We start from the raw sequence: 114,351 nt of genomic DNA on the forward strand, positions 1-114,351 counted from the left end.
CCGGACGGTGTGCGATGAGCTTCCACCTGCACGTCAACGAGCAGCCCTGCGACGCCGAGCCCCGGGCCGGCCAGTGCCTGCGCACCTATCTGCGCGAACGCGGCTGGTTCGGGGTGAAGAAGGGCTGCGACGCCGGGGACTGCGGCGCCTGCACCGTCCACGTGGACGGCGAGCCGGTGCACAGCTGCCTCTATCCGGCCGTACGCGCCGAAGGGCGGTCGGTCACCACCGTGGAGGGCCTGGCCGCACCGGACGGCGAACTCCACCCCGTACAGCGGAAGTTCCTCGACGCGCAGGGCTTCCAGTGCGGGTTCTGCACCGCCGGGTTCCTCATGACCACCGCCGCCCTCGAACAGGAGAGGGGCCGCGCCCACGACGACGGCAAGCTCGACGACCTGCCCCGCGCCTTCAAGGGCAACCTCTGCCGCTGCACCGGATACCGCGCCATCGAGGACGCGGTGCGCGGCGTCAGGCACACCGAACGGCCCGACGCCGGGAAGGCCGTCGGCAGGAGCCTGGGCGCACCGGCCGGCCCGCAGGTGGTGACCGGTACGGCCCGCTACACCTTCGACGTGGAGATCCCCGGCCTGCTCCACATGAAGCTCGTGCGCTCCCCGCACCCGCACGCCCGCATCCGGGCCGTCGACACCTCCGCCGCGCTGCGCGTGCCAGGGGTGCGGGCGGTCCTCACGCACGAGGACGCGCCCGCCACGCTCTACTCCAGCGCACGCCACGAGCACCCGACGGAGGATCCCGACGACACCCGCGTCCTGGACGACACCGTCCGCCACGTCGGGCAGCGGGTCGCCGCCGTCGTCGCCGACAGCGAGCAGGCGGCCGAGGAGGGCTGCCGGCGCGTCGAGGTGACGTACGAGCAACTCCCCTACGTCATCGACCCCGAGGAGGCCATGCGGCCCGGTGCGCCGGCCATCCACGCGGGCAAGGGCGCCGAGGCGCGCATCGCCCGCGTCGAGCGGAACATCGCCGGGGAGGTGCACGGCGAGATCGGCTGCGTCGAGGACGGATTCGCCGACGCCGCTGTCGTCCACGAGGAGACCTTCCGCACCCAGCGGGTGCAGCACGCCAGTCTCGAAACCCACGGCTGTGTCGCGTACTTCGAACCGAAGGAGGACGGCGGCGGGGAGCGGCTCACCGTCCGCTCCTCCACCCAGACGCCCTTTCTGACCCGGCGCGCCCTGTGCGCGCTGCACGGTCTCCCCGAGGACGAGGTACGGGTCGTCGCGGGCCGGGTGGGCGGCGGCTTCGGCGGCAAGCAGGAGATGCTGACCGAGGACATCGTCACCCTCGCCGCGCTCAAGCTGCGCCGCCCGGTCAAGCTCGAATTCACCCGCGCCGAGCAGTTCTTCGGCGCGACGACCCGCCACCCGTTCACGGTCCGCGTCAAGCTGGGCGCACGCGCCGACGGGACACTGACCGCGATCCGGATGCGGGTGGTCGCCAACACCGGCGCCTACGGGAACCACGGCCCGGCCGTCATGTTCCACAGTGTCGGCGAGTCCTTCGCCGTCTACCGCGCCCCGCACAAGAAGGTCGACGCGTACTCCGTCTACACCAACGCCGTCCCCGCGGGCGCCTTCCGCGGCTACGGCCTGGGGCAGGTCACCTTCGCCGTCGAGTCCGCCATGGACGAACTGGCCCGCCGCCTGGACCTGGACCCGCTCGCCTTCCGCGAGAAGAACATCATCGGCCCCGGCGACCCCATGCTCAGCCCCATCGGCGAGGAGGAGGACCTGCACATCGCCTCCTACGGCCTGGCCCAGTGCCTGGGCATCGTCCGCGAAGCCATCGCCGGGGACCGGAGCGCCGACGACGTGCCCGAGGGCTGGCTCACCGGGCAGGGCGCCGCCATGGCGATGATCGCCACCGGCCCGCCGGGCGGCCACTACGCCGACGCCACCGTGGGCCTGCTCGCCGACGGGACCTACGACATCGCGGTCGGCACCGCGGAGTTCGGCAACGGCACCACCACCGTCCACAAGCAGATCACCGCCGGGGCCCTGGGCACCACCGTCGACCGGATCACCGTCCGGCAGTCCGACACCGACGTCGTCCGCCACGACACCGGCGCATTCGGCTCCGCCGGGACCGTCGTGGCCGGAAAGGCGGTGCTGCTCGCCGCGGAGTCCCTGGCCGGCCGTCTGAAGACGTTCGCGGCCCGGCACACGGGAGTGGCCCGCCACCTGTGCACGCTGGGGCCGGAGTCGGTCGACTGCGCGGGCCGGGTCGTCACGCTGAAGGAACTGCACGAGGCGGCCCACGCCGCGGGCGCGCAGGGCGAGTTGACGGCCGAAGGACACTGGGGCGGCTCTCCGCGCTCGGTCGCCTTCAACGCCCAGTGGTTCCGTATCGCGGTCGACCCGGACACCGGCGAGATGAAGATCCTGCGCAGTGTCCACGCCGCCGACGCGGGCAAGGTCATGAACCCCTTGCAGTGCCGCGGCCAGGTCGAGGGCGGCGTCGCGCAGGCGCTGGGCGCCACCCTCTTCGAAACCGTACGGCTCGACGAGCGCGGCGAGGTGACCACGGCCGCTTTCCGCCGCTACCGCCTCCCGCAGTACGCGGACGTGCCGCGCACGGAGGTCCACTTCATGGAGACCACCGACGCGATCGGCCCGCTCGGGGCCAAGTCGATGAGCGAGAGCCCCTTCAACCCGGTGGCACCGGCCTTCGCCAACGCGCTGCGCGACGCCACCGGCATCCGCTTCACCGAAACGCCGTTCACCCGCGACCGGGTCTGGCAGGCCGTGGACCGGGAAGCCCGGACCACGGACCGGGAAACCCGGGCCACGGGCGGGTAGCCGACGCCGCTATTTCCACACGACGGCCACGACCACCGCGGCTGCCGTGACCGTGGCCACCGCGTAGAAGGCCCAGGCCGCTCTGGTGCGCATTCCTATCAGCGCGATGACGGCCACCAGGACGTCGAGGCCCAGTTTCACGCCCATCTTCGCGTGCGGCACCGACAGGTCGAGGGCGAGCCGGGTCCAGATGAGACCGGCCCCGGTGACCAGCTGCACGACCGCGCTGGACACCATGTAGCCGCCGGTCACGGGGTCCTTGCCGCGCAGCTGGTAGAAGATGCCGCCGAGGATCGCGGCGAACCCGAAGAAGTGGAAGACGAGGAACACATACCGGAGGGTCTCCATGACGGTGGTCTTTCTGTGCGTGGGTGAGTGGAGGGGAGGGGGAAGGGGGCGTCGGGTCAGCCGGTGACCGTGGCGCGCTCGCCCCGGCGCAGGCGTAACCCGGCGGCACCGGCGTACGGCACTCCGGCGGTGGTCCACGGCGCGACGTTCATCAGCAGCTCCCTGATCGAGTTCCTCTGCACCCGGGACGAGGCAGTGGAACGTCCTGTGACATCGCGGCGCCAAGATCCAGGGAGACGTGGATCACACTCCGCCGGGGTGTGATCACGCACCCGCTTTCCGTCGAACCTCCCTGGCCGGGGCGGGAAGTGCCATGATCCATCCGGAGTGTTCGTACAGGGGGGAGCAAGGCATGGGCAGGACAGAGGAGTTCGAGGAACTGAGACCGCTGCTGTTCTCGATCGCGTACCGGATGCTGGGCAGTGTCGGTGAGGCGGAGGACGCGGTGCAGGAGACCTGGCTGCGCTACGACGCCTCGTCCGTGCAGCCGGTGTCGGTCAAGGCGTTCCTGTCGACCACGGTGACCCGGATCTCGATCGACGTGCTGCGTTCCGCGCGGGTGCGGCGTGAGGCGTACGTCGGGCCGTGGCTGCCCGAGCCGCTGCTCGACGACCCGTACGAGGAGCCGGCTCGCGCGGCGGAGCTGGCCGACTCGGTGTCGATGGCGGCGCTGCTGCTTCTGGAACGGCTCAGTCCGCTGGAGCGTTCGGTGTTCGTACTGCGGGAGGTCTTCGCCTTCACGTACGAGGACGTCGCCGCGGCGGTCGGCCGTTCGCAGGCGGCGTGCCGCCAACTCCTCGTACGGTCACGGCGTCACATGCAGGAGGGCCGGCCCCGGTTCGAGGCGGATCGCGAGGAGCGCGACGAGCTGGCCCGGCGGTTCTTCGACGCGATGGCGCAGGGCGACATGGACGGGCTGCGGAGCCTGCTGTCCGCCGACGTCGAGCTCGTCGGCGACGGGGGCGGCAAGGCGCCGCAGCTGGCCAGGGCCGTCGCGGGCGCCCGGAACGTCGCGCGGCTGCTGGCCACCGTGCAGCCCCTGATGGCGCGTACCGGCATCACCTGCACGCCGCGCCCGGTCAACGGCCAGCCGGGCGCGCTCTTTCGGGATCGCGACGGGAACGTGCTGCGCGTCTTCGTCCTGGATGTGCTGGACGGGGAGGTCCGCACCGTCCGCTCCGTCTTCAATCCCGACAAGCTCGCCCACCTCGGCCCGGTGGCCGACGCCTGGGCCGTCCACCGCGAGGTGCAGGAGGCTCGCCGGAGGCCCGGGTGAGCAGGGGGCAAGGCCCGGACCCGGCTCCGTTGATCCGTCCTGACTGTCTGGCAGGGGGTCAGGCGGAGGGTGCGGGCGGGGGCCGCAGGCCGAGCCACTGTTCGGCGTCCCAGGCGTGGAACCGCTCCACCTCGGTGAAGCCCAGCTTCGCCGCGAGCCGCATCGAGGCGATGTTGGCGGTCTGGGTGTGGAGCACCACCGGTTCGCCGGGCAGGACGCCGTCGAACCAGCCGAGTGCCGCCGCGCACGCCTCGGCGGCGTACCCGGATCCCCACGCCCGGGGCAGGAAGAGGTATCCGAGATCGACCTTCCCCTCTGCTGCCGGGCGGCCGTGCTCCGGTGCTCTCCTGAGCAGGACCTGGCCGATCATCGCCCCGTCGAGCTCGACGACGAAACCGCCGGGCCACCGCTCGGGCACCTCGGGCATCCTGCGCTCCAGCTCGTCACGCGGCCGGGGCGCGCCGAGATAGGTGTGCACCTCCGGCGACGCCAGCAGCTCGATGAACGCCGGACGGTCCCGGGCCTCGGGCGCGCGGAGAACGAGCCGCGCGGTCGTGAGGGGTGCGGGTGGCCATGTGACGGAGCCCAGTTCGGTCATGGCGGGCAACCTATCGCGCGCCCGAACAGATCGAACAGGGGTGGCCTCCTGTCCCTGGGCGGCGGCTCAGCAGGGCGCGGCATCGCCCGGCATCACCTGCGCCAGGGCCTCCCGCAGATCCCCGGCCGTGCGGTACAGCACCGTGGCCATCCCGAGCGCGCCGGCCGCGTCGGTGTTCTCCTGCCGGTCGTCCACGAACAGGCACCGGTCGGCGCGTACTCCGGCCTCTTCCGCCGCCATCTCGTAGATGCGCGGGTCCGGTTTCGCGACGCCGACGCGTGAGCTGTTCACGACGCTGTCCGCGAGATCGGCCAGCCCCAGCAGCTCAAGGTCCTCGTCGAGCCAGGGTGTCGCGTTCGTGACGAGGACGACGGGGCGGTGCTCCCGGACCTGGCGCAGGAGGCCCACGACGGCTTCGTCCGCCCAGAAGCTGGATTCGGTGAACGCCTTCGCCAGCGCCTGGGCCTGGGTCGACGGCACCCGGGTGCCGAGGTCACGAGCGATCGACCGCGCCCACTGCTCTCGGGTGATCTGCCCGAGCAGAAGCGGCAGGTCGTTCTCCGGAGCGAATCCGACAGCGGCCGTGGTGCCCGCCGGGAGGCCCGCCGCTTCCTCCAGGCGTGTCACCTCTGCGGTGTCATAGAAGCGGATCACTCCGTCGATGTCGCACAGAACGGCATCAATGGGCTGGTCACGGGTGCTTGTCGTCGAGGTGGTCACGCCGCATGCGTATCACTGCCGTGCTGCGGCGCTCCACTGCGGTCCCGGTTCGTCGGCGTGCACCGACTTGGGGCATCCCGGTCGTGTTCGGGTCCGGCAAGCGCTACTTCGGATCGGATCGGCGAAGCGCCGACGCCGCCGCCGTCGAAGCCCGGCTGCTGCCGTCGCGGCGCTCCCGTGCGTCCGCCTCGCGGTGATGGCGGTGACGGCGGTGATGGCCACGGCGGGCGTGAGCGGGAACGGGAGGGGGCCGGGGCTGTCGTCGCTGGTCAGCGGGGGTGGTCGGGGTGGTGGGCGGCGAGGAGTGGAGGGCGGGCGGCAGTACGATTCAGGCCTTGCCTCGGGGGCCGGGTGTGGCAAGGCGCGGGTGCCGCAGAAGGGCACCTCCTGGGTAGCCTCTGGGGGCTTTGTGCTGTTGCTCGACCTCGACACCGTGTCACCGCGCGAGCGGGTGGAGGCCTTTCGGTACGCGCTGACGGACTCGATGGTGCCCAACGACGTCTTCCACGAGGAGCCCGCCGACGGCATCCGCGCGCGCATGCAGGCGTGGCGGGTGGGGGACCTGGACCTCTTCGCCACGCGCAACACCGGCTTCGGTGTGCGGCGCACCGACCAGCATGTGCGCCATCACCGCAGCAGCCCCGTGGTGTCGGTGTCGCTCCAGACGCTGGGAGTCCACCGGGCCGAGGTCGCGGGTACGCGCAGGCTGCTGGGGCCCGACGACATCTGCGTCTTCCACGAGCTGTCGCCCCGCGAGTACGGCTGGTCGGGCGACGGTGCCTCGCAGGCGATGATGTTCGACATGGACCGCCTCGACGTGCCGACGGAGACCGTCGTGCAGGCGTCCCTGCGGTTGCGGGCCAGTCCCATGTACGGCCTGGTGCTCGACCACCTGCGGTCCGTCTGGCGCGATCCGAGCCGTTTCGACGGCGATCCCGGGGCGGCGGCCCTCGCGACCGCGACCACCGGGCTCGTGCGCGCGCTGCTGCTCTCCGCTGCTCACGCCGAACCCACCGAAGCGGTCCGGTCCGCTCTGGACGAGACGCTGGTCACCCGGGTCAAGGCCTACGTCCGTCGGCACCTCGCCGACAGCGGGCTGACGCCCGAGCAGATCGCCGCGGCGCACGCCATTTCCGTACGCCGCCTCTACCAGGTGCTCGGCGCGGAGGGCATCAGTCTGGAGCAGTGGCTGATCGGCGAGCGGCTCGCCAAGGCGCAGCGGATGCTGGTCCAGGCGCGCTACGACCGGCTCACCGTCGCGGCGGTCGGCGCGCGGTGCGGGTTTCGCAGCCCGAGCCACTTCAGCCGCCGTTTCCAGGCCGCGTTCGGGGCGGCGCCCAGCGAATGGCGCCGGCGGCGCGGCCCCGGGGACGCGCCGGTGGCGGGGGGCTGATCTCCGTGCTGGTGGCCGGGGGGGGGCGGTCTCGGCCCGCCGGGGGGGGGTGGGCCGGTCGCGGCGCCCGGCGCGATTGCGGGCGGGCCGTCAGACCGCGTGCAGGGAGGCGTGCAACGTGTCGGTGACCTGGATGCGGGCCGCCCGGGAGGCGTCCGTGCCGCGCAGTACGTCGAAGAGTACGAAGCCGTGGATGGTGCCCTGGTAGCGGACCGACACCACGGGCACGTCCGCCTCGCGCAACAGCGCCGCGTACGCCTCGCCCTCGTCGCGGAGCACGTCCGCCTCGGCGGTGAGGACCAGGGCGGGCGGCAGCAGGCGCAGCCGGTGGGCCTCGGCGCGCAGCGGTGAGACGGTGCGGTCCAGGCGGGTCGCGGGGTCCGGCGCGTACTGCTGCCAGTAGCGGTGCATGGCGGCCCGGCTCAGGAAGTAGCCGTCGGCGAACTGGCGGTAGGACGGCGTGTCCATCGCGCCGTCGGTCACCGGGCAGACCAGCACCTGGTGGCGGAAGCGGGGCCCGCCGCGCTCCTTGGCCACGAGGGTGAGGGCCGCCGCGAGCTGGGCGCCCGCGCTGGCGCCGACGACCGCCATGCGCGCGCCGTCCAGCCGGGACTGGGCACCGTGCCGGGCGATCCACCGGGCGACCGTGAAGGCCCGTTCCACGGCAGCGGGGTACCGGGCGTCCTGCGGCCCGTCGTGCTCGGGGACGACGACGGCGGCGTCCGCCCCGAGCGCCAGGTCCGCCACCAACTGCCGGTGCGCGGTAGCGTCGGTCAGCATCCAGCCCAGTCCGTGCAGGTAGAGCACCACGGGGAGGGGCTCGTCGCTGCCCGCGGGGCGCAGGATGCGCACCCGGATGCGCCTGCCGTCCTCGTCGGGCAGGGCCAGCCACTCCTCTTCGACGTCGGGGTCGTCCTCGCCGCTGCTGTCCCAGAGGGCCGCCATGCGGGCACGGGAGGCGGTGTCGGTTTCATCGCGGATGTCCGGGGAGGACGGCCAGGCGTGCGCCCTGAGGAAGTCGCGGGCCCCTCGTTCGAGGGCAGGCGCCGCCATGGCGGCGGGCACGTCCACGGGTTCCACGGGGCCTCCTGCGCGGGTACGTCACGGGCCGTCCACCGAACGCCCCGGCCCACCATAGGTGCTGGTCGGGGCGTTCGGGCCGGGCAGCCGTACCTGTCCCTGTCCCTGCGTGCACACTTCGGGGGCGTCGGCCGCCGGGAGGTCCGCGGCCGCACCGGGCGGCCCCGGGGCCCCACCGGGCGGCCGGACGCACGCCGGTGCCGCCGCCCCGCGGGCCCGTCCCGTGACGCATCGGGAACGGCACAGTCATTTGACCTAACGCCCCGCCGGGCGGCCGTCGCAGAGTGCGGTGGAGGGGGCGTCACCGTGGCGACCCGCTCAGGACGGAAGGATCCCTGTGAGTGCGAGGTCTGGGCCCGTGGCCGCTTCGGTCACCGCCGCCGCCACGATGGTGGCTCCGGCGCTCTCGCGGTGGCTGGCGCCGGTGACGACGGCGGACCCCGGCCACCGGGCGGTCGGGACCGTGACGGCGCACCACTTCGGCTACGTACGGATGCTGAGGTGTACCACCGGGCCGCTGCGTCTCGTACGGGACGCACCTACGGTGTCGGACGGGTCCGGGGACGCGGTCGCCCTGCTGGTCCAGCGGGGCGGGGTCCTGGAGCTGTCCCAGGACGGCCGTACGGCCCGCGTCAGCGACGGGCAGTTGGCGCTCGTCGATCTGCGCGGGGACTTCTCGCTGACGTCCGGCGCGGACGCCTCCTACGTCCTGTTCCGGCTGCCGGTGCACGCCCTGTACGTCTCGGCCGGCGCCCTGCGCTCGGTCACCGCGCGCGTCTTCACCGCCCCCGGCGGGCTCGCCGTGCCGTTGCCGGCACTGCTGTCCCACCTGGAGCGGACCGCTCTGCGCGATTCGCCCGACCACACGCCCGCGGCGGTGCGCGAACGGCTCGGCGGGCTCGTCACCGACCTGGTGGCCGCCCTGGTCGACGAGGCGGGTGAGGCCGGTGACGTCCCCTCGGCGAACGGGCCGGGCCACCTGGTGGCGGCGGTACGGGCCTACATCGACCGGCAGTTGGGCGACCCGGACCTGTCGGCCGAGCAGATCGCGGCGGCACACCGGATCTCGGTGCGCTATCTGCACCGCCTCTTCGAGGGCGAGGGCGTCACCGTGGGCAGGCTGATCCAGTCGCGCAGGGTCGAACGGTGCGCGGAGGAACTGGCGCGGCGCGGCCGGGTCGGTCCGTCCCTCGCGGTGGTCGCCGCCCGTTGGGGCTTTCGCAGCGCGGCGCACTTCAGCCGCGCGTTCAAGGCGGTCCACGGGTACCCGCCCGAGCAGTGGCGCCGCCGGGTGTCGGCCGGGGAGCTGCCGGCCGGAGTGCTTCCGGTCGGAGTGCTGCCGGCCGAAGTGCTGCCGGCGCAGGGCGGGGCCACGGGGCACGGGGAGCCGGCGACGGGAGGCACGGCGGGGTCCGCGGAGGTGCGCTGAGGGAGCGGGGCCCGGGGGGAGCGAGCGCGGTCGACTGTGGCGGGGAGCGCGCGCGGTCGGCTACGGGGCGGGGTTACGGGCGCGGTCGGCCCTGAGGCGGACGTACGAGCGCGGTCAACTGCCGGGCGGCTGGCTGCTGGCTGCTGGCTGCTGGCTGCTGGCTGCTGGCTGCTGGCTGCTGGCTGTACGGTCTGCCGGGCGCCCCTTCGTGCCAGCCCGCCCGGCATCCCTCCGTATCCAGGCCCGCCGCACGCCCCTCCGTACCGCACCGTCCGACGTACGACGCCCCCAAATCCGCGCCCCGCTGCGTCCTTCAGGCCGCGTCGGCCCTCGCCGCGTCCGCCGGGGCGACCCGGCAGTCGCGCCAGTCGCTCGGGGACATGCCGTACACCGCGCGGAAACTGCGGCTGAAGTGGGTGGGGCTGGCGAAGCCCCAGCGGCGTGCGACCGCCGACACCGTGATGTCGGCGCGGCCCGGACGGGCCAGTTCCCGCCGGGCCTCCTCCAGGCGGCGGTGCTGAATCCAGCGGCCGATCGTCCTGCCGTGGCCCTCGAAGAGCTTGTGCAGATAGCGGATCGAGATGTGCTGGGCGGCGGCGACCGACGCGGGTGTCAGGTTCCGGTCCCACAGATGCGCGTCGATGTGCGCGCACAGCCGGCGTACGAGGTCCTCGCGGTCCTGCGCGGGAGAGCCGCCCGCGCGGGCCGCCGCGCCGGACGGTGTGCCCTGGCTGTCGTCGACGGCCAGCAGGGGTACCAGTTCGGCGATGCTGGTCGCCAGCCCGAGGGATTCCGCCGAAGGGCGCTCGGGGGATGTCCTGGCGAGTTGCGCCACCAGGGGGCCGAGCAGCGGCGCCACCGGGCCGCCCCGGAACGGTGACCGGTCGCCCAGCGCGCCTGCCTGGGCGTCGGTGAGGCCGAGCGCGCGGCGCTCGATCCGCACCAGGTGCAGCTCGTACGTGGCATGGCCGTGCGGCGCGCCCTGGGTGTGCAGCGCGAAGGGGGCCGTCCCGTCGCGGACGAACAGGTCCCCCGGCAGGCAGGGCACAGCGGTGCCGGGGCCGACGAGTTCGGCCCGCCCCAGGGAGAGCAGGCCGAGCGTCAGGTGCGGGCCCGGGACGTCGTTGCCCGGGGCTCGGACCACGGAGGGGGCGCGGCCCCGGAAGGTACGGACGGAGAGAAAGCCGGAGGTGTCCCCGGCGGCGGGCTTCGGGTTCATACGGCCCCCTGGGAGAAGCTGTCGTGCTGTGTTTGTGCAGGTGGAAGCGTTGTGTTCGGTGGGTGTACGCAAGGGTCAGCCTGGCCCCCGCCCGCACCGTGCGCGAGGCCGTCGGGCATGCTCTTCGCTGTGGGGCACGGACCGTGCGCGCAGGGGCATCGCGGGGGCTGCGCCGCGACGCGGGAATCAGGGGCGGCCTGCCGCCGGGAGGAAAGTCGGCATCATGGGTGAGGGTTCGGGCGGCGCGCTGTTCGTCGGCCGGCAGCGCGAGCGTCGGCTGCTGGAGCGTGCCCTGGACAGCGCCCGGTCCGCGGCGACCGGTTCGGCGCTCGCGTTGCGCGGCGAGGCCGGGATCGGCAAGACCGCACTGTTGGACTGGGCCGCCGCCCGCGCGGAGGAGCGCGGCTTCACGGTGCTGCGTGCCGCCGGTCACGAGTCGGAGACGGGTGTCGCCTTCGGGGCGCTGACCCAGGTGCTCGGGCCGCTGTGGCCGGACGCGGGCGACGGTACCGCGGGCGGGCTCGCGGACGTGCTGCACGGAGGGCAGCGGGAAGCCCTCGAAAAGGTGCTCGGGCTGAGCGCCGGCCTGCCGCCGGACGGTTTCATGGTCGGCGCCTCCGCGCTCGCGCTGCTCGCCGCTCTGGCGCGCGGACGTCCGGTGCTGGTGCTGGTGGACGACCTGCACTGGGTCGACTCCTCCAGTGCGGCGGTGCTCGCCTTCGTGGGGCAGCGGATCTGCGGTCTGCGGGCGGTTCTCGTGTGCACGGGCCGGCCCGGGGCTTCGGCGTGGGAGGGCTGGTCCGGGCATCCGGTGGACATCGGCGCCCTGTCCGGCGAGGACTCGCGCGCGCTGCTGCGGCACTGGCATCCGGGCCTGGCGGGTTCCACCGTGGACCGGGTGACGGCCGAGGCCGCGGGCAACCCGCTGGCGCTGGCCGAGCTGCCCGGTCAGCTGGCGCACGAGCAGCGCTCCGGTGTCGTACCGCTGCCGGACCAACTGCCGCTGGGGCAGCGGCTGGAGGCGCTCTTCGTGCGGCGGCTGGAGGCGTTGGGGCCCCACGCGCGGGAACTGCTGCTGCGGGCCGCGCTCGACAGTGCGGGGGCCGCCGGGGCGGCGGGCGGTTTCGTCCGCGGGCCGCACGGAGCCGGTTCCGGCGCGGAGCGGCTGCTCGCCCGGGTCGAGGCGAGCGGACTGGCCCGGCTGGACGACACCGGTCGGCTCGTCTTCCGGCACCCGCTGGTGCGCAGCGCGGTGATCGCTTCCGCCTCCGAGAACGAAAAGCGCCTCGCCCACAGCGAGTTGGCGGCCCGGATGCGCGGGAACGACCCCCGTCGGCTGCTGCACGAGGCGTCCGCGGCCGAGGGCCCTGACGAACCGCTCGCCGTACGGCTCCAGGAGGCCGGCACCCATATGTCGCTGTGCGGCGGTGACGCGGAGGCCGCGCTGCTCCTGGACCGGGCGGCGGCCCTCTCGGCCCGCCCCGACGACCGGGTGCGCCGGCTGACGTGGGCGGCCGTGATGTCGGCCAGGGGCGGCCGGCTGGCGTACGCGGCGCGGCTGGTGGACGCGTTGCGCGAGGAGCGGGTGCCGCCGGACATCGCGCCGCTGTTCGCGTACGCGGTGGTCTACGTCGACCAGAGTCATCACATCGACTTCGCGTCGACGTTCGAGCTGCTGCCCGGGGCGCTGGCCGCGCTGCGGGACGCGGGCCCGCGGCCGGCCGGTACGGGGGCAGCGCCGCGGGACGGGGCCGTGGCCGGTGGGGTCCGGGCCCCGCACGACCTCGTCGAGCAGATGGTCTTCAAGCTGCTGCTGGCCTCCGTGTACACCGGTGACCCTCGGGGGTGGGAGGCCCTGGAGCTGCACCGCGACCATCTGTCCCCCGCCGCACGGCTGTGTCTGCGGGCCTGGGCGGATCCGCCGCGCACCGCGCACGGTGCCCAGGGGGAACTGCGCGGCCTGGTGGCACGCGCGTCGGCCTGCGGCGAGACCGGCAACGCGTGGCTGCTGCTGTGGGCGGCGACCGCCGTGGACGGGGGCGACGCGGACCTGTGGCGGCTGTTCAGCGGCGAGCACGCGTACGCCACGCAGGGGTCCGTCGCCAAGGCCCGGTGCCACCAGGCGTTCCTGGAGGGCCGCTGGGAGACGGCCGGGGACGCCCTCGCGGCGGCGGAGACCGCGGCGGAACTCGGCTACCACTGCAACGCCCTGCTCTTCCGCCACTACCACGCCCACTTCCTGGCGGGCCGTGGTGACGAGCGGGGGCTGCGCGCGGTACGGGCCGGCATCGACCGGACGGCGGAGCAGTCGCGGATGCGGTACGTGACCGAGCACCTGGACCGGCTCGAAGCGCTGGTGGCGCTGGCGCACGGGCGCCACGAGGAGGCGTACGCCCGGCTGCGCCGGACGATGCCGCCGGGCGGTCCGGCCGAACTGCCGCACGGGCCCTCCTGGTTCCACGTGACGCTCTTCGACTTCGTGGTGGCGAGTGTGCGAACGGGGCGCAGGGCGGCGGCGCTCGCCCAGGTCGCGGCCGGGCGGGCGGCCCGGATGGACGAGATCTCGGCGCACCACGCCTTCCTCCTGGCGGCGGCGACGGCCCTGACCGCGTCGGGGGTGTCCGACACGGACGACGCCGCGGCGGACGCCGCGTACGCGGCGGCGTGTGCCGTGCCGGACGCCGGGCGCTGGGTCTTCGACCTGGCGCGGCTGCGGCTGGAGCACGGTTCGCGGCTGCGCCGCCGGGGCCGGGCGGCCGAGGCGGGCGAACCGCTGCGGGCCGCGTTGCGGGCGTTCGAGGAACTGGACGCGGCCCCGTGGGCGGACCGGTGCCAGGCGGAACTGCGTACGGCCGCGGGCGCACCGGCCAAGGCGTCTCCGGCCGCCACCGGCTCACCGCGCTCGGCGCCCCCGGCCGCCTCTGACAGGTCTGCCACCACGACGGCCGCTCCCGCCGGGCTCACGGACCGGGAACTGCGCATCGCCCGGCTGGTCGCCACCGGGCTGACCAACAAGGAGGTCGGCGCGGAGCTGGGACTGTCTCCCAGGACGGTCGCGGCGCACCTCTACCGGATCTTCCCGAAGCTGGGCATCACCTCACGGGCGGCTCTCGCCCGCGCGCTGCGGGAGCACTGAGCCGAGGGCCCCGTCCGCCCGCTCCGGCACGGGCTGCGCGGCCCGTCCGCGAGTCCCGGGCGCGCTCCTCTCGTCGAGGGCGCGGGCAAGGGCGGCGCGGGTGGTGACGCCCAGCTTCGGGAACACCTTGTAGAGGTGGGCGCCGATCGTGCGGGGCGAAAGACCGAGCAGCTCGCCGATCCGGCGGTTCGTCAGCCCCTGGGCGGCCAGCTCGGCGATCCTCAACTCCTGCGCGGACAGGGCGGCACCGGCCGGGGCAAGGCGGTCCGGGGCGGGGTGGTCCGGCCGGGCCCGCCGCGCCGCCTCGGCCGCCTCGGCCGCCTCCAGTTCCCGGGCCGCCCGCGCTGCCCAGGGCTCGGCTCCCAGGCGGGTGAAGGCGGTGAGCGCGGCCCGGCAGTGGTCCGCCGCCGGGCCGTACGCACCCTGCTGCCGGAGCCGGCCGGCGTGTGCCAGGTGGGCGCGGGCGAGCGGGAAGGGCCACTGCTCCGCGCCGGGCCGCGCGTACACGGCCTCGAACCGCTGCCGCGTCTCGTGGTCATCGGACACGAGGGCCTCGGCGAGGGCCAGCAGGAAGGCGTGGTGCGCCGGGCCACGGGAGTTGCCGGCGGTGCGGGCCGCCCGCAGGTACCGTCGTGCCTCGGCCCGGTGGCCGCTGTCGACGGCGGCCTGGACGCGGTCCACCAGGGACAGGTGGGACCAGAGGGTGCGTCGCGAGGCCGCACCGGGCCGGGCGAGGAGCCGTGCCTGGTGCCAGGCCTCGTCGGCTCTCCCGTGCGCGAGCGCGCACAGCACCCTGAGTCCGCGCAGTCGCTCGTCGACGGCCCCCGTGCCCAGTGCCCCTGCCGAGTTCCCGAGGCCGACCTCCAGTGCGGCCAGGCCGGTGGCGTCGCCCCGGGCCGCGAGGATCTGCGCCTCGTTCAGCCGGAACTGCAGGGTGTGGAAGGCGTAGCCGTACTCGGCGGCGGCCTCGGCGCCCTGCCGGGAGGCCTCGAGGGAGGCTTCCCAGCGGCCGTGCAGGAAGTCCTCGTGTGACCGCAGCCCGTCGATGAACGCGTGGGTGGAGAACGCGTAGTGCCGTACGAACGGCTTCGCCACCGCCTCGTACGCGCCGACCGCATCGACGGCGGCGGCCGTCCAGAGCAAGGTCCAGGCGGCTGCGGTCTCCCGGTCGCCGGGCAGGTCCGCCACCGCCTCCCGCAGTGCTGGCGGCAGCAGGTCCGGGGCCGGTAGCGGTGCGCCGTGCGGGACGGGCTCCGGTGGGCCGGCCGTTTCCGCCAGGCCGTCCGTCCAGGCCCGCAGGCACAGGGCCGCGGACGGTGACACCGCCGGTGCGTGCCGTGCCAGGGCGGCCCAGGCCCGCTCGTCGCCGGTGTGCACGGTGACGACCGTCAGCAGCAGGAAGGCCGGTTCGAGCAGCCTGTCGCGCTGGTCCTGCCCGGCCGGTGAGACCAGCAGTTCCATGGCCGCGGGCAGCAGTGCGAGCGCGGGCGCGGGGTCGGCGTGCAGGAGGAACCGGGTGCAGGCGACGGTGAAGGCGTACGGGGCGGCCGGGCCCGGCGTCCCGGGGCGGGTCTCCGACTCGGCCCGGCCGAGGAGTTCGACGGCCAGCCGCAGGCGTCCGGCACGGGTGGCCATGAGCGCGGCGTCGACCAGGCGGGCGGCCCGGTCCGCGGGGTCGGGGCTGAGGGCCGCCGCGCGTGCCATCGTCCCGGCGGCTTCGGCGTCACCGCCCTGGGCGGACAGGCGGTCCGCCTCGGTGCACAGCAGTGCGGCGAGCCGGGGGTCGGTGCCGATCGCGGCTGCCGCCAGGTGCAGGATCTGCCGTGTGCTACCGGCGGGCAGGAGGTCGGCGAGCAGCCGGTGGGCGGCGCGGCGTCGGGCGGGCGCGACGAGGTGCACCAGTCCGGCACGTACCAGCGGATGGTGGAAGACCACGAGGTCGCGGTCCGCGTCGAGGTGTGCGAGGCCGGAGTCCTCCACCCGGGTGCGCACGTCCGCCCAGGAACCGCCGAAGAGGCCGCACGCGGTCAGGTCCCGGAGCGTGGCGACGGAGGGGACGGCCGGTCCGCCCAGTGCGGCCACGAGGAGCAGGTTGCGGGCGGTGTCGGGCAGTTCGCGCAGTCTGTCCTCGTAGAGACCGCCGATCCGGGGGCCCAGCGGCAGTTCCTCGAAGGGCTCGGGGAGCACGGCGGCCCGGGGGTCGACGAGGAGGGCGGGGTGGTCGGGTGCGGCGGCCCTGATCTGTGCGGGGAGTTCGCGCAGGGCGAGCGGGTTGCCTCCCGCCACCCGCAGCACCCGCTCGCGCGTCCGGTCGGGCAGCCAGGGGTGGCGGGCGCGCAGCAGCGCTTCGGCGTGCTCCTCGCGCAGGGGGGCCAGGGGGACCGTGCGGTCCCAGGGGGCCTCGCCGCCATCGGGGCACCGGGGCGGGGTGCGCCCGTCCTCCGCGGTCCCGGCCGCTTCCCGTCGGGTCGCCCCGATGAGGACGAGGGGCAGCCGGGCCAGGTGCCGCCGCAGGTGGCAGAAGACCGCGGCGCTGGAGGGGTCGGTCCAGTGGATGTCGTCCAGGAGCAGGACGAGGGGGGTGCGGGCGGCGGCACGGCCGAGGAGGACGAGGACGGCGTCGGCCACCAGGAAGCCCTCCGGCGGCGCGCCGTCGCGTACCCCCAGTGCTCGTTCCAGGGCGTTGCGCTGCTCCTCCCCGAGCGTGGCGAGGGTTTCGCGCACCTCGTCGAGCAGCGGCCAGAGCACTTGGTGCAGGGCGGCGAACGGCAGTCCCGTCTCCGCCTCGGCGCCCGTCATGCGCAGCACCCGAAGTCCGTCGCGGCGGGCTGCCGCGTCGGCGACGGCCAGCAGCGCGGTCTTGCCCATGCCGGGGTCGCCCCGCAGGAGCAGGGAGGTACCGACGGGCGTGGTTCCGGCGCCCTGCGCCGCTGCGCCACCGCCCGGGGCCCTCGCGGAGCCCGCGGCCCTCGCCAGGGCCGCCTCGATGACCGCGGTCTCCGCGCCGCGCCCGGTGACCCCGATCTCCTCGCCCGGTCCGGCCGGCTCCGGACCGTCCGCGGTCCCTGCCCCGCGCACCCCGCTGTTCAACGCTGTTTACCGCCCCTGTTCCCACCGCGCCCCCGCCCGACCAGTAGACCAGACCGGGCGGGCGGCGACGGGGCGGCGGACGGCGGTCGGTGCGCACCCGGCGGGTCCACACCCGGCCGGTCCACACCCGTCGGTCCGCACCCGGCCGGTCCGCGGACGATGCGCTGCGGGAACAGGGGCGGTGCACTGACCGTCAATCGCCCCGTGCCGACCGCTTCTAGCGTGAGGTGACGGCCGGTCCCCCGGAGTTCCGGGCGGGACCGGCGCCGTACCGCCGGCCAGGCCGGCATGTCCGCACACAGCTTTCAGGAGACGCCCATGTCCCACCCCGCCGAGCCCCTCCCGCCGGTCAGCCCGGTCCTGGAGCCCGCCGCCGCCGCTTTCGCGGAGGCGACCGCCAACCCGCCCTACCTCTTCGAACTGCCCCCCGCCGAGGGCCGCAAGGCGGTCGACGAGGTGCAGTCCGGCGAGATCGCGAAGCCCGCGGTCGACGAGGAGTGGATCACCGTCGACGGCGGCCCCACGGGCTCCGTCCGCACCCGGATCGTGCGTCCCGCCGGTGCGAGCGGGCCGCTGCCGGTGATCCTCTACATCCACGGCGCGGGCTGGGTGTTCGGCAACGCCCACACCCACGACCGCCTGGTGCGGGAACTCTCCGTCGGCGCGCACGCCGCGGTGGTGTTCCCCGAGTACGACCTCTCCCCCGAGGCCCGCTACCCCGTCGCCATCGAGCAGAACTACACGGTGGCCCGGTGGATCGTCCGGGAGGGCGCGGCCAAGGACCTGGACGGCACGCGCCTCGCCGTGGCCGGCGACTCGGTCGGCGGCAACATGGCCGCCGCGCTGACCCTGATGGCCAAGCAGCGCGGTGACGTGCCGCTGGCGGCGCAGGTCCTCTTCTACCCGGTGACCGACGCCGCCTTCGACAACGGCTCGTACCGGCAGTTCGCGACCGGGTACTTCCTGCGGCGCGACGGCATGCAGTGGTTCTGGGACCAGTACACGAGGGACGAGGCGGAGCGCGCCCAGATCACCGCCTCCCCGCTGCGGGCGACCACCGAGCAGCTCTCCGGTCTGCCGCAGGCCCTGGTCATCACCGGCGAGGCCGATGTGCTGCGCGACGAGGGTGAGGCGTACGCGAACAAGCTGCGCGAGGCGGGTGTCCCCGTGACGGCCGTGCGCTTCCAGGGCGTCATCCACGACTTCGTGATGCTCAACGCGCTGCGCGGTACGCACGCCGCCGAGGCCGCCATCACGCTGGCCGTCGGCACGCTGCGCGGCGCCCTGCACACTTCCTGACCCTTCATCGACCCATCTGGAGAAGAACCCGCATGAGCACCACTCCCACCGTCGTCCTCGTCCACGGCGCGTTCGCTGACGCCGCCAGCTGGAGCGGCGTGGTCGCCGAGCTGCAGACCGACGGCATCCCCGTCGTCGCCCCGCCGAACCCGCTGCGCGGCCTGGTGTCGGACGCCGCGTACATCGCCTCCGTCGCCGCGCAGATCGAAGGGCCGGTCGTCCTGGTCGGCCACTCCTACGGCGGTGCGCTGATCACCGTGGCGGGCGCGGCGGAGAACGTCGTCGGCCTGGTCTACGTCGCCGCCTACGCCCCCGAGGAGGGCGAGAGCCTGGGCGAGCTGCAGGGCCGCTTCCCGCTGTCGGAGCTGGTCGGCAGCCTGGTCGAGCGGAAGTACCCGGTGCAGGGCGGTGCGGACGCCGTCGAGGTGACCATCGGGGCCGACGCGTTCGCCGGGATCTTCGCCGCCGATCTGCCGGCGGACGTGACGCGGGTGCTGGCCGTGTCGCAGCGTCCGCTCGCCACCGCGGCGTTCACCGAGACCGCTTCGGCCGCCGCGTGGCGCACCAAGCCGTCCTGGGCGCTGATCGCCGCTGCCGACCGGGCGATCAACCCGGACGTGGAGCGGTTCGGTGCCGAGCGTGCCGGGGCCACGGTCGTCGAGCTGCCGGGCGCCTCGCACGCGGTCGCGGTGTCGCAGCCCAAGGCGGTCGCCGACCTCATCCGTGAGGCGGTGCGCGCGACCGGCTGACCCGCGCCCCCGGGGCCGGACGCGAAGGCGCTCCCGTACGCGTGGTCCTGCGTACGGGAGCGCCTTTCGCTTCGCGCCGGTCCGTTCGGTCGTACGGGGGCGGGCACGCCGGGCCGCTTCCCGGACGTACGGGGCGGCCACGCCCGGCCACTTCCCGGCCGCCCCGCCCCTAACCGGGCTGCCCGGGTCCGTCGCCCCCGCGTGCGGCCGGTTCGCGGGTGACGGCCACGAGTGCCAGCAGTGCTCCGGCGACGAGGACCGGCGCGGGGGACCAGGTGGCCGCCACGACGCCGGCCGCGGCGAGCGGGTAGAGGATCCGTTCGGTGGCCGCGCCGCGGTGGGGCCGCAGGTGGATCGCCCACACGGTGAGCAGGAAGACGGCGGTGGGCACGGTGACCGCCGCTGCGGCGGCGGTCGGCGAGGCGTGGCCGCCGCCCGTGATGTGGTCGGCGTACCCGGCCATGCCTGCTCCCGCCGCGGTCGCCGACGCGAACACCAGGTAGTGGCCGTACGCCCAGACGAAGCGTCGGCGGTGGGTCCGGTGCGAGGTGGCCAGCAGGGTGTGCGCGGGCCTGGCGAAGTACAGCCACCACATGCCGTAGACGAGCAGCAGTCCGCCGCCCGCCAGCGCGTAGAGCCCTCCGCCCGCGTGGGGCCGGTCGAAGGCGCCGCGCACCGCGAGGGTCACGGCGACGACGGACTCGCCGAGCACGATGAGGGTGAACAGTTCGTAGCGCTCGGCGATGTGGTGCGGGTGCCAGGGCGTCATCCCGGCGGACTGCGCCCACACCGGCACGGACACCTCGGCCGCGATCATCACGACGATGCCGGGCAGCCGGGCCGCGTCCGGAAGCGCCAGCAGGGCGACCCAGCCGACCTGGCAGGCCGTCACTCCGGCGGCGAAGCGCAGCGCGGTGGTTCTGCGGGCGGGGTCGGCGAGGGCCGCGCGCAGCCAGAGCGCGGCCAGAGCCGTGCGCAGCACGACGTACCCCACGGTGATGATCCGCAGATCGCCGTTCTCGAACGCCCGGGGGACGCCGGCGGCGAGCACGAGCGAGCCGGTGATCTGCACCAGCACGGTCAGCCGGTAGGGGATGTCGTCCGGGTCGTAGGCGGAGGCGAACCAGGTGAAGTTCATCCAGGCCCACCACACGGTGAAGAAGACCAGGGCGAAGCTCAGGACGCCGGTGGCCGCGTGTCCTTCGGCGAGAGCGTGGTGCAGGCTCGCGGCGGCCTGGGCGACCGCGATGACGAAGCAGAGGTCGAAGAGGAGCTCCAGCGAGGTGGCCGTCCGGTGCGCCTCACCGGGGTCGCGGCCGGACATGACCCGCCAACGCCCCTTCTGTACGGGGGCGTTGGGGGTGTTCGCGGGGGCTCCGGTGAGGCTCAGCGCAGTGCTCCGAGTGCGGCTTCCACCGTGCGGTGGAAGGTCGGGTAGGTGTAGATCATGTGCCGCAGCCGTGCGACGGGGACCTCGGCGTGGACGGCCAGGGCCAGTCCATAGAGCACCTCGCCGCCCGCCGGGCCGGCGGAGGTGGCCCCGACGAGGACTCCCCGGTCGGCGTCCTCGACGAGTTTGACGAACCCCTCGTTGCCCGGCCCGTGGACCCAGCCCCGGGTGGAGGAGGCGATGCTCTGCACCCCGATACGGACCCGCAGCCCGCGCTCCCGCGCCTGACGCTCCGTCAGTCCGACCGCGCCCAGCTCCGGATCGGTGAACGTGACGCGGGGCAGTGCCCGGTAGTCGGCGTCGGGCCCCGGCCGGCCGAGGATGTCCCGGACCGCGATCTGCGCCTGGTACATCGACACATGGGTGAAGGAGCCGCGCCCGGTGACGTCGCCGACCGCCCACAGCCCCTCCCCCGCCCGCAGCTGCCCGTCCACGGGTATCGACCGCGCCTCCGGGTCGAGGCCCAGCGTGTCGACGCCGAGCGGGGCGAGATCGGCCTGCCGGCCGGTGGCCACCAGCAGCCGTTCGGCACGCAACGGCCGTTGTCCGTCGTCGAGGCGGACGACGAATCCGCTGCCGTCGTGCTCGACGTGCCTCGCCCGCGCGCCGGTGAGCACGGTGACGCCGTCCGCCCGCAGGGCCTCCGCCGCCAGTTCGCCCGCCTCGGGCTCCTCCTGGGCGAGCAGCCGCTGCTGCCCCTCGACGACGGTGACCGCGCACCGGAACCGGCCGAAGACCTGGGCGAGTTCGACGCCGATGGCGCCGCCGCCGAGCACGATCATCGACGCGGGCAGTTCCCTGGCGGCGACGGCGTCGCGGTTGGTCCAGTACGGGGTGGCGGCGAGCCCGGGTACCGCGGGGATCCGGGGCCGGGTGCCGGTGGCGAGGACGACACCGCGCCGCGCCCGGTACGTGACGTCGCCGACCGTCACTCGGTGGGGTCCCGCCAGCCGGCCGCGGCCCCGGACGAGTCTGCCGCCCTTGGCGGTGAGGCGGTCGGCCGCGACGCGGTCGTTCCAGTCGTCGACCGCCTCCTCGCGGATGCGCCGGGCGACCCGCCCCCAGTCCGGGGACGCGCTCGCCGGGCCCGCGAGTGCGGGCGCCCGGCCCGCCTCGGCGAGCAGGTTCCCGGCCCGGATCATCATCTTGCTCGGTACGCAGCCCCAGTACGGGCACTCCCCGCCGACGAGTTCCGCCTCGACGCCCACCACGTCGAGCCCGGCCTCGGCCAGGGTGCCCGCGGCGTACTCACCGCCGGGCCCGAGGCCGACGACCACCACGTCCACCTGTTCGTTCCTGCCCACCACTGCTGCTCCTCGCTGCGCGGGCCCCGCCGGGAGCGGGACCGTCCGGGCGAGGCTAGGTACGGCCGGGCGCGGACCGGTGTCCGCGAGCGCACGAGGTCTGGCCCGAGAGTGAACGGCTGCCCGCAGCCCCCTCCAGCCTCGGCTCCCGGCCAATACGGCACCACGGCATCGCGGCACGCAGTGCGCTCACGGGCAGCCCCGCGTGCACTGCGCGTCATCCCCGGCCGCGCCCACGCACCTAACGTCACCTGGGCACGAACCACCGCAGCACGCCCTGGAGGCGCACCATGACCACCAACTCCCCCTACCCGCACAGCAGTCAGCCCCGGCTGCACCAGAAGGGCGAGGTGATCCAGGAGTTCGGCACCGTCAAGCAGTTCCCGCTCGGACTGTCCTACGAGGCCCGCATGTACTCCTGCCAGCGGCTGAACCGGGTCCTGGCGGACACGCAGATCCTCTACGGCCTCTACAAGAAGCACCACTGGCTGATGCGCGGGGCGACCTTCTACCAGCTCCACCTGGTGCTGGACAAGCACGCGGGCGAGCAGCTCGCGCTGGTCGACGCGCTCGCGGAGCGGGTCCAGACCCTGGGCGGCGTCGCGGTGGGCGACCCGAGGCACGTCGCCGAGATCACTTCGATCCCGCGCCCGCCGGACGGGGTCGAGGAGGTTCCCGGCATGCTCTCCCGGCTGCTGGAGGGCCACGAGACCATCCTGGTCGAGGCGCACGACGCGGCGGCCAGAACCGGTGAGCTCGGCGACGACGGCACCAACGACCTGCTGGTCTCCCAGGTGATCAGGACCGGTGAGCTCCAGGCGTGGTTCCTCGCCGAACACCTGGTGGACACCCCGCTGGTGCGCGCCTGACGGACGGCCCGGCCCGGGGGTGCGGACCCCCGGGCCGGGCCGTCCCGCTACGCCGACTCCGCGCGGACCAGGTCCGCCAGGAGGGCCGCGAAGAGCTCCGGGCGGCTGAAGTACCCGACGTGGGAGGCGGCCAGGGTGCGGACGTCGAACGGGTTGTCCGGGGTCCGTTCGTCCGCCTTGCGGATCATGTGGTCCTGCACGGCCGGGGGGATGCTCCGGTCCTCGGAGAGGCGTACGAAGGTGTGGGGCACCCTCCCCCACCGTTCGGGCCGGACCACCGCGCCCTCCTCCAGGACCGCGTAGTTCTCGTCCGAGTCCAGGGAGTCGAGCAGCAGCCGGAACTGGTGGTCGGTGGAGTCCGCCATGACGGCGGCCTTGAGCTGGGAGAACAGCCCGGGGTCGGTGTGCGCCGCGCGCCAGTTCAGCCGTACCACCCCCGGGCCCGCGGCGGCCGGCACGGTGATCCGTGCCGCCGCCGCGTCCAGCAGGTTGTCGTCGAGGACGTCCCACTCCTCGGTGACCATCGACGGGTCGCCGAGGCAGACCGCGGAGAGGTAGACGACGCGGTCGAGGAGTTCGGGCACGGCGTTCGCGACGGCGGTGACGGTCAGGCCGCCGAAGCTGTTGCCCACCAGGACCAGTGGCCCCGCCGGAGCGAGCCGGTGCAGGACGTCCACCACATGGCGCACGTTGTCCCGCAACGTGATGCCGCGCAGCGGAGAGGGGGCGGTGGCCAGCGCGTCGAGGTCCTGCGGCTGCCGGTAGTAGGCGGCCGGGCGGCCCGCGGGGTCACCGTGACCGGGCAGGTCGACGGCGTACGAGCGGTGCCCGTGCAGGGCGAGTTCGTTCTGCAACGGCCCCCAGGCCCGGGAGTTGCTGGACCCGCCGGGAACGAACACGAACGTGGGGTGTGCGGTGGTGCGCATGAAGGAGTCCTCGTCATCCTGAGGCGAACGGTGAACGTGCGCGGATGACCGGGTGCCGACGGAACGCTCGGGTCAGCACCGGGTCCGGGACGCCGAACGGATGCGCAGGGAGAGCCAGTTGCCGATACCTGGGGACATGATCAGGACCTTAGACGGCACCCGGCGCACCCCGCCACCGAAATGTGCCGCCCGAGCAGGGCCCGGGGGCCGGCCCCCGGTCAGGTGCCCAGTGCGTGTCCCGTCGTCGCGTCGACATGCGCGGGGATCTCGTCGTGCCGGTCGCCCACGGTCGGTGTGCCGGTGGGCTCGAACATGAGGATCTCGGCGCCGGACGGAGCGTACGGCCGGTGCTCCGTGCCGCGGGGGACGGTGAAGACCGCCCCGCGCGGGAGCAGGACCGTGCGTTCCCCTCCGGGCTCGCGCAGGGAGATGTGCAGCTCTCCTTCGAGGACCAGGAAGAACTCGTCGGTGTCGTCGTGGACGTGCCAGATGTGTTCGCCCTGGACCTTGGCGATACGGACGTCGTAGTCGTTGACGCGCGTGACGATGCGGGGGCTCCACAGGGCGTCGAAGGAGGCCAGGGCCTTGCCGAGGAGGACGGGTTCGCTGTTCATGGGCCCATCCTGGGCGGTTCCGTCGCGCCGCCGTGAGTGCTAGGAATCGCACATGGCGAAAGAATCCTCGCACGCGACTCGCGCAGACGTGGCTCGCGCAGACGCAGCTCGCGCAGACGTGGCTCCCGCGGACGCAGTCCCCGCCGTGGCGGTCCCCGCGGACGCGGCTCCCGTGCCGGACGTGCACCGGGTCGTCGTGATCGTGGACGAGAACTCCAACCCCTTCGAGCTCGGCTGCGCGACGGAGGTCTTCGGTCTGCGCAGACCGGAGATCGGCCGGGTGCTCTACGACTTCGCGCTCTGCTCCCCCGAGCCGCGCACCCCGATGCGGGACGGGTTCTTCACGCTCACGGGGGTCGCCGATCTGTCGGCGGCCGACACGGCGGACACCTTGATCGTCCCCAACCGCCCGGACACCGAGGTGCCGCGCCGCCCTGCCGTACTCGAAGCCGTCCGCCGGGCTCACGCCCGCGGTGCGCGCCTGGTCGGCTTCTGCAGCGGCGCCTTCACCCTGGCCGAGGCCGGGGTCCTCGACGGGCGCCGGGCCACCGCGCACTGGCAGTGGGCGGATTCCTTCCGGGCCCGCTTCCCCTCCGTCCGGCTCGAAACGGACGTGCTGTTCGTGGACGACGGCGACATCCTCACCGCGGCGGGAAGCGCGGCCGCGCTCGATCTCGGGCTGCATCTGGTCCGCCGCGACCACGGCGCGGAGGTCGCCAACGCGGTGAGCCGGCGCCTGGTCTTCGCTGCCCACCGGGACGGCGGGCAGCGGCAGTTCGTGGAGCGCCCCATGCCGGACCTGCCGGACGAGTCACTGGCACCTGTCCTGGCCTGGGCCCAGGAACGGCTGGACGCACCGCTCACCGTGTCCCATCTCGCGGCACGTGCGGCGGTGAGTCCGGCGACCCTGCACCGCCGCTTCCGGGCGCAGCTGGGCACGACGCCGCTGGCGTGGCTGACGGGGGAACGGCTCGCCCTGGCCTGCCGGTTGATCGAGCGGGGCGAGTCCCGGTTCGAGGTGGTCGCACGGCGCAGCGGGCTCGGTACCGCCGCGAATCTGCGCACGCTGATGCGCCGCGCGACCGGCATCACCCCGTCGGCGTACCAGCGCCGCTTCGGGCCGGACGCCTGACCGCGGCCGTCCCCCTCTGTCCCCTCGGGGATGCACGACTCGGAGATGCGCGACTCAGGGATGCACGACGAAGGTCCTCCCCGCGTTCACCGTCGGTGCGGCGGCTGGGGCATGATGCCGGTCATGGTGACAGCACGGCGCATCGAGGGCTTTACCGCGACCGGTCGGCCGGTTTCCACGCCGACCACCAAGTTCGGCGGCCGGCCCGGGTGGCTGACCGGACCGCAGTGGCCGATCAGTGCGGCATGGGACCGGCCGATGCGGTTCGTCGGCCAGATCGAGCTGGGCCCCGTCCTCGGAGCGGCCGGCCACGGGAAGGTGGCCTACCTCTTCGTGACCCACGCCGACCACGGCGAGGACTCCTTCTTCGATCCGGACGTCATCGAGCCCGACGGCGGCGAGAACGCGGTGATCGTGCAGCCGGGCGGCGACTACGACGGCCCGGTGCTCCCGCTGACGACCGGACCGGGACTGTACGACGGCGACGGGTCGGCGGTGGAGTTCACCGTCGGCCTCCGACCCGTCGACGAGCCCGGTTTCCTGCCGGACGAGCAACTCCGCGCACTGCCGGCCGCAGACCGGGACCGCTACGTCGAGCGGACCGACCACGACAAGATCGGCGGCACTCCGCTGTTCTTCCAGGGCGACCAGTGGCCGGACGGCGGCCCCTGGCGGCTCCTGCTGCAACTGGACGCGAACTGGGTACCGTTCCGGCTCCACCTCGGCGCGGCACCGCGGCTGTTCGCCTTCGTGTCCGAGGACGGTGTCCGGGGGCGGCTGCTCGTCCAGGACTCCTGAACCGGCGGCGCTGTCGCAGAAGTGACATGTCGCGATCACGACAGCCGCTGAGGGGCGGTGTTCGCGCCGGTTCACCGGCGGGGTGAGGCGGCGGGCGCGCAGGTGATCGGCACCGGGGACCCCACCGGTACGCGTGGTGGAACGCCGCGTGTCGTAGAAGCGACATGTCGTAAGCGCGGCAGCGGACAAGGCTGGTGCGGCGATCACCGGGGCCCGAGTCTGGAGCCGCACCGCGTGTCCGTTTCCTTGCCCCCTGGAAAGGTTCCGATGCACAGACGGCTTCGCCCTGCCGCCGTTCTGGCGGCAGGCGTCCTCATCGCCACCCTGGCCCCCACTTCCTCCGGCGCTATCGCCGCCCCCGTTCCCGCGTCCCCCGGCGGGAACGCAGCCGACCGCCCCCAGGTCGCCTCCGTCACGCTCGTGACCGGTGACCGCGTCCGGCTGGAGACCTTCCGCGACGGCCGCAGGGCCGTCTCCGTCGAGCCGGCCCCGGGCGTTCCGGAGGCCGACTTCGCCCAGCTGGAGATCGACAAGCAGTTGTACGTGCTGCCGCGCGCCGCACTCCCGTACATCTCCTCCGGCAAGCTGGACCGGCAGCTGTTCAACATCACCTCCCTGATCAAGCAGGGGTACGACGACGCCCACAGCTCCGCCATCCCGCTGATCGCCCGCTACACCGGCGGCACCGACCCCACGGCCAAGGGGGCGCCCACCGGTGCCCGCAAGGGCCTGGTCATCAAGAGCCTGCGCGGCTCGGCACTGAAGGCGGACAAGAAGCAGGCCGGGCGCTTCTGGAAGGCCATCGACGACGACGCGCTCGCCGGGAGCGGCGCGAAGAAGGCCGCCGGGAACTTCAGGAACGCGGCCTTCGAGGGCGGCGTCGAGAAGCTGTGGCTGGACGGCAAGGTCCAGGCCTCCCTCGAACACAGCACCGCGCAGATCGGTGCGCCCGAGGCGTGGCAGGCCGGTTACGACGGGAAGGGCGCGACCGTCGCCGTCCTGGACACCGGTGTCGACGCCACCCACCCCGACCTGGCCGGGAAGCTCGGCGAGGTGCGCAACTTCACCACCGACCCCACCGCGAACGACGGCCACGGCCACGGCACCCATGTCGCCTCCACCGTCGCCGGCAGCGGCGCCGCCTCGGACGGGAAGCGCAAGGGCGTGGCGCCGGGCGCGCGGCTGCTGGTCGGCAAGGTGCTCGACGACAAGGGCTCAGGCCCGTACTCCGCCATCATGGGCGGCATGGACTGGGCCGCCCGCTCGGGCGCCGACGTCGTCAGCATGAGCCTGGGCGGTACCCCCACCGACGGCACGGACGTTCTCAGCCTGTTCCTCAACGACCTCAGCGAGGAGACCGGCGCCCTCTTCGTCGTCGCGGCGGGCAACTCGGGCGCCGACTACACCGTGGGCTCCCCGGGCGCCGCGGACAAGGCACTGACGGTGGGCGCCGTCGACCGCGACGACAAGCTGGCCGTCTTCTCCAGCCGCGGCCCGCGCGCCGGGGACAACGGCGCCAAGCCCGACCTGACCGCGCCCGGCGTCGGCATCACCGCCGCCCGCGCCGCCGGCACGTCCATGGGCACCCCCGTGGACGCGGCCTACACCGCCGCGTCGGGCACCTCCATGGCGACCCCGCACGTGGCGGGCGCGGCGGCGATCCTGGCCGGGCAGCACCCCGGCTGGAGCGGCCGGCAGCTCAAGGACGCGCTGATGAGCACGACGCGCACCGCCCCCGGCCAGACGGCCTACGAGCAGGGCACGGGCCGGGTCGACGTGGCCCGTTCGGTGCGCCAGCAGGTGCGCGCCACCGGCACCACCACCTTCGGCACCCTGGCACCGGACGCGGGCAAGCGGCAGGTGGGCGTCACCTACACCAATGACGGCGACGCGCCCGTCCAGCTCACTCTGAGCACCACCTTCGACAAGCTCTACGGCACCCCGGCCCCGGCGGGCGCCCTGAGCGCACCCCAGCAGGTCACCGTCCCCGCGCACGGCACCGCCGACGTGACCGTCACCCTCGACGCGTCCGCGCTGCCGGAGGGCGTCTACGGCGGCCGTCTCACCGCGACCTCGGCCGACGGGCAGGCCGTCGCGCACACCGTGCTGTCCGGGACGAAGGACCCGGTCACGCACAAGGTCACCGTGCGCGGCGTCGACCGGGCCGGGCAGCCGGCGGGCATCTGGCCGCTGATCATGCTGGGCCCCACGGGCCGCTTCGACGTCATCCAGGATGTGCCTGCCGGGCAGAGCCTGACGTTGGACCTGCCCGAGGGCGACTACTACCTGCACGGCGTCGTCTCGCAGGGCACGGAGGACAACATCACCCACAGCCTGGTGGTCAACCCCCGTCTGCGGGTGAGCGGCGCCACCGACCTGGTGCTCGACGCGCGCAAGGCGGTCCCGGTGGAGATCCGGACCCCCAAGCGGGCCGAGCAGCGGGGTTCGCTGGTCTTCTCGACCCGCTGGAAGAAGGGCGACCGGGAGTTCGTCAGCTTCTTCACCAGCGGTCACAGCGGCGGGCAGGCCCTCAATGTCACGCCCACCGAGGAGTTCACCGAGGGGACCTTCGAGTTCTCGTCCCGCTGGCAGCTGGCCGCGCCGATGCTCGACGCGCGTGCGTTCTCCGCCACGGCCGTGACCGGCGTTCCGGTCCGTCTGCTGCACAACTCCCCCGCCGTGGAGGGTGTGCGGCGCCTGCGGGTGGTGGACGCCGGGCACGGACGCCCGGAGGACTACGCGGCGCTGCGCGCCCGGGGCACGGACGTCCGCGGAGCCGCGGTGCTGGTGGAACTGGAAGGGGTGGAGTACGACGAGGCGGTGAAGGCCGCCGCCGAGGCCGGAGCCGCCGCCGCCGTCACCACCGCGGGTGGCAACCGGACCGCGGTCACGCCCTGGCAGCCGGTGAGCCAGCGGCTGCCGGCGATCGGGCTGTACGCCTCCCCCGCCACCGCGCAGCGGCTGCGCGCGCCGCGCACCGTGCTGGAGCTGAAGGGCACTCCGGAAAGCCCCTACCTGTACGACGTCGTGCAGCTGTCCGCCCAGCGTGTCCCCGCGCGAGTGGTGCACCAGGTCGGGCCGAAGAACACCGCCACCGTCGTCTCCCGCTACCCGGACACGGGCGGGACGCGCTACGTCGCGGAGAACCGGGAGTCCTACCGCCCCTGGGAGGGCGAGCAGCTGTACCTCAACATGCGGTCCCGGTACGTCCGCACCGGGCAGGAGCGGACGGAGTACGTGAGCGGTCCCGCGGACGCCCGGTGGCTGCACTGGGTCAACCCCCGCAACGCCTGGGCGGTCCACGCGGTGGGGACCGGCATGTTCGGCCCCCTGCGCACCTACCGGCCCGGTGAGCACGCCACGGAGAGCTGGTACGCACCGGTGGTGCGCCCGGCGATCCCCCGAGGCATCCAGGGGCTCGCCCAGCGCGAGGGCGACAAGCTGACCATCGGGATCCCCGAGTTCACCGACACCGCCGCCGGCCACTACGGCTACGCCCTGCCCCGCAAGGACGCCACCACCCCGTACCCCGACGAGACCCGTGCCGTACTGCGCCACGAGGGCAAGGTCGTCGCCGAGGGCCCGCGGGCGTGGGGCACCTTCCCGGCGGCCGGGAACGACGGCCGCTACCAGCTGGACCTGGACGTGAGGCGCACCGGTCCCGAGGGCACCCTCTCGCGGGCCACCAGCAGCAGCTGGTCGTTCACGGCCCCCCGTCCGGACGAGGGCGGGAAGTCCCTGCTGCCGCTCCTCCAGCTCGACTACGACGTGGCCACCGACCTCCGGGGCTCCGCCCCCGGCTCCAGGTCCTTCGCCTTCCAGGTGAGCGCCCGCCACCAGGACGGTCTGACGGGCCGCTCGGTGAAGGGCATGCAGGTGTCCGTCTCGTACGACGACGGCAAGCAGTGGCGGGCGGCGACGGTGTCCGGCCGGGGCGACGGCGCCTACCGTGTCCAGGTCGCCCACCCCGCGGCCGACCGCAGCAGCGGGTACGTCACGCTGCGGGTCCGCGCCTGGGACGACGCGGGCAATGAGGTGACGCAGCAGGTCGAACGGGCCTACGCGCTCAGGTAGTTCGCAGGATCAGGAAGCCGCGGCCGGCCCCCGGTCGCGGCTTCCGCACGTCCTACGACAGCCAGTCCCGCCGTGCCGCCTGCCACACCAGCTGCGTACGCGTGGTCGCGCCGGCCCGCTGCATCAGGGCGTTGATCCGGCGCTGCACGGTGCGGTGGCTGACCCGCAACTGGGTGGCGATCGCCTTGTCCGCCACGCCCGCGACGACCAGGGAGAGCAGGTAGCGCTCGTCGTCGGCGAGGCTGCCGCCCGGCCCCATCCCGCCCGCGAAGTCGGCCAGTTCGCCCTCCTCGGTGACGTGCAGCGGGGTGCCCGCCGCCCACTGCATGTCGAACAGGGCGACCAGGGCGTCCAGGAGACTGCTGCTGCGGATGAGGGCGGCGGTCGGCTCGCCCCGGGGCGCGGTCTCGCCGCCCGGCATCAGCGGGCAGACGGCGACGGAGCTGTCCACGATGACCATGCGCACGGGCAGTGTGCTGGTGGCGCGGGCCACTTCACCGGCGCGGATGCCCTGGGCAACGTTGTCCACCATGCCGGGCTGCTCCAGACAGGCCCGTTCGTAGATCGCCTCGTAGCGGATGCCCTGGGCGAGGAGTTCGAACTCCTCGTCGTTGTCCTGGGCGCGGAGTGCGACGGGGTCGGCCTTGCAGAACCACCGCAGGTCGCTGCGGGCCCCGTAGGCGAGTTGGCGCAGCTGCTGGCGGATGGCGCCGCTGCCGGTGATCACCTCGACGAGTTGCCCGGCGTCGTGCCGACGGCCGCCCGCCCGGTACTCCTCGGCCAGCTGCTCCATCGCGCGCCGCGCCCACTGGAGGGCTTCCTGGCCGCGCGCCAGCAGGGGCTGGAGCGCCACGTCCGGCGGGACGGGTACGTACCGTGTGCCGCCGTCGCCCGGCAGCCGTCCGACCAGACCCTTGTCGTGCAGGGAGGACAGCAGCAGCGCCGCCTCGCGGTCCCGGATGTGGAGCCGTTGGACGATCTCGTCCACGCCCGCGTCCCGTACCTCCACCAGGAGTCGGTAGACCCGCTCCTCGGCTGCCCCGACCCCCGCTATCTCCAGCACGCGACCTCTCCCTCGCCACAGCCCACCCAGGGCGGACGCCCACTGCGCCATCCATGATCGAACAGGATGCCCACCAAACGATCGGAAGACCACCACAGGACGGACGGAAGTTCTCCGGATCCGCCGCACAGATGGCACCGGGGCGGGCGGCGCTCACGGGGTGCGGCGGCCGAACGGCCTTGTCCGGACGGCCCGGAGCCCTTCGCCGGGCCCTTCGCCGAGCCCTTCGCCGAACCTGTCGCGGCGCACTCTGCCGAGCCCTTCGCGGAGCCCTTCGCGGCGCACCCTGCCGAGCCCTTCGCGCCCGAGCCCGAGCATCAGCAGCGGCATGAGGACCACGAGCCCGAACCCGGCCACGGTCAGCAGGCCGTAGGCGATCCGGTCGCCGGCCATCGAGTGGGTGGTGGCCGTTTCCGGGTGCCCCGGTTCGTAGCGGACGCGGAGCGTGTCACCGACGTCCGCACCGCCGGCCTCCCAGAACCGGTAGGACGCCCCCGTGTCCGTGGTGAAACCGATCTCGATCCTGGTGCTGCGGCTTCCCTGGGGCTCGCTCACCTCCTGTCGCGCCAGGACGGTTCCCTCAGCCGAGCGTTCGGTCGCCGGGCCGTCGTCGTTCAGCCCGGCGAGCCCCGTACGGACGAACCCGTACCCGAGGACGGCGAGCACCACTGCCAGAGCGGCCACGGCCACCGCCACCAGCGCCTTCGCGACGACGCCCGCCCACCCGCCGGGCCCCTCCGGCCACCGCCGCCCGTCCTTCGTCCCTGTCACCCCGGCCCCTCCACCCCGACCTCGCACCGGGCGGCCCGCGCCGCACGTTCCGCTGGTGTCCTCCCCGCTGTGCGGGGAGCTACCCGGAAAACCGGGTCCGGGCCGGGGCGGCGGCGGTGCTGGTCATCCCAGCACCCGCCCGAGGAAGCCGCGCAGATGGCCGGCGACGACGTCGAGGTGGCTCTCCAGGAGGAAGTGGCCGCCGTCGATCAGGTGCACCTCCGCGTCCTTGGCGTCGCGGGCGAAGGCCAGGGCGCCGGCCGGGCCGAAGATCTCGTCGTTGCGCCCCCACACGGCGAGCACCGGGACCTCGCTGGTGCGCAGGAACTCGTGCAGCAGCGGGTAGAGGGGGCGGTTGTTCCGGTAGTCGCGGAACAGCGCCAGCTGGATCTCGTCGTTGCCCTCGCGGGAGACGAGGGCGAAGTCGTGCTCCCAGGTGTCCGGGCTGACCACGCTCGGGTCGCCCACGCCGTGCAGGTACTGCCAGCGGATGGCGTCCAGGGCGAGCGCGGCGCGGGCGGCGGGTTCGGTGTCGGGTCCGGGGTTCGCCCCGTACGCCCAGACGTCGGCCCAGAACGACTCGACGAAGCCGTCCTCGTAGCCGTTGCCGTTCTGGGTGACGAGGGCGGAGATCCGTTCGGGGTGCTGGAGGGCGAGGCGCCAGCCGATGGGGGCGCCGTAGTCCTGGACGTAGAGGGCGTAGCGGTCCAGGCCCAGCTGTTCGAGCAGTCGGGAGGTGAGCGCGGCGAGGGCGTCGAAGGTGTAGGTGAACTCCCCCGCGGGAGGGGCGTCCGAGTGGCCGAAGCCGAGGTGGTCGGGTGCGATGACGTGGTAGGCGTCGGCCAGCCGCGGTATGAGTTCGCGGAACATGAACGAGCTGGTCGGATAGCCGTGCAGCAGCACGATCACGGGGGCGTCCGCGGGGCCTGCCTCCCGGTAGAAGATCTCGTGTCCGTCGACGGTGGCGGTCCGGTGGTGCACCGAGTACATACCTAACCCCTTTACGGGCTCGATCCGGTTAGACATTCGCCAGACAAGCACGGGGTGTTCTAACCTGTCAACCGGTTCGATCCAGTTAGAAGAGGAGCGGTGTCCGATGGACGTGCTACTGGACCTGCTCAACAGCAGGCCGCTGGTCGACGGCGAGGAGCAGGACGCCCTCGGCGACCCCGCCGAGGGCAGGCGCTGGGCGCGGGAGCACGGCGGCCAAGGCAGCCCCGCGGAACTCGCCCTGCTGCGCGAGACGCGGGACGCCCTGCGGAGCGTCGTACGCGGGGAGAGCACGCCGACCGCGCTGCAACCGCTGCTCGAAGGGGTCCACCAGACCCCGGAGATCACTTCGGACGGCCTCCGCTGGACGGTCAGGACTTCCCCGCACGCCCGGCTGGCCGTGGACGCGGTGCTCGCCTGGGCCGCCACCGAGCAGCAGCTGCCCGGCCGGCTGCGCCCCTGCGCGAACAGCGAATGCCGGCTGTTCCTGCTGGACCGCAGCCGCGCCAACCGCGCCCGCTGGTGCTCGATGGCCGTCTGCGGCAACCGCGAAAAAGCGCGCCGCCACTACGAACGCAACCGCTGACCGTCCCCTTCCTGCGGGATCGTGGGCCCCACCGGGCGGCACCGCGCCCTCCCGCCCCTCAGACCACCCCTGCCGTCGTCGCGATGACGGCGAACCGCGGGGCCTCGTCGGCGTACGGCGATCCGGTGAGGTCACCGAGGACTTCCACAGCGGTGAATCCGGCGTCGCGCAGCTCACCGGTCAGGTCCTCGGGGGTGAAGTAGCGGACCCAGTTGAAGAAGGTCCTCCTCCGCTCGGCGTCGAAGATCTCGTACTTGTCCAGCGACACGTGGTCCCGCGCGTACCGGTAGGTGTTGTGGAAGCCGAAGTAGGGCCGGTCGGACCAGAATCCGTCCATGAGCGAGGGCGCGTAGGCCGCCTGCTCCCGTACGCGGGCGAACGCGGACGCGGAGTCGACGTCGAAGACGAAGCAACCACCGGTGTCGAGGTGTTGACGAACCGTACGCAGCAGCGCCCGCCGGCCGTCCGGGGGCAGCGCGCTGTAGTCGCGCATGACCAGGATGACCAGGTCGTAGCGCACGGTGTCCTGGTGGGCGAGGTAGTCCTGCCGCAGATAGCGGACGGACAGCCCCTCGCGGCGCGCCAGGGACACGGCGTGGTCGAGGGAGCGGGAGGAGAGGTCCAGGCCGGTGACGGACGCACCGGTACGTGCGAGGGATGTGGTGTACAGGCCGGGGCCGCATCCGAAATCGGCGATGCGACGGCCCGGACGGACGTCGAACCGGTCGATGAGCCAGGCCACGATCCGCTCCCGGTACTCCGTCCGGTAGGAGGAGAGGTCGACGTGCGGGTCGAGGTGAGCGGCGAGCATCCGCTGTGAGATGTGCGGGTCGGTCCACAGGTCCTCGGTCGTGACCTGCCCGTAGACGGCGGGGCGGGCGTTGACGGCGGAGAGTTGGTCGAACATCGCGAGCATGGGGCACTTCCGTCGGTGTGGTGCTGCTGCGGGAGAACGGCATCCCGCGCCCACAACAGGACCCCTGCACCCCAACTGTCAGAGGAATCAAGGGTGTTCGCGGATGGACACCGCACCGAGAAGAGTGCGGTCGCGCCTGCTGGTCACGGCATGCCGAACGAAACAGACCGGGCCGGGGTGTACCTCGTCGGGCACACGGGGCCGGCGGTCTGCCGGGCACGGGAAGTTCAGGCTTACGGGCGCATGGCACCGACCACAGGCACTCCCTCCTGCCCCGCGCAAAGGCATTCCCAAGTCACTGTCACTCCGCTCGCGAGGCCGCAGAAGGCAGTCCGCGAGGGAGAGTGAGGACGCGGTCGACGGCGATCTCGATGACGACCAGGTCCGGCGGGGCGGGCGGGGCCGCCCTGTAACGGTCGGTGTAGCGGCGGACCGCCTTTGCCAGGCGTGCGGGATCGTCGGTGACGGTGGCCAGTCCTTCGAGGGTCACCCAGCGGAACCCGTCCGCCTGGCAGAGCGCGATCCGGGCCGCCGGACCGCCCGCCGCGACGTTCCGGGCCTTGCGGGCTCCGGCCCGGGTGGTCACCCGGGCCAGGCCCGCGGCGGTGTCGAAGGTGAAGCGGACCGGGGTGACGTGCGGGGTGCCGTCCGGGCGGAGGGTGGTGAAGGTGGCCGTGTGCGGGTCGGTGAGGAACTTCCGCGTGGCGGCGTCGGTGAGGAACGTCCGGCTGGCGGCGGGGAGTTCAGAGGTCACCCGGCTCACTTCTTCTTCACGCCCTCGTGCCAGATCAGTTTGGCGATGTTCGGCTTCACGGCCGTGGTGATGACGCCCATCGCGGTGCGGACGTACCGCCGTTCCTCCAGCTCGCGCAGCATGCTCGCGGCGAGGTCGGCGCGGGCGGTGAAGACGCCGTCGGCGCTGGTCTCGGCGGTGTGGAAGTCCGTGACGACGGGGTGCTCGAAGAGGCCCGACGGCCGTACGAGGGTCCAGTCGAGATCGGTCCGGCCGATGATCTCCTCCATGCGGCGCATGTCCTCGTGGAGGGTGCGGCCGAGGCGCCGGTTCACCAGCGGGTCCAGCACGTGGTTGAAGAAGTGCGCGCCGGTGGGGCGCCAGTCCGGGTCGGCGATGCTGGAGCTGACGGCGAGGATCCGCTTGATGCCGTGGCGGGCCATGGCCCCTGTGATCGCCGTGGCGCTCGCCGAGTACGTGGTGATGGTCTCCTTGCTGAAGCGCGCGCCCAGCGCGGACAGGACGGCGTCCGTCCCGGCGAGCGCGGCGTCGACGGCCGGCGGATCGGTGGCGTCGGCGACGGCCACGGTGAGGCCGGTCCGCCCGGAGGGCAGGGAGCCGGGGCGGCGGGTCACGGCGACGACCTCGTGGCCGTGAGCGAGAGCCTGGTCGGTGAGGTGGCGGCCGGTCGGTCCGTTGGCGCCGAAGACTGCGATACGCATGGTGTCGGGTCATCCCTTCGCGGGTTCTGGAACGCCCTTGACTGTGCCGATCACGCGACGGAGGCTCAACGCTGATGAATAACGCCGCCCCCTCCCCCGCCCGCACCCGGGGCCGCCCCCGGGGCAACCCGCCTACCCGCGCGTCGATCGTCTCGGCGGCCCGGACGCTGTTCCTGGAACGCGGATACCGGCGCACCACGGTGCGCGCGGTGGCCGCGGCGGCGGGCGTCGACCCGGCGCTGATCGCCTACCACTTCGGCTCGAAGAAGGGCCTGTTCGCGGACGTGATGCAGTTCCAGTGCGCCAACGCGCTGGCGGTGGACGAGGTCCTCGGCGGCGACCCGGCCACCCTCCCCGACCGCCTGATCGACGCGGTGACCGGCCTGTGGGAGGACGCCGGCTTCCAGCAGCTCACGACCCAGGGCGACGAGGCCGCCGAGGCGATCCGCGAATACCTGGAACACGAGCTGCTGGCGCGGCTTGTTGAATTTCTCGGCGGCAGGGACGCGACCGCCCGCGCCACGGCAGTGGTGACGATCCTCGGCGGCCTCATCTACACCCGCTACCTCAACCCCCTTCCCACCCCCGCCGCCCTCACCCCGTCCGAAACCCGCCGCACCCTCACCCCGGCACTGCGCGCGGCCCTGGCCCCTCGGTCACCTGCCACCACAACGACCGGAACGGCCCGCCCGCGCTCACCGGCCCCCCGCTGAGACACGCGCGGGACCGCGACCGCCCCAGCGCCTCGGGTGCGGAGGGACGCTCCGCACCGGATGGTGGACGTACTGTCGCTCTCACCGCTGGGCGTGGCCTCGCGAGACCGTTCGACGTCGACCGGTGCACCGTGGCCTGGCCGGAACGGCTGCATTGCCCCAAGGACGAGACCCGGCACGCGGCTTGGAGACCCTGCACGACGAGCAAATCGTGGGGAAGCCCTCAGCCGATCGTCAGTTCCGCGAACTGGATGGTCACCTGCTCGGGGCCGCCGCCGGCCGGCATGTCGACCTTGACCACCCTGGGGTTCTTCAGGTGGTACCGCTTCACAGGCGCGTTCTGGAAGTCGAGCATCGCGATCGTGATGCTCTCGGGCTGCAGGCTTCCGTTGATCATCCCGTCGAACTGCTCGGACCTGCTCGCACCACGGACGACGGTCACGGACCCCGCCTGCTGCTGGCCGGGGATCTTGCGAGAGAACTCCCTGCCGTCCGGCGTGACCGAGTGCGTCTCCTCCGTGTTCTGGTCGGTGGCCAGACCCGTGACCTCCTGGAGGTACTCGGCCGTCCCACCGCCGATCTCCAGCGCGAAGTTGTGGGCGGTGAGCTGATCGCCCGACTGCAGTCCGTCCTTTGACTCGACCTTGGCGTCGGGGTTCGTGCGCGCACCCTCCTGCGCCGGGTTCTTCGCCCCCTTGGCGGAGGCGTCGCCGCTCGGGGCGCTCGTCGGCGACGAATCGCTCTTCGCGGATCCGGAGTCCGACGAACCGCCACCGCATGCGGTCAGCAGAGCCAGGGACAGTAAAGCCGCCGTGGCCACACCGGCTGTGCGACGACGGGGGAAGCCGGTGGAACGCTGCATCGTGGGACTCCTGAGCCTGAAGGGATTCCGTGCCGGGACGGCTACCACCCTCACAGCCCTCCGTGAGGCACGTGTCTTCGTCATGTCACGCACCCGTCACAGCCGTCGGGAGGCGCGGAGCGGGCGGGACCTCCGCGCGGCTGCTGTCGGTCCCGCCTGGCAGGATCACCTGTATGACCAGCAGCATCGCAAGTCCCGTCCCGCTCCCGGCCAATCACCGCGTCTCCGAGACGTACGTCGACTGGGCGCGCGCCCAGGGGCCGGAGGCCGAGAGCGCCGCCCGTGACACGCTGGAACGGGCGGGCAGTGGCCGGCACCGGGCCTGGGAGAAGCCCGGCCGGTTCGTGGACGACGCCGAGCGCCTGGCCCGGGGCCTGCCGGCCGCCCACCTGCCCTGGTTCTGGGACACCATCGGTCACTGGATGCTGGAGACGCACCGCCGCTCCGCCGCCCGCGCCTACGGGCAGGCGCGCGCCGCCGAACAGACCCACGGGCTGCCGGTCTCCACCGACTGGCGGCGGGCCAATCAACTGCTGTTCGCCCGGTTCGGCGCCCTGCCCGCCACCGAACTCAGCGGCGCGGCGGCCTGGTTGGCCGGAGTCCTCGCACCGGGCGACGCGCACGACGAGTTCGTACGTCTGCTGACCGACTGGGCGGCCTCGCCCGGCGAGCTTCCCGCCGACCTGGCCCGCCGGGTCCGGGACTCGGTGCGTGCGGCCGGCCTCGGCACCGAGGAGGAGGCCCGGGTGCTGGGCGCGCTGCTCGCCGCCGCCCGGGGCAAGGCCGTACCCGACCGGCTGCTGGACGCGGCCGTCGGCCCGTTGACCGCCCACCCGCCCGCCGACGCGCAGGCCGCCGCCCTCCTCGACCTGTTTCCCGAGTCGAAGAACGACGCGGCGGCGTGGCTGCGGCTGCTCGTCGCGTGCGGTGCCGCCGACGCTGCCGCGGCCGGGCGGATCGTCCCGCAGGACGGCCTCGGCGACTGGCTGCGCCGGTACGCGGCCGGCTACTCCCACCGCAAGGTCGGCGGTGGCGGGGTGATGCGCCAGCCCATGCCCGCGGAACTCCTCGACCTGGTGGGCCGGTTCGCTCCGGCCCTGCGCGCGGACGGCACCCCGGTCCGGCTGCACGAGGACCGCTACCGCTGGCAGCATCTCGACGCCGACCTGCTCGATGTGTGCCTCGCCGAGGGCATCCCCGTCCACGACCCGGGCGCCGAGATCAGCCTGGAGTTCTGGGACGAGCGCTCCCGGCGCGACCTCAAGGCGCTCGCCGCCGACCCGGTGTTCGGCCCACGGCTGGAAGGCACCGTGCACGCCGGTCTCCGTACGCGTGGCGGTACGGCCATCAGCCGGCTCCCGCACAACCCGGGCATCACCGCCGAGGTGCACGCCCGGGTCGAGAAGCTGCTCGAAGCCCTGCGCGGCGGCGGTCTCGCCGCCGCGGACGAGGCCGTCGAAGAACTGCACGGGCTCCTCGACCGGCCCACGGCCGTCGCCCTGGACGGCATCGAGGAGGCGCTCGACGCACTCGACCTCACCGGCCCGCTGGCCCGCGCCCTGCGGGCCGGGCTCCCCGAGGAACTGGGCTGGCCCGCCCTGGACCAGGCACTCGCCGAGTTCCGTCCCGACGAAACCGTGCAGGTCACCTGCACCTGGCCGGTGCTCACCGTGTACGGACCAACCCGCGCCCTCGCCGTCGACCACGCCGGACGGCGCGGGGACCACACCCTGGAACTGCCCGACGCCGCGCGCGGCCACACCGTCCACTGGGTCGGCGGCCGGTTCCTCCTCGCCTGGAACGAGCAGCACGAGGAGAACTGCGGCAGCACCGCCTACTGGTCCGACCGCCCCGGCGAGAGGTTCGAGCCTGAGCAGACCTACGGGCTGCGCCCCTACGGCGGCAGCATCCAGGGCGGCCTCGGCTACCAGTTCGCGACCCCGGACGGCGGCGGCCGGTTCGACGGCGAACGCGTCCTGCGGGCCGGTGGCCGGGAGGGCATCGGCCACCGCGACTACCAGATGACCGACGGCCGCGCCTTCTGGAGCACCGAGGTGTTCAGCGAGGACCGCTCCGGCTGGAACCGCGTCGACCCGGCCACCGGTGTGCCCACCGCCGACCGCACCCTGCCCGCGTTCCACGACCCCGCCGGGTCCCCGCCCGGCACGAAGCCCTTCACCGACCACCGGATCCTCGCCGAGCTGCCGCCCGGTGCGCCGCCCTCCCCGCTCGGCCAGGACGGCACGCTCACCGGCTGCCGGGTCGACTACCGCGCACCGTACGCGGGCCCCTCGCCCCGCGAGTTCGTGCTGGAGTCCGTCGACGGCCGCACCGCGTCCTACCGCAGCCGGAACTGGGGCCGCCGCCCGTGGGGAATCCTCGCCCTGCCGCTCGACGGTGAGGACGCCGTACTGGCCGGCGGGACCACCGTCCGCTGCCACTCCGCCGAGGACAACTCACTGCTCTGGCAGGTCCAGGGCTTCCCCGGTGCCCGCAACAGGTCCAAGGGCCGGGCCACTCTGGGCGAGCTGGCCGGGCCGGTACCGCCGCCCGCCTTCTGGCACTTCCTCACCCCGCGCGACGAGGATTCGTCCCGTGCCCTGCGGACGGTCACGGACGCCGCCGTGCGCGAACTGCTGCACCAGGGCAACGGGAGCGCCCTGCCCGGAGTGCGGGAGCCACGGGTCCGGGAGGGCGTCGACCGCGCCGTGCGGCTGGCCGCCGACGTACTGCGCCGCCGCCGTGAGCTGTCGCACCGGGTCGCCGTCATGCGGGCCGGGCCGGTCGTCGACCTGCCCGACCCGGTGCCGGACAACCGGCTCGTGCCGGCCCTGCACGACCTGCTGCCCCAACTGCGCGGCTACGAGGAACGGAAGCCGCAGCCGCAGCCCGCCCTCCTCACCTCGGTCGCCGCCGACGGCCGCTACCTGCGCGGCGAGATCGACGACGAGGTACGGGTGCTGGCGCTGCCGTCGCCGCCCGCCGAGTGGGCGGTGCTGACCGGCCGGATCGATGCCGTGGCCTGGCGGACCGTCGTCGCGGCCACCCCCGACGAGCAGCGGCAGGCGCTCGCGGCGCTGCTCGGCGTGTGGAGCCGCCAGCCGTTCGCGGAGGCGGGCAGCTCCTGGCGCGTCGGCCGGGCCCCGCAGAAGCGGATCGCCGCACTGCGCGCGGACGGGGCCGTCGTGGCGTCCGGGCCGGGCCGCAGCGGGCTGGCGCCCTTCCTCCAGCGGGCGGCCGAGCAGGTGCCCGCCGATGCCGAGGAGTGCGCCACCTACACCGTCGCCACCGACGACACCACGCGGCTCCCCCGACTGCTGGCACTGCTCGCCGGGCAGGGCCCGCTGCCGGTGACCGAGGAGGCCGTCGACCTGTTCCGCTGGCGTACCGGGGTGCCGCGTCCGATCGCCGCACTCGTGCTCGACGGATTCGCGGGCAGCGGCGACTACCGTGCGCACCAGAAGCTGCTGCGCTCCAAGCCGTACAAGGCGGACCGGACCACGTCCTACGCGTACGACGAGTTCCGCCGGCGCCTCGGTCCGGCCGGCCGCCGGGCCGTGCTCGCGGCGGCACTTCCCGGCGACCCGGCGGAACTCTGGTCCCCCGGCGGTACGACCGCGGCGGCGGAACGCATGGCCGCGGCCTGGACCCGGTTGCTCGGCGAGGCCCCGTACGCCGACGACGGCAGCCATGCCGCTGCCCTGGCCGCGGACCACGGGCTCCCGGAGATCTGGGCCACGGCTGTGCTCACCGGGCGCCTCGAAGAGCCGCTGGAGGCCGCCGACATGCGGTCCGCAGCCACCGCGCTCGGCTGGGCTCTCGCCGAGCGCCCGGCCGCCGACCCCGTGGCGCAGGGTGCCCGCGCCCTGCTGGACCGGCTCACGGACCTGCCCGCCGATCAGCTCGCCGCTCTGCGCAGGCTGGCGGACCGGTCCGCCGCCACCCCCGTTCCGCCGGGCCAGTACGAGGCCAACCCGCTGTTCTCCGTCCCTGACCTGGTGGAGGAGGTGGCGTCGGCTCTGGGGGTCGGCCGTGACGCGGCAGCCCTCCATCTCCAGCTGCATGCCTTCGACCGCCCGGCGGACCGCACCGTACGCAGGTGGAACTCCTGGTCCCTCGACCGTCACCGCGCCGTCCGCAAGGAACTGACCACCGCGAAGGCCCCACGCCCCACAGCCGCGACGGAACCTCACGCCGCGGTCCCGGCCCCCGCGCACGAACGGTTCGCCCGCACCTGGGCGGAGGGCGCGGCCCGACCGGCGACGAGGGCGTGACACCCCTGCCGCACCACGTGCCCGTGGTACCGCTCGGGGGACGGGCGCGGTGGCCGTTCCCCGAGCGGGCTTCCGTGGAGTGGGCGGGCTACTCGTTGACGATGCGGTAGGCGCTGACCCAGGAGCCGATGCTGCTGTAGCCGGAGCCGTCGATCACGATGGAGCCGCCGGTGCAGTTGGCGTTGTCCCACAACTCGACCCTGCGGTGGTCCACTTCGGTCCTGGCGGAGCGGATGCTGTCGTTCCAGCTGTCGCCGACGTACTTGCAGTCGCCGACGTTCCCGTCGAACCACCGGTCCAGGCCCGAGAAGCCCGTGTCGGAGTAGGCGTGGAAGCTGGCGGCTGCCGCGCCGGGGACGGCGTGGGAGGTCTGGGTGGAGGAGGGGGCGACGGGCTGGGCGTACGAGGGCTGGGCGATGACGACCGTGGCGGCCAGCGCGGCAGCCGTGAGCAGCATTTTCCGTACGGCGGGCAAGGGGTCTCCTTCGCTGGGACTGTGAGGGCCTTGTGGGCCCGTTGTGAGCAGATCAAGACTCCCCGTGGTGCTGACGTGCTAGTCGTCGCCCCGGGAGGATGGCGCGAAGATGCGTCGCTTGTGTGTACGAGGACGTCGGAGGCCGGTGTTCCGCCGAGCCGGCGCCCCCGGCCCTGACCGGCGCCTCGGCCCACCGGGCACCTGGTGCGTGCCCGCCGTGCAGCACGGCCGTACGGGCCCCTTCCGCCGGTCCGAACTGACGGATACAGGACAGGGGTCGGCGCCCCGTACCCGTGTTCTCCCTGGCTGCGGGGAGGTGTTGGGAGGAGGGGCCCGGAGTCATTGTCAGTGGCGACGCCTAATGTCTTCCTCACTCGTCACGGTGCGTTGCCGCGGACGGGTTTCATCAGCGTGCCGCCGGTTCGGCGGCCGTCCGCGACGTCGGGGAGAACAGCGCATGGGGTGGGTTCCGGCGGGCGACTACGAAGTCGCCCTGGAGGCGGGCAAGGTGGTCTGCCGCAACGGGAAGGGCCGACGGCTGAAGTCCGTACCGGCCAAATTGAAGGAGGACCCGGCGGTCGTCGGGCTCCGGCAGCTGACCGAGTGGCTGGAGCGGCACGAACGCCGGTGCCTGACCGACGTCGAGCAGTGGATGGTGCGCTCCTTGCCCGTCCCCACGGCCGTGCTCGCACGGGTCTGGCCGGACCCGGCGTGGCAGGCGGCCCTGCGGGACGTGGTGGTGTCCGGTGCGGACGGCGGGGTCGCCGGGTTCCTGCGCGACGTCGACCCCGAGCGCGGGCTCGGCCTCGTCGACCTGGACGGCGACACGGTCCGCATCACCCCGGACGTCGTCAGCGTTCCCCACCCGGTGCTCCTCGACGACCTGGACGAACTGCGCGACTTCGCGGTCGAACTGGGGGTCGGGCAGAACGTGGAGCAGTTGTTCCGCGAGGTGTGGCGCCGCCCGCCGGGCCTCGCCCGGGACACCACGTCCATGGACACCTACGCCGGTGGCGTGTTCAAGCAACTGCGCTTCCTGCACGGCCGCGTCACCCAGCTCGGGTACCGGTCGCGCGGCGGATACGCGGTCTGCCCGGTCGTCGAGGACGGCGTGACCGTCGAGGCGCGCATCTGGATCGGCGAGAACGACGGATACGGCGAGTACGACACCGAGACGGGCCCGCTGGGCTGGACCGACCCGTCGGGACGCGCGCTGACGGCCGCCGAGGTCGGCCCCGTCGCGTGGTCCGAGGGCATGCGCATGGCGGCGGCGCTCTACGCGGGCCGCGACGTCGAGGACGAGGAGCGGGCGGCATGAGCACGACGACGAACACCCCCACAAACGCGGCGGCGACGGCCACGGGCCTCCCCGCCCAGGCGACCGGCGAGCACACCTGCGGCCCCGCTGCCAAGGTCCGCGCGGCGGCCCTGCTGGACGCGGGCGCGATCCTCCCGGCCGGCACCACCGACCGGGACGACGCCGACACGCTGACCGCCCGCACCTACTCGCACACCGCCCTCGGCGACCGCCCCGTGGTGCGGCTCGTGCCCGGCACCCTCGGCGAAGCGGAGGACCTGGCACTGGAGTTCCTCGGGCTGGCCCGGAGCGCCGAGTCCCCCGTCGTGGGCCAGGTGCGACGCGAGACGCTGGGCTTCCCGGCCTGGGCACTGGTCAACGACCCGGCCAACGGGCACCACGCCCTGGCCCTGGTCAAGGACATCGAACGGCTCGGCCGGCAGGCCACGACCCGCGCCGGAGCGGCCAAGGAGGGCTTCGACGAGCTGGGCACCCGGCTCGGCAGGGCCGTGCCCCACTTCCTGCCCACCTACTACGAGCAGGTGGCACGCCTCTTCCTCCAGGCCGAGAACACCACGTACGCCGCGTCCTTCTTCGGCAAGGCCCGCGAGGCCGAGCGGGTGCACGGGCTGGTCGTCGACGAGGACCGGCAGCGGGCGGTCTTCCTGGAGTTCGCCTTCGCCGGCGCGCTGACCGTCAAGGCGCTGCGCCAGTACGTCCGCGACCTGGCCGCCCGGCTCGAACCGGTGGACGCCTGGGCGCAGTTCCGCCGTCTGCTGGTCGAGCGGTGCGCGGCCGGTATGCCGCCGTACGCGGCGCTGCCGCAGGACGTACGCGCGCTGGTCAAGGCCGCCGGGCTGGACCGGGAGAGCGCCGAACGCGAGCTGGTGACCGACCTGATCGGCTCCCCGGGAGTGCTCCGCGCCCCCGCCTCGTTCTGGGCCGCCTACCGCTCCGCGCTCGTCGCGCTCGCCCGGCAGGACGCGGACGTACGGGTCAGGCTCCTCGGCTTCTTCCCGGAGAACTTCAGCGAGAACGGCCGGGACACGGACGGCGAGTCACAGTGGCTGGCGCTGCTGGCGGAGTGCGGAGCGGAGCACCTGCTGACCGCGCTCCCGGACTCCGCCGACGACGCCTCCGGCGCCCTGGTCTCGCCCGCGGACTGGCTGGCGCGCTGGGAGGCGCACCGCAGACGCAACCGGGCCACCCCGGGCCGCAGCCCGCAGACCCTCGAACTCGTCGCCAGGATGACGGACCGGCTGCGCGCCGACGGGCGGAGCGTCGAACTGTTCCACGGCCGCTGGCAGCGCAACGCCGACCTGGACCTCCTCGACCTCGCCCTGGCCTCGGACATCCCCGTCGCCGGGCCTGACGAGCACGACACGGGCAGCGGACAGCCGCCCGCCCTCCCGGTCGGTTCATGGCTCACCGACACCGCGCCCGGCGCGCGGGACCTCACCGCCGTCGCCGCACGGCCGGCGTTCCGCGCACTGTTGAGCAGGAACGTCGGCGGCCTCGGCGACCGGCACGGCCAGCGGCTGGGCGACGGCGCCCTGGCGAAGCTCGCGGCGCACCCGGTCCTCTCGGAGATCCTGCGGGAGTGGCTCACCGCGCGCGCCGAGGAGTACACGGCCGCGCGCGGACTCCCCGGGCTGCGCAGCGCCCTGAACCGGCTCTCGCCGTTCCGCTCCGTGGTCGCCGACGTCGCCCCCGCGGCCGTGCGGCTCCTCCAGGGCCACCGGGTCGTGCCGCTGCTCGCGTCCACCCTGCGTACCGGCGTCCTCGACGAACTGGGCTGGCCCGCACTCGACGAGACCTACGCCGAACTCGCCGCCGAGGCGGCCGAGGCCGCCGCCAGGACACGTCAGCGCTACCACCGCTCGGAGAACGTCGGCGTCACCGGCGCGTGGCCCGCGCTGATCCTGAACACCCTGGAGCGGGTCGTCGTCGTGGGCCCGCAGGGGGTGCTGCTGCGGCACACCCTGCGGCTGCCCGCCACCGTCGACCACTGGTCCACGTTCGGCTTCCGCTACGTCGACGGCGAGTTGCTGGTCGTCTGGTGGGAGGACGGCAAGCAGCGCGGCTACTGGTCGCACCGCCCCGCCGAGGTGTTCGGCGTCGGCGGGGAGCAGATCCCCCGCTGGGGCGGCTCCGGTGCCTCGGACGAGGTCTGCCTGCCGCTGCCCGGCGGCGGCCGGGCCACCGGAGGCAAGGCCCTGCACGCGGGCGACACCTCGCTGCCGCCCGAGAGGTCCGTCATCTCCGACGGCACCGGTCTCTGGCGCGAGGGCCACCAGGGCACCCAGCGGGTGTGGCTGGAGTACGACCCGGCCAGTGGCACGCACGGGCGGGCCTCCCTCCCCGCCTTCTTCCGCTCCGGGGTGCGCGAGGGCACCCGGCTGCTCGCCGAGCACTGCCAGGTGCTGCCCCTCCAGCCCGGTCTGGAGAGCACCCCGTTCGGCACGGACGGCGCGGTACTGGGCCGCTGGGTGCGCCGTACGGTCGCCGAACCCGGTACGGCCGCCCCCGCCGACGGTCACCGGATCGTCGCCGGCACGCCCGACGGCCGCACGGTGGCGCTGCCGTACCCGCTGCCCGACGGCGGCTCCCGGGTGCCGCTCGGCGCCCTCGCCCTGCCCGGCCGCTCGCGGCCGGTCGTGGCCGTGGAGCACCGGTCGGTCGAGGCGTACCCGGCGGACACCGACGGCACCGGCGGCGGCCTGTGGTCGGTCACCACCGACTCCGGCGGCGGGAACGAGGCGGCGGGCACCCCCTATGTGCCTCCGGTCGCCTACTGGCACGCCCTGCGTCCCCGGGACGAGCGCGGCTCCGCCGCGCTGCGGAACCTGACGGACTCCCGGGCGGAGGAGCTGTTCACGGAGGTCGCGGCCACGGTCGCCCGGCACCGTGAGGCGTTCCGGGCCGCCGAGGAGTACACCGGTCCCTCGGCGCAGGAGATGAGCGAGGAGGTCGTCGCCCGGGTGCTGCCCGAGGTGAGTGACGCCCGGCTCCGCGCGGGCGTCACCGCGCACCTCAGGAACGCGGTGGAGCGGGCCGCCTCGGCCGCCCGCTACCTGGAACCGCCGAAGCCCGCGGCGCCGCCCACCGCGCGCGACACCGCGCGCACCCGGGGCATGTTCTTCGACCGCGAGCCCGAGCACGCCGACGACACGACCCTGCGCGACGCCACCGCCTGGCACTCCGAGCGGATTCACGGCGGCTGGTGGGGAACGGCGAGCCGGTGGACCACGATCCGACAGATCCTCGCCGTGAACCACGTCCTCGGCGGCGCGAGCGCGTTCGGACCGGCCACGCCGGCCAAGGCCCCGTTCACCTCCGTGGACGGCTGGCAGCGGGACGAGTACACCGTGCCCGGCGACTCCCTGACCTGGACCTCCCTCCTCGACCAGCTGCCCCGACTGGCCTACCGGGCCGCCTCGCAAACGACCTCCCCCGAACACCGCGCCGGGCTCCTCGTCCTGCTGGAGACCCTCGCCGCGGGCCCGCTGGCCGACCCGGCGGGCACGGTCCGGCAGGTGGAACTCGTCGAACCCATCGGCACCGGAACAACGGGGTCGGGACACCACCAGGAGGTGCCCCGCCTCGGCCAGGTGCTGCGCAGGGGCACCCGTACCGTCGTGGTCGTCGCGGACCGCGGCCGCAACCACCGCGACGACGCGGCACGCTGGCTCGCCCTGGACCACGACCCGAGCGGCGCCTTCGGCCCCGTACCCGGCTTCACCCTGGACCGCGAGCACGTGTACGGGCCGGGCGTCGCCCGTGACCGGCTCACCCGGCTCGTCGCACAGGTGCGGGAGCACGGTCCGGCGCCCTGGCGGCCGGAAGCCGCCGAGGCGTTCCACACCGCCACCGGCATCGGCCCCCTCCAGTCCACCGCCCTGCTGTCGGCGGCCGTGCAGGAGCCCGGTGCCGAGGCGCTCGCCCTGCTGGGGGCCAAGACCCGCGCCTTCGAGGCGGCGCAGGCCAGGCTGGCCGCCCTGCCCCGCGAGGACCGGCACGCCCTGCTCGGGGCGCTGCTGCCCGCGGACCCGGCCGAGCTGTGGTCCACCGGGCCCGACGTCCGGGCCGCCGCCGAGGTCTGGCAGAAGCGTCTGGCCTCCCTCGTCCGCGTTCCCGAGGAACTCGACCTCGACCTGTCGGGCACCGGCCCGGAGGCCGTCGACCTGATCCTCAACGCGGCCTCCCGGGCCTGGCTCGCGCACGGCAGCGACGTCCCCGACGGCACCGGCCGTCCGGGGCTGCGCCGGGTGGGCGCACGCGGGGCTATCTCCACGGTCCTGTCCGCCCTGCGGACCCTCGCCTACACGCTGCCGTACGGACACCCCTTGCGCGCGCAGCTGCCCGTGGGGCTCGCGGTCCTGCGCGAGCGGCTCGCCGATCCGCGCCTGGTACTGGAACTCGGCCTGGACTGGACCGAGTCGGGGGACTCGATCGGCCCCGCGATCCGCGCCGCCCACGGGCTCCCCGAGTCCGGCGGCGCGGGCACGGACGGGCTGGTCAGGGCCGGCACGGCGCTGCTCCTGTCCCCCGGCCACGGGAGCCTGGAGCGGCTGCTGATTCGCCCGGCGGGGCTGACCGGCCCCGACGACCCGGCGTTCGGCCTGATCGAGGGCACCGTCGGCCCGCACAGCAGGGGTGATCTGCTCGCCCTGCGCGCCCTGCTGGGCGAGGAGACCACCGCGCTGGCCTCGGCGGGCGCCCCCGACGGCACCCCGCAGCACCCGGCGCAGGACCCCACGCGCACGGTGCCCGAGCTGGTCGCCGAGGCCGCCGACGTCCTCGGGCTCGGTTCGGACGCCGCCGCGCTGTATCTGATGCTGCTCGCCCTGCCCGACCCGACGGACCGCAACTGCGTCCGCTGGACCGCGTGGAAGCCCGCCCGCGTCAAGAAGGCCAGGACGGAACTCGCCGCCACCGGCCTGGTCGTGGAGGCCAAGCGCTCCCGCGCCGGCCGCACCCTGTTCCTGCCCTGCGGCTGGCTCGAACGCGGCGCCCCCGGGCTGCCGTTGGAGACCTGGAAGGAACGCCTGTACCCGGTGACGGGATCCAGCCGGACCCTGCCCCACCTGCCCGTGCCCGCGCTGTACGCAGCCGCCTGGGCACGGGTGCGCGGCGGCGACGCCCCCGCCTTCGAAGAACTGGTAACCCGCGCACCCCGGAAGGGCCGCCGCCGATGACGAACGACACCACGACCACCCCGGACGCCACCACCGGCGGCGTCCCCGACCGGGCGGCGGAGCCCGGCCGGAAGCACCGCCAGATCACCCTGCCCGAGGACCGGTACGCCACCGAGCTGGCCTTCCTCGCCGCCCACGACACCGGTCCCCGGCCGCCGGGCTGGCTGCTCACACCGCGCGCCGTCGTCACGTTCGTGACGGGCAGTGCGGGCGAGGCGCTGAGCCTGCCGAAGGGGGCCGTGCCCGGGGCCGGGGTACCGCGCCGGCTGGTGATCGAGCAGAAGTTCGTCGGTGAACGCGCCCTGGTCGAACGGTGTGTGGTCACCCTCGCCGGAGAGCGCGGTCTCCTCCTCGTCGGCGAACCCGGCACCGCCAAGTCCATGCTGTCCGAGCTGCTGTCGGCGGCGGTCTGCGGGACCAGCGCGCTCACCGTGCAGGGCACCGCGGGCACCACCGAGGACCAGCTCAAGTACGGCTGGAACTACGCGCTGCTGCTCGCCCAGGGCCCCTCCGAGCAGGCCCTGGTGCCCTCCCCGGTGCTCACCGCGATGACCCGGGGGGCGGTCGCCCGCGTGGAGGAGGTCACCCGCTGTCTCCCGGAGGTGCAGGACGCCCTGGTCTCGCTGCTCTCCGAGCGGCGGATCTCGGTCCCGGAACTCGCGGGCGGCGAGGGCGCCCAGGTGCACGCGGCCCCCGGGTTCACCCTGATCGCCACCGCCAACCTGCGGGACAAGGGCGTCTCGGAGATGTCCGCCGCGCTCAAGCGCCGCTTCAACTTCGAGACCGTCGGCCCCATCGGGGACGTGGACGCGGAGACGGCGCTGGTGCGGCGGCAGTCGCGGGCGGCCGTCGAACGCGTGGGTGCCGCCTACCAGGTGGACGACGCGATCCTCGAAGCCCTCGTCACCGCCTTCCGGGACCTGCGCGAGGGACGTTCCGTGGAGGGCTGGGAGGTCGAGCGGCCGTCCACCGTGATGAGCACGGCGGAGGCGGTCTCCGTCGCGGGCTCCCTGGGCCTGGCCGCCGCCTACTTCCCCGGCGACCGGGACGTGCTGTCCCTCCTGCCCGGCCATCTGCTGGGGGTCGTCCGCAAGGACGACCCCGCCGACGCGGCACGGCTGCTGGGGTACTGGGACGGGCCGGTGCGCAGGCGTGCGGAGCAGGGTTCGGCCACCTGGCGTGCCCTGTGGGACCTGCGCGCGGTGCTGGAGAACTGACCGATGAGCGAGCCGACCACCCCCGCCGCGCGTTCCGCCGCGGCGTCGTCCCCGGCCGAGGGGGCGGCCACCGCCCGTGCCGAGGCCGGTCCTCCGTCACGGGCCGAGGCCGGTCCTCCGTCATGGGCCGGGGCCTCGACGGCGGCCCCGGCTGCACCGGAGGCCGCCGTGGCCGCTCTCGCGGCGGCCGGAGCGGGGCTGCCGTTCCTGATCGGGGTGCGCCACCACGCGCCGTCGCTGGCGGCCGTCCTGCCGGCCCTGCTGGACGAGGCGGCCCCCGACGTGCTCCTCGTGGAGCTGCCCGCCGAGTTCCAGCCCTGGCTGGGCTGGCTCGCCCACGAGGAGACGCAGGCCCCGGTGGCGCTGGCCGCGGTGCCCGCCGACGGCTCCGGGCAGGGGCCGGCGGCCGAACGGGGGCCCGCGTTCTACCCGTTCGCGGACTTCTCGCCGGAGTTGGTCGCCCTGCGCTGGGCGGCGCGGAACGGGGTGCCGGCCGTGGCCTGCGACCTCCCGCTCGCCGACCGGGCGTGGGCCAGGGGCGGGTCGGAAGCCCCCGCCCCGGGCGCCGACTCCGCGCCCGTCCCCGGTGAAGGGTACGGGCTGTCCGCCGCGCTCCGGGCCCGGCTCACCGGCCGGGACGGCGACGCCCTGTGGGACCGGCTGGTGGAGACCCGGGCGCCCGGGTCGACACCCGAGGCGCTGCGCCGTGCCGCTCTGCTCACCGGCTGGGCACTGCGTCACGAGGCCGAGGCAGGGAACGGGGTGCAGGTCACGGACCTGGCCCGCGAGGCGTGCATGCGCGGGCATGTCGCCGAGGCGCTGGCCGCCGGGCGGCGGCCAGCCGTGGTGGTGGGCGCCTTCCACACCCCCGCGCTGCTGCCCTCCGCCGCCGGGGCCGGTCCGGGCTCCGTGGCGGACGCGGCCGACACCCCCGCGGCTCCGGACGGGTCCGCCGCGGGCGGCCACGGGCGGGATGCCGACGGCGCGGACGTGTGCACGGTGTCCCTGGTGCCGTACACGTACCCCCTGCTCGACTCCCGGTCCGGCTACCCCGCGGGCATCCGGGACCCGGAGTGGCAGCACACCGTCCTGGACGCCGCCGGGGACCCGGCCGCGCTGCACGAGGCGCTGGTCCGCACCGCGGTCCGCGTCTGCGCCACACTGCGCGAACAGGGGCACCCCTACGGCCCGGCGGACGGGCGGGAGGTCGTGCGAGTGGCCGGTGACCTGGCCCGCCTGCGCGACCTGCCGGCCCCCGGCCGCGGTGAACTCCTCGAAGCCGTACAGACGGTGCTCGGGCGCGGTGAGACCTACGGCACGGGCCGCGCCGTCGCCCGCGCCCTCGAACACGTCCTCGTCGGAGCCCGTACGGGGCGGCCCGCGCCCGCAGCGCCGCGCAGCGGACTGGGTCCCGCCGTCGAGGCCGAGACCGCGGCGCTCTCGCTCCCCGGGCCGGACGACGCGCACGCCAGGACGCCGCGCGACCTGCGGCTCGACCCGGCGCGCTCCGCCCTGGACCGGCGTCGCGAACTGCTGCTGCGCAGGCTGGCGGTGTGCGGCATCCCCTACGCGCAGGAGCAGGCGGTGACCGGGGCGGCGGGCTCCGAAGGGCTCACGACGCGCTGGCAGGTGCGCTGGACCCCGGCGACGGCCGCCATGCTCACCGCGGCCGGAGCCCGCGGCGTCACCCCGGCCCAGGCGGCCGAGGGCGTGCTGCGGCAGCGGCAAGCGGCCGAGCGCGCGGAGGACGGCCCGACGGCCGCCCAGGTGGTCCGCGGCCTCACCGAGGCCGCCGGGTGCGGGCTCCCCGCCCTGGCCGACGAGCGGCTGGCGGAACTCGCGGCCGTACTGCCCGCGAGCGGCACCCTGCCCGAACTGCTCGCCGGGCTGGACCTGTTGGACCGCATCTCCGCCGGCCATCTGCCGGGCCTGGCCACGCCCGGCGGCCCTTCGGCTCCCGACAGCCCTTCGGCCCCCGACACCGCCGACACCGCGTCTGCCGCACGTGGTGCCCGCACCGCGCACGCCACCGAACTCCTGACCTCGGCGGCGGTGAGGCAGGTCGACGGCCTGACCGGTTCCGAGGAGGCCGGGGACGCCCGCGCCCTGCTCGAACTGGCGCAGCGCGCCGACCGGTTGGGCGGCATCCGGCTCACCGACGCCCTCGCCCGGCTGGCCGCCGACGGCACCCCGCTGATCGCCGCCGCCGCCGGAGCGGTCCGGGTGCTCACCGGCCACGAGGACGCCGACGCCTTCGGAGCGCGTGTCGCGTCCTGGGTGGACGGCGCCGTGGACAGCTCCGCGCGGGCGGCGCTCACCGCCCGCCTCACCGGGCTGCTCACGGTGGCGGGCCCGCTCCTGACCGTCGGCACCGGCGCCCTGGACCCGTTGCTGCAACGGGTCGTCGAGCTGGACGACACCACGTTCCTGGCCCGGCTGCCCGCGCTGCGCGGTGGCTTCGACACTCTGAGCCCGGCCGCCCGGGACCGGCTGCTGGAGACCGTCGAGGACCGTCTCGGCGAACGCGTGGACACCCACGACGCGGACGACCCCGCCGAACTGGCCCGGCGAACGGCCGCCGACCTCGCGGCCCGCGCACTCCTGACCCGCCTCGGCCTGCCCGTCCCGCCCCCCGCGCACAACGACCACCTGCCACCGCCGTCCGGCCTCCCGGCCGCAGCCCACCCCGCCGACGCACCCGGCACCGGGACCCATCCCGCACCCCACCACGGGCCCGCCCCGGCGCGTACCCTCGCGCCCGCCGACAGGTGGCGGCTGGTGCTCGGCAGACGGCCCGGCCAACTGCCGTCCGGCGCCGCCCGCCTGGCGACCGCCCTGGACGAGCTCTACGGTGCGGGACACGGCGAGGGGTCCCGCGCGGGACTGCCCGGTCCGGGTTCCGGACGGGGCGGCGGCCGGGAACCCTCGTTCCCCGGCGTGCGCGAGTGGTCGGAGGAACTGGCCGCGCTGTTCGGCCCCGGAATCCGCGAGGAGGTGCTGGCCGCAGCGGCCGTGACCGGTCGCCAGGACGTACTCGCCGAACTCGACCCGGCGGCCGTCACGCCGTCCGTGGAACTCCTGCGGACGGTCCTGCGGTACGCCGGTGGGCTCCCCGAGGCCCGCCTCGCGGCGCTCCGGCCCCTGGTCCGCCATCTCGTCGACGAACTGACCCGTCAGCTCGCCACCCGGCTGCGCCCCGCGCTCACCGGCACGATGCTGGCCCGTCCCACCCGCCGCCCCGGCGGCCGGCTCGACCTGCCGCGCACGCTGCGCGCCAACCTCGCCACCGCCCGCAGGACGGCCGACGGGACGGTACAGGTGATCCCCGAGAAGCCGGTGTTCCGAAGTCGCGGCCGCAAGTCGGCGGACTGGCGGCTGATCCTGGTCACCGACGTCTCCGGGTCGATGGAGGCATCCACCATCTGGTCCGCGCTGACCGCCTCCGTGCTCGCCGGGGTGCCGACCCTGAGCACCCACTTCCTGGCCTTCTCCACGGAGGTCGTCGACCTGACCGGCCATGTGCACGACCCCCTCTCCCTCCTGCTGGAGGTGAGCGTGGGCGGGGGCACGCACATCGCCGCCGGGCTCCGGCACGCCCGCAGCCTGGTCGCGGTGCCCAGCCGCACCCTCGTCGTCGTCATCAGCGACTTCGAGGAGGGCGCGCCGCTCGGCGGGCTGCTGGCCGAGGTGCGCGCCCTGGTTGCCACCGGCTGCCACCTCCTCGGGTGCGCGAGCCTCGACGACGCCGGACGGCCCCGCTACTCGACGGGCGTCGCCGGGCAGCTCGTGGCCGCCGGAATGCCCGTGGCCGCCCTCAGCCCGCTCGAACTGGCCCGCTGGATCGGGGAGAAGACCGCATGATCACCGCACAGTTGCCGCCCGTCGCGCCGGAGGTCACGGCCACACTGGTGGAAAACCTCTCGCCCCGGCTGCGCAAGCGGCTGGACGGCGCGGTCGGCAAGCTCGGCGCCCGCCCGGTCCACCGCGACGGGGACACGGTGACGATCGAGGTCGACGACGAGACCGAGTTGCGCCTGTACGCCCCTGGCGGCGTGGTGGCCACGGTGGACGCCGTCACCTGCGGCTGTCTCCTCGCCCCGGCCTGTGTCCACCGCGCGGCAGCCGCCTGCGCCGCCCCGGTGGCGGAACCGGCGCAGGAGCCCGTACCGGAGCCGGCAGAGGAGTCTGCGGCGGAGGCGGTACAGGAGTCGGCTGCGGAGTCCGCTGCGGACCCGACGGCGAAGCCCACTTCGGACCCGACGGCGGAACCGGCGGCGGAGCCCGCGCCGGGCCAGGCGGCGGAACCGGCGGCGAAGCCCGCGCCGGGCCGGACGGCGAAGCCCGCCCCGGACCCGGCGCCGTCGCCCTCCGACGAGCCCACCGGCGCGGTCCGCGAACCCGCCTCCGGCACGGCCCCCGCTCCCGACGGCACCTCCCCGCCCGAGGTGGCCGGCCCGGCCGAACGTGCCGCCGCCGACGCCCTCTGGTCTGCGGGCGCCGCCGTACTGGAGTCCGGTATCGACGGGGCCGGCGCCGTCACCCAGTCGGCGCTCCTGCGCGCCGCGCACACCGCCCGGCTCCGCAACCTGCCGCGCGCCGCCGCTGCCGCGCTGTCCGTCGTCACGCTGCTGCGCGCGGCCCGCGCCGGGGACCCGTCCTACCGCGCCGCCGACCTCGTCACGGCGCTGGCCCAACTCCTGTCCACCGCGCACCGGGTGAGCACCACGTCCGGGGCGGAACTGGCCGCCGCCAGGGGCCACGCGCGCCGCCCCTACGTCCCGGAGGGCTCGCTGCGCCTGTACGGCCTGTTCACCGAACCCGTGGTCACCGCCTCCGGTCACGGTGGCGCCCGCACCTGGGTCACCGGGGCCGACGGCCGGCTCTGCACTGTCGGCGACGTGGCACCCGGCGGCGCCGGGCGCGCCCTGGGCGTGGCAGACCGGGCCGTGCGCCTCGGGGACACCGCGCTCACCCACCGGGAGCTGGGCCGGGCGGGGCTGGCGGTCTCGGGGGCGACGCTCTCGCCGGACGGCAGGCTGGGCGCCGGGAAGGGCGTCAAGGCCGTTGCCGCCCGCGGTGCGACGTGGGCGGAGCCGCCGCTCGCCGCCCTGTGGCGGACACCGCCGTACGAACAGGCCGCCCGCGCACTGCGGTTCTCCTCCCGCTACGCGCAACCGGGCGGGGGCGGCAGCGATCTGCTCTTCCTCGACGTCGAACTCCTGGGCGCGGTGCGGGAGTCGGGCGGCAGCTGCCTGCTCGCCCTGTGCGAGGGAAGCACGACGGTCCAACTCACCGTCGCCGACGACGATCCCGCGCTGGCCCACCGCGACAACCTGATGCTGCTGGCGACGGCGCCGGGGACGCGGCTGAGGATCATCGGCCGCCTGGTGCCCGCGCCCCGCCCCCGGCTCGCCCTGCTGGCCTGCTCGCACCCCACGGGCGAGGGAACAATCGACCTCGGCTTCGACCGGCTGCGCCGTGCCGACCTACCCGACCCGACCGCCCCCGTACGCCCTGCCCCGCCGCAGCCACCGGCGTCCGGTACGCCCTCGCCGCTGTCCCTGCTCGACCGCCGGGTCGAACATACGGTCCTGGCGGGCCGCGCCGCCCTCGGCATGGTCGGCGACGTCTCCGCCGAGGCACGCCGCGTCCGCCGTGCGGGCCTTCCCACGGCTGCCGGACTCCTCACCGCCCTGTGCACCTCGGCGGCCCGGCGCGACCGCGACCACTTCGGCCGCCTCCTGCCCACCGACCCCGCCGGCTTTGCCACCCACTGGCTTGCCGCCGCCCGTTACACGGCCGCGGTCGCGGAGTCACTGTGCGCGGCAGCCTGGGAACCGGAACAGCCGGTCGCGGCAACTCCGTAGCCGGGCGGGGCACTTCCGCGCGGCAAGTCCACAGCCGGGCAGAGGACTTCCTCCACCCGGCGGCGCGGCTGCTTTCGGTGTTGCCCTCCCCCGGGCGCGGCTGCGAGGTCCTCAGTCGGAGGTCCCCCAGCGGCGTTCCAGGAGGTCGTAGGAGTACCGGGGCAGGCCGTTGACGGCGCTGGTGCGGAACGGGCGGCCGTCGTCGTCGATCCGCACGGTGCCCTTGCGGCCCTGGGAGGACCAGTCCAGTTCCAGGTACCAGAGGCAGTCGCAGGTGGCGGTCGCGCCCGTGATCAGCAGCACCTCGGGGTCCTTCGCCGAGACGCGGTAGGGCATCCGCACGGGCGGGATGGGTGTGCCCGTGTCGTTCCCGGCGACCGCGCGGGCGATGGGGCGGTCCTTGTCCAGGTCGACGGCGAAGGACCGGGGAGTGACCGCGCCGCCGCAACCCAGGTTCATGCCGTACGAGTTGCCCTGGGCCGGTGCCGTACGGCCGACCACGCGCACCCGCAGCGCCTCCAGCACGACGGCCGTTTCGGTGCGCCCCTGCACCGACAGTTCCACGAGCGTCTCTCCGCCGTGCACCGCGCGCTGCGTCGCCGCCCAGGGCGCCGCGTCCTGCGGGGCGGGCGGCGGGGGGACCTGGCTCGGCGGCTTGGCGATGACGTACTGGTGACCACAGCCCAGCTTCCACGCCTGGGAGTTCACGGACCAGGCGAGCGGCAGCCCGGTGGGCTGTTCGCCGCGGGGCGGGGCGGCGGTCGTACCGGGCGGACGGATGGTGCTCGGCTGCTGCGCGGGGTTGGTGGCGGAGCCGGTGGGCCGCCGCTCGGGGGTGGGGGTGCCGGAAGGCCGTACGGAGGTGGGGGTGCCGCTCGGAACGGGTGGGGCGTCCCGTCGCTCCGGTGCCGCGGCCCCTTCCGTCACGGCGACCCGGTCGGGACCGCCGGCGGACGCACGCGGCCCGTCCGGCAGCGCGGAGAAGCCGCCGAACGTCGCGAGTACGGCACAGACGGAGGCCCCCGCGACCACAAGACGCCGACGCCGGTACCAGGGGCGCCCCGAGGGCGAAGGCGTGGGCGCACCTGGCGATTCGGGCACGCGGGGCGAAGGGTCCCGCTCGGAGGCCGGGGCGCCGGTGGCCCCGGGTGCGGTGCCGGACGCGGGGCCAGGTGAAGTGCCAGGTGCGGTGCCGGGCACGGGGCCAGGTGCAGTGTCGGACGCGGGGCCAGGTGCAGTGCGAGGTGCAGTGTCGGGCGCGGCGTCGGGCGCAGTGCCAGATGCGGTGCCAGGTGCGGTGCCAGGCGCGGCGTCGGACGCAGTGCCAGATGCGGTGCCAGGTACGGTGCCAGGCGCGGCGTCGGACGCGGTGATGTCGTGCGCGGCGGTACCGGGTGTGGCGAGCGGTCCGCCGTCCGCCTTCGGCGCCGCCTCCACCGCTGTGGCCGGTACGCCCACCGGGCCACCGTCCGCCCTCGGCACGGCCTCCGGCTCGGCAGCTCCCTCCACCGCTGCGCCCGAGCCGCTCGCCGTGTCGGGCGTGCTCTCCGCCCCCTTGGCGGGACGAGCCGGACGAGGCGGACGGCGGGCGTCCACCGCCCGGAGCCAGCGGCGGTGGAGTTCCAGGCGTTGCTCCGAGGTCGCCCCGCACAGGGCCGCGAAGCGTTCCACGGGGGCGAAGTCGAGCGGCACGGCGTCGCCCGCGCAGTAGCGATGCAGTGTCGAGGTGTTCATGCCCAGGCGGCGGGCCAGCGCGCCGTAACTCCGATCCGTGCCCTCCTTCAGCTCCCGCAGCAACGCCGCGAACTCCGCCACCTCGTCGATGCCGTCGCCGTCGTCCTGTGCCGACACGGGTCCCCCGTCCTCGTACGATCCCAACCGGCCCGGGACGGTATCCCAGGCACCCCATATCCCTGCACGTCAGAAGGGCTGGGATGGTTCCACCGTGCCCGATCGGCCGTTTCCCGTTGCGCCGGGCCGCCGTCATTGCCGATGCTCTTGGTGCCGCACCGGACAGGTCCGGACCGGCCTTCCCGCCTCGTCGCGGCATTCACGTCCACGCACTCATCCACGGGGGAACTTCCTTGTCCATGCGTATCCGAACGAGCGCCTGCACCGCACTCACCGTCGCCGCCCTCGCCGTGGGCACGGTCCTCACCGCACCGGTCGCCGGCGCCGCGTCGAAGACCACCGCCGCGCCCAAGTTCCTGTCGGCGTCGCAGCTGCCGCCGCACCCGTCGTCGTCCTGGACCGCCGGTCCGGTCACCGAGGGGTTCCCGGAGGCGCTCGGCCTCTGCGTGAGCACGGAGGGCGTGCTCGACTACGACTACCGGCACCGGGAGTTCCGGACCGACCTGGACACCAACGCCGTGCAGCTGACGGTCGTGACGGGTACGGCCGCCCAGGCCAAGGCGCTGGCGAAGCACTACGACGACCTGATCCGCACCTGCGCGGACCGCATCGAGAAGTCCTCGCCGGACGTCAGGGCCGAGGGCCGGGACTACGGCCGGCTGCCGGTCGAGGAGGGCGCCCGGGTCCGCGGTCTGCACACCGAGACGTCCGGGGGTGCCACCGACATCGCTCTGCTGTCGGTCGGACAGGACGACAGGACCGTCACCGTCGTGAAGTGGGGGCAGATGGGCAACTTCGCGAACGCGCCCGTGACCGCCTTCAAGAAGACCACCACCACGGCCGTCGCCAAGCTGTACTGACCGGACGGCCACCGGAAGGGCCGTACTGACCGGACGGCCGGCACATGGGCCGTACCGACCGGACGGCCACCGGAAAAGGACGGGGCCGTCCTCCCACCACGGGGGTATGGGAGGACGGCCCGTTTCATTGGTGAGCCGCCGCGCCCTGCCCGCCCGCGGGCCGCAACGCCGGCGCCGCGGCGAACAACGCGTGCACGGAGGCACGGACCTGCTCCGCGACCGCTTCCGGTGTCGTGGCGTCGAGCTTGCCGTCCAGGTGCAGGAACGCCAGACCGTGCACGAGGGCCCACACCGTGGTCGACAGGGCGTTCGCGTCCGAGCCGGGGAAGGCGCTGCGGACGATGCCCCGCACGTACTCCGCGATGACGGCCGTCGCGGCCACGCGCTCCTCGCCGGCCGGGTCGCAGGGCTCGGCGAACATCGCCCGGAACAGCGCCGGGTGGTCGAGGGCGAACCGGACGTAGACGACGGCTACCGCCGCGAGGTCGTCCGGTGTCGAAGGCGCGGGGTGTGCCGCGGCAAGCTGTTCGGCGAGTTCGCGGTACCCCTCGGCCGCCACCGCGGAGACGAGCGTGTCGCGGTCCGCGTAGTGGCGGTACGGGGCCGTCGGCGACACCCCCGCCCGTCGGGCGACCGCACGCAGCGACAGGCCGGCGCTGCCGTCCTCCTCCAGCAGTTCGCGGGCGGCCCGCAGGCAGGCGGCCCGCAGGTTCCCGTGGTGGTACGCGGCGCCTTGCGGCATGGGCGACACTCCTCGATGTTCACGACGCGCACATCACCCTCCCAGGTGAACGCTGCCTCCACCGTAAGCTCTCGCCGGGCCGCGGCCCGCTCCCCCGCGCCGACGGCGTTCGGCACCACTCGGCGGTTGCTGACCTGCGGTTTCGGTAGCGTGAGCAGCTACCGCATGGAGCGACCATGCGCCCGGCCGTTCCGCACGGGGGATTCCGTACGGGGAACTCCCTCCGAGGGGTTCCGTACGAGGGATTCCGGCGCTGAGCGACGGGGCTGCGACGACCGAGAGGCCGCGATGACCGAACCGACCAAGCCCGAGATCGTACGGGCGGAGGGCGACGCGCCCCAGGAGCTGACCGTCCGGGACCTCGTCGTCGGGGACGGGCCCGAGGCGAAGCCGGGACGGGTCGTGCGGATGCACTACGTCGGGGTCGCCTTCGCGTCCGGGAAGGAGTTCGACGCCTCCTGGGACAGGGACGAGCCGTTCAAGTTCGCGGTCGGCGGCGGCCGGGCCGTCAAGGGCCTGGACCGGGGGATCCGGGGCATGAGGGTCGGCGGGCGGCGCGAGATCGTCGTTCCGCCGCGCCTCGGCTACGGCAAGGAGTCCCCCACGCCGCTGATCCCTCCGCATTCCACGCTCGTCTTCGTGGTGGACCTGCTCTCCGTGGTCTGAGGGGCCGGGGCCGCCGCACCCCGAGTGGCGGCTTCCGTCCCCGGGGGAGGTACATTGCGTGTCGACCACCGCGGGAGCTCGGGAGCAGCCGGGCTGAGAGGGCGGACGGGAGTTGTTTTCTCCCCTTTTCGCCGACCGCATGAACCTGGACCGGGTAATGCCGGCGTAGGAAGGGTGTTGACGATGGGTACTGCCTCCGTACCTGCCCGGCACGGCGCTGCCGTGTCCCCCGATGCCGTGGCGGACGTGATCGCGTCGCTGCGGACCTCCGCACCCCTTGTGCACTGCCTGACCAATGTCGTGGTCTCGCAGTTCACCGCGAACGTGCTGCTCGCGGTGGGTGCCGCCCCCGCGATGGTGCACAGCGCGGAGGAGGCCGGGGCGCTGGCCCGGGTGGCCGGGGGCGTCCTGGTCAACCTCGGGACGGTCACCTCCGTGACGGCGGACGCCATGCGCGTCGCGGTCACGGAAGCGGCCGGGGCCGGGCGGCCGTGGGTGCTCGACCCGGTGGCCGTCGGTCCGCTTCCCTGGCGTACCGGACTCGCGCACGAACTGCTGGCGAGCGCGCCCCCGGCGGTCGTTCGCGGCAACGCCTCCGAGATCCTGGCGCTGGACGGCGGCCGGGGCGGGCGCGGCGTGGACAGCACGGACACCCCCGAGTCCGCGCTGGAAGCGGCCACCGGGCTGGCCCGGCGCTACGGGTGCGCGGTGGCGGTGAGCGGTCCGGTGGACGTCCTCACGGACGGTACGCGCGTGGTACGTCTGGCCAACGGGCACCCCCTGCTGTCCCTGGTGACGGGAACGGGCTGCGCGCTCGGCGCCCTGGTGGCCGCCTGCACCGCCGTCACCGGTGACGCGCTGCTCGCCGCCACGGCCGCGACCGCTCTGCTCACGGTGGCCGCCGAGGACGCGGCGACCCGCGCGGCGGGACCGGGCACGTTCGCGGTCGCGCTGATCGACGGGCTGTACGAACTCGGCCCGGACCGGCTCGCCGAGGCCGTCAACCTGCGCTGAGAGCCAGCGGACTGCGGGGTTCCGTACCGCGTGGTCGTCCCGGTCCCCGCTGGACAGGCCCGCTCCTGGACCCCGTTCGCGGCGATCCCGCACTCGGCTCCGGTACCCGCTCCCTCCCCCGTGGAGGTTCCCGGGCCTCTGCATGCCGGCGCCCTCCTCTGCCCTGCACCTCCCCCGTCCCGCCCGCCCGGCGCGGGAAGCCTTCAAGGACCCCTTTCCATGCGACCTGCTCTCGACCTGTCCCTGTATCTCGTCACCGACACCCGCCTCTGCGGCGACCGTGGTGTCGCCGCCACCGTGGCAGCCGCCGTCCGGGGCGGTGTCACGGCCGTCCAGTTGCGCGATCCGGACGGGGACGCCCGATCGCTCTTCTCGCTGGGCCGGGCGATCCAGGCGGAGCTGGCGGGCACCGGGGTCCCGCTGATCGTCAACGACCGGCTGGACGTGGCGGTCTGGCTGGGCGCGGACGGTGTCCACCTCGGGCAGCGGGACGTCTCGCCCGTGCTCGCCCGGCGCCTGCTCGGTCCCGATGCGTACGTCGGTCTGTCCGTCAGCCGCCCCGAGCACCTGGCGCACGTGCCGGACGCCGTCGACCACCTGGGGGTCGGCCCGGTGTTCGCGCAGTCCACCAAACCCGACGCGGACACCCCGCTCGGGCTGGACGGCCTGGCGAGGATCGTCCGGGAGAGCCCCCTGCCGTGCGTGGCCATCGGCGGGATCGGCGTGTCCGAGGCCGCCGCGGTCATGGCGTGCGGTGCGTCCGGGATCGCCGTCGTCAGCGCGGTCTGCGGGCGGCCCGACCCAACTGCCGCGTCCCGTTCCCTCGTTCACGCCCTGCGCCAGGAGGTCTCCTCGTGACCACTCCGCCCATCGCCCTCACCATCGCCGCCAGCGACCCCTCCGGCGGCGCCGGGATCCAGGCCGACCTGAAGGCGTTCTCCGCCAACGGTGCGTACGGGACGGCGGTCCTGACGGCCCTGACCGCACAGAACACCCGGGGCGTCACCGGCATCCACGCCGTCCCTCCGGCGTTCGTCACCGAGCAGCTCGACACCCTTCTCGCCGACGTCGACGTGGACGCGGTCAAGATCGGCATGCTGGCAAACGCCGCCATCGCCGCGGCAGTCGCGGACGCCCTGGAGCGGCACCGCCCCCGGAACGTCGTCCTCGACCCGGTCATGGTCTCGACCAGCGGCCACCGCCTTCTCGAACCCGATGCGGTGACGGTGCTGCGCGACCGCCTCCTGCCGCTGGCCGACCTCATCACCCCCAACCTGCCCGAGGCCGGTGACCTTCTCGGCGTCCCCGCCGCGCGGAACCGCGCCGAAGCCGTCGAGCAGGCCCGCGCGCTGCTCGGGACCGGGACCCACCGCGTCCTCCTCAAGGGCGGCCACCACACGCACGACGCCGAGTCCGTCGACATCCTCGTCGACAGCACTACGGGCGCGAGCGTCACCGAACTGTCCGCACCCCGCGTCACCACGCGCAACACCCATGGCACCGGCTGCACACTCTCCGCCGCGATCGCCGCCCTCCGCCCGCGGCACGACGACTGGCACACAGCCGTCCGCGCCGCCAAGGAGTACCTGACCGGGGCCCTGCGCGCGGCCGACACCCTGCGTGTCGGCCACGGTCACGGCCCCGTCCACCACTTCCACCAGTACTGGAGCTGATCCGCATGACCACGACCTTCTGCGACGAGCTGTGGAGCGCCACGGCCGACATACGTACGGCCATCGACAGGCTGCCGTTCGTCACCGGCCTCGGCGACGGCACCCTGGACCGGGACAAGTTCGTCTACTACCTGGCCCAGGACGCCCACTACCTGCGCGACTACGCCCGCGCGCTGGCCAGTGCCGCCGCGAAGGCGGACCGGCCCGAGGACATCGCGTTCTTCGCGAAGTCCGCCCACGACGCCGTCGTCGTCGAGAGCTCCCTGCACGAGACGAACGTCGTCGACGTCGACGCCTGGACGCCGTCGCCCACCTGCACCGGCTACACCTCCTACCTGCTCTCCGTGGCCCACACCCAGGGCTACGCCGAACTGGCCGCCGCGGTCCTGCCCTGCTTCTGGATCTACGCCGAGGTGGGCCGCACCCTGCTCGCCCAGGCCGGTGACCTCGCCGCCCACCCGTACGGCGACTGGATCGGCACGTACGCCGACGAGGAGTTCGAGGCCGCCACCGAGCACGCCCGGCAGATCGTCAACCGTCTCGCCGCCCAGGCCGACCCGGCCACCCGCGAGCGGATGCGTGCCGCCTACATCACCGCGTCCACCTACGAGTGGATGTTCTGGGACGCCGCCTGGCGCACGGAGTCCTGGCCCTTCGACGCCGCTCCCGCCCCGGTCTCGGAGCCCGCGAAGTGACGACCGGTACCGAACCCGCCACCTCGCGGCCTGCCCCGGCGAACGAGGCCCCGCTCACCCTCGACCAGCCCACGCCCAAGGTCCTGTCCGGCGTGGACCAGGGCGCGTTCTGGGCCAACCTGGGCGTCAGCCTGCTCGGCTTCAGCGGCATGCTGGTCGTCCTCGACCCGCTGGGCACGGGCAGCCCGACCCTGTCGTTCGCCGCCGCCGTCACCGCGTCCGTCGTCGGCACCCTTATCGGCACCGTGGCCCTGGGCCTCGCCGCCGTCACCGGGGCCCGCACCGGCGCGCCCTCGATGGTGCTGCTGCGCGGCCTGTTCGGCGCGAAGGCGTCGTACCTGCCGACCGTGCTCAACGTGCTGCAGATGGTCGGCTGGGCCGTCTTCGAACTGGTCGTCATCTCCACCGGGTTGAAGATCCTGGCCCGCCAGGTCTTCGGCGACCCGGGCCCCGGCTGGCTGTACGTGCTCGTCGCGGGCGCGGTGACCACGGCACTCACGCTCCGCCCGCTGGGGGCGCTGCGCATCATCCGCCGCTACGTCACCGTCGCCGTCGTCCTGGCCATCCTCTACCTGGGCTGGGACCTGGCCGGGCGCGGCATCCCGATGGAGGGCGGCTCCTGGAAGGACTTCTGGTTCGCCGCCGACAGCGTGATCGCCGTGTCGATCTCCTGGCTGCCGCTGGTCGCCGACTACTCGCGGCACTCCCGCAGCGAGAAGGAGGCGTTCGGCGGCCTGGTCGTCGGCCAGACCCTGGCGGGCGTCGCGGGCTCGGTCCTGGGTGTGGCCGCCCTCGCCGTGATCGCCTTCGACAGCACCGACCCGTACAAGGTCTTCGACCCCTTCACGGCCACCAGCGTCGGTGTGATCTGCTTCGGCGTCCTGGTGCTGCGCGAGGTCGACCAGTCCTTCGCCAACGTCTACTCCACCGCCGTCTCCGCCCAGAACCTCCTCCCCCGGGCGGACCGCCGCATCCTCTGCCTGATCAGCGGATCCCTGGCCACCGGCCTGGCACTCCTGGTGAACATGGACAGCTACGCCAGCTTCCTCTACCTGATCGGCGCGGTCTTCATCCCGATGTTCGCGGTGCTCGTCGTGGACTTCTTCGTGCTCGGCGGCCACCGCAGCTGGGACGTCTCCGAACAGGCCCCCACCCGGTGGGTCATGCTCCTGCCGTGGGCGCTCGGCTTCGCGACGTACCAGCTGATCGCACCGACGAAGATCGCCGGTTGGTCCGACTTCTGGGCCTGGGCGCAGGACGCGGTGGGCCTCACGGTCCAGCCGTGGATGAGCGCCTCGCTGCTCTCCTTCGCGGTGGCCGCTGTGACCACCCTCGCGGTGGGCCGCAGGCGTAGGCAGGCATCCGCCACACCCGAACCGCGGACCGGCCGGTGACAGAAACGCGGGCCTCCGCTTCCTGACCCCGGGTTTCTGGCCCCGGGTTCGTGGCCCGCCTGAGGACCCGCCCCGAGAGCCCGCCCGCCCCAACCACCGCACCTGCCCCGTCCGGCACGGTGCCCTGGTTCGGCGTGGTGCGCTCGTCCGGCACAGTGCACCGGTCGGCGCGGCCGGTCTCCGCAAGGCTCAGGCCGGCATACCTGGCTCGGCCGCCCCGCTCTCGTAGGCGATGATCACCAGTTGGGCGCGGTCGCGGGCGTTCAGCTTGGCCAGCAGGCTGCTCACATGGGTCTTCACGGTGGGCAGGCTGATGACCAGACTCCGGGCGATCTCGGCGTTCGAGAGACCGTTCGCGATCAGTACGAGGACCTCGTGCTCCCGCCTGGTGAGTCCGACGAGGCGGGAGACCGGCCGGGGTGTGTCCCGGTCCCGGGAGAGGTTCCCGATCAGGCGCCGTGTGACCGTCGGTGCCAGAACTCCCTCGCCGAGGGCGACGACGCGGATGCCCGCGACCAGTTCGGCGGGCGAGGCGTCCTTCAGGAGGAACCCGCCCGCGCCCGCCCGCAGGGCCGGGTACACGTACTCGTCCATGTCGAACATGGTCAGGGCCAGTATCCGTACGCCGGTGAGGGCGGGGTCGGAGCAGATCTCCCGGGTGGCCGCGATGCCGTCCATGACGGGCATGCGCAGGTCCATCAGGACGACGTCCGGCCGCAGTTCCCGGGCCAGTTCGACCGCGCGGACGCCGTCACCGGCCTCGCCGACCGTCCGCATGCCGGGGGTGGCGTCGACAAGGACGCGGAAGCTGCCGCGCAGCAGGGCCTGATCATCCGCGATCAGGACCCGGATCGCCGCCTCGGCCATCCCACAGTCCTCTGTCTCTCGACGCCGCACGCTGCGTCATGTTGATCGGCCCGCCGAAGCCGACAACCCTAGCAACCCCTGGCAACAGAGACGGTCAACTCCCCTCCCCGCACGCCCCTTTGCGCCTGCGGACCCGTATCCGCACCTCATGCGTCCCAGCGTCGGTGGCGCAGCCAGCCGAGCGTCAGGGCGGCGACGGTCCACAGCAGCAGCACGACGAAACCGGAAAGCGCGTCGGTGGAGCCGACCGTGAGCATCCGCATACCGGCCCGGTCGGGGAAGTACCGCACCATCTCCTTCGTGGCACCGATGACGGACAGGATCTGCGATCCGGCGAGCACCATCGGGAGCAGCACGGCCAGCGGGACGACGGCGCTGCGGGCCGTCGCGGCAAGTCCGGTCGCGAACAGGCTCATCAGGGTCAGGTGGACCACCGCACCGGCGAGCGCGCGGGGAACGCCGCTCGCGTCGACGGCGGCGCCGTGGGGCCCCAGGGCGAACTGGGTCAGCAGATAGCCGACGACGGTCACGGGGACCGCGAGGAGCGCGACGGCACCCGCGGTGACGGCCGCCTTCGCGGCGTAGAGACGGCCCCGCCGGGGCACGGCGAGCAGCGAGACGCGCATCATGCCCGAGGTGTACTCGCCGGAGACGAAGAGCACGGCGAACACGATCAGTGCGAGCTGGCCGTAGAGGATGCCGTCCAGCCCGGCCTGCGCGGGGCTGAAGTCGGCGCGCAGTCCGGAGCCGCCCGCGTCGATCGCGCCCTTCGCGGACCAGCCGCCGAGCGCGGCGATGAGAAGCGAGGTGGGAACGAACAGCAGGAGGGCGACGTACGTGCCGCGCACACCGCACAGTTTGGTGAGCTCGGCCCGGACGGCCGCGACGGTCTCAGCCATGGCTGGGGCCTCCGCCCCGTACAGGGCTACCGGAATCGGTCGGGTTTCCCGCACGGCCAGGGCTGCGGCCACGGCTGCCGTCTCCGCCGCCGGCGACGAGGCCGAGGAAGGCCTCCTCCAGCGAACCCGTGTGGGTGCTCAGCTCTTCGAGCGGAACCGTGTGGGCCGCGGCGAGAGCGCTGATCTCGGCCGGTGACATGCCGTCGATCTCCAGGGCGCCGTCCCGCGCACGTCGCGGGGTGACCCCTCGCCGCCGCAGTTCCTGCTGGAGGCGCAGTGGTTCCGGGGTCCGTACGCGGACGTGGGTGCGCCCGTGGCCGCGGACGAAGTCCGCCATCGCGGTGTCCACGCGGAGGCGGCCGCGGTCGATGACGACGAGGTGGTCCGCGACCAGCGACATCTCGGTCATCAGATGGCTGGACACGAGGACGGTCCGGCCCTCGGCGGCCATCGTGCGCAGCAGTCCGCGCAGCTGGCGGATGCCTTCCGTGTCGAGGCCGTTGAGCGGTTCGTCCAGCACCAGGACGGGTGGGTCGCCGAGCAACGCCGCTGCCAGGCCCAGCCGTTGCCCCATGCCGAGGGAGAACGTACCGATGCGCCTGCCGGCCACGTCCGTCAGACCGACCAGGTCCAGGACCTCCTCGACCCGCCGCAGGTCGATCCGGTTGCTCCGCGCGAGCCAGCGCAGATGGCGGGCGGCGCTCAGCGCCCGGTGCGGGGCAGCCGTCTCCAGCAGGGCGCCGACCTGCCGTAAGGGATGGGTGAGTTCGCGGTAGGCGACCCCGTTCACGCGGACGGAACCGGCGTCGGGGCGGGTCAGGGCGAGCATCATCCGCATCGTCGTGGACTTTCCGGCCCCGTTGGGCCCGAGGAAACCGGTGACGGCTCCCGGCCGCACCGTGAAGGTGAGGTCGTCTACGGCGGTGTCCCGCCCGTAGCGTTTGGTCAGGTTCTGGACGTCAATCACGGGGACGAGTCTCGCCGCGCGGGAACGCCGGTCACATCGGCCCGAGGGCCGGGGTTCCGGGCGCCTTCGCACCTGCCGAACCCATACTTGCGGATGAGTACCGGGGCGCGGGACCGGCTCCGAGGTACGGCACCAGCCCCCGGTTGCGGAACCGGCCCCCGGATGCGGATCAGTACGGAATCGTCGCGAGCACCCGGTAGCCGCCGCCCGGCAGCGGCCCGGCCTTGAAGGTGCCGCCGTGCGCGGCGGCCCGCTCCTCCATCCCGATCAGACCCAGGCCCCCACCGGGCAAGGTCGCGCGATGACCACCCCCTGCCCCCTCATCAACCACCTCAATAACCAACACACCCTCCTCTGAACCGAGTTGAACCACACAGCACGTAGGGGCGGCATGCTTGACGACGTTGGTCAGCGCCTCCTGGACGATCCGGAAGGCGGACAGGGCGACTCCGTCCGGGGGCTCCTGTGCGTACCGGGTGCGCAGTTCGACACGTACCCCGGCTGCCTCGGTCGTACGGACCAGGGCCGGCAGGTCCGACAGGCTCTGGAGCGGCCGTAATTCCCCTGCCGTGCCGTCCGGTTCGCGGCGCAGCACGTGGAGGGTGGCCCGCATGTCGCGCAGGGCCCTGCGGCTGACCTCCTCGATCACCGCGAGGGCCTCCCGTGCCTCTTCGGGGCGGACGGCGGCCACGTGGTTGGCGACGCCGGCCTTGACCGCGATGAGGCCCACGCTGTGCGTGACGACGTCGTGGATCTCCCGGGCGATACGCAGCCGTTCCTCGGCCCTGGCCTGCTCGGCCGCGTGCGCGACGGTGCGCCGCAGCCCCTCGCGCCGCTCCCTGACCGCGGTCCCCAGCGCCCATGTGGCACCGAGCACCAGCAGGCCGAACACGGTCTGCACGGCCCGGCTCCCACCGTCGTACCCCCGCCCGCCCGAAACGGTGAGCAGGGCCGCGCCCGCGGCGCACACCCCGGCGACGAACACCGCGGAGACCCGCGGTCGGCGCCGCCCGGTCGTGGCCACCGCGTACAGGGCGTACGCGGCGGCCAGGAACGGAGCCGGGCCGATCCCGGCCGCCAGCGCCGCACCGGCGGCGACGAGCACGAGGCCGAACACCGGTCCGGGCCACAACCTCCGTACGACCAGGGGCAGCGCGGCCCCCAACGACAGCAGCCACACGCCGCCCGCACTGACCTCGGCTCCGGTCTCCGGCCGCAGCGGGGATATCTGCGGGAGCAGTACGAAACCGAGCGCGGCCAGCGCATCGAGCGTGATCGGGAGCCGCCGGGAGGCATCAGACATGCCCCCGAACGTAGGGCGCCACACGACCACCCGTCCACGCGGGCCGTCAGCCCGTCACGCGGCGGCGTTTCGCGTACGCGACGGCGAGCACGCCCAGCAGCGGCCCCCACAGGAGCAGCGGTGTGTAGCAGAGGTAGAACCAGACCTCTTCCAGCCCACCGGCCGCACCCGGGAAGTCCGCGGGCTGGGCGTCGCCCCGGATCGTGACGCCCAGGAAGGTGGTGACGTACGCCGTGGTCCATATGACGGTCAGGAACACGGCCCCGACCACCGCCGGAACGACCGCCACCGCCGGTGGCACCCGGCGCCCGGCCAGCAGCGGGACCCAGCGCGGAAAGACCTCGCCCCAGCGGGCGATCAACCCGAACGCGGTGAACGCGACGGCCTCGGAAAGCACCGACAGCAGGACGGGATACACCCGCTCGAAAGGCCCCAGCCCACTGTCGAACACGATGGGCAGCCGCCAGACGCAGGACGGCAGCACGGCGAACTGCACGGCAAAGGCCACCCGCCGCACAGCCGGTGACACCCCGGCAACGGGCACATGAGCCGCCCGCCACGCCGCACGCACCCGCCCGGTCTCTCCCCGGGACGGGGTGTCAAGGTCCAGCATCTGCGTCATGGAATGCCCCCGATCTCACGGGCCAACGGCAGGCCCGGTTCACTACCCAAGATCGCAGCGCAAGGACTTGCACACCTCCCCCACCAGGGGGAACCGCCTCCCCCGCGCGGCGGAGGAACGGGACCGAGCACTGGGAGAGTTGCCCCGCCGATTCCCACCGGTGCCCGACAACGGCGAACAGCCGACCCGGTCTTGTCAGCCCCCGTCCCGGCGAGCCTCTCGGATGTCACGCATGTGTTGCGCGTCCCGCTCTTCGGCGTGGCGGCGGGCGTGGGCCGTCAGGGGGCCCATCAGGGTGTATCCGACCGAAATGATCAGGCCTCGGGCCGCGAAGTCCCAGCCCCATGAGCCGTGGAAGAGGGTCATCACGGCACTCGTCGCGAGCCCCGTCGGCACCCCGACCGCTGCCCACCTCCACCATCGGCCCATGGCCCACGGCTACCCCGTGCCCGCGGATGGCAAGCGACCGTCCGGCGTAGGCGTCGGCTCGCTTCAGCGCGGCCGGTCGTAGACCATGGCGCTCTCCCCCAGTTCGCCCTTCTCCCGGTGGGTGAGCTTCCACTTCGATGTCGGCGGGTCGCTCTCGAACAGCCGCTGCCCGGCGCCCACGACCTGGGGCAGGACCAGGAGGTGGAGCCGGTCGATCAGATCGGCTGCGAGGAGGGGTTGGACGAGGCTCAGGGAGCTGTTGACGACGATGTCTCCCTCGCCCGTGACCTTGAGTTCGGCGACGATGTCGGGGACGGGGGCGTTCACCACATGGGTGTGTGCCCACGGCATTTCCGTCAGGGTGGTCGAGAAGACCACCTTCTCCGTGTCCGCCAACCACTGCCCATAGGCACGTTCACGCGGATCGGCGTCGCCGTCCTCGGCGACCGACGGCCAGTACCCGAGGGACACCTCGGCGTTGACCCGGCCGAACAGTGCCGTCGTCGCCCCCTCCCAGGTGCGGGCGAGCTGACGCCGTGCGGTTTCCGAGGTCGTGTACGGGGCGAACATGCTGAAGTCGCCCGGCCCAGTGGGGCCTTGGTGGTACCCGTCGAGAGAGAGCGTCAGGTTCGCTGTCACTCTGCGGTCGGCCGAGTCGGTCATCGCGGGTTCCTCGCATCGGAGTCTTGGTGTCAGTTGCCCGGCGGGGCAGGCGTCGATGGGAGGTGGTTTGGGGCGAGGCCGGTGTTTTCTGGTGGCCAGGGGCGAGGGGGCCGCGACCGTGCCGTCCGTTGCCCGGTGGATGACAGCGGCGGATACTCACAAGGCCGCGGCCGTGCGGGGGTTCGTCGCAAGGACACGCAGCGGACAGCGCCGGTGCGAGGATCGCCCGAGCTGCCGCGCGGCCGTTCGGAGTTGGCCTCGGCCGATCGGTGAGGGACCGGCCGCGCGGCGGGCCTGCCGACATGGTCGCCGATCCGCTCCAGCCTGCGCACGATCGTCGCCCACCTACCACCGCCCCGCAGCCGTCGACCCCGGCGGGCACCGTACTCGTCACCTCCCCATGACAAGCGCGGTTCCCCGCCGTGGTCTTCGGCCGGCGGTGGGCCACGGCCTCCCCTGCTGACCATGGACCACCGGACGTCGCCGCGCCAGCGGTCCGCTCCCCCCTCGGGCAGAGGCCATGTGCCGGGGCAGCGCGGCCGTGCTCAGCCTGGTCGAAGTCCGGGTGGGCCATCAAGGATGTTTTTCCTATGGTTACGATCGGCGAGGGCGATCAATGGAGTGACCACCTCATGCAGCTGCGCGACATCGAGATCTTCCTGGCGCTGGCGGAAGAACTGCACTTCGGGCGCACCGCGGAGCGTCTGCGTATCGCGCAGGCGTCGGTCAGTCAGTCCATCGCCAAACAGGAGCGTGCGATCGGCGGAAAGCTCTTCGAACGCACCAGCCGCACCGTGCGGCTCACCTCTCTCGGCCGGCAGCTCCGCGAGGACCTCCTGCCGATCCCGGACGCCCTGCGGCGCAGCCTCGACCGCGCCGCGCTCACCGCGCTCGGCGGCACCGCCGTCCTCACCGTGGGGATGATCGGGGAGAACGCCCAGGACCTGGTGCCGTTCTGGCACGCCTTCCGGTCCCGTCACCCCGAGTGGCAGCTGAAGATCCGGCACAGCCCGTTCGTCCATCCCTTCGAGGCGCTGCGCCGTGGCGACGTCGATGTCCTCGTGGCCTGGCTGCCGGTCGAGGAGCCCGATCTGACGGTCGGGCCCGTCATCTGCACCGAACCCATGGTCGCGGTGACGGCCGCGAACCATCCGCTCGTCGACGACAAGTACGTGTCGATGGAGGTGTTCGGGGACCGGGGTCTGTTCGGTCCCAGTGATCCGCAGCCCGCGTACTGGGAGAACGCCTACAGCCCGTTCCGCACCCCCTCGGGACGCGCCATCGAGCGCGCCCACACCGTCGCCAGCTGCGGCGAGGTGGCCACGATCATCGGCACGTCCGACGCCATCGACCTCACCAGCGCGCACATGGTCCGCTACGGCGCCCGTCCGGACCTCGCACACCTGCCGATCAGCGACTCGCACCTGCTTCGCTGGGGTCTGGTCTGGCGCTCCGACGCGGAGACGGAACCCGTCCGCGGCCTCGCCAGAGTGGTGCGGGACCTGGGAGTTCTCGCCTACTGACGTCTTCTTCGTTCCGGTACGGGAAGTCCTCCGGGCCCCTTCCCTTACGGTGCTTCCCCGGCCCCGTCTACGCTCCTGGGATGCGGCGCAGCGACATCACGCGGGACGACGGCACATGGCTGGGCCTGTCCCTGGACGTTCGGGACCTCGGGCGGCCGGAGCTGTGCGTGTTCACTGCCGGGCCGCGGCTGCTGGTCTCCCAGCTGTCGCGGCCCGTGCTGCTCGCCGTCGTCGAAGAGCCCCTCCAGGGTGTGGACTTCTGGCGCACCGACGCCTACCGCTACTTCGTCCCGCCGCTGCGCGCGGACGCGGCGCGGGCCCTGGCGGGCAGCCCGGAGCGGTGGGCCCACCGCTTCGCGCGACACCTCGGCGACTCGCCGGGCAGCCCGTTGCACGAGGGGCGGTGGCTGCTCTCGTGCGAGAGCCCGTTCCGGCGCTGGCGCCACCCTGCCACGTCGCACGCCGAGTACTGGAACTCGATGCTCGTCGAGGGGCATCCCGAGGGATATCTCGACTGGTTCCTGCACTCCGGGTCGTGGGAGGTGCTGCCGCTGCGGCCGATGCCCGGTCCGGACGACGGCCGGGTCAAGGCGTACCGCAAGCAGGTCCGCGCGGGGACGCTCCCACCCGTACTGCTGTGGTGGGTCAGTGGGCTGGACTGTCATCTCGTCCTGGACGGCCACGCTCGGCTCGCCGCGGCCATCGCCGAGTCCGTCGAGCCTCCGCTGCTGCACCTGCACCGCACGGTGCCCGGCGACGACCTGGCCGCACGCATCGATGACGCGGTGGACTTCTACGCGTACGAAATGGCCCGCTTCGCCTCACTCCGGGCCGTTCACGGTCCCACCGTCCCGGACGGCGCGGCCACCGCCGGCCCGCAGCTCGCCCGCCTCCTCCACGACCTGAACACCGTGCAGCAGCCGACCTGGGCCTGGCCCCTGCCCGGCGGGGAGGACCAGTGGCGCCGCCTCGCACACGAGGAGACCGGGGGCCGGCTCCGCGACTGAGCCCTCGGGCCTCCTCGGCCGTGCGGCGGAGGGGCCTCGTACCGGTCGTGGACGTGCGGTGCCGGTGGGCCGGGAGATCTTCGGGATGTTCCGGAGCATTCCTGAGGCCCAACCGCCGCGCGCATCAGCTCACAGCTGCTCAACCAGACCAGCGGCCCACCGGCCGGGCCGGCCGGTCAGACGAGCGCCGGTGCGGGAGCGGGCAGGTAGGGGGCGATGTTGCGGCGGGCCCGCTCGACGTACTCCTCCTTCTCGCCCACCGGGGCGACATAGTGCAGCGCGTCCTCGGCTGCGTCGTTGCCTTCGAGGCGGGCGATGATCCAGGCGGCGAGGTAGTGCGAGGCCAGGCAGCCGCCGGCGGTGGCGATGTTGCCCTTGGCGTAGAAGGGCTGGTTGAGGACCTCGACACCGGCGGCGACGACCCACGGCTTGGTGGTGAGGTCGGTGCAGGCGGGGATGTCGTGGAGCAGGCCGAGCCGGGCCAGTACGAGCGCGCCGGAGCACTGTGCCGCGATGAGCTGGCGCGAGGGGTCCAGGCCGCGCAGCACGTTCATGATCGCCGGGTCTTCGGTGACCTCGCGGGTGGCGATGCCGCTGCCGACGATGACGGCGTCCGCGGCGCAGGCCTCCTCAAGGGTGGACATCTGCTCGATGACGACGCCGTTCATCGAGGTCACCTTGGGGCTGGGCGTCGCGATGGTGACGCGCCAACCCTCGGTCCTGATGCGGTTGAGCACCCCGAGCGCGATCAGTGAGTCGAGTTCGTTGTAGCCCTCGAAGGTGAGGATGGCGATGTGCACGACGGCTGTCCTTTCCGGGTGGGTGGGGCGTGGGCTCCGGACGGGTGGAGCAGGGGTTCCGGACGGATGGGGCAAGGGCTCCGGACGGATGGGGCGTGGGTGGGACTCGACCGTAGGGATCCGCGAGCAGGACAGTCAAAGAATTGTCATGGATACAATTCGGCGCATGGCAGCCTCGCGCTACAAGAAGCTGGTCGACGCGTTCGCGTCCCACATCCGGGCCGGGCGCCTCGCCCCGGGGGTGCGGCTGCCCACCCACCGCGCTCTCGCCGCCCGCGAGGGCATCGCCGTGGTGACCGCGACCCGGGTGTACGCCGAGTTGGAAGCGCGGGGCCTGGTGAGCCGGGAGCAGGGCCGCGGCACGTTCGTGCGTGACCTCGCGCTCCCCGCCGGTCACGGGATCGATCAGCAGGCCGTCGCCGCGGACGCGGTCGACCTCGCCTTCAACTACCCGTCGCTGCCCGGCCAGGCCGACCTCCTGCGGCGGGCCCTGCGCGAGGTGGCCACCTCGGGCGATCTCGAATCACTGCTGCGTTACCAGCCGCACCAAGGGCGCCCCCAGGACAGGGCCTCCCTCGCACGGCACCTCAAGCACCGGGGAATCACCGCCGACGCGGATCGGATCCTCATCGCCAACGGCGCCCAGCACGGTCTTGCCATCACCCTCATGGCCCTGTTGAACGCGGGCGACGTCGTCGCGGTCGACGCACTCACCTACCCGGGGTTCAAGGTGCTCGCGCACGCCTTCCACCTCGATCTGGAGCCCGTCCCCGGCACCGCCGACGGGCCGGATCTCGACGCCCTGGAGAGACTGTGCGCGTCCCGCCCGGTGCGTGCGATCTACACCATGCCCACCCTGCACAACCCTCTGGGCGGGGTCATGCCGGCGGCCGACCGCACGCGCCTGACCGGGATCGCCCGGCAGTACGGTCCGCTCCTGATCGAGGACGCCTCGTACGCCTATCTGGTCGAGGACCCGCCACCGCCGCTGGCCGCGACCGCGCCGGACGTCACCGTCTACGTCTCGGGGCTGTCCAAGAGCATCGCCACCGGTCTGCGGGTCGGTTTCGTCCTCGCCCCGCCGTCCGCGGTGCCGGCGCTCGAACGCGCCATTCGGGCGACCACCTGGAACACCCCCGCGCTCACGACCGCCATCGCCTGCCGGTGGCTCGACGACGGCACGGTGCACCGCCTGGAGGCGCGGAAACGGGACGACGCGAGGGCGCGCCAGGCAGTGGCCGCACAGGAGTTGGCGGGCCTGCCGGTCATCGGCCACCCGTCGTCCTACTTCACCTGGCTGCCGCTGCCGGACGACGCACGGGCCGACCGCCTGGCGGCCACTCTCGCCCGCCTGCGCATCTCGGTCAGCACGGCGGAGCCGTTCACGACCTCGGCGCACACTCCGCAGGCGATCCGCCTGGCGCTGGGGTCGACCGATCTGGACAGTCTCCGTACGACGCTGCGCACGGTACGCCGGGTCGCCATGGAGGACGCCTACTCCTGACCGGGACTCCGGCCGCCACCGGTCGACGGCCCCGCCCGCCCCGGACACCCTTCCGAGGACGCCACGAACCCGGCCGCCGTACGGGCGACCGTTGCTGACGACGGTGGGGGAAGCGGTGGTTCGGTTCACGGGGTCACCCCGGTACGTGCGCGGCGGCGACGCGCGCGATGCGCGTCAACTCCCTTGCGCAGCAGCCTTGTTAGGGCTGGTGGCGGCCGCCTCGGGTGCCGGGGCGCTTCCCGGGGCCGTGGCACCCTGTGCGGGCTTGGACCGTGCCAGCCACAGGCCGGTGAACACGGCGGTGATCAGCGTGACGACACCGGCCGCGGCGAAGGCGGTGTTGAGGCCGGTCCCGAAGGAGGCTCCGTCGGCCTGCTGGGCACGGACGACGGCGCCGAGCACCGCCACGCCGAGGACCGCGCCGATCTGCCGGGTGGTGCTGCTGATGCCTGACGCGAGGCCGCCCTCCTGCGGGTCGACCGCCTGGATGGCGGCTCCCGTCAGCGGGGACATGGTCAGGGCGAAGCCGATGCCGGCGAGTGCCAGCCGCCACCAGACGTTCCCGTAGCCGGTGTCGGCGTGGACCGTGCCCAGTGCCAGCAGTCCCAGGCCGGCCAGGGCAAGGCCGGTGGTGACGACGACGCGGAAGCCGTACCGGGCGGCGAGCCGGCCCGCGTACGGGCTGAAGAGCACCATGCCGAGGCTCATCGGCAGGGTCTGCAGACCGGCGCGCAGGAGCGAGCTGCCCTGGACGTACACGAAGAACTGGGAGAAGAAGAACGACGAGCCCATGAGCGCGAACCCGACCACGGTCATGGCGGTGTTGGACACGGTGAACAGGCGCTGCCGGAACAGCCTCAGCGGCAGCATCGGTGCGGAGCGGCGCGCCTCGACGGCGACGAACGCGGCGAGGAGGATCGCCCCGGCGGCGAAACTGCCCAGGATGACCGGTGAGGTCCAGCCGCGGGCGCCTCCCTCGATCAGGCCGTAGGTCAGTGCCCCCACCGCCAGTACGGACAGCACCGTGCCCGGGACGTCGATCGCGGGGGCGGCCGGGTTGCGGGACTCGCCCAGGTGGCGCACGCCGAGCAGCAGCAGGACCGCGCCGATGGGCAGGTTGACCAGGAAGATGGCGGGCCAGCCGAAGGCTTCCGTCAGCACGCCGCCCGCGACGGGGCCCGCGGCCAGACCGATGCCGCTGAGGCCTGCCCACAGCCCGATCGCCTTGACGCGTTCCTGCGGCACGGGGTGGGCGGCGGCGAGCAGGGCCAGTGAGGCCGGGCTCAGTGCCGCGGCCCCGATGCCCTGCAGTACGCGTCCGGCGACCAGCCAGCCGACCGAGGGCGCGAGGCTGCACAGCAGCGACGCGGCGGTAAACACGGCGACGCCGGTCAGGTACACCCGCTTGCGGCCGAACCGGTCGGAGAAGACACCGCCGGACAGCAGCAGCATGGCGACCAGGAGTACGTACGCGTCGACGATCCACTGCAGGCCGGTCAGCTGGGTGTGCAGCCGTTGCTGCATGTCGGGCAGTGCGGCTCCGACGACCGTGTTGTCGAGCAGGACCATGAACTGGCCCAGGCAGGTCACCGTGAGCAGCACCGCCCGGTTCGATCGACTGCCTGCGGTCGCAAGTGATGCGGCCATGGAATCCCCCTCCGTCGTTGGTTGCGCCCGGCCGCGGTCGAGGCGGGTGGCTGTGCACCACGAGCGCTCTAACGCAGTCGGCTACTGCGTTAGGCGACTATAGAGAGAGCCATCACGCAAACGCAAGCGAGAACTGCGTTAAGCTGAAGGACATGAACGAACAGGAGCGGACCCGGCGGCCCGGCGGGCGCAGTGCACGGGTCGGCGCGCAGGTGCACCAGGCGGTGACCGAACTGATCGGTGAGCGCGGCTACGGCAACTTCACCGTCGGCGAGGTCGCGGCCCGCGCGGGGGTGGCCGACAGCAGCATCTACCGCCGGTGGGGCAGTCTGGAGACCCTGCTCACCGACGTGGCACTCACCCGTCTCAACGCGCAGTCACCGATGCCCGACACCGGGAGCATCGCCGGCGACCTGCGCACCTACGCGGCCCAGGTGGCCCGCGAGATCACCGGTCCCGACGGCCCCGCGGTACTGCACCTGGCCGTCGCCCTGTCGAGCAGCGGCCAACAGGGCAAGCAGGCCGGCGCCGACCTCCGCGCGGAACGCACCCGGCAACTGCAGACCATGCTCGACCGTGCCCGCGACCGCGGCGAGCCGGCACCCGACGCGTTCGAGGTGCTGGACCACATCCTGGCCCCGATGTACATCCGCGTCCTGTTCGACATGGTCCCGCTCACCCCGGACTACATCGACGGCCTGGTCGACCGCCTCCTGTGACCCCGGCCCGCACCCCGCGCCCGGCCCGCTCCAGCGCGCGGACGCCCGCTTGTTCGACAAGGATTTCGGTGCGCCGATAACCTGCGTCACCATGACGCGCGCTTGGCTCCTGCCGATACTGCTCCTGCTCTGCGGCTCCGCCGTCGCCACCGGGCTGATCCTCCGGGGCAGCCCCGGCACGGCCGCAGCGACCCTGCTGGTGCTCCTGGCCCTCGCCGCCGTGAACTCGCCCCTGATCTTCCCGAGGTCGATCAGTGCGCGGGAAGCACAGGAGCGCAGCGCCGCCGACGGCCGGCCGGTCGTCCTCTGGCGGCCTGGCTGTACGTACTGCCTGCGCCTGCGCATCCGACTGGGCCGCGACGCCCGTCGGCTGCACTGGGTCAACATCTGGCGCGACCCGGAGGGAGCCGCGACGGTACGGGCGGCCAACGACGGCAACGAGACCGTCCCGACGGTCGTCGCCTCGGGCCGGGCCCACACCAACCCCGACCCCACCTGGGTGCGCGAACAGCTCACCTCCTCCCGCTGAACCGCTGAACCGCTGAACTGAGGCACACCCCTCACCGGAGAGCGATCCCGGGCCCCGGAACCGACCACCACTCCGCGCGCCGCCGCACAGCCGCCCACCCAGCGATCAGCGCGGCGGCACAGAGCACGGAATTCCGCCATGCCCCGACCACCGGGCCACCTCCAACATCCCCACGTCACCGAAGCATTGAGTGACCAGGAAAGAGACAGCCCGCCCCTCCACTCCCTCAGGTATGCCCACTCAACCGTCACTGGTCCATCACCGTCCGGGCACCGACTGCGCCGCCTTCGGGAATCCCCCTGCTCAATGCCCGCGCCACCGCGACCGGTCCGGGCGTAGCGGAGTGCCCCCTCTCATTCTGGTATTGGCCAGTACATGACTAACTGGCCCGACTGGTCGCAGTTAGCGTCATTCACGCTGGATGTCCCAGCAGATCGAGCCCAACAGGGGGTTCTTCCCATGCATCTGAGAGCCAAGGTCTTCACGACGGTCGCGGCGGCGCTGCTGGCCGCCTCAGGGATGGCGGCTTCCACTGCCTCGGCCGCAGTGCCCACGGACCGGGAGACACCGACAGCGGCGGCCGACCGGGCCATCGCCAACACCTGGGTCTACACCTGGACCGGCGCGAACATCCGCAGCTGTGCGTCCACCCAGTGCAGCATCAACTACTCGGTCCCCGCCAACTACCAGCTCAGCGCGATCTGCTGGGACTACGGCGAGTGGGTCAGCCAGAACGGCGTCTCCCACAACAAGTGGGTCCTGCTGGGCTCGGGCGCGAGCTGGATCTGGGGCGGCCTGCTGAAGGGCAACGAGACGGGCAACGTGCCCAACAAGTGCTGAACTCCGCTTGAGCGAAGACCTCTCGCCCTGCCCGGGAACCGAACCCGCAGGCGCTGAAGGGGCACCCACAGACCCGAAGTGAGCGACGCACCGCACCACGAAGGCCACCAGCCGCATCCGCACCCGACCAGGATGCCGCTGGTGGCCTGCCGTTTTCCCCCCGGCCCGTGCCGCAGGCGCACCGGGCGCCCCCGTTGACAGGACGCGCACGGACCGTCAGACGGCCTCCGCGCAGCCGCGCAGATAGTCACGTACGCAGGAGCGCAGCTCGACCAGGTAGGCGTCCACGTCGTCCTTGGCGTAGCCGTCGCTCGCGCTCAGCGTGGTGGTGAAGGCCGGTGGCAAGGGGCTGGTGGCCAGGTAGACGGCCAGCCGGGGCAGTCCTTCCGCCGTGGCGAGTTCCGCGACCTTGCCGAGCAGGACGGTCACCGCCTGGTCCCCGTACACGGGCTCCGGGTACGTCTTGTCGCGCGTGGGGGGTCCCAGGGGCGCACTCCCATCGCCGTTTGGCTGGAGCTGACGGAACTGAGCAGTCGGCATGTCGGCCAGAAAGGAGAAGTAGGCGTCCGCCATGCGCCGTTGACGCCTTCGGTCGCCCGTTTCGCCCTGCTCCACGTCCTGGCGAAGGGAGCGGACTTCGGCTGCCAGCGCGTCAACCTGCTCCTGCAGCTGCTTGTCGCCTCCGCGTTCGGTCCGGGGGCGTGCGTCGTTGAGCGCTCCCCACACCTCCACCCAGACCGTGGGGTCCTGACCGCAGGCCTCGACGAGCTGTTCGAGGGTCCGCTGTTGCGGCCAGTTCTTCCCCGACAGAACACCGCGCACCGTGTTCCCCGACAGCCGGGCCCGCTTGGCGATGTCCTCATGGCTCCTGCGGGTCTCCCGCACCATCAGTTGCAGCGCTTGAAGAAGCTCGTCCTGGGTGTCCGCCTTGCCCGGGTCGGCCATCAGTCCCCCTCGACGTTCCGCATCTTCCGCAGATCGTAGAAGTTGCGACGGCCTCTCATCAGGGCTTTCGCCATACGGGGCGCAACCTCTGGCCACGTCGCGCAGATCGGGCCACCTGCGTCCGCACGCGCCCTAGAAACGTGGCATCCCCACAAGAGAGGCGGAAGTCGCCATGTCCCTGGAGGAGTTCGCCGCGGAAGTCGGGCGAGGTCTGCTCACGCAGTTGCCGTCCGCGCTGCTCGTGGCACTGACCACGACCGGTCTCGCCGCGATCAAACGGAGACGACGCAGCGGCCGGGCCGCGGAAGGAGCGCAGGAAGTGGAGGGAGCGGACGTGGAGCGCGACGGCGGGTAGTCGGCGACGCGGTGCGGAGGCCCCGGGGGGAGGGGTCCATGGGAAGAGGGGCCCACGGGGGGGCCATATCGTCCGGGGCCACGGCGGTCGGGCTCCGAGGGGGGTCACTTCGTGGTGCTCTCCCCCGGGGTGACGGGCAGGGACTGCGCGATGAGGATGGCCACGTCGTCGTGGTCGTCCGGGTTGCGGAGGGTCTCCAGGAGCCAGGCGCAGATGTCCGGCAGTGGGCGCAGGGGTTCGTCGAGGCTCTTGAGCAGTGCGTCCAGGCGCTGGTCGATCGAGTGGTGACGGGTTTCGACGAGGCCGTCGGTGTAGAGGACGAGCCGGTCGCCGGGGTGCAGGTCGAAGGTGACGGTGCGGAACGGGACTCCGCCGACGCCCAGGGGCGCCCCGGTGGGCAGGTCGAGGAGTTCGGGCGTGCGCCCGCTGCGTACGAGGACAGGGGGCAGGTGCCCCGCGTTGGCGATGCGGCACTCGTGCCGGTGCGGGTCGTAGACGGCGTACAGGCTGGTGGCGATGTAGTGCTCCAGCCCGCTGGTGATCTTGTCGAGGTGGCGCAGGACCTCGTGGGGCGCGAGGTCGATGTCGGCGTAGGCGCAGGTGGCGGTACGCAGCCGTCCCATGGCCGCCGCCGCGTCGATGCCGCTGCCCATCACGTCGCCCACCACCAGGGCCGTACGGTCGCCGCTCAGCGGGATGACGTCGTACCAGTCGCCGCCCACCTCGGACGACGCCTCGGCGGGCTGGTAGTGGGAGGCGACCTCCAGACCGACGAGAGGGGGGTGCCGTCCCGGCAGCAGACTGCGCTGGAGGGTCTCGGCGGAGTTGCGCACGCTCTGGTACCAGCGCGCGTTGTCGATGGCCACCGCGGCACGCGAGGCCAGTTCCCCGGCGAGGAGCACGTCGTCCGCGTCGAAGGGGAGCGGGTTGTGCGTGCGGATCATGTCGAAGGCACCGAGCACCTCGTGGTGCGCGATCAGCGGCACGGCGAGGTACGAGTGCACCCCGGCCCGCGCCAGGGCCGCCGCGGCCTCCGGCGCGGGGGCGATGCGCAGCAGGTCGTCCGGCCCGGTGTGCGGCACGACGACCGGCCGGCCGGTGTGCACGCACTGGGTGATCAGCCGGTCCGTACCGTAGACGGCGAGGTCGCCGACCTTGTCCGCCGCCGCGGTGACCTCCGTGGGGTACGCGGAGGCCACCGCCAGCGCACGGAACACTTCGGGTCCCTCGTGCCGGCCGCCCCGACGGCGGAAGGCCAGTACGGAGTCGAGGACGTCCACCGCCGCGACGTCGGCCAGCTCCGGAACGGCCACCCTGGCCAGCTCCTGCGCCGTCCGCTCCACCTCCAGCGTGGTGCCGACCCGGACGGACGCGTCGGCGATCAGCGACAGCCGCCGCCTGGCCCGGTCCACCTCGATCGCGGCCCGATGGCGTTCGCTGACGTCGACCACCGAGTTCGCCACGCCGAGCACCCGCCCGTTCGCCCCTTCGAGCCGGTAGTACGACACCGACCAGGCGTGATCGTGTTCCGGGTCGGCGAGCGTACGGCCGACGAAGTACTGGTCGATCAGCGGCTCGCCGGTCAGCAGCACCTGCCGGAGCGCCGCCTCGACCCCCTCGATGCCGTCGAACGGGTGGATGTCGCTCGGACGCTTGCCGATGTGGTCCTCGGCCGGAATGCCGTTGATGCGTTCCAGGGCCGGGTTGACCATCAGGTAGCGCAGATCCGTGTCCAGGAACGCCACACCGATGGGCGACTGGGAGACGAGCCGGTCGGACAGTGCCAGCTTGGCCTCGATGCCCTCCAGCATGACCTGGTCGGCCGCGATGCCCAGGGCGTAGACGTCGCCCAGGTCGTCGGTCAGCCGCATGTTGCGGAACTCCACCAGCCGGGTGCCGCCGTCCTTGTGGCGGACCGGGAAGGCGCCCGCCCAGCTCTCCCCCGAGCCCATGACCCTGGCGAACAGGCGGCTCACCAGCTCGCTGTTCTCGGGGTGAACCAGCAGCCGGGCGGCGTGCTGGCCCAGCGCTTCCTCGGCGGTGTACCCGAAGACCTCACCGGCCTGGGGGCTCCAGAACACGATGCGGCCGTCGTTGTCCAGCACCACCGCGGACACGCTCAGCAGGTCGAGCAGCCCTCCTGGTGGGAGGGGGCCGGAGTCACGGGTCCGCCTCGCGCTCGCTGCGCTCGCCCCGCGGCTCCCCGTCCTCCCGTTCCGACTGGCCTCGTCGTCCGGTGCCATCGCCCAGCTCCCTCCACGGCAGCGCCCGTGGCACGGCCGCACTCCATGGTGCTCGCCCCACCCGCCGCCCCGCGAACCGAGACCCCGTGCCCCGGCGCCTGCCCTTGGGCCGCCTCGGCCGCGGACTCCCGCGCGCCGGTGTGAGCGGCTGCGCCGGGCGGCTGTCCGCCGTAATCTGGATCCCGAGGGACGAAAAGCGGGTAATTCCGTGTGAAACGCTCAGTTCGAGCGGAGTGCGGCGCGGACCCCTTCGGAGACCTTGTCGTCGCCCAGGAGCGCGTTGTGGTCGAGGCAGCCGGCGGCGTTGTTGACGGCGCCGGTCAGCGGCACGCTGTTGTCCGGGTTGATGACCTCGTCGCAGTTCGACCACCAGGTCGTGTAGCGCACGGCCCCGGGTGTCTCGTCGCCCTCCGCGAGCCGCTTCTGGACGTAGGAACGGGGCGTCATGTCGCGGCACGCCTGGTCCCACAGGGCGCAGGCCCACGCGGTGCTGGTGCCGTGATTGGGACCGGCGAGGGAGACCCAGTGCGACACGGACGACTGGCCGGCGGGGTCGAACTTCGCGTACCAGCGGGTGACGAGGCTGCCGAAGGAGTGGGCCACGAGATCGACGCGGCTCGCCCCGGTCTGCCGCTTGACGCTCTCGACGTACGCGGCGAGTTCGCCGGAGAGGACTTCGTTGACCGAGCGGTGGGTGTCGTAGCCGAAGGAGAACAGCTCGCCCTCGGTGTACCCGTCGGCCTTGAAGTCCGCACGCAGAGCGCCCCACACGCCGGGGTCCGCGTTGTAGCCGTGGACGAAGACGACCGGGGTGCGGGGCGCGTCCGCGCTTCGCCCGGGTGCCTGTGCGTGGACCGTGGCGGCCGGCAGGAACAGGGACACGACGAGGGCGAGCAGCGGCACCGTGATTCTGCCGCCGGATCGAGAGCCGGACCTCAACACACTTCCCCCTACGACCTGTTACGCATGAGCAGTAAGGAGCATGGTGGGGCCTGAGGACGCGGATGAACAGCCCCCGCGCAGCGTTTCGCCGTCCTGCCACCGGGTCGGTGCAGGGCGCCGGTGACGGGGTGCCCGGCACGGCTGCGGTCCGAGCCGGCCGCCACCCCGCACGTACGGTGCGGACCCGGCAGCCCCGGGGCACGGATCCGGCGGACGAAACCCCCACAAGATTCTTGTTCCCGCACTTCAGCGAGGCCGCCCGGGAACTCTCTCGAACTCGGGTGCGGGCCTGTGGCAAGATCGCGGAATGCTGCGACTCACCGATTTCATCATCGACTGCCCGGACACCATGAAGCTGGCTGCCTTCTACTCAGAGGTGACCGGCCGTCCGCTCAAGGAGGGCAGCTCCGCGGAGTGGGCCGGTATCCAGTTCGGGGAGATCGAGCTGGCGTTCATCCGGGTGGACGACTACCGCGCTCCGCAGTGGCCCGACAGCGAGCACCCCAAGCAGTTCCACCTCGACTTCGAAGTGGACGAGATCGAGCCCGAGCAGCGCCGTGTCCTCGCTCTCGGCGCGACGCTGAGGCAGGACTCCATCGGCGAAGAGGGCTACGGCTGGCAGGTCTACACCGACCCGATCGGCCACCCCTTCTGCCTGTGCCGGAACAAGGGCGTCACCTGGACCGACGAGGGCCCGGTCTGGCCCGAGCGCGGCTAGAGACCGGTGGACCGGGCGGGGGCACGGCCCCGCCCGCACGACGGCGAGGCCCCTCCCGCACGACGGCGAGGCCCCTCCCCTCGGCCCGGTCCGCAGCACACGCCGCGAGCGGCGCGGACGAGGTCGCCGCCGGCACCGCCCGGGTCGCTCAGCCGTCTTCCTCTCCCCACGGTCCGGCCGGGCCGAGCCGGTGGTCGAGTGCGGCGCCGACGGCGGGGCAGTTCGCGCGGATGACGTCGAGGAACGCGTTCAGCGCCGGGGACCGGTCCCGGGCGCTGAAGGACAGGACCAGGTCGGGCAGCGGCGTGCGCGGGGTGACCTCGCAGAACCACGTACCCCGTCGCGGGGCCGTCAGCATGCGGGAGGGGCCCAGGCCGACGCCCACCCCGCAGGCGGCGAGGCCGATGATGGTGTGGATGTCCCGCGCGACGGTCGCCTCGGCGAGCGCCGGGGAGTCCTTGCCGAGCAGGGTCCGCAGCCCGGCGGCGACGGCCGGTTCGTCCTCCCCCGACGCCACGATCAGCGGCTGCTGCCGCAGCCGCTCCACGTCCACCGACGGCTGACCCGCGTACGGGTGCGTACTGCTGACGACCGCGACGAGATGGTCGTGTCCGATCGGGACCGACACCAGCTGCTCGGCCCCGACGCCGTCCGGTCGGCCGAGGCCGATCGCCACGTCCAGTTCACCGGTGACGAGCACGGCCGAGCTGCAACTGGTCGCCATCTCGTGCAGTTCCAGCCGTACGTCGGGCCGTTCGCGGCCGAACCTGCCCAGCACGTCCGGCAGCGGGTCGAGCAGCGCCGAGGCGATGAACCCCAGGCGCAGCCGCCCCGTCTCACCGCGTGCCGCCCTGGCCGCGTCGACCGAGGCCGCCGCGATCTCGTCGAGCGCCCGGCGGGCCCGCGAGAGGAAGGCCGTGCCCGCCGCCGTCGGGAACACCCCCCGCCGGGTGCGGTCGAACAGGCGGGCCCCCACTTCCCGTTCCAGGTCCGCGATCTGCTTGGACAGCGGGGGCTGCGCGATGCCCAGCGCACCGGCCGCCCGGCCGAAGTGGGCGTGCTCGGCGAGTGCCAGGGCGTACCGCAGGTGTCGTGCCTCCACGCTGTCGGCCTCCCCGCCATATCTCCCAGGTATCGTCGGCCAGCTTGTCAGATCTTTCGCTGGATGATCGTGTGGGGGTCGCGTGGAATGCGGTCATGACTGACGCACCTTCCCCTTCGTCCTCCACGACCTCCCTGTCCGCCACGTCCGCCACGTCCTCCGCGCCCTCCACGGACACCGTCTTCGTCTTCGTCCACGGGGCCTGGCACGGCTCCGGGCAGTGGGCGGCGACACAGCGCGCGCTCGCCGCACTCGGGGCGGCGAGCACGGCCGTCGACCTGCCGGGGCACGGTTTCGACGCGCCGCTGCCGAGCGGATACCTCCAGCCAGGCCAGCCGGGCCTGTTGACCGAGAAGTCCGCGCTCGCCACCGTGACGATGGACGACTGCGCCGAGGCCGTACTGGACGCGCTGCGCCAGGTCCGCCGTCACCGCCGTGTCGTGCTCGTCGCGCACAGCGCGGGCGGCGGCCCGGCGTCGCTGGCCGTCGAGCGCGCACCCGAACTCGTCGACGCGATCGTTTACCTGTCGTCCTTCGTGCCCGCCGGACGGCCCCGGTTCGCCGACTATCTCGAATCGCCCGAGAGCGCCACGGCACGGGGCCGGAGTCTCAACCTCGGCGATCCCGGGGAACTGGGTGCCGTACGCATCAACCCGCTCTCGCAGGACCCCGCCTACGTCGAGGAACTGCGGCAGACCCATTACCACGACACCGCCCCGGACCGCTTCGGCCGCTGGCGCACGGCGCTGAGCCCCGATCTGCCGCTGGCGATCCCCACCACCCCGGTCCACTTGACCGCGCGACGGTGGGGGCGTGTTCCGAGGACCTTTCTGCGCTGCGCGGACGACCGGGCGCTGCCGACACCCGTGCAGGACCTGATGATCGCGGAAGCCGACCGGGCCATGCCGGACAACCCGTTCACCGTGCGCACCCTTCCGGGCAGCCACACCCCGTTCGCCGCCCGGCCCGGTGAACTCGCCACGGCTCTGCTGCTCTGAGCGGCGGACGCCCGGCCAGGCCGGCGGGGCCGACGGTGGCCCCGCTCCCGATTCAGCGCCGTACGGGACGGGTGTCGGCGTCGCGTGCGGTGGCTGTCAGCCGAAGTCGTCGGGAACGATGCGGAGCTTCTGCGCGATACGGACGAGGGCCTTCTGGTCGGCGGTGTTGAGGGAGTCGAGGACGGTGCCGCGCACGGAGCGCAGATGCGTCGGCGCCGCCTCGTGCACGAGGTCGAAGCCGGGGTCGGTGAGTACGGCGAGGGTGTAACGGCCGTCGTCGGGGTCGGGGGTGCGCAGGATCCAGCCGCGCTGTTCGCAGCGTTTGACCACATTGGAGAGGCGGGAGAGCGATCCGCTGGCGAGGAAGGCGAGTTCGCCCATCCGCAGGGTGCGCCGAGGCGCCTCGGAGAGGTGGCTGAGCACGAGGTACTCGAACAGGGTGATGCCGTGTTCCTGCCGCAGCGGTGACTCCAGCTTGCCGGGCAGCAGCAGGACCAGCGAGATCAGCCCGGTCCAGGCGGCCTTCTCCTGCGCGTCGAGCCACCGCAGCTCCTCGCCGTCGCCGGAACCGGTGCTGGAACCGGTGCTGGAACCTTCGGCGGTCCCGCCCTGGTGCCCTTCCTCGTGGTCGCCTTCGTGGCCGTCCGTGCCGCTCATGGTTTCTCCCGTACTGCCGGAGGGTCTGCCTGTCCTGGGAAAGAAGTCTGCCATCACTTTGCGCTTGAAGTCATCTCCTGCTACATTCACTTCATGCGTGAAGTCATGCGCGACTCAACTCACCGCTACACGGCAGGAAGAGGAAGCATCATGAGCAGCACTGTCACCTTCGGCATCGTTCCGGGCTACGGCGAGAAGCTGCACGCGGCGCTCGGCTACAGCGGGGCCGTTCGCGTCGACGACCGGGTCGAGATCTCCGGCCAGGCCGGTGTGGACGACGACCTGGTCATCCCCGACTCGCTGGAGGACGAGATCGTCCAGGCCTTCGACAACGTGGAGCGCGCGCTCGCCACGGTCGGCGCGACCTGGAAGGACGTCATCCACGTGAACTCGTACCACAAGGTCGCGCCGGGCGACGACGCCATCGGGGACGACGTCAACAACGTCATGGCCGAGCAGTTCCGTCTCCGTCTCGGGGGCCGCGCGCCGATCTGGACCGAGACCGGTGTCACGGTCCTGGGCCTCGCCGCGATGCGCGTGGAGATTCGCGTCACCGCGATCGTCGGCTCCGGAAACTGAGCCGTCGGCGCCGGTATCGGAACCTCGGCGGGCATGACAGAAGGGCGATCATACCCGGCTGCAACCGCCCGGGAATGGGTCAACTGCCTTACTCGGCAGCCATTTTCACCGATTCGGCAATGACGGGACGCAGGTCCCGGGAAACCGGGGGATCCCGGGAAACCGGGGGAAGTCGTTCGCCCTTTGCGCGGCGGCCTTTGCTCACCTGTTCACCACGTACGGAACGTACGGAACCCGCGCACTGTGTCGCGGCAGGCGGTCGCCTCGAAGCGGGGGCGACCGCCTGCCGCATGCCCGCGTCCATTCACCCTGCCGGACACGCCGGGACCGTCGCCGAGTTGCACCTCGACACCCGAGCGCCTTTCCGTCTCGACGGCGGACCGGCGGGCCGAGCCGACGGCAGGCACCCCGCAAAGCCCGTGAAGAATGCGCACCCACCCCATTGGCATTCAACTTCACTAAATGCCATTATGGCACTTGCTGACATTACGGGACAGGGAGCGGCGACATGGCCGGCACGGCATCGACCAAGCGCAGCGAGGGCGGGATGAGCGAACGACGCCGTCACCGCCTGCGCCTGGAGATCTCACGCGAGGCGTGCCGCCTGTTCTGGGACCAGGGCGTGGACGCGACCAGCGGCGATCAGATCGCCGAGGCCGTCGGGCTGTCGACCCGTACCATCTGGCGGCACTTCCGCAGCAAGGAGAGCTGCGCCGAACCCATTGTGATGGAGGGCGTGGAGCTGGAGATGTCCACGCTGCGCAGCTGGCCCCCGGAACTCTCGCTCGAAACCCACTTCCACGCGGAATCGACGAGGATCGGCCGTGAGATCGACGCGGTACAAATGGCCGACAACGTGCTCGCGATGAAGATGATCCGGCTGGCCGACCGCGAGCCGGCCATCCGCACGGCCTGGCTGATGGCCTGCGACCAGGTGGAACGGGAGATGGCCGGGATCATCGCGCAACGACTTCAGCTCCCCGCCCAGGACCTGCAGGTACGTCTGTACGCTGCGGCAGCCGCTGCGGCGCTGCGGGTCATCAACGAGGACGTGGGCGCGCAGCTCCTGGACGGCGCCGACCCCCGCGAGTTCGCCGACACCTCCACCCGCATCGCACACGCCGTCCGCAGGGCCACCGGAGGAGCCGTGGGCGACCCGATCACGGTCTGACCCGAGCCGCCCACGCCCGCGATCTCCCGCCCCCGGGCACCCCTGGCACCCCGCACCGCCCCTCCCGGCCGGTCCGGGGTCACACCTCGTTCCGGCCGCACCGTCGAGCCAAACCGCACCGTCGAGCCGACGTACCGATGCACCGACGTACCGCCGCACCAGTGCCCCGATGCGGCGAGCACGCACTCGGCCCGCCCCCGTCTCCGGCACCCCCGGACGCGCGCCCACCCCGCGATTGACGCGCGTCCGCGCCCGTCACCGCCCCCGTCCCCGCCGCAACCAAGGCGACAGGCATACGTCCACGCCTGCGGGAGAGACGACATGCCCGCCCCTCGGAGGAGCAGAGGTCAATGTGACCTGGGTCACACGGGGTTCCCAAGAATGTCACTTAATGACATAGTGGCAGTAAGTGATGAGACGACACCGCGATTCATCTCAGGCGAACCAGGAAGAGTTGATCACCGTGCAGACCACCACTCCCCCGGAGGCGGCGACCATGCAGATGCACCAGACGACTGGTCAGAGCAAGAAGCCGACCGCCCTTGAGCAGGCGGGCGGCACGAAGGGCCTCGTCTACTCGGCGCTGCCCGTCGTGGCCTTCGTCGTCGCCAACAACTTCGGCGGGCTGGGGGCGGCGATCATCGCCGCCTTCGCCGTCGCGGTGGCCATCGCCGCCGCCCGACTGCTGCGCAAGGAATCGCTCCAGCCGGCGCTCGGCGGGCTGTTCGGCGCGGCCATCGCCGCCGGTATCACCTGGTACACCGGCTCCGCCAAGGACTACTTCCTCATCGGGATCTGGGCGAGCCTGGCGGGCTCCGTCCTGTTCCTGGTCTCCGTCCTCGCACGGTGGCCGCTGGCCGGACTGATCTGGAACGGGGCCACCGGCAAGGGCACCGTGTGGCGTCAGGACAAGCGCTCGCGCTTCTACTACACGGTCGCCACCCTGTTCCTGGCCGTCATCTTCGGCGCCCGGTTCGCCGTGCAGCAGTACCTCTACGCGGCCGACGAGGTCGGTTCGCTGGGCTTCGCCAAGATCGTCATGGGCTATCCGCTGCTGGCCGTGGGCCTGCTGGTGGCCGCCTGGGCCGCCCGCGCCTCGGACAAGCGCCTGAAGGCCGTCGGCCTGCTGCCCGCCCGGGGCGCCTGACCCGCCTGGGTTCGACGCCCCCGCCGCATCCGCGACAGCGCCGGCCGGTCCGCCGACGGTGACACGGCGGCGGAGGTCGACCAGAACAGCACAAGGACGGGACGGTACCGTCCGCCTATGGCCAAAGCTTGGACGGGACGGTACCGTCCACATGGCCGGTGAGAGCCGGCCGGAACGAGGAGGTTGTGATGACCGAGCAGCTCGACGCCGCTGCCCGCCGCCGGCGCGTCCACGACGTGATGGACCGCATGCACGAAGTACTCCTGGCCCACGACATGATGGGCTTCGCGGACCTGTGGGCCCCGGACGGCGTCATGGAGTTCCCCTTCGCCCCTCCTGGCCACGCGGACCTGAGCGGCCGTGAGGAAGTACGGGAGTACGTGCGGTCCTACACCGACCACGTCGACCTGCGGAGCATCCGCCACCAGACCCGCCACGAGACGGCCGATCCGGACGTGATGATCGTCGAGTGGGGTGTGGGCGGAACCGCGCTGGCCACCGGCCGCCCCTACGACATCGACTACGTGGGAGTGATCCGCGTGGGCGACCGGGGCATCGAGTCGTACAAGGACTACTGGAACCCGCTGGCCGCAGGCCACGCGCTGGGCTCCCTCCCCCAGATCGTGGACGCCGTCACCGGCGAGAAGCCCCTCACCGAGATCCTCACCGCACAGGAGCAGTCATGAACGCGACACCGAGGATTCTCGTGCTCGGCGCCAGCGGCAACACCGGCAGCGCGGTCGCGGAGAGCCTGCGGGAAACCGGGCTGCCGATCCGCACCACCTCGACGAAGGACGCCGGAGGCAGCGCCGGGACCGACCACGTGAGGTTCGACTGGTCCGACCGGGACACCTACGCGACGGCGGTGGCCGGGGTGGACCGCCTCTACCTCATCGCACCGGTCGGCGTCGCCGACCCCGTCCCGCCGATCGAGGCGTTCCTCGACGAGGCGCGGCGGGCCGGGGTGCGCCGCACGGTGTTCCTCAGCTCGTCGGCCGTCCGGACCGGTGACCCGGGGCTGGGGCAGGTGGCCGCGCTGGTCGAGTCCGTCATGCCGGAATGGGCGGTGCTCCGGCCCTCGTGGTTCATGCAGAACTTCGTCGGCAGGCACCCGCTCGCGGAAGCGATCCGCACCTCGGGCGAGTTCGTCACCGCGGCCGGCGAGGGGAAGCAGGCGTTCGTCGACGCCAGGGACATCGGTGCCACCGCGGCGGCCCTGCTCGCCGACGACACCGCGCACAACAGCGAGTTCTTCGTCACCGGGCCGGACTCGATCAGCTACGACGACGCCGCGGCCCTCCTCGCCGAGGCCACCGGCAAGCCGGTCCGGCACGTCTCGGTCAGCGTCGGACAACGGGTGCGGCAGTACGTCGAGGCGGGCTACTCCCCCGACTTCTCCGCCTCGCTGGCCGGTCTCGACGACCTCATCCGCACCGGTCAGAACGACTTCGTCGCCGACACGGTCAAGCAGTTCACCGGCCGCTCGCCGCGCTCCCTCCGGGAGTTCCTGAGCGAACACCGGGACCTGCTGCTCACTGCCTGAACACGGCGGCCCGGTGCACCGGGGCAGGACCGTACGGCGGAACGTGCACCGGGATCGCCGCGCAGCCGCCCCTCGCCGATTTGGTCGGAACGGTACCGTCCAAATGTTAGGCTGCCGGCCATGGAGCCTCGAAGCCGTGACAAGAGAAAGCCCTCCGGTGCCGCGGTGCTCCAGCTGGAGCTGACGGAGGCGATCGTCGACATCGCCCTGGACGAACTCGCGGCCAAGGGTTTCGGGCGCTTCTCGATGGAGGCCGTCGCCAAACGTGCGGGGGTGGGCAAGAGCGCCCTCTACCGTCGCTGGCCGTCCAAGAGCGCCCTGGCGGTCGCCGCCGTGTCGCAGCTCAGCGTTCCGCTCGCGGAAGCCCCCGACACCGGCTCGCTGCGCGGTGACCTCCAGGCCATGGTCGCCTCGGTTCTGTCCTGGCTGAACGACCCCCGCTTCGGGCGGATCCTCCCGGACATGGTCGCCGAGGCACTGCGCAGCGAGGAGCTCGCCGACGCGCTCACCACGAACCTGGGAGACCCCCGGCGCGAGCGGGGCGAGGCCCTCATCGACCGGGCGGTCTCCCGGGGGGAACTGCCGCAGGACGTCGACCGCGAACTCATGCTCGACCTGCTGGCGGCTCCGATCTTCTGGCGTCTGACGGTACGTCGCCGGCCCGTTGGCCAGGACTTCCTGGACTCGCACGTCGACCTGCTGATCCGCGCGCTGGGCGTACCGCAGCAGACACCCCCTCGCTAGCGCGGAGAAGTTCGCGCGGTCGCGGCGCGCGGCCCGTGCTAAGGCTCGACGATGTGCCGCAGATAGGCCTGCGGGTCGGCGAGGTAGCGGCGCCAGTGGTCCACGATGGCCAGTTCCCGCCAGTCCGCCCTGCGCATGCCGTGCTCGCCGACCTCGATGATGTCCGCGCCCGGCAGTGCCGTCAGCAGCGGGGAGTGCGTGGCGCAGATGACCTGGCCGCCCTCCTTGGCCAGCCGGTCGATGTGCCCGATCAGCTCCAGGCACGAGGAGAAGGAGAGCGCCGCCTCCGGCTCGTCGAGCACGTAGAGCCCGGCGTCGAGGAACTTCCCGCGGAACGCGGCGAGGAAGCCCTCGCCGTGGCTGACGCTGTCCGGTGAGAAGCCCTCCCTGCCCAGGGCGTCCAGCGCGGTCTCGGCGCGCAGGAAGAACCCCTTGCGGGCGGACCAGCTGGCGGCCATCCGGCGCCCGCGCCCGGCGGCGGCGTCGAACTTCATCCGCTCGCCGAGGGCCGACTTGCCGCGCGGGGAGGCGTAGCGCCAGTCGTGGGACCCGCCGTAGGAGTCCAGGCCGAACCCCTCCGCCAGCGCCTCGACCAGGGTCGACTTCCCCGAGCCGTTCTCCCCGACCAGGAAGGTCACCGGCGCGCGGAACCGCAGCCCTTCGTCGAGCAGCTGCCGGACGCAGGGCACCGACCAGGGCCAGGTCTCCTCGTCGTACGAGGAGAGGTGGGCATACGCGCGTTCGATGATCACGCCTCCCAGTGTCGCCCGGACGCGGCGAACAGCCCGTGCGAGCCCGTACGGGGAACCCGAGCGGACCCGTCCCGGCAAACCCCTTGCGCAATGGTCAAGAGGTGTTGACCATTGCACGCATGCCTCCTGAAGACCTTCCCGAGACGCTTCACGTCAGCACGGACGAGCAGCTGCGCGCCGTCTCCAATCTGACGCGTCACCGGATCATGGCCGTGCTCCGCTTCGAGCCCGCGACGATCACGCAGATCGCCGCGCGCGTGGGACTGGCGAAGGGCAGCTCCAGCTATCACGTGCGGCTGCTGGAGCGGGCCGGGCTGGTGAAGGTGGTGCGGACGCGGAAGGTGCGCGGGGTCACCGAGCGGTACTACGCCATGGCCGCGCGCACGCTCGTACTGCCGGATCCGGGCGAGGGAGGGCCGGACGTGCTGATGCGGCACGCGGTGGCGGACCTGGAGGCGGCGCCGGCCGACGGCGAGCGGCACGTGAAGATGGCGCACCTGCGGCTCACCGAGGAGCAGTTCGCGGAGCTGGGGGCGCGGCTGGAGGCGCTGGCGGACGAGTACCGGCAGCTGTCCGACCCGTCGCTGCCGGACGCCTCGCTCGTCTTCGCCCTGTTCCACCCGGCATCGCGGGCGCGGGCCGAGGAGGACGCCAAGTGAAGACGGAGAAGGAGAAGTTGCCGTCCGGGTTCGGCAGGCTGTGGACCGCGCAGACGGTGTCCTCGCTGGGTGACGGCGTGACGCACGCCGCGCTGCCGCTGCTCGCGTTGACGCTGACGCGGGATCCGATGGCGCTCGCCGTCGTCACGGCGGCCGGAACACTGCCGTGGCTGCTCTTCGGAGTGCTCGGCGGCGCGCTGGTGGACCGCTGGGACCGAAGACGCACGATGTGGCTCACGGACGCGGCACGCGCGGTGCTGCTCGCCCTGCCGGCGGGAGCCGCCGCACTCGACCTGCTGAGCGTTCCGCTGCTCGCGGCCGTCGCCTTCCTGCTCGGCCTGGGCCAGCTCTTCTTCGACACGGCCGCCACGGCCTACCTGCCGGACCTGCTCGGCCGCGACCCGGCGCTCCTGGAGCGCGCCAACGCCCGCCTGCGCGGCACCCAGACCGCCGCGTCCGGCTTCGCCGGGCCACCGGCGGGCAGCGCGCTGCTCGCGCTGGGGCGGTCGGTTCCGCTGCTGGCCGACGCGCTGTCCTTCGCGCTGTCCGCACTGCTCGTACGGTCCCTGCCCGCCGCGCCCCGGCCCGTGCCGCAGGCCCGCGAGTCGCTGCTGCGGCAGGCGCGGGCCGGGGCCTCGTACGTCTTCCGGGACCGGCTGCTGCTGGGGCTCGCGCTGCGTCCGGCGGTAGGGAACATCGCCTTCCTCGCCGTGGAGACCGTGCTCGCCCTCTTCGCGCACGAGCGCCTGGGCATCGGCACCCTGGGCTTCGGCCTGCTCCTCACCGCGGAGGCCACCGGGGGTCTGCTCGGCGCGGGCATCGCCTCCTTCCTCGGCCGTCGGCTGGGCACCGGCACCGCCCTGACCTGCACGGCCGCGGTGGAGGGGCTGGCCATCCTGGGCCTGGCCGCCGCTCCGGACCCGTATGCCGCCGGGCTCGCACTGGCCGTCTGCGGGGCAGGCATGGGCGCCACGATGGTGCTGGGCCCCTCCCTCCGGCAGGCGATCGTCCCCGCCCGTCTGATGGGCCGGGTCGCCTCCACCTCCCGGATGCTCGCCATGTGCGCCGCCCCGTTCGGCGCCTTCCTCGGCGGCTGGCTGGCCACCGCCCACGACGTACGCACCCCGCTCTACGCCGCCGCCGGTCTCCTGCTCACCATGACCGCCGTGACGGCCACCATGACCAGCAACAGCCGGGTCGAAGCCGCGCTGCGCGACGCCGCCACGGCTGGCGGCCCGACCGGTTCGACGCCCGGGGCCGGTCCGACACCCGAGGACGGCCCGGGACGCCCCGCATCCGGCGAACCCGTGATCGAGGGCGCGGCCGAGGCGCGCTGACCCGCCGGGGGATCCGGAGCACACGCGCCCACCGGTCGGCGGCGATATTCGCTTTGTGGACCCGGCCGGACACCGGCCGGGGGAGGATGCGGGGCAGCAGGTGAAGCCCGTCCCGGGCGCCCCTCCGCCCGCGGACGAACATGGGGGCGCGGATCGGGATACCGGACTTGACCGGCTGGGTATGCGGAGGTCAACGGTACGGGTGGGGAAGGGCACACGATGAGCACGAGCACGGAGGCGTACGCGCACAGCGCGGTGGAACGGGCCGAGCTGGAGGTACGGGAGGGCGCCGCCGACCGGGTGCTCGCCGTCGCGGTGCGCTCGTACACGCAGTTCGGGGTCCACGCCCGGTTCGACTCCGTCGTCACCCAGGAGGTGTTACCCGCGCTCTGGTCGACCGTCCGCGACGCCGAACGGGCCCACCACCCCGACCTCCTGGAGGACTTCGTCATCCGCTACCAGGAGCGGCTGGTGCGGTTGTTCGCGTCCTGCGGGCCCCGGTCGGCGGCTGCCGTGCGCGGCCGGTACGAACTCCTCGCCCACCCCGTCGGCCTGATCGCCCTGGAGCGGCTGGCCACGGTCCCTTCCGCGCTCACCGAGCGGTGGCGGGGCACACTGCCCGACCAGTGGCTGGCGGACCTGACCTCCGGCTGGGGCGCGGCGACGTGGTGAGAGCCGGTGTCCCGGCCCCGGTCGGGGCAGGGACACAGGCTCCGCGGTGCCGGACACGGGTACGGGGACAGCGCCGGCGGCAGCGGCTCGCGGTGCCCCGCGCCGTCCCGGGGGCGTGTGCACCAGTACGGTGTGCCGGACACGGCCGCGCGGGTGCTGGGAAAGCGGCACCGCCCCGGTCCGTGCCGTGCCGCACCCGTCCGCCGGCCCAGCGCCGCAGCGCACCGCACCAGGAGGAACCCGATGGCCGCGAGTCCCGCTCAGGGAGACGCCGTTCCCGAATTCACGCTGCCCGGTGGCGTGCTGGTCGACGGCAGGTTCGAGCGGAGCGAGTACGCGCTGCGCGGCGCTCCGGGGCGCCCGCTGGTGCTCGCCTTCTATCCCGGTGACGACACCGCGGTGTGCACCAAGCAGCTGTGTTCCTACTCCAGCGGGCTCGATGTCTTCGCCGCCGCCGACGCGGAGGTCTGGGGCATCAGTTCCCAGGACCTGGACAGCCACGAGGCGTTCGCCCGCAAGCACGGGCTGAAGATGCCGCTGCTGGCCGACCCCGACCGGAAGGTGGCCCGGATGTTCGGCATCACCGCGCCCGGAATCGGGGTGCGCAGGGCGGTCTTCATCGTGGCCCCCGACGGAACGCTGCGCTGGAAGCACGTCGCGCTGCTGGGCGCCACCTTCCGGAGCACCGAAACCATCGCCCGGGAACTCGAAGCGCTCAAGAGCTCCTGAACGGAGCGGTTCAGGCGGTGGGCACCGCCGCGTCCGTACGGCTCATCCGCACCAGGCCCGCCAGCAGATCGCCCAGCAGCTGCTCGGTCACCTCGTCGCCCAGGAACGTGCCCGCGGCGTCGAAACGGCCGTGGGAGCGGAAGACGGTCACCTCCGGGTGGTCGAGGACCTGTGCCTGGATGCGGTGGAGCACCTGGCGCAGGACGAGTTGGGCCCGAGCGGTGCCGAACTGCGACGGCGAAGCCCCCAGCACCGCGACCGGCTTGCCCCGCAGGACGGAGGCGCCCGCGGGCCGGGAGAGCCAGTCGAGGCCGTTCATCAGGGACCCCGGGATCGACGAGTTGTACTCCGGGGTCGCGATCAGCACGCCGTCCGCGTCCGCCACCCGGGCGCGCAGCGCGGCGACCGCCGCGGGCGCGGGAAGCGGCTCCAGGTCCTCGTTGAAGAGGGGGAGGTTCCCCAGCCCTTCGTACAGATCGATGGCCACACCGTCCGGGGCCAGCGCGGGAAGGGATCGCAGCAGCCCGGTGTTGTGGGAGGCGCGGCGCAGACTTCCGGAGATGGCAAGGAACTTCAGGCAAGACATGTGCGGTCCTTCTTATGTGTTCTGCGAGTGCCGACGGGGTGTCGGCGGGGCGCGCGACGCGCCCGGTTACAGCGGTGGTCATGGCGCAGGGGCCGCCGGTGCCCGGGACGGGTGCGGGTGAGTGCGCGGTCCACCGGACGCGCGCTGTCTCCTGGGAGGCGCGCTGCCTCGTACGACGGAAAGGTCGCCGCACGACGGGAACGGCGCTCCCCTCTGTCCCGGGCGGAGCAGGTGTGCTCCCCCTGGCCACAAGACTCGGCGGCGCGGTCAACGATCGTGCAAAAGGCGGTAACGGTGCAGGTCATATGATGTTAAGTACAAACTTACGACCCTTGACCAGGTCGGAACGGGGAACGAACGATGACGGCTGACGAGGTGGTCGCCGGCCTGGGCCTCACGCTGCTCGACGGCGTGACCGCCCAGCAGCACGGCACCGCTGTGCCACTGGGCCCGCCGCAGCGCAGAGCCCTGCTGAGCGTGCTGGCCCTGCGCCGCCGCCAGTGGGTCTCCATGCCCACCCTGCTCGACGCCCTGTACGCCGAGGACGCCCCGCTGCGCGCGAACAAGGTGATCCAGACCCACGTCTCCGCCCTGCGCGCCGTACTCGAACCACCCCGCCCACCCGGGACACCCCCCTGCGTCCTGCTCTACGGGCACGGCGGCTACCAGCTGCGCATCGCCGACGACCAGCTCGACCTGGGCCGCTTCGAAAACCTGGTCGCCGAGGCCGAACGCGCCCGCACCCGCCGCCAGTGGCGCCAGGCCGACGACCACTACACCCGCGCCCTGGACCTCTTCCACGGCGAACCCCTGGCCGGAGTGCCCGGCCCCTACGCCGAACGCCGCCGCATCTCGCTGGCCGAACGCCGCCTGGTGGTCCTGGAGGACAGCCTGGAGAACGCCATCGTCGGCGGACGGGCCGAACAGATCGTCGACCGCCTCCGCCTGGCCGCCGCCGAACACCCCCTGCGCGAACGCCTCCACGGACTGCTCATGCAGGCCCTGTACGCCGGAGGCAGACAGTCCGAAGCCCTCCACGCCTACCGCCACACCCGAAACCTCCTGATCGAGCAGCTCGGCGTCGAGCCGAGCAACGAACTGCGCGACCTCCACACCCGCATCCTCAACGGCGAGGAACTGCTCGAACCGCACGCGTACGCGCAGCCGGAGCAGGTGGTGGCGCCTGCTGCCCCTGTGCCGCCTGTCGTTGTCGTCGCGCCTGCCCCCGAAGTCCCTGTCCCCCAGGCTCACCAGGAGCCCGCGGGCTCCGTGGTCGTACCGTCCACGTGGGTGTCCGGGGCGGACGACGGGCCGTTGTGCGTGGGCAGGGAGGCGGAGATCGGCGGGATCACCGCGCTCGCCGCCCGGGGCCGCTCCGGTGCGGGCGGGTTGGTGGTGGTCTCCGGCGGGGCCGGAACGGGCAAGTCACTGCTGCTGTGCGAAGCGGCCCGGCGGCTGCCCGCCGCGCGGTGGCTCTCCCTGTCGGGTACGGGTGGCGAGCCGGCTCTCGTCAGTGGGCTGCGCGGCGCCCTGGGGCTGTCCCCGCAGGACGGTCCCCGCTCGCCCGCCGACGCCGACGCCCGGCGGCTGGCGGAGTGGGCCCTGCGGGCGCTGGACGGGGTCCGGGGTCCGGTGGTGCTGCTCGCCGACGACGTCGCGGAGGCCGACGCCATCTCCCTGGAGGCCCTCGCACTCGTGGGCCGGGGGCTGTTGCGCCGCCCGGTGCTGCTGGTGCTGGCCGCCTCCGACGTGCCGCTGGACGACCCCGGCACCGCCTGGTACGCCGCGCTGGAGGCGCACGCCCACCTCGTGCTCGCCCTCGGACCGCTCGACGTGCGGGACATCGCCGCCCTGGCCCACCGCCGGCTGGGCGCCGCACACCCCGAGGACACCACGACGGCCCCGGGCGATCCCGCCCGGGAGGCCCTGGCCGCACTCCTTCCCCTGGCGACGGAGGTACGGGAGATCACCGGCGGACTCCCCGTCCTGGTCGCGGCCCTCCTTGCCGACCTCGATCCGGTCCGGCACCGTACCGGCATCACCCCGGACCTGGTGTCCGACCGGTTCGCCCGGTCGCTCTGCCACTTGCTGCACCGGCACGGGCCCGCCGCCGTACGCCTCGTACGCGCCCTCGCCGTACTCGCCGACCACCAACCGGACACCGAGACGCTGGCCGCCGTGTGCGAGCAGTCCCCCGCGGCGACCCGGCAGCTCTGCGCCAGGCTGGCCCGCCGCGGGGTGCTGGCCTCAGCCGAGCCGCCGCGGCTCCCCCACCCGTTCTTCGCCACCGCGCTCCTGCACGCCTGCACACCCGACGACCGGGACAGGGTCGGCGTGGCGGCGGCGCGCCGGGCCCGGATGTGCCACCGGCCGAACCGGGAGGTGGCCGACCACCTGGTCGATCTGTCCGGTACGCAGTGGGCGCCGTGGGCGGCCACCCTCGTCGACGCGGCGAACGACTGTCTGCGGGACGGTGCCGGTGCGCAGGCCGTCCGGTACCTGGAGGCGGCGGCGCGCATCACCCTGCCGTCGGAGCGGGCCGACGTGCTCCTGCACCTCGGGCAGGCCGAACTCCAGACGAATCCGGACGCCGCCCGCCTCCACCTGCAAGAGGCGCTCCAGATCCAGCGGGAGCGCGCGGAACCGCCGACGGCGGTCGTCCCGCTGGCCTGGGTCATGGTGTCGCAGGGGCAGGCGTGGGCCGCCGTCCGGCTCATGGAGACGGTCACCTCGGAGACCGAAGCCGTCGACGCCTGGGGGGCGTTGGCCATTCGCTGCGCCGGCTGGCTGATCACCTCGCTCACCCCCGGCCCCTGGCACGCGATGATGCGGAAGATCAGGGCCACACCACCGGGGCTCGTCGCCGGGGACCCGGTCGCGACCGCGCTGCTGATCTGCGACGACGCGGCGAAACTGCGCCTCACCGCGCAGGAGACCATGGACCGGTTCCCTACCCCCCGCACGGTGGCCGAGTGCTCCGAGCTGCCCCGCCCGCTGGTCGGTCTGCTGGCGATGCTCGCGATGTGGGCCGACCGGATCTCCTTCGTCGAGCAGCTGTGCGACCAGTCGAGCGACCAGGACTTCTCGACCGTCGACCTCTTCCGGGTGCAGCTCAGGGCGGAGATGGCGCTGCGGCGCGGGGACCACCGCAAGGCACTGGCCGAGTGCCGGCTGCTGACCAGCGTGCCCCTCGACCAGGACGTACGCAGGCCGCTGGCCCTGGTCGCCCTGCACGCGCGGGCGCTCGTCGGCCTCGGCAGGCTGGACGAGGCGGAGCGGTGGCTGGACAGTGTGACGCACCACGCCGACACGGAGTCCTGGCCGTGGACCACCTTCCTCTATGTGCGCGGCATGCTCTTCTCCGCCCGGGGCGACGCGCAGCAGGCGGCGGCCCACTTCCTCGAAGCGGGCCGGCAGATCGCGCTGTGGGGGCTGGCCACGCCGGGCCATCAGACGTGGCGATGTTCGGCCGCCGCGGAGCTGGTGCGCCTCGGCCGTCACGAGGAGGCACGCGCCCTGGCCGAGGACGCCCTCGACGTGGCCGTCCGCTGGGGTGCGCCCCGCTTCATCGGGCTGGCCTGGCGGGCGATGGCCACCACGTCCGCCGCACACCGGCGTGTTCCGCTCCTGGAGAAGGCACTGACCTACCTGGAGCGGGCCGAGTCCCCGATCGACGTGGCCGCGACGCTCACGGACCTGGCGGAGGCGTGGACCGGTGCGGGTGCGCCCGAGCGTGCCCGGCCCCTGCTGCGCCGGGCGCGGGAGACGGCCGAGGAACTGCACGCCACGCTTCTGCTGCGGCAGATCGCGGCGGTGGAGGCTCAGGAGTCCGACAGCCGGGGTGCTCCGCCCGAGTCCTGGCTCGTCTCCGCGCTCCCCGGGGCCGTGGCTTCCTGAGGGGCTGAGGGGCTGCTTCCGGGGCCGCTCGCGCGGTCGGCACGGTCATGACGGATCCGATGACGGATGCGGTGCTTCCGGGGGCCGGGGCAGAGTCGTCACCGCACGGACCGGTTCCCGCCTCCTGTGAACAGGGGTGGTGGGCCGGTCATGGGCCGCTCGTTCGCGGACCCCGGCCGTTGCCGGGGCCGTCGCGCCGCGGCGTGCCCGTGCTCGTGCTCGTACTCCCGGCTGCCGTCGACGCGTTCGACGGGCCGCCGTCCGGCACACCGTCCGGGCGGCCCACGGGCCGTACCCGCCGGAACTCCGTCCGGCCCACACCCCTGACCACCGGTCTCCGGGCACCGTCCCGGGGCACCGGTGCGCCTCCTCCCACCCCTTTGGAATCACGCATGAACAACTCACGTCACTCCCGCTCCCGTTCCTCCCGCAACCGCTACGTCCTCGGCGCCACCGCCGCCGCGACCGTGGTGGCGGCGGGTCTGCTCGCCACCAACGCGTCGGCGGTGCCGGAGCAGCAGGAGAGCGTCACCCAGGTCCACCGGAACAAGCCGACCGTCGTCCTGGTGCACGGCGCGTTCGCCGACGCCTCGGGGTGGAACGCCACCGTGGACCGGCTGCGCCGGGACGGCTATCCCGTGCTGGCCGTCGCCAACCCGCTGCGCGGGCTGGACTACGACACCTCGTACCTCACCGGCGTCCTCAAGGACGTCGCGGGACCGAAGATCCTGGTGGGGCACTCGTACGGCGGGGCCGTCATCGGCAACGCCGCGGTTTCCGTGCCGGACGTCAAGGCACTCGTGTACGTCGCGGCGTGGGTGCCGGACAAGGGCGAGTCGCTCGGCGGGCTGATCGAGAAGCACACGGATCCCGCCGTCAAGCCGCTGCCGTTGAAGAACATCACGTACAACCGGCCCGGCACGAGCACGGGTACCGACGTGTTCATCGACCCGGCCCGTTTCCGTGCCTCGTTCGCCGCCGACGTCCCGGCGTCCGAGGCGGCGCTGATGGCCGCCTCGCAGCGCCCGATCAGCGTCGAGGCGTTCGGTCAGCCCAGCAAGGAGGCCGCCTGGAAGACGCTGCCCTCCTGGGCGCTGGTCGCCACGCAGGACCAGGCCATCGGTACGCGCCTGGAGCGGTTCATGGCCCGGCGCGCGGGTGCCCGCATCACCGAGGTGTCCGGTTCGCACGCCGTGATGGTGAGCCGGCCCGACGCCGTGACCCGCCTCATCCAGCAGGCCGACCGCGCCACCCGCTGACCCCCGGCGGCCGGTGCGGCGCTCTCGCCGTACCGGCCCCGGGGCCCCGGCCGGAATGACGGATCCGGTGACCGATGCGGTCCGTCCGGACCCCGGCCAGAGTGAGGACCGCGTGAACCGGGCGGCACCTTCCGCCAGTGGCAGGTGCCGCCCGGCACACGGCACGCACCAACGCAGACAAGGAAGAGCAATGAACAGCACGGACTTCGACAACATCGTGGTGGGCGCCGGTTCCGCGGGGGCCGTCGTCGCACGGCGTCTGGTCGACGCGGGCCGCAAGGTGCTCCTCGTCGAGGCGGGCCCGGTGGACGACACCGAGGCGATCCACGACCCGACGGGCTCGGTCCAGCTGTGGAACAGCGCCTGGGACTGGGCCTACCTGACCGAACCGCAGACCCACGCGGACGGGCGGCAGTTGCCCTGGCCGCGCGGCAAGACCCTCGGCGGTTCCAGCGCGTTCAACGGCATGATCTACGTACGGGGCGCGGCGGCCGACTTCGACTCCTGGGCCTACCAGGGCGCGGCGGGCTGGTCCTGGCGGGACGTCGAGCCGTACTTCCGCCGCATGGAGGACTTCGAGGGCGGCCCCGCGGGCGGTCGCGGCACCGGCGGGCCGCTGCACGTGCAGCGCAACCCCGGACCCGACGCCCTGGTGCGGTCCTGGGTGGAGGCCGCCCAGCAGTACGGCCTGCCGTACAACGAGGACTACAACAGCGGCGACCAGCACGGGGTGAGCTACACCCAGCACACCATCAAGGACCGGCGCCGCCAGTCGACCTGGGTGGCTTACGGGTCCGCCGTGCGGGACAACCCGCTGCTGCACGTGGTCACCGGCGCGCTGGTGACGCGGATCGTGTTCGACGGCGACCGCGCCGCCGGTATCGCCTACGTCGTCGACGGCCAGGAGCACGTCGCCCGCGCCGCGCACGACGTGGTGCTCTCCGGCGGCGTGTTCGGCACCCCGCAGCTGCTGATGCTCTCCGGGATCGGCCCGGCCGAGCACCTGCGTTCCTTCGGGCTGCGGGTGCGCGCCGACCTGCCGGGCGTCGGGCAGAACCTCCAGGACCACTGGTCGGCACCGCTGGTCTGGAAGTCGAAGCAGCCGCTGCCCGGCTGGGCGGCGCAGGGCCTGGAGGCGCACTACTTCGCGTCGTCCCGCCCCGGGCTCGCGGTCCCCGACCTCCAGCCGCTGTTCCTGTCGTTCCCCTACCCGGTGCCGGGCGCCGACCTGCCCGAGCACGGCTTCTCCGCCGTCGGCCAGCTGCTGCACCCGCACAGCAGCGGCGAACTGCGGCTGCGGTCCGCCGACCCGGCCGTTCCGCCGCTCCTGGACCCGCGGGTGTTCTCCGACCCCCGGGACCTCGAACTGCTCGTCGACAACCTGGAGATGCTCCGCGACATCGCGGAGCAGGGGGCGCTCAAGGAGTGGAACGACGGCGAGGTGCTGCCCGGACCGGGCACCGCGACCCGCGCCCAGCTGCGCGACCACGTGCGCGCCACGGTCGTCTCCGGGCACCACCAGATCGGCACGGCCCGGATGGGCCTGGACGCGATGTCCGTCGTCGACCCGGAACTGCGGGTGCACGGGGTGCGGAACCTGCGGGTGGCCGACGCGTCGGTCATGCCGCACGAGCCGACCGGCAACACCAACGCGCCGAGCATCATGATCGGCGAGAAGGCCGCGGACCTGATCCTGGACCGCACGGCCGAGTAGCGGCCGAGTAGCGGCCGACGGGCCCTTCTTGCCCGGCCCGTGACGCGAACTCCATTGCGGCGCAGGCAGGTTGACCCCGTAGGGCGGCGGCGATCCGAAGCGATCGCCGCCGCCCTACGGACCGAAACCAACCTACGGACCGAAACCGCCCTGCGGACCGACGCCCCTCTCCGCCGAATACCCCCCTTCACTCCCCCCTTTCAGAAAGCGACCGGATCGTCATGCCCACAACTGTCACCGCCGCCGTCGTCCGAGACGCCGATCAGGGGTTCCTGATCGAGGAACTGCTGCTCGAAGACCCGCGACCGGACGAGGTCCTGGTCCGTTACGAGGCTGCCGGGCTGTGCCACACCGACCTGGAGGCCGCCGCCGGGCACCTCCCCACCCCGCACCCGGTGGTCCTGGGGCACGAGGGCACGGGAATCGTGGAGGCCGTCGGTTCGGCGGTGACCGGGTTCGCCCCCGGTGACCGCGTCGTGCTGAGCCTCGACTCGTGCGGCACCTGCCGCAACTGCCTGGGCGGGCAGCCCGCGTACTGCGACCGGCACATCCCGCTCAACTTCCACTCCCGACGGGCGGACGGCTCGGTGGGCCTGCGTGACGCGTCGGGCCGCCCCGTGCACGACCACTTCTTCGGCCAGTCCTCCTTCGCCTCGCACGGTCTGGCCCACCCCCGCGGCCTGGTCAAGGTCCCCGCCGACCTGCCGCCCGCGATGCTCGCCCCGCTCGGCTGCGGCCTCATCACCGGCGCCGGCGCGGTCCTCAACTCCCTGCGGGTGCGGGCCGGTGCCACGGTGGCGGTCTTCGGTCTCGGGGCGGTGGGTCTGGCGGCGCTGATGGCCGCCGTCGCCTCCGGTGCGACCCGCGTCATCGCGGTCGACCGCAACCCCGAACGCCTCGAACTGGCAACGGAGTTGGGTGCCACCGACGTCATCGACGCGTCCACGGCGAACACCGCGGAGGCCGTCATGGACCTCACCGGCGGGCGCGGGGTGGACCACAGCGTGGAGTCGACCGGTGTCGTTCCCGTGATGAACACCGCCGTCGCCGTCCTCGCGCCGCTCGGCTCCGCGGCGGTCCTCGGCGTCGCCGCCCTGGACGCGGACCTCCGGGCCAACGCCTTCGAACTCCTCAAGGGCCGTACCGTCACCGGTTCCGTGATGGGCCACCAGGCCCCGGGGCTGCTCATCCCCCGGCTGCTGGACCTCCACCAGCAGGGCCGTTTCCCGGTGGAGCACCTGGTGACGACGTATCCGCTGCCTGACATCGAGCGGGCCATCGCCGATGTCAGGGCGGGCGCCACCGTCAAGGCCGTCCTCACCCACCAGGCATGACCACCACCCCCGGAGACCGGGCCGGCCACCTCGGCGAATCGACCAGCGATCCTGCGGACGGCCGCCCCGGAGTATCGACCAGCCGCCCCACGGCCGGCCGCCCCGCCGACTGGTCCGAGCACACCCGCCGTGCACTCGCCCTGTTCGCCGCGCACGGCGGCGGCGACGCCCTTCCCCCGAGCGTCGAAGCGGCCCGCAGCGACCCTGCCGTCGCGGCCCTGGCCGGGCCCGCGGCACAAACCAGGGCCGGGGAGACGCCCGCAGCCACGACCGGGGCCGTCAGTGAACGTTCGCTCGACGGCCCCGGCGGGCCGCTTCCGGTCCGGATCTACCGTCCGGCCGCCGCCGGGGCATCCGGTCCGCCGCTGCCGGGGATCGTGTACTTCCACGGCGGCGGTTTCGTGGTCGGCGGGCTCGACAGTCACCACGCCTGGGTGTCGGCCCTGTGCGAGGCGACCGGACGCGTCGTCGTCGCCGTCGACTACCGGCTGGCCCCCGAGCACCCCTTCCCCGCAGCCGCCGAGGACGCGCTCGCCGCCACCCTGCACATCGCCACGTACGCGGTGGACTTCGGGATCGATCCCGTGCGCCTGGCGGTGGCGGGCGACAGCGCGGGGGCCAACCTGGCCGCCGGGGTCGCCCGGTGTGCGGCCCGCGCGGGGCTCCGCCTCGACCACCAGGTCCTCGTGGTCCCCTGGCTGACCCCTGCGGCGCCCACGCCCAGCCGTACCGAGTACGCCACCGGTTACGGCCTCACCGACGCGCTGCTCTCCTGGTTCCTGGAGCACTACGCGCAACCGGGCCGCTACGACGACCCGTTGCTGAACCCCGGGCTCGCCGACGACCTCACCGGGCTCGCACCGGCGACGGTCGTGACCGCGGGGCTCGATCCGCTCCGGGACGAGGGTCAGGCGTACGCCGGACGGCTGCGCGCCGCCGGGGTGGATGTGCGCCACCACCGGCTGGAGGGCGCCTTCCACCTCTTCAACCTGGCAGGCGCGGTCGGCGGCGAGGTGATCGGGGCGGCCACCGCCGTCGTCGCGGAGCGCCTGCGGCCGTAAACAGTCGCGGCTTTCAACGCCCCCCCCATCGGCCGCCGGTCACGCACCGGCGGCCGATTCGGTATCCGCGATCGGCTACTGACTTACGGCCGGCCACTCATCAGTGGCCGGCCGTAAGTCAGTAGCCGATCCATTAAGCGGCACTGCACGAAGCGCGGCAGTTCGGCCTCGTCCACGAGGGCGACCGCCGCGTCCTCCGCCAGATCCGGCTGCGCCCCCGGCGTCCAGGACGGGCTGGTCACCGCCGGTACGGAAGCGGCCGATGCGCTCGCCGGGCGCGATGTCCTCGGCGCGACCGAAGCAGGTCCGGAGCCGGTTCGACCTCCAGGCCGCCTGCTCCCCCGATGACGATCGGCCGGGTCCTGGGGCGGCTGCACGGGCTCGTATCGCTGGAGGGCTGACCGTGGCGCGGGCACGGCGGGGCCCGCCGGAGCTCGGTGCTCGGTGCTCGGTGCGGGAACGGAGCGGGCCGCTCCCCCCATCGGTGGGGGGAGCGGCCCGTTCCGTCGACGGCTGCCGTCAGGAGGCGGTGAACAGTTCGTCCTGGCGGCCGACGTACGGCTGGAACAGGGCGGCGGGCCAGTTGGGGTCGATGTCCGAGACTCGCTCGATCACCTTCCACACGCCGTCGCGGCGCTCGAACCGGTCCTGGTAGGTGCCGGACGACACCACTCCCTCGTTGCCCTCCTTCCAGTTGACGCGCCAGCGCCACGACACGACGGCCGAGTCGCCGCCGCCCTCGATCTCGAACCAGCCGACCTCGTGGAACCACTTCTCCAGCGGGAAGACGCTGTGCGCGTAGTCGTAGAGGTTCTTCAGGCCCTCGGGTCCGTAGAAGGTCTGGGTCCGCAGGTCGTGGACGGTGAAGGCGGCCTCCGGCCAGTAGAGGTCCACATAGGCGTCGGCCGACCCGCGGCTCGCGTCGTTGTCGATGCGGCGCTGGTGGAGGGTGAGCTGCTCGAAGATCTCGAACCGGTCCGCCGCGGTGAGGGGCGGCAGCACGGCGAACGCCTCGGTGCTGTTCACCGCCCTGCCCAGGGCGCCGTACTCGTGCAGGTCGCCGAAGACCTCGATGCGGATCGACTGGTCGAGGCCGCCGACCCGTACGGGGTCGAAGCCGGCCGCGGTGATCAGCCGGGCGACCGTCGCGCCCGCGGCCGCGTCGTCGGCGGCGTAGAAGCCGACCGCGGGCCGCGGGGAGCGGCGGGAGGCGGCGGACAGGGTGTCGGCGGAGAGCGTGCCGAAGGCCTTGACGAGGGCGGCGCCCTCGGGGAGGAGGCCGGCCAGGAGCAGGCCGGAGGACTCCTCGGCGCCGATCGTCTTGACGAAGCCGCCGTTGCCGTCCGGGGCGATCGGGTTGGAGGGGTCGACGAGGATCTTGCCCGCCAGCCGGTCGCCGTACTGGGCGAGCAGTTCCTTCGTCACGTCCAGCCAGACGGCGAGGACGATCACGTCCGCCTTGTCGACGGCCTCGTCGACCGTCACCGCGGTGGCCCGGTCGCCCAGTGAGTCGGCGAGGAGCTGCGCGCTCGTGAGGTCGCGGGCCGCGAGCAGCACCTGCTCGCCGCCCGCCACCAGGTTGGTCGCGAGCCGGCTGCCGATGTTGCCGGCTCCGATGATTGCGGTGGTCATGTCGTTCTCTTTCTGCTGCTGAGGGATCGGGCGCCGGGGTCGGACCGCCGGCCGCCGTTGGGGGTGGGGGCGCCGGGGCGTAGCCACCGGCGCAGGATTCGGGTGACGGCGGGCATGGCCACGTACGTCATCAGCACGCTGAACAGCGCGGCGAACACGGCCGTGCGGGCCACTTCGGGCAGCGCCGTCAGGCGGGGTGCGAGGAGCGAGGTGCCGAGCAGGGAGATCGGGAAGATCCCGAGGGCGGATGCGACCGCCGTCTTCCAGCGGGGCGGTACCACGGCCTCCCGGCCCGGGGCGGTGAACCAGCCCTCCAGGCCCGCCAGTTCGCGTCGTGCGACCTCGGTGTGGCGGTGCCCCTGGTGCGGGGCGAAGAACTCCGCGCGCTGCGGGGACCGGTTCCACTGCTGGAGCGCCCGGTGGTCGCGGAAGCGGTGTACGAAGATCCACGGGTCGCCGTCCGCAGCGGGGTGGAAGAGGCCGCCGCCCAGGTTGCCGGGGGCGGTGGACGCCGCGGCCAGCACGCCCCGCGCCCACTCCTGGAAGGCTTCCTCGTGGCCCGCCTCGACGGTTCGGGCCGCGACGAGGGCCACGTCGCCGCGCCCGGCGAGGACGGTTCCGGCACACTCGCCGGGCGCGGGGACGGGATCGGTCCGGTCAGGCACGCGGTGCGGCGTGGACGTAGTGCTTGGTCTCCTGGAACTCCTCCAGGCCGCGCATCCCGTTCAGCCGGCCCATGCCGGACTGCTTGAACCCGCCCTCCTCGAACATGTCGTGGACGATGGCCCAGGTGTTGGTCCACACGGTGCCGGCCTGGATCTCGCGTCCGACGCGCAGCGGGCGGTCGACGTCGCGGGTCCACAGGGAGGCGGCCAGGCCGAACTCGGTGGCGTTGGCGCGGGCGACGGCCTCGGCCTCGGTCTCGAACACCTCGAAGGTGGCGACCGGGCCGAACACCTCCTGCTGCACGACCGGCGCGTCGACGTCCTCGACCTCGATCAGCGACGGGTGCAGGAACGCGCCGTCGCGGCTGCCCCGGACCAGCAGCTTCGCGTAGGCGGCAGCTCCGGCGACGACCTCCTCGACGCGCCGGGCGTTGTGCTCGTCGATCAGCGGGCCCATCTCGCTGGCGGGGTCGTCGCCGGGGCCGACCTTGACGGCGGCGAGCGAGGCGGTCATCCGGCGGCGGAACTCGTCCGCGATGCCGCTCTGGACCAGGATGCGGCTGCCGGTCATGCAGAACTGGCCGGTGAAGGTGGTGACGGCCTTGGTGAGGACGGGTACGGCGACGTCGAGGTCCGCGTCGTCGAAGACGATCATCGGGCTCTTGCCGCCGAGCTCCAGGGAGAGCGCCTTGAGGGTGGGGGCGGCGTTGGCCGCGATGATCCGGCCGACCGCGGTGGAGCCGGTGTAGCTGATGACGTCGACCTCCGGGGAGGTGATGAGCAGCGGGGCGCCGTCGTTGCCCGACTCGGTGAAGACGTTCATGACTCCGGCCGGGAGGCTTTCGGTCTGCGCGATCACCTCGCTGAGCAGGCCGTTGACCAGGCCGGTCTGGCCGGGGAGCTTCATCGCCACGGTGCAGCCGGCGGCCAGGGCGGGGGCGAAGGAGCGGACTGCCAGGACGACGGGCGAGTTCCACGGGGCGATGACCGCGGCGACGCCGGCGCCCTCGCGGAGCGTCATGGAGTAGAGGCCGGGGCGGACCTCGCCCGAGCTGCCGTGGTCGCTCAGAGCCAGTGCCGCGTAGTAGCGGAGCTTGGGCACGGTGAGGTCGATCTCGAAGGCCGCCTCGCTGAGGATCTTGCCGTTCTCCCGGGCGAGCAGGGTGACGAACTCGTCGCGCCGGGCCTCAAGGCGGTCGGCCATCTCGAACAGGGCCCTGGCGCGCAGGTTGCGGTCGCGCGCCCAGTCGGTGGTGTCGAAGGCGCGGCGGGCCGCGGTGATCGCGGCCTTCGCCTCGTCTGCCCCGGCGTCGGCGAAGGTGCCCAGGACCTTGCCGGTGGACGGGTTGCGGGACTCGGTCCTGCGGGCGGAGTCGGTCCACTGGCCGTCGATGTAGTTGCGGGCGTGCTGCATTGCGGAATGTCCTTCGGGTGGGTGGATCAGATGGGGATGGTGCGGGTCAGATCTGGCGGGCGATGTGCTCGGCCGCCGCGATGACGGTGAGGTTGGTTGCTGCCGACGGGACGTCGGGGAAGATCGAGGCGTCGACCACGCGCAGTCCGGGCACCCCGCGCACCGCGCCGAGCCGGTCGGTGACGGCCGTCGGGTCGTCGTCCGCGCCCATGGGGGCGGTCGACGTGGGGTGGTGGTAGGTGTCCAGGGTGGCGAGCATCGACGCCTCGATGTCGGCGTCGCTCCAAACCTGCGGGCCCGGGTTGAGTTCGCCCTTGACCAGGCCGGCCAGCGGCGGGGTGGCGCCGAGCCTGCGGGCGAGTTTGACGCCCTCGGTCAGCCGGCGGCGGTCGCCCGGCTCGGCGAGGAAGTTGAGGTCGATGCGCGGCGGGTCCAGCGGGTCCCGGCTGTTCAGGGTCAGGGTGCCCTGGGAGGCGGGGTGCACCAGGGCGACCGCGAGGACGAAGCCGACCCCGGTGGGGCTGGTGCTGTGGTCGAAGAGGTGGGTGGCGGTGATGTGCAGGTCCAGTTCGTCCTCGGCCGCCTCGGAGCTGGCGGTCCAGACCTTGGCGCCGATCACCGGGGTCTGCTCGCCGATCCGGTCGGGGTCGGCGGCGTAGGCGTTGTAGTAGAAGGGGTGGTCCTGGAGGCGGAGGCCGACGGGCAGGTCCGCGACGACGGGGATACCGAGGGCGCCGAGGTCCTCGGCGGGGCCGATGCCCGAGCGCAGCAGGATCGCCGCGCTGCCGTAGGCGCCCGCGCTGAGGACGACTTCCGCGGCGGGCACCGGTGTGCCGTCCGCGAGGAGCACGCCGGTGGCCCGCCCGTTCTCGAAGGTCACGCGGTCGACGAGGACGTCGGCGCGCAGCGTCAGGTTGGGCCGCGCCCGGACCTCGGCGGTCAGGTAGGCCATGCCGGTGTTGATCCGGACGCCGTCCTTGACGTTCATCGGGTACGGGCCCACGCCTTCGGGGTCCGTACCGTTGAAGTCGTCGACCGGGCGGATGCCGTCGGCCAGGGCCGCGTCCACGAAGGCGCGTTCCATGGTGCTGAGGTCGTCCCGGGTGAGCTGGGCGACCGGGAGCGGGCCGGTGCGGCCGTGCAGGTCGTCCCGGCCGGCCGTGGTGGACTCCAGTGCCTTGAACGCCGGCAGGATCTCTTCGTACGACCACCCCTTCAGGCCCCGCTCGGACCAGCGGGCGAAGTCGGAGGGCAGGGCCCGGACGGCGACGGAGCCGTTGACGGCGGAACTGCCGCCGAGGACCTTGCCCCGGTAGGCGGCGACGGGGTGGCCGATGTGGCCGGGCTCCGAGAGGTAGCCCCAGTCGTGGCCGGTGTACCCGCCGAGGAGGCTGCTGCTGGCGACCTCTTCGGGGTACCCGTCGGGTTCGTACGCGGGTCCCGCTTCCAGGAGCAGTACCCGGCGGGCGGGGTCCTCGCTGAGGCGGGCGGCGAGCACGGCCCCGGCCGAGCCGCCCCCCACGACGAGGGTGGGCAGGGACGCGGGGTCGTACTGCGGGGTGTCGTTGTTCATGGGGAGCACGCTAGGAAGCCGCGGCCGGTTCGGCATCGGTCACCGCATCGGTCATCGCGCAGATCGCCGTGCGGTTCGTCGTACGGGCGACGGCGCAGGTCGTCGCGTCGGCCGAAGCGCGGTTCATCGGCCTGCCGCCGGTCCCGGGCGGCGGTCCAGCAGCCGCAGCCCGTTGTCGAAGTCCACCCGGGCCAGCTCCGCGCGCGCCACGATGCCCAGCTTGGGGAAGACGTTGGACAGGTGGTGGCCCACGGTGCGGGGGCTGATCAGCAGCTGGGCGGCGATCTCACGGTTGGTGAGGCCGTCGGCGGCGAGTCTGGCCACCCGCAGTTCCTGGGGCGTCAGCAGGGGTTCGCGGCTGTCGCGGGACGGTTCGGGGCGGCGCAGCCGCTGCCCCGTCAGTTCCTGCTCGTGCAGGCTGCGGGCGAGCAGCGGGGTGGCGCCGAGCCGCTGGAAGACCTCCGCCGCCTCGGCCAGCTGCACGCGGGCGTCGGTCCTCCTGCGGGCGCGCCGCAGCCACTCGCCGTAGAGCAGCCGGGTGCGTGCGTGGGCGAAGGGGTGCCGGCTCGCGTCCGGCACCTCCAGGGCCCGTACGAACAGTTCCTCCGCACCGGTTTCCGCGAGCAGTGCCCGGCTGCGCCAGGCGGCGGCCACCGCCCAGGGCGCCCCGGTGTGCTCCGCCCACTGCGTCAGGCGTCCGAGCGCGTCCGCTCCCTGTTCCGGGCGGCCGGCGCCGCTCGCCGCCTCCACCGTGTCGGCGGCGGCGAGGAGGGCGAAGGTGGTGTGCGCCGCCCGGTGCCCGGGTTCGGCCACCCGCAGCAGGGTCTCCAGGGCGTCCTGGGAGCGTCCGGCGAACAGGGCCGCCATGCCCCGGTTCCAGTAGGCGGCGGCCGTCAGCGCGCGTGCTCCGCGCGGCACCGACAACTCCAGTGTCCTCGCGGTGAGTTCGGCGACCGCGGTTTCGTCGCCACGCAGCGCGGCCAGCCAGGCGAGGGTGTTGCGGCACTGCGAGGCCGCGTGGTCGGCGCCGATCTCCTCGGCCGTGTGGAGGGTGTCGGCGGCGTTGGCGGCAGCCTCCGTCCACCGTCCGTGCACGATGTCGATGGTCGCCGTCTGCGGGACGGTCAGCACCAGCGGGCTGACCTCCGCCGTGCGGCGCAATACCTCCAGCTCGCTCCGGTACGCCCTGGCCAGGGGCTGCTCCACGCCCCATGCCACGGCCAGCGGCGCGGGCGGGATCAGCCGCCAGGAGCCCCGGGCGAGCTGGGCGAAGGTCTCGTCGGTCAGCGGCGGCGCGTCGGTGTCCGGCCCGTCGCCCCACCACTTCCTGATCAGGGGCAGCAGGTCGGCCTCGGCGGACCGCGCGTCGTCCGTCAGCTCCTCCAGCCGGTGCAGCGCCTCGGCCTGGCGCGCGGCGCTGCCGCCCGACCAGCCGGCCCGTACCGCCAGGCAGGCCAGCTGCACCGCCTTCCGCGGATCGGACACCGAGCGGGTGGCGTCCAGCAGCAGCCGGTGGGCCAGTTCCTGGTCGCCGTGCGCGAACTCGATGATCCCGCGCAGCCCTTCGCTCTCGCGGACCACCAGGTCGGTGCCCCCGTCGGGGCCCGCGAGCCGGTCGGCCCGGTCGAGCAGCTCGCGTGCCGCCGCCACCTGCCCGTCCCCCCAGGTGGCCAGTGCCCCCAGCGCGTACCGGCGTGCCGCGTCGGTGGGTACGGGGGACAGTTCGGCCGCCCGGCACAGCGCCCGCGCCGCCGACGCGTAGCCGCCGCGCGTCCAGCCGTTGCGCGCGCAGTGTTCGAGGAGCGCGGCCACTTCCTCGTCGGCCGTGTCCGCGGCGGCGGCCAGGTGCCAGGCCCGCAGGTCGGTGCCGTCGGCGCCGCGCAGTGCCTGCGCGAGCGCGCGGTGTACCGGCTGCCGCTGGGCGAAGGGCGCCTGCTCGTACACGACGGCGGCCAGCAGCGGTGTCCGGAACCGTATGCGCCCGTCGGAGACGAGGAGGAGCCCGGAGCGCATCGCCTCGTCCCAGGCGGCGGGTCCGGCCCCCAGTACGGTCGCCGCCTCGCGCACCGTGCGGTGGTCGCCCAGGTCCTCGGCCGCCGCGACCAGCAGCACCTGCTGCGCGCAGGGGGAGAGCCGGGCGGCCCGCGCCCCGAAGGCGCGCCGCAGCCGGGGGCCGACGGGGACGCGTTCCATCGCCTCCCCGGTGTCCGCGGCGCTCTCGCCGGCGAACGGCAGCTCGCGCAGCGCCAGGGGGTTTCCGGCGGCCAGCCGCACCGTGCGGTGCACGTCCTGTTCGTTCGCGGCGGGCCTGTCGTGGCGTACGAGTTCGGCCGCTTCGGCGTCGGGCATCGGGAGGATCTCCAGGCCGGGCAGCAGTTCCCAGCGGCCGTCCGTGGCGGGGTCGCTGTGCCCCGTGAGCAGCAGGGCGACCGGCTCGGTGCGCAGTCTGCGGACGACGAAGGCCAGGCACTCGGCCGTCGGTTCGTCGAGCAGGTCCGCGTCGTCCACGGTCAGGAGCACCGGCTTCTCTCCGGCGAGTTCGGAGAGCAGCGTGAGGGTGGCCACTCCGATGAGGAAGCGGTCGGCGGTCTCCTGGCTGTGCCCCAGGGCGCCGTGCAGTGCGGCGGCCTGCGGTGCGGGCAGTGCGTCGATGCGGTCCGCCGCCGGCCAGAGCAGCTCGTGCAGGGCGGCGAAGGCCAGCT

91 protein-coding genes and 1 riboswitch (2 of these 92 only partly in view) are annotated in these 114,351 nt (G+C 73.4%); of the genes, 51 read left to right on the forward strand and 40 right to left on the reverse strand.

The features are described 5' to 3' along the window. A protein-coding gene (locus tag ACFYVL_RS01560; protein ID WP_389240586.1) for an FAD binding domain-containing protein crosses the window boundary here: on the forward strand, positions 1-18 show its 3' portion. The gene continues 807 nt to the left of window position 1, outside the view; the window shows 18 of its 825 coding nt (coding positions 808-825); its start codon lies beyond the left edge, outside the window; it ends in the stop codon at positions 16-18. Further along, entirely contained in the window at positions 15-2,819 is a 2,805-nt protein-coding gene (locus tag ACFYVL_RS01565) for a molybdopterin-dependent oxidoreductase (RefSeq protein ID WP_389240587.1), read from the forward strand. The genes ACFYVL_RS01560 and ACFYVL_RS01565 overlap by 4 nt, the downstream gene beginning before the upstream one ends. A 9-nt stretch (positions 2,820-2,828) precedes the next feature. Here ACFYVL_RS01565 and ACFYVL_RS01570 read toward each other — a convergent pair whose 3' ends face one another. Beyond that, positions 2,829-3,167: a hypothetical protein gene (locus tag ACFYVL_RS01570; RefSeq protein WP_389240589.1), complete on the reverse strand. Its 339-nt coding sequence runs from the start codon at positions 3,165-3,167 to the stop codon at positions 2,829-2,831. Between the two features lie 352 nt (positions 3,168-3,519). Between ACFYVL_RS01570 and ACFYVL_RS01575 the strand changes: the two genes are divergently transcribed. Beyond that, a complete protein-coding gene (locus ACFYVL_RS01575) occupies positions 3,520-4,443 on the forward strand; it encodes an RNA polymerase sigma-70 factor (RefSeq protein ID WP_389240591.1) in 924 nt (307 codons plus the stop codon). Positions 4,444-4,501: 58 nt separating this feature from the next. Here ACFYVL_RS01575 and ACFYVL_RS01580 read toward each other — a convergent pair whose 3' ends face one another. Then, positions 4,502-5,041, reverse strand: coding sequence for a GNAT family N-acetyltransferase (locus ACFYVL_RS01580; RefSeq protein WP_389240593.1), 540 nt, complete (start codon positions 5,039-5,041; stop codon positions 4,502-4,504). Positions 5,042-5,107: 66 nt separating this feature from the next. Continuing rightward, the gene (locus ACFYVL_RS01585; protein ID WP_389240595.1) at positions 5,108-5,761 is read right to left on the reverse strand and encodes an HAD family hydrolase; all 654 of its coding nucleotides are present in this window, start codon (positions 5,759-5,761) and stop codon (positions 5,108-5,110) included. A gap of 409 nt (positions 5,762-6,170) precedes the next feature. Between ACFYVL_RS01585 and ACFYVL_RS01590 the strand changes: the two genes are divergently transcribed. After that, a complete protein-coding gene (locus tag ACFYVL_RS01590) occupies positions 6,171-7,154 on the forward strand; it encodes an AraC family transcriptional regulator (protein ID WP_389240597.1) in 984 nt (327 codons plus the stop codon). 90 nt (positions 7,155-7,244) lie between these two features. Here the strand turns inward: ACFYVL_RS01590 and ACFYVL_RS01595 are convergent, their stop codons facing one another. Next, positions 7,245-8,207, reverse strand: a complete 963-nt coding sequence (locus ACFYVL_RS01595; protein WP_389241296.1) for an alpha/beta hydrolase — start codon at positions 8,205-8,207, stop codon at positions 7,245-7,247. A gap of 385 nt (positions 8,208-8,592) precedes the next feature. On the opposite strand from ACFYVL_RS01595, the gene ACFYVL_RS01600 reads away from it, so the two are divergent. Next, positions 8,593-9,663 (forward strand): helix-turn-helix domain-containing protein, encoded by a 1,071-nt coding sequence (locus ACFYVL_RS01600; protein ID WP_389240599.1) that lies wholly within the window; start codon positions 8,593-8,595, stop codon positions 9,661-9,663. 313 nt (positions 9,664-9,976) lie between these two features. On the opposite strand, the gene ACFYVL_RS01605 is transcribed toward ACFYVL_RS01600, so the two are convergent. Further along, positions 9,977-10,882: an AraC family transcriptional regulator gene (locus tag ACFYVL_RS01605; protein WP_389240601.1), complete on the reverse strand. Its 906-nt coding sequence runs from the start codon at positions 10,880-10,882 to the stop codon at positions 9,977-9,979. A 223-nt stretch (positions 10,883-11,105) separates the two neighbouring features. On the opposite strand from ACFYVL_RS01605, the gene ACFYVL_RS01610 reads away from it, so the two are divergent. Continuing rightward, the gene (locus ACFYVL_RS01610; RefSeq protein WP_389240603.1) at positions 11,106-14,018 is read left to right on the forward strand and encodes an AAA family ATPase; all 2,913 of its coding nucleotides are present in this window, start codon (positions 11,106-11,108) and stop codon (positions 14,016-14,018) included. On the opposite strand, the gene ACFYVL_RS01615 is transcribed toward ACFYVL_RS01610, so the two are convergent. Next, positions 13,980-17,096, reverse strand: a complete 3,117-nt coding sequence (locus tag ACFYVL_RS01615; RefSeq protein ID WP_389240605.1) for an AAA family ATPase — start codon at positions 17,094-17,096, stop codon at positions 13,980-13,982. The genes ACFYVL_RS01610 and ACFYVL_RS01615 overlap by 39 nt on opposite strands. Before the next feature lie 330 nt (positions 17,097-17,426). On the opposite strand from ACFYVL_RS01615, the gene ACFYVL_RS01620 reads away from it, so the two are divergent. Both ACFYVL_RS01620 and ACFYVL_RS01625 read left to right on the forward strand, forming a co-directional pair. Next, on the forward strand, positions 17,427-18,407 hold the full coding sequence (locus tag ACFYVL_RS01620; RefSeq protein WP_389240607.1) for an alpha/beta hydrolase: 981 nt from the start codon (positions 17,427-17,429) through the stop codon (positions 18,405-18,407). Between the two features lie 32 nt (positions 18,408-18,439). After that, positions 18,440-19,156 carry an alpha/beta fold hydrolase gene (locus ACFYVL_RS01625; RefSeq protein ID WP_389240609.1) on the forward strand — a complete coding sequence of 239 codons (717 nt, stop codon included), beginning with the start codon at positions 18,440-18,442 and terminating at the stop codon, positions 19,154-19,156. Positions 19,157-19,325: 169 nt separating this feature from the next. On the opposite strand, the gene ACFYVL_RS01630 is transcribed toward ACFYVL_RS01625, so the two are convergent. After that, the gene (locus tag ACFYVL_RS01630) at positions 19,326-20,480 is read right to left on the reverse strand and encodes a low temperature requirement protein A (RefSeq protein WP_389240611.1); all 1,155 of its coding nucleotides are present in this window, start codon (positions 20,478-20,480) and stop codon (positions 19,326-19,328) included. A gap of 62 nt (positions 20,481-20,542) precedes the next feature. Next, the gene (locus tag ACFYVL_RS01635) at positions 20,543-21,910 is read right to left on the reverse strand and encodes a dihydrolipoyl dehydrogenase family protein (RefSeq protein WP_389240613.1); all 1,368 of its coding nucleotides are present in this window, start codon (positions 21,908-21,910) and stop codon (positions 20,543-20,545) included. A 290-nt stretch (positions 21,911-22,200) separates the two neighbouring features. Here ACFYVL_RS01635 and ACFYVL_RS01640 point away from each other — a divergent pair, with 290 nt between their 5' ends. Next, positions 22,201-22,779: a Dps family protein gene (locus tag ACFYVL_RS01640; RefSeq protein ID WP_389240614.1), complete on the forward strand. Its 579-nt coding sequence runs from the start codon at positions 22,201-22,203 to the stop codon at positions 22,777-22,779. Between the two features lie 47 nt (positions 22,780-22,826). Here ACFYVL_RS01640 and ACFYVL_RS01645 read toward each other — a convergent pair whose 3' ends face one another. Both ACFYVL_RS01645 and ACFYVL_RS01650 read right to left on the reverse strand, forming a co-directional pair. Beyond that, on the reverse strand, positions 22,827-23,705 hold the full coding sequence (locus tag ACFYVL_RS01645; RefSeq protein WP_389240616.1) for an alpha/beta hydrolase: 879 nt from the start codon (positions 23,703-23,705) through the stop codon (positions 22,827-22,829). A 218-nt stretch (positions 23,706-23,923) separates the two neighbouring features. Further along, on the reverse strand, positions 23,924-24,319 hold the full coding sequence (locus tag ACFYVL_RS01650; protein WP_389240618.1) for a cupin domain-containing protein: 396 nt from the start codon (positions 24,317-24,319) through the stop codon (positions 23,924-23,926). 196 nt (positions 24,320-24,515) lie between these two features. On the opposite strand from ACFYVL_RS01650, the gene ACFYVL_RS01655 reads away from it, so the two are divergent. The 3 genes from ACFYVL_RS01655 (at position 24,516) to ACFYVL_RS01665 (ending at position 30,323) form a co-directional block, all read left to right on the forward strand. Further along, positions 24,516-25,451 carry a GlxA family transcriptional regulator gene (locus ACFYVL_RS01655; RefSeq protein WP_389241297.1) on the forward strand — a complete coding sequence of 312 codons (936 nt, stop codon included), beginning with the start codon at positions 24,516-24,518 and terminating at the stop codon, positions 25,449-25,451. A 123-nt stretch (positions 25,452-25,574) separates the two neighbouring features. Beyond that, on the forward strand, positions 25,575-26,249 hold the full coding sequence (locus ACFYVL_RS01660) for a hypothetical protein (protein WP_389240620.1): 675 nt from the start codon (positions 25,575-25,577) through the stop codon (positions 26,247-26,249). 267 nt (positions 26,250-26,516) lie between these two features. Continuing rightward, positions 26,517-30,323, forward strand: coding sequence for a S8 family serine peptidase (locus tag ACFYVL_RS01665; protein ID WP_389240622.1), 3,807 nt, complete (start codon positions 26,517-26,519; stop codon positions 30,321-30,323). A 52-nt stretch (positions 30,324-30,375) separates the two neighbouring features. Here ACFYVL_RS01665 and ACFYVL_RS01670 read toward each other — a convergent pair whose 3' ends face one another. The 3 genes from ACFYVL_RS01670 to ACFYVL_RS01680 all read right to left on the reverse strand — a co-directional run bounded on the left by ACFYVL_RS01670 (position 30,376) and on the right by ACFYVL_RS01680 (position 33,147). Then, positions 30,376-31,386 carry a helix-turn-helix domain-containing protein gene (locus ACFYVL_RS01670; RefSeq protein WP_389240623.1) on the reverse strand — a complete coding sequence of 337 codons (1,011 nt, stop codon included), beginning with the start codon at positions 31,384-31,386 and terminating at the stop codon, positions 30,376-30,378. Between the two features lie 153 nt (positions 31,387-31,539). Beyond that, positions 31,540-32,157 carry a DUF3592 domain-containing protein gene (locus ACFYVL_RS01675; RefSeq protein WP_389240625.1) on the reverse strand — a complete coding sequence of 206 codons (618 nt, stop codon included), beginning with the start codon at positions 32,155-32,157 and terminating at the stop codon, positions 31,540-31,542. Positions 32,158-32,280: 123 nt separating this feature from the next. After that, positions 32,281-33,147, reverse strand: a complete 867-nt coding sequence (locus ACFYVL_RS01680) for an alpha/beta fold hydrolase (RefSeq protein WP_389240627.1) — start codon at positions 33,145-33,147, stop codon at positions 32,281-32,283. A 106-nt stretch (positions 33,148-33,253) separates the two neighbouring features. Between ACFYVL_RS01680 and ACFYVL_RS01685 the strand changes: the two genes are divergently transcribed. Continuing rightward, positions 33,254-33,733 (forward strand): CGNR zinc finger domain-containing protein, encoded by a 480-nt coding sequence (locus tag ACFYVL_RS01685; RefSeq protein ID WP_389240629.1) that lies wholly within the window; start codon positions 33,254-33,256, stop codon positions 33,731-33,733. A 58-nt stretch (positions 33,734-33,791) separates the two neighbouring features. On the opposite strand, the gene ACFYVL_RS01690 is transcribed toward ACFYVL_RS01685, so the two are convergent. The 3 genes from ACFYVL_RS01690 to ACFYVL_RS01700 form a co-directional block, all read right to left on the reverse strand. Next, the gene (locus tag ACFYVL_RS01690) at positions 33,792-34,649 is read right to left on the reverse strand and encodes an SAM-dependent methyltransferase (RefSeq protein ID WP_389240631.1); all 858 of its coding nucleotides are present in this window, start codon (positions 34,647-34,649) and stop codon (positions 33,792-33,794) included. A 301-nt stretch (positions 34,650-34,950) separates the two neighbouring features. Beyond that, positions 34,951-35,403 carry a pyridoxamine 5'-phosphate oxidase family protein gene (locus ACFYVL_RS01695; RefSeq protein ID WP_389240633.1) on the reverse strand — a complete coding sequence of 151 codons (453 nt, stop codon included), beginning with the start codon at positions 35,401-35,403 and terminating at the stop codon, positions 34,951-34,953. A gap of 5 nt (positions 35,404-35,408) precedes the next feature. After that, positions 35,409-36,104, reverse strand: a complete 696-nt coding sequence (locus tag ACFYVL_RS01700; RefSeq protein WP_389240635.1) for an NAD(P)-dependent oxidoreductase — start codon at positions 36,102-36,104, stop codon at positions 35,409-35,411. A 74-nt stretch (positions 36,105-36,178) separates the two neighbouring features. Here ACFYVL_RS01700 and ACFYVL_RS01705 point away from each other — a divergent pair, with 74 nt between their 5' ends. Beyond that, positions 36,179-36,817: a TetR family transcriptional regulator gene (locus ACFYVL_RS01705; RefSeq protein ID WP_389240637.1), complete on the forward strand. Its 639-nt coding sequence runs from the start codon at positions 36,179-36,181 to the stop codon at positions 36,815-36,817. A 223-nt stretch (positions 36,818-37,040) separates the two neighbouring features. On the opposite strand, the gene ACFYVL_RS01710 is transcribed toward ACFYVL_RS01705, so the two are convergent. Then, a complete protein-coding gene (locus ACFYVL_RS01710) occupies positions 37,041-37,679 on the reverse strand; it encodes a phage tail protein (protein WP_389240639.1) in 639 nt (212 codons plus the stop codon). Positions 37,680-37,852: 173 nt separating this feature from the next. Here ACFYVL_RS01710 and ACFYVL_RS01715 point away from each other — a divergent pair, with 173 nt between their 5' ends. After that, the gene (locus ACFYVL_RS01715; RefSeq protein ID WP_389240641.1) at positions 37,853-41,953 is read left to right on the forward strand and encodes a hypothetical protein; all 4,101 of its coding nucleotides are present in this window, start codon (positions 37,853-37,855) and stop codon (positions 41,951-41,953) included. Between the two features lie 88 nt (positions 41,954-42,041). Here ACFYVL_RS01715 and ACFYVL_RS01720 read toward each other — a convergent pair whose 3' ends face one another. After that, positions 42,042-42,428: a peptidase inhibitor family I36 protein gene (locus tag ACFYVL_RS01720; protein WP_389240643.1), complete on the reverse strand. Its 387-nt coding sequence runs from the start codon at positions 42,426-42,428 to the stop codon at positions 42,042-42,044. Positions 42,429-42,885: 457 nt separating this feature from the next. Here ACFYVL_RS01720 and ACFYVL_RS01725 point away from each other — a divergent pair, with 457 nt between their 5' ends. The 5 genes from ACFYVL_RS01725 to ACFYVL_RS01745 are packed head-to-tail and all read left to right on the forward strand — an operon-like array spanning position 42,886 to position 56,007. Beyond that, positions 42,886-43,746 (forward strand): DUF4132 domain-containing protein, encoded by an 861-nt coding sequence (locus ACFYVL_RS01725; protein WP_389240645.1) that lies wholly within the window; start codon positions 42,886-42,888, stop codon positions 43,744-43,746. Then, positions 43,743-48,923, forward strand: coding sequence for a hypothetical protein (locus tag ACFYVL_RS01730; RefSeq protein WP_389240647.1), 5,181 nt, complete (start codon positions 43,743-43,745; stop codon positions 48,921-48,923). Before ACFYVL_RS01725 ends, ACFYVL_RS01730 begins: the two co-directional genes overlap by 4 nt. Then, positions 48,920-50,140 (forward strand): AAA family ATPase, encoded by a 1,221-nt coding sequence (locus tag ACFYVL_RS01735; protein WP_389240649.1) that lies wholly within the window; start codon positions 48,920-48,922, stop codon positions 50,138-50,140. Before ACFYVL_RS01730 ends, ACFYVL_RS01735 begins: the two co-directional genes overlap by 4 nt. Before the next feature lie 3 nt (positions 50,141-50,143). Next, the gene (locus ACFYVL_RS01740) at positions 50,144-54,001 is read left to right on the forward strand and encodes a DUF5682 family protein (protein ID WP_389240651.1); all 3,858 of its coding nucleotides are present in this window, start codon (positions 50,144-50,146) and stop codon (positions 53,999-54,001) included. Continuing rightward, entirely contained in the window at positions 53,998-56,007 is a 2,010-nt protein-coding gene (locus tag ACFYVL_RS01745; protein ID WP_389240653.1) for a hypothetical protein, read from the forward strand. The genes ACFYVL_RS01740 and ACFYVL_RS01745 overlap by 4 nt, the downstream gene beginning before the upstream one ends. Positions 56,008-56,118: 111 nt before the next feature. Here ACFYVL_RS01745 and ACFYVL_RS01750 read toward each other — a convergent pair whose 3' ends face one another. Beyond that, positions 56,119-57,858, reverse strand: a complete 1,740-nt coding sequence (locus ACFYVL_RS01750) for a helix-turn-helix domain-containing protein (RefSeq protein ID WP_389240655.1) — start codon at positions 57,856-57,858, stop codon at positions 56,119-56,121. A 233-nt stretch (positions 57,859-58,091) separates the two neighbouring features. Here ACFYVL_RS01750 and ACFYVL_RS01755 point away from each other — a divergent pair, with 233 nt between their 5' ends. Beyond that, entirely contained in the window at positions 58,092-58,718 is a 627-nt protein-coding gene (locus tag ACFYVL_RS01755; RefSeq protein ID WP_389240657.1) for a hypothetical protein, read from the forward strand. Between the two features lie 124 nt (positions 58,719-58,842). On the opposite strand, the gene ACFYVL_RS01760 is transcribed toward ACFYVL_RS01755, so the two are convergent. Continuing rightward, entirely contained in the window at positions 58,843-59,460 is a 618-nt protein-coding gene (locus ACFYVL_RS01760; protein WP_389240659.1) for a TetR/AcrR family transcriptional regulator, read from the reverse strand. 288 nt (positions 59,461-59,748) lie between these two features. On the opposite strand from ACFYVL_RS01760, the gene ACFYVL_RS01765 reads away from it, so the two are divergent. The 6 genes from ACFYVL_RS01765 to ACFYVL_RS01790 all read left to right on the forward strand — a co-directional run bounded on the left by ACFYVL_RS01765 (position 59,749) and on the right by ACFYVL_RS01790 (position 64,902). Continuing rightward, a complete protein-coding gene (locus ACFYVL_RS01765; RefSeq protein ID WP_389240661.1) occupies positions 59,749-60,126 on the forward strand; it encodes an FKBP-type peptidyl-prolyl cis-trans isomerase in 378 nt (125 codons plus the stop codon). Positions 60,127-60,186: 60 nt separating this feature from the next. Next, a riboswitch (TPP riboswitch) is annotated at positions 60,187-60,316 on the forward strand. Next, positions 60,310-61,140, forward strand: coding sequence for a hydroxyethylthiazole kinase (gene thiM, locus ACFYVL_RS01770; protein ID WP_389240663.1), 831 nt, complete (start codon positions 60,310-60,312; stop codon positions 61,138-61,140). It overlaps the preceding riboswitch by 7 nt. A 219-nt stretch (positions 61,141-61,359) precedes the next feature. Further along, on the forward strand, positions 61,360-61,998 hold the full coding sequence (gene thiE, locus ACFYVL_RS01775; RefSeq protein ID WP_389240665.1) for a thiamine phosphate synthase: 639 nt from the start codon (positions 61,360-61,362) through the stop codon (positions 61,996-61,998). Then, on the forward strand, positions 61,995-62,813 hold the full coding sequence (thiD, locus tag ACFYVL_RS01780; RefSeq protein ID WP_389240667.1) for a bifunctional hydroxymethylpyrimidine kinase/phosphomethylpyrimidine kinase: 819 nt from the start codon (positions 61,995-61,997) through the stop codon (positions 62,811-62,813). The genes thiE and thiD overlap by 4 nt, the downstream gene beginning before the upstream one ends. A 5-nt stretch (positions 62,814-62,818) precedes the next feature. Next, the gene (gene tenA / locus ACFYVL_RS01785; RefSeq protein ID WP_389240669.1) at positions 62,819-63,508 is read left to right on the forward strand and encodes a thiaminase II; all 690 of its coding nucleotides are present in this window, start codon (positions 62,819-62,821) and stop codon (positions 63,506-63,508) included. Then, the gene (locus ACFYVL_RS01790; RefSeq protein ID WP_389240671.1) at positions 63,505-64,902 is read left to right on the forward strand and encodes a purine-cytosine permease family protein; all 1,398 of its coding nucleotides are present in this window, start codon (positions 63,505-63,507) and stop codon (positions 64,900-64,902) included. The genes tenA and ACFYVL_RS01790 overlap by 4 nt, the downstream gene beginning before the upstream one ends. A gap of 189 nt (positions 64,903-65,091) precedes the next feature. Here the strand turns inward: ACFYVL_RS01790 and ACFYVL_RS01795 are convergent, their stop codons facing one another. The 6 genes from ACFYVL_RS01795 to ACFYVL_RS01820 all read right to left on the reverse strand — a co-directional run bounded on the left by ACFYVL_RS01795 (position 65,092) and on the right by ACFYVL_RS01820 (position 70,652). Continuing rightward, positions 65,092-65,769, reverse strand: coding sequence for a response regulator (locus ACFYVL_RS01795; protein ID WP_389240673.1), 678 nt, complete (start codon positions 65,767-65,769; stop codon positions 65,092-65,094). A gap of 146 nt (positions 65,770-65,915) precedes the next feature. Beyond that, positions 65,916-66,668, reverse strand: coding sequence for an ABC transporter permease (locus ACFYVL_RS01800; protein ID WP_389240675.1), 753 nt, complete (start codon positions 66,666-66,668; stop codon positions 65,916-65,918). Next, a complete protein-coding gene (locus ACFYVL_RS01805) occupies positions 66,661-67,635 on the reverse strand; it encodes an ABC transporter ATP-binding protein (protein ID WP_389240677.1) in 975 nt (324 codons plus the stop codon). The genes ACFYVL_RS01800 and ACFYVL_RS01805 overlap by 8 nt, the downstream gene beginning before the upstream one ends. Before the next feature lie 169 nt (positions 67,636-67,804). Further along, the gene (locus ACFYVL_RS01810) at positions 67,805-68,938 is read right to left on the reverse strand and encodes a sensor histidine kinase (RefSeq protein WP_389240679.1); all 1,134 of its coding nucleotides are present in this window, start codon (positions 68,936-68,938) and stop codon (positions 67,805-67,807) included. A 46-nt stretch (positions 68,939-68,984) separates the two neighbouring features. Further along, complete coding sequence (locus ACFYVL_RS01815) at positions 68,985-69,560, reverse strand: hypothetical protein (protein ID WP_389240681.1); 576 nt, start codon at positions 69,558-69,560, stop codon at positions 68,985-68,987. Between the two features lie 492 nt (positions 69,561-70,052). Continuing rightward, complete coding sequence (locus ACFYVL_RS01820) at positions 70,053-70,652, reverse strand: dihydrofolate reductase family protein (protein WP_389240683.1); 600 nt, start codon at positions 70,650-70,652, stop codon at positions 70,053-70,055. Between the two features lie 590 nt (positions 70,653-71,242). Here ACFYVL_RS01820 and ACFYVL_RS01825 point away from each other — a divergent pair. Both ACFYVL_RS01825 and ACFYVL_RS01830 read left to right on the forward strand, forming a co-directional pair. Continuing rightward, positions 71,243-72,175, forward strand: a complete 933-nt coding sequence (locus ACFYVL_RS01825) for a LysR family transcriptional regulator (RefSeq protein ID WP_389240685.1) — start codon at positions 71,243-71,245, stop codon at positions 72,173-72,175. A gap of 80 nt (positions 72,176-72,255) precedes the next feature. Beyond that, complete coding sequence (locus ACFYVL_RS01830) at positions 72,256-73,182, forward strand: hypothetical protein (RefSeq protein WP_389240687.1); 927 nt, start codon at positions 72,256-72,258, stop codon at positions 73,180-73,182. A 176-nt stretch (positions 73,183-73,358) separates the two neighbouring features. Here the strand turns inward: ACFYVL_RS01830 and ACFYVL_RS01835 are convergent, their stop codons facing one another. Next, positions 73,359-73,982: a DJ-1/PfpI family protein gene (locus ACFYVL_RS01835; protein ID WP_389240689.1), complete on the reverse strand. Its 624-nt coding sequence runs from the start codon at positions 73,980-73,982 to the stop codon at positions 73,359-73,361. Positions 73,983-74,148: 166 nt separating this feature from the next. On the opposite strand from ACFYVL_RS01835, the gene ACFYVL_RS01840 reads away from it, so the two are divergent. Further along, positions 74,149-75,486, forward strand: coding sequence for a PLP-dependent aminotransferase family protein (locus ACFYVL_RS01840; RefSeq protein WP_389240691.1), 1,338 nt, complete (start codon positions 74,149-74,151; stop codon positions 75,484-75,486). A 174-nt stretch (positions 75,487-75,660) separates the two neighbouring features. Here the strand turns inward: ACFYVL_RS01840 and ACFYVL_RS01845 are convergent, their stop codons facing one another. Beyond that, positions 75,661-77,133: an MFS transporter gene (locus ACFYVL_RS01845; RefSeq protein ID WP_389240693.1), complete on the reverse strand. Its 1,473-nt coding sequence runs from the start codon at positions 77,131-77,133 to the stop codon at positions 75,661-75,663. Between the two features lie 152 nt (positions 77,134-77,285). Between ACFYVL_RS01845 and ACFYVL_RS01850 the strand changes: the two genes are divergently transcribed. The 3 genes from ACFYVL_RS01850 to ACFYVL_RS01860 all read left to right on the forward strand — a co-directional run bounded on the left by ACFYVL_RS01850 (position 77,286) and on the right by ACFYVL_RS01860 (position 79,221). Then, the gene (locus ACFYVL_RS01850) at positions 77,286-77,852 is read left to right on the forward strand and encodes a TetR/AcrR family transcriptional regulator (RefSeq protein WP_389240695.1); all 567 of its coding nucleotides are present in this window, start codon (positions 77,286-77,288) and stop codon (positions 77,850-77,852) included. Positions 77,853-77,943: 91 nt separating this feature from the next. Then, entirely contained in the window at positions 77,944-78,381 is a 438-nt protein-coding gene (locus ACFYVL_RS01855; protein WP_389240697.1) for a glutaredoxin domain-containing protein, read from the forward strand. A gap of 459 nt (positions 78,382-78,840) precedes the next feature. Continuing rightward, positions 78,841-79,221 carry a hypothetical protein gene (locus ACFYVL_RS01860; protein WP_389240699.1) on the forward strand — a complete coding sequence of 127 codons (381 nt, stop codon included), beginning with the start codon at positions 78,841-78,843 and terminating at the stop codon, positions 79,219-79,221. A gap of 216 nt (positions 79,222-79,437) precedes the next feature. Here the strand turns inward: ACFYVL_RS01860 and ACFYVL_RS01865 are convergent, their stop codons facing one another. Beyond that, entirely contained in the window at positions 79,438-80,166 is a 729-nt protein-coding gene (locus tag ACFYVL_RS01865; RefSeq protein WP_389240701.1) for a helix-turn-helix domain-containing protein, read from the reverse strand. 172 nt (positions 80,167-80,338) lie between these two features. Here ACFYVL_RS01865 and ACFYVL_RS01870 point away from each other — a divergent pair, with 172 nt between their 5' ends. After that, the gene (locus ACFYVL_RS01870; RefSeq protein WP_389240703.1) at positions 80,339-80,521 is read left to right on the forward strand and encodes a hypothetical protein; all 183 of its coding nucleotides are present in this window, start codon (positions 80,339-80,341) and stop codon (positions 80,519-80,521) included. Positions 80,522-80,625: 104 nt separating this feature from the next. Here the strand turns inward: ACFYVL_RS01870 and ACFYVL_RS01875 are convergent, their stop codons facing one another. Together ACFYVL_RS01875 and ACFYVL_RS01880 are read right to left on the reverse strand one after the other, a co-directional pair. Further along, positions 80,626-82,764, reverse strand: coding sequence for a SpoIIE family protein phosphatase (locus tag ACFYVL_RS01875; protein ID WP_389240705.1), 2,139 nt, complete (start codon positions 82,762-82,764; stop codon positions 80,626-80,628). A gap of 219 nt (positions 82,765-82,983) precedes the next feature. Continuing rightward, positions 82,984-83,667 carry an esterase/lipase family protein gene (locus ACFYVL_RS01880; protein WP_389240707.1) on the reverse strand — a complete coding sequence of 228 codons (684 nt, stop codon included), beginning with the start codon at positions 83,665-83,667 and terminating at the stop codon, positions 82,984-82,986. Positions 83,668-84,013: 346 nt separating this feature from the next. On the opposite strand from ACFYVL_RS01880, the gene ACFYVL_RS01885 reads away from it, so the two are divergent. Further along, entirely contained in the window at positions 84,014-84,424 is a 411-nt protein-coding gene (locus ACFYVL_RS01885) for a VOC family protein (RefSeq protein ID WP_389240709.1), read from the forward strand. 148 nt (positions 84,425-84,572) lie between these two features. On the opposite strand, the gene ACFYVL_RS01890 is transcribed toward ACFYVL_RS01885, so the two are convergent. Continuing rightward, positions 84,573-85,526, reverse strand: a complete 954-nt coding sequence (locus ACFYVL_RS01890; protein WP_389240711.1) for a LysR family transcriptional regulator — start codon at positions 85,524-85,526, stop codon at positions 84,573-84,575. A 95-nt stretch (positions 85,527-85,621) separates the two neighbouring features. On the opposite strand from ACFYVL_RS01890, the gene ACFYVL_RS01895 reads away from it, so the two are divergent. Next, positions 85,622-86,524 carry an alpha/beta hydrolase gene (locus tag ACFYVL_RS01895; RefSeq protein WP_389240713.1) on the forward strand — a complete coding sequence of 301 codons (903 nt, stop codon included), beginning with the start codon at positions 85,622-85,624 and terminating at the stop codon, positions 86,522-86,524. Between the two features lie 96 nt (positions 86,525-86,620). Here ACFYVL_RS01895 and ACFYVL_RS01900 read toward each other — a convergent pair whose 3' ends face one another. Then, the gene (locus ACFYVL_RS01900; protein WP_389240715.1) at positions 86,621-87,181 is read right to left on the reverse strand and encodes a MarR family winged helix-turn-helix transcriptional regulator; all 561 of its coding nucleotides are present in this window, start codon (positions 87,179-87,181) and stop codon (positions 86,621-86,623) included. A 150-nt stretch (positions 87,182-87,331) separates the two neighbouring features. Here ACFYVL_RS01900 and ACFYVL_RS01905 point away from each other — a divergent pair, with 150 nt between their 5' ends. From ACFYVL_RS01905 to ACFYVL_RS01930, 6 genes are all read left to right on the forward strand, one after another. After that, a complete protein-coding gene (locus ACFYVL_RS01905) occupies positions 87,332-87,760 on the forward strand; it encodes a Rid family hydrolase (RefSeq protein WP_389240717.1) in 429 nt (142 codons plus the stop codon). Between the two features lie 508 nt (positions 87,761-88,268). Further along, positions 88,269-88,931, forward strand: a complete 663-nt coding sequence (locus ACFYVL_RS01910; RefSeq protein ID WP_389240719.1) for a TetR/AcrR family transcriptional regulator — start codon at positions 88,269-88,271, stop codon at positions 88,929-88,931. Between the two features lie 463 nt (positions 88,932-89,394). Next, entirely contained in the window at positions 89,395-90,078 is a 684-nt protein-coding gene (locus ACFYVL_RS01915) for a DUF3159 domain-containing protein (RefSeq protein ID WP_389240721.1), read from the forward strand. 188 nt (positions 90,079-90,266) lie between these two features. Further along, positions 90,267-90,764 carry a nuclear transport factor 2 family protein gene (locus tag ACFYVL_RS01920; RefSeq protein ID WP_389240723.1) on the forward strand — a complete coding sequence of 166 codons (498 nt, stop codon included), beginning with the start codon at positions 90,267-90,269 and terminating at the stop codon, positions 90,762-90,764. Beyond that, a complete protein-coding gene (locus ACFYVL_RS01925) occupies positions 90,761-91,621 on the forward strand; it encodes an NmrA family NAD(P)-binding protein (RefSeq protein WP_389240725.1) in 861 nt (286 codons plus the stop codon). The genes ACFYVL_RS01920 and ACFYVL_RS01925 overlap by 4 nt, the downstream gene beginning before the upstream one ends. 120 nt (positions 91,622-91,741) lie before the next feature. Next, positions 91,742-92,365, forward strand: a complete 624-nt coding sequence (locus ACFYVL_RS01930) for a TetR/AcrR family transcriptional regulator (RefSeq protein WP_389240727.1) — start codon at positions 91,742-91,744, stop codon at positions 92,363-92,365. Positions 92,366-92,403: 38 nt separating this feature from the next. Here ACFYVL_RS01930 and ACFYVL_RS01935 read toward each other — a convergent pair whose 3' ends face one another. Then, positions 92,404-93,117: an AAA family ATPase gene (locus ACFYVL_RS01935; protein ID WP_389240729.1), complete on the reverse strand. Its 714-nt coding sequence runs from the start codon at positions 93,115-93,117 to the stop codon at positions 92,404-92,406. A 119-nt stretch (positions 93,118-93,236) separates the two neighbouring features. Between ACFYVL_RS01935 and ACFYVL_RS01940 the strand changes: the two genes are divergently transcribed. The 4 genes from ACFYVL_RS01940 to ACFYVL_RS01955 all read left to right on the forward strand — a co-directional run bounded on the left by ACFYVL_RS01940 (position 93,237) and on the right by ACFYVL_RS01955 (position 96,514). After that, entirely contained in the window at positions 93,237-93,776 is a 540-nt protein-coding gene (locus ACFYVL_RS01940) for an ArsR/SmtB family transcription factor (RefSeq protein WP_389240731.1), read from the forward strand. Between the two features lie 17 nt (positions 93,777-93,793). Then, positions 93,794-95,113, forward strand: a complete 1,320-nt coding sequence (locus ACFYVL_RS01945) for an MFS transporter (RefSeq protein ID WP_389241298.1) — start codon at positions 93,794-93,796, stop codon at positions 95,111-95,113. Between the two features lie 219 nt (positions 95,114-95,332). Beyond that, on the forward strand, positions 95,333-95,785 hold the full coding sequence (locus tag ACFYVL_RS01950) for a hypothetical protein (protein WP_389240733.1): 453 nt from the start codon (positions 95,333-95,335) through the stop codon (positions 95,783-95,785). Positions 95,786-96,028: 243 nt separating this feature from the next. Further along, complete coding sequence (locus ACFYVL_RS01955) at positions 96,029-96,514, forward strand: peroxiredoxin (protein WP_389240735.1); 486 nt, start codon at positions 96,029-96,031, stop codon at positions 96,512-96,514. A gap of 10 nt (positions 96,515-96,524) precedes the next feature. On the opposite strand, the gene ACFYVL_RS01960 is transcribed toward ACFYVL_RS01955, so the two are convergent. Then, positions 96,525-97,100 (reverse strand): NADPH-dependent FMN reductase, encoded by a 576-nt coding sequence (locus ACFYVL_RS01960; protein ID WP_389240737.1) that lies wholly within the window; start codon positions 97,098-97,100, stop codon positions 96,525-96,527. Between the two features lie 360 nt (positions 97,101-97,460). On the opposite strand from ACFYVL_RS01960, the gene ACFYVL_RS01965 reads away from it, so the two are divergent. The 5 genes from ACFYVL_RS01965 (at position 97,461) to ACFYVL_RS01985 (ending at position 106,365) form a co-directional block, all read left to right on the forward strand. Continuing rightward, entirely contained in the window at positions 97,461-100,997 is a 3,537-nt protein-coding gene (locus ACFYVL_RS01965; RefSeq protein ID WP_389240739.1) for a BTAD domain-containing putative transcriptional regulator, read from the forward strand. A gap of 392 nt (positions 100,998-101,389) precedes the next feature. Continuing rightward, entirely contained in the window at positions 101,390-102,256 is an 867-nt protein-coding gene (locus ACFYVL_RS01970) for an alpha/beta fold hydrolase (RefSeq protein WP_389240741.1), read from the forward strand. A 190-nt stretch (positions 102,257-102,446) separates the two neighbouring features. Next, complete coding sequence (locus ACFYVL_RS01975) at positions 102,447-103,970, forward strand: GMC family oxidoreductase (protein ID WP_389240743.1); 1,524 nt, start codon at positions 102,447-102,449, stop codon at positions 103,968-103,970. 221 nt (positions 103,971-104,191) lie between these two features. Next, entirely contained in the window at positions 104,192-105,304 is a 1,113-nt protein-coding gene (locus ACFYVL_RS01980) for an NAD(P)-dependent alcohol dehydrogenase (protein WP_389240745.1), read from the forward strand. Further along, positions 105,301-106,365, forward strand: a complete 1,065-nt coding sequence (locus ACFYVL_RS01985) for an alpha/beta hydrolase (protein WP_389240747.1) — start codon at positions 105,301-105,303, stop codon at positions 106,363-106,365. The genes ACFYVL_RS01980 and ACFYVL_RS01985 overlap by 4 nt, the downstream gene beginning before the upstream one ends. 519 nt (positions 106,366-106,884) lie before the next feature. On the opposite strand, the gene ACFYVL_RS01990 is transcribed toward ACFYVL_RS01985, so the two are convergent. From ACFYVL_RS01990 to ACFYVL_RS02010, 5 genes are all read right to left on the reverse strand, one after another. Then, positions 106,885-107,997 (reverse strand): NAD(P)-binding domain-containing protein, encoded by a 1,113-nt coding sequence (locus tag ACFYVL_RS01990; protein WP_389240749.1) that lies wholly within the window; start codon positions 107,995-107,997, stop codon positions 106,885-106,887. After that, on the reverse strand, positions 107,994-108,662 hold the full coding sequence (locus tag ACFYVL_RS01995) for an antibiotic biosynthesis monooxygenase (protein WP_389240751.1): 669 nt from the start codon (positions 108,660-108,662) through the stop codon (positions 107,994-107,996). Before ACFYVL_RS01995 ends, ACFYVL_RS01990 begins: the two co-directional genes overlap by 4 nt. Next, positions 108,655-110,076 (reverse strand): aldehyde dehydrogenase family protein, encoded by a 1,422-nt coding sequence (locus ACFYVL_RS02000; RefSeq protein ID WP_389240753.1) that lies wholly within the window; start codon positions 110,074-110,076, stop codon positions 108,655-108,657. The genes ACFYVL_RS01995 and ACFYVL_RS02000 overlap by 8 nt, the downstream gene beginning before the upstream one ends. A gap of 46 nt (positions 110,077-110,122) precedes the next feature. Continuing rightward, on the reverse strand, positions 110,123-111,649 hold the full coding sequence (locus tag ACFYVL_RS02005; protein ID WP_389240755.1) for a GMC family oxidoreductase: 1,527 nt from the start codon (positions 111,647-111,649) through the stop codon (positions 110,123-110,125). 123 nt (positions 111,650-111,772) lie between these two features. Beyond that, positions 111,773-114,351, reverse strand: partial view of an AAA family ATPase gene (locus ACFYVL_RS02010; protein ID WP_389240757.1) — the 3' portion only. It continues 193 nt past the right edge of the window; the window shows 2,579 of its 2,772 coding nt (coding positions 194-2,772); the start codon falls outside the window, past its right edge; it ends in the stop codon at positions 111,773-111,775.

The sequence above is a fragment of the Streptomyces sp. NPDC004111 genome (genome assembly GCF_042874215.1).
Taxonomy (GTDB): Bacteria; Actinomycetota; Actinomycetes; order Streptomycetales; family Streptomycetaceae; genus Streptomyces.

What these genes read in the sequence shown, in the direction of transcription:
- ACFYVL_RS01705 (WP_389240637.1), top strand. Translation starts at nt 36,179, where the DNA reads ATGAATAACGCCGCCCCCTCCCCCGCCCGCACCCGGGGCCGCCCCCGG.
- ACFYVL_RS01970 (WP_389240741.1), top strand. Translation starts at nt 101,390, where the DNA reads ATGAACAACTCACGTCACTCCCGCTCCCGTTCCTCCCGCAACCGCTAC.
- ACFYVL_RS01735 (WP_389240649.1), top strand. Translation starts at nt 48,920, where the DNA reads ATGACGAACGACACCACGACCACCCCGGACGCCACCACCGGCGGCGTC.
- ACFYVL_RS01610 (WP_389240603.1), top strand. Translation starts at nt 11,106, where the DNA reads ATGGGTGAGGGTTCGGGCGGCGCGCTGTTCGTCGGCCGGCAGCGCGAG.
- ACFYVL_RS01570 (WP_389240589.1), bottom strand. Translation starts at nt 3,167, where the DNA reads ATGGAGACCCTCCGGTATGTGTTCCTCGTCTTCCACTTCTTCGGGTTC.
- ACFYVL_RS01625 (WP_389240609.1), top strand. Translation starts at nt 18,440, where the DNA reads ATGAGCACCACTCCCACCGTCGTCCTCGTCCACGGCGCGTTCGCTGAC.
- ACFYVL_RS01900 (WP_389240715.1), bottom strand. Translation starts at nt 87,181, where the DNA reads ATGAGCGGCACGGACGGCCACGAAGGCGACCACGAGGAAGGGCACCAG.
- ACFYVL_RS01850 (WP_389240695.1), top strand. Translation starts at nt 77,286, where the DNA reads ATGAACGAACAGGAGCGGACCCGGCGGCCCGGCGGGCGCAGTGCACGG.
- ACFYVL_RS01745 (WP_389240653.1), top strand. Translation starts at nt 53,998, where the DNA reads ATGATCACCGCACAGTTGCCGCCCGTCGCGCCGGAGGTCACGGCCACA.
- ACFYVL_RS01715 (WP_389240641.1), top strand. Translation starts at nt 37,853, where the DNA reads ATGACCAGCAGCATCGCAAGTCCCGTCCCGCTCCCGGCCAATCACCGC.
- ACFYVL_RS01605 (WP_389240601.1), bottom strand. Translation starts at nt 10,882, where the DNA reads ATGAACCCGAAGCCCGCCGCCGGGGACACCTCCGGCTTTCTCTCCGTC.
- ACFYVL_RS01640 (WP_389240614.1), top strand. Translation starts at nt 22,201, where the DNA reads ATGACCACCAACTCCCCCTACCCGCACAGCAGTCAGCCCCGGCTGCAC.
- ACFYVL_RS01795 (WP_389240673.1), bottom strand. Translation starts at nt 65,769, where the DNA reads ATGGCCGAGGCGGCGATCCGGGTCCTGATCGCGGATGATCAGGCCCTG.
- ACFYVL_RS01630 (WP_389240611.1), bottom strand. Translation starts at nt 20,480, where the DNA reads ATGTCCGGCCGCGACCCCGGTGAGGCGCACCGGACGGCCACCTCGCTG.
- ACFYVL_RS01665 (WP_389240622.1), top strand. Translation starts at nt 26,517, where the DNA reads ATGCACAGACGGCTTCGCCCTGCCGCCGTTCTGGCGGCAGGCGTCCTC.
- ACFYVL_RS01845 (WP_389240693.1), bottom strand. Translation starts at nt 77,133, where the DNA reads ATGGCCGCATCACTTGCGACCGCAGGCAGTCGATCGAACCGGGCGGTG.
- ACFYVL_RS01860 (WP_389240699.1), top strand. Translation starts at nt 78,841, where the DNA reads ATGCATCTGAGAGCCAAGGTCTTCACGACGGTCGCGGCGGCGCTGCTG.
- ACFYVL_RS01990 (WP_389240749.1), bottom strand. Translation starts at nt 107,997, where the DNA reads ATGACCACCGCAATCATCGGAGCCGGCAACATCGGCAGCCGGCTCGCG.
- ACFYVL_RS01565 (WP_389240587.1), top strand. Translation starts at nt 15, where the DNA reads ATGAGCTTCCACCTGCACGTCAACGAGCAGCCCTGCGACGCCGAGCCC.
- ACFYVL_RS01975 (WP_389240743.1), top strand. Translation starts at nt 102,447, where the DNA reads ATGAACAGCACGGACTTCGACAACATCGTGGTGGGCGCCGGTTCCGCG.
- ACFYVL_RS01650 (WP_389240618.1), bottom strand. Translation starts at nt 24,319, where the DNA reads ATGAACAGCGAACCCGTCCTCCTCGGCAAGGCCCTGGCCTCCTTCGAC.
- thiE (WP_389240665.1), top strand. Translation starts at nt 61,360, where the DNA reads ATGCGACCTGCTCTCGACCTGTCCCTGTATCTCGTCACCGACACCCGC.
- ACFYVL_RS01855 (WP_389240697.1), top strand. Translation starts at nt 77,944, where the DNA reads ATGACGCGCGCTTGGCTCCTGCCGATACTGCTCCTGCTCTGCGGCTCC.
- tenA (WP_389240669.1), top strand. Translation starts at nt 62,819, where the DNA reads ATGACCACGACCTTCTGCGACGAGCTGTGGAGCGCCACGGCCGACATA.
- ACFYVL_RS01965 (WP_389240739.1), top strand. Translation starts at nt 97,461, where the DNA reads ATGACGGCTGACGAGGTGGTCGCCGGCCTGGGCCTCACGCTGCTCGAC.
- ACFYVL_RS01660 (WP_389240620.1), top strand. Translation starts at nt 25,575, where the DNA reads ATGGTGACAGCACGGCGCATCGAGGGCTTTACCGCGACCGGTCGGCCG.
- ACFYVL_RS01645 (WP_389240616.1), bottom strand. Translation starts at nt 23,705, where the DNA reads ATGCGCACCACCGCACACCCCACGTTCGTGTTCGTTCCCGGCGGGTCC.
- ACFYVL_RS01865 (WP_389240701.1), bottom strand. Translation starts at nt 80,166, where the DNA reads ATGGCCGACCCGGGCAAGGCGGACACCCAGGACGAGCTTCTTCAAGCG.
- ACFYVL_RS01580 (WP_389240593.1), bottom strand. Translation starts at nt 5,041, where the DNA reads ATGACCGAACTGGGCTCCGTCACATGGCCACCCGCACCCCTCACGACC.
- ACFYVL_RS01840 (WP_389240691.1), top strand. Translation starts at nt 74,149, where the DNA reads ATGGCAGCCTCGCGCTACAAGAAGCTGGTCGACGCGTTCGCGTCCCAC.
- ACFYVL_RS01930 (WP_389240727.1), top strand. Translation starts at nt 91,742, where the DNA reads ATGGAGCCTCGAAGCCGTGACAAGAGAAAGCCCTCCGGTGCCGCGGTG.
- ACFYVL_RS01685 (WP_389240629.1), top strand. Translation starts at nt 33,254, where the DNA reads ATGGACGTGCTACTGGACCTGCTCAACAGCAGGCCGCTGGTCGACGGC.
- ACFYVL_RS01905 (WP_389240717.1), top strand. Translation starts at nt 87,332, where the DNA reads ATGAGCAGCACTGTCACCTTCGGCATCGTTCCGGGCTACGGCGAGAAG.
- ACFYVL_RS01620 (WP_389240607.1), top strand. Translation starts at nt 17,427, where the DNA reads ATGTCCCACCCCGCCGAGCCCCTCCCGCCGGTCAGCCCGGTCCTGGAG.
- ACFYVL_RS01960 (WP_389240737.1), bottom strand. Translation starts at nt 97,100, where the DNA reads ATGTCTTGCCTGAAGTTCCTTGCCATCTCCGGAAGTCTGCGCCGCGCC.
- ACFYVL_RS01700 (WP_389240635.1), bottom strand. Translation starts at nt 36,104, where the DNA reads ATGCGTATCGCAGTCTTCGGCGCCAACGGACCGACCGGCCGCCACCTC.
- ACFYVL_RS01910 (WP_389240719.1), top strand. Translation starts at nt 88,269, where the DNA reads ATGGCCGGCACGGCATCGACCAAGCGCAGCGAGGGCGGGATGAGCGAA.
- ACFYVL_RS01955 (WP_389240735.1), top strand. Translation starts at nt 96,029, where the DNA reads ATGGCCGCGAGTCCCGCTCAGGGAGACGCCGTTCCCGAATTCACGCTG.
- ACFYVL_RS01980 (WP_389240745.1), top strand. Translation starts at nt 104,192, where the DNA reads ATGCCCACAACTGTCACCGCCGCCGTCGTCCGAGACGCCGATCAGGGG.
- ACFYVL_RS02000 (WP_389240753.1), bottom strand. Translation starts at nt 110,076, where the DNA reads ATGCAGCACGCCCGCAACTACATCGACGGCCAGTGGACCGACTCCGCC.
- ACFYVL_RS01920 (WP_389240723.1), top strand. Translation starts at nt 90,267, where the DNA reads ATGACCGAGCAGCTCGACGCCGCTGCCCGCCGCCGGCGCGTCCACGAC.
- ACFYVL_RS01815 (WP_389240681.1), bottom strand. Translation starts at nt 69,560, where the DNA reads ATGACGCAGATGCTGGACCTTGACACCCCGTCCCGGGGAGAGACCGGG.
- ACFYVL_RS01740 (WP_389240651.1), top strand. Translation starts at nt 50,144, where the DNA reads ATGAGCGAGCCGACCACCCCCGCCGCGCGTTCCGCCGCGGCGTCGTCC.
- ACFYVL_RS01575 (WP_389240591.1), top strand. Translation starts at nt 3,520, where the DNA reads ATGGGCAGGACAGAGGAGTTCGAGGAACTGAGACCGCTGCTGTTCTCG.
- ACFYVL_RS01830 (WP_389240687.1), top strand. Translation starts at nt 72,256, where the DNA reads ATGCGGCGCAGCGACATCACGCGGGACGACGGCACATGGCTGGGCCTG.
- ACFYVL_RS01925 (WP_389240725.1), top strand. Translation starts at nt 90,761, where the DNA reads ATGAACGCGACACCGAGGATTCTCGTGCTCGGCGCCAGCGGCAACACC.
- ACFYVL_RS01875 (WP_389240705.1), bottom strand. Translation starts at nt 82,764, where the DNA reads ATGGCACCGGACGACGAGGCCAGTCGGAACGGGAGGACGGGGAGCCGC.
- ACFYVL_RS01680 (WP_389240627.1), bottom strand. Translation starts at nt 33,147, where the DNA reads ATGTACTCGGTGCACCACCGGACCGCCACCGTCGACGGACACGAGATC.
- ACFYVL_RS01725 (WP_389240645.1), top strand. Translation starts at nt 42,886, where the DNA reads ATGGGGTGGGTTCCGGCGGGCGACTACGAAGTCGCCCTGGAGGCGGGC.
- ACFYVL_RS01595 (WP_389241296.1), bottom strand. Translation starts at nt 8,207, where the DNA reads ATGGCGGCGCCTGCCCTCGAACGAGGGGCCCGCGACTTCCTCAGGGCG.
- ACFYVL_RS01985 (WP_389240747.1), top strand. Translation starts at nt 105,301, where the DNA reads ATGACCACCACCCCCGGAGACCGGGCCGGCCACCTCGGCGAATCGACC.
- ACFYVL_RS01885 (WP_389240709.1), top strand. Translation starts at nt 84,014, where the DNA reads ATGCTGCGACTCACCGATTTCATCATCGACTGCCCGGACACCATGAAG.
- ACFYVL_RS01810 (WP_389240679.1), bottom strand. Translation starts at nt 68,938, where the DNA reads ATGTCTGATGCCTCCCGGCGGCTCCCGATCACGCTCGATGCGCTGGCC.
- ACFYVL_RS01825 (WP_389240685.1), top strand. Translation starts at nt 71,243, where the DNA reads ATGGTTACGATCGGCGAGGGCGATCAATGGAGTGACCACCTCATGCAG.
- ACFYVL_RS02005 (WP_389240755.1), bottom strand. Translation starts at nt 111,649, where the DNA reads ATGAACAACGACACCCCGCAGTACGACCCCGCGTCCCTGCCCACCCTC.
- ACFYVL_RS01690 (WP_389240631.1), bottom strand. Translation starts at nt 34,649, where the DNA reads ATGCTCGCGATGTTCGACCAACTCTCCGCCGTCAACGCCCGCCCCGCC.
- ACFYVL_RS01820 (WP_389240683.1), bottom strand. Translation starts at nt 70,652, where the DNA reads ATGACCGACTCGGCCGACCGCAGAGTGACAGCGAACCTGACGCTCTCT.
- ACFYVL_RS01800 (WP_389240675.1), bottom strand. Translation starts at nt 66,668, where the DNA reads ATGGCTGAGACCGTCGCGGCCGTCCGGGCCGAGCTCACCAAACTGTGC.
- thiM (WP_389240663.1), top strand. Translation starts at nt 60,310, where the DNA reads ATGGGTACTGCCTCCGTACCTGCCCGGCACGGCGCTGCCGTGTCCCCC.
- ACFYVL_RS01730 (WP_389240647.1), top strand. Translation starts at nt 43,743, where the DNA reads ATGAGCACGACGACGAACACCCCCACAAACGCGGCGGCGACGGCCACG.
- ACFYVL_RS01765 (WP_389240661.1), top strand. Translation starts at nt 59,749, where the DNA reads ATGACCGAACCGACCAAGCCCGAGATCGTACGGGCGGAGGGCGACGCG.
- ACFYVL_RS01895 (WP_389240713.1), top strand. Translation starts at nt 85,622, where the DNA reads ATGACTGACGCACCTTCCCCTTCGTCCTCCACGACCTCCCTGTCCGCC.
- ACFYVL_RS01710 (WP_389240639.1), bottom strand. Translation starts at nt 37,679, where the DNA reads ATGCAGCGTTCCACCGGCTTCCCCCGTCGTCGCACAGCCGGTGTGGCC.
- ACFYVL_RS01870 (WP_389240703.1), top strand. Translation starts at nt 80,339, where the DNA reads ATGTCCCTGGAGGAGTTCGCCGCGGAAGTCGGGCGAGGTCTGCTCACG.
- ACFYVL_RS01940 (WP_389240731.1), top strand. Translation starts at nt 93,237, where the DNA reads ATGCCTCCTGAAGACCTTCCCGAGACGCTTCACGTCAGCACGGACGAG.
- ACFYVL_RS01950 (WP_389240733.1), top strand. Translation starts at nt 95,333, where the DNA reads ATGAGCACGAGCACGGAGGCGTACGCGCACAGCGCGGTGGAACGGGCC.
- ACFYVL_RS01760 (WP_389240659.1), bottom strand. Translation starts at nt 59,460, where the DNA reads ATGCCGCAAGGCGCCGCGTACCACCACGGGAACCTGCGGGCCGCCTGC.